This is a genomic window from Providencia sp. PROV048, assembly GCF_033688165.1.
Lineage (GTDB): Bacteria > Pseudomonadota > Gammaproteobacteria > Enterobacterales > Enterobacteriaceae > Providencia > Providencia hangzhouensis.
In genome coordinates this window covers 1,441,788-1,557,130 of record NZ_CP096360.1, presented here as the reverse complement: position 1 = coordinate 1,557,130, position 115,343 = coordinate 1,441,788, and the positions used below count along the sequence as shown (strand labels likewise).

At 39.2% G+C, this 115,343-nt stretch carries 105 protein-coding genes, 2 other RNA genes and 1 pseudogene (2 of these 108 cut by a window edge); 43 read left to right on the top strand and 65 right to left on the bottom strand.

All coding sequences use genetic code 11. The features are described from left to right. From ssrA to M1F26_RS06705, 3 genes are all read left to right on the top strand, one after another. Window positions 1–46: a transfer-messenger RNA gene (ssrA, locus tag M1F26_RS06715) on the top strand; it begins 318 nt to the left of the window's first position. A gap of 165 nt (window positions 47–211) precedes the next feature. Then, on the top strand, window positions 212–1,420 hold the full coding sequence (locus tag M1F26_RS06710; RefSeq protein WP_140172280.1) for an integrase domain-containing protein: 1,209 nt from the start codon (window positions 212–214) through the stop codon (window positions 1,418–1,420). A gap of 45 nt (window positions 1,421–1,465) precedes the next feature. Then, the gene (locus tag M1F26_RS06705; protein ID WP_140172279.1) at window positions 1,466–3,520 is read left to right on the top strand and encodes a DUF4238 domain-containing protein; all 2,055 of its coding nucleotides are present in this window, start codon (window positions 1,466–1,468) and stop codon (window positions 3,518–3,520) included. A gap of 101 nt (window positions 3,521–3,621) precedes the next feature. Here the strand turns inward: M1F26_RS06705 and M1F26_RS06700 are convergent, their stop codons facing one another. The 9 genes from M1F26_RS06700 to M1F26_RS06660 all read right to left on the bottom strand — a co-directional run bounded on the left by M1F26_RS06700 (window position 3,622) and on the right by M1F26_RS06660 (window position 9,677). Beyond that, window positions 3,622–5,247, bottom strand: a complete 1,626-nt coding sequence (locus M1F26_RS06700; RefSeq protein ID WP_140172278.1) for a DUF927 domain-containing protein — start codon at window positions 5,245–5,247, stop codon at window positions 3,622–3,624. A 172-nt stretch (window positions 5,248–5,419) separates the two neighbouring features. Next, the gene (locus M1F26_RS06695) at window positions 5,420–6,184 is read right to left on the bottom strand and encodes a hypothetical protein (protein ID WP_140172277.1); all 765 of its coding nucleotides are present in this window, start codon (window positions 6,182–6,184) and stop codon (window positions 5,420–5,422) included. Window positions 6,185–6,258: 74 nt separating this feature from the next. After that, entirely contained in the window at window positions 6,259–6,447 is a 189-nt protein-coding gene (locus M1F26_RS06690) for a helix-turn-helix transcriptional regulator (protein ID WP_140172276.1), read from the bottom strand. Between the two features lie 99 nt (window positions 6,448–6,546). Then, complete coding sequence (locus M1F26_RS06685; RefSeq protein WP_140172275.1) at window positions 6,547–7,224, bottom strand: hypothetical protein; 678 nt, start codon at window positions 7,222–7,224, stop codon at window positions 6,547–6,549. A gap of 102 nt (window positions 7,225–7,326) precedes the next feature. Continuing rightward, window positions 7,327–7,842, bottom strand: a complete 516-nt coding sequence (locus tag M1F26_RS06680) for a hypothetical protein (RefSeq protein ID WP_140172274.1) — start codon at window positions 7,840–7,842, stop codon at window positions 7,327–7,329. Window positions 7,843–7,911: 69 nt separating this feature from the next. Then, complete coding sequence (locus tag M1F26_RS06675; protein ID WP_140172273.1) at window positions 7,912–8,346, bottom strand: DUF2787 family protein; 435 nt, start codon at window positions 8,344–8,346, stop codon at window positions 7,912–7,914. 279 nt (window positions 8,347–8,625) lie between these two features. Further along, window positions 8,626–8,943, bottom strand: a complete 318-nt coding sequence (locus M1F26_RS06670) for a hypothetical protein (RefSeq protein ID WP_140172272.1) — start codon at window positions 8,941–8,943, stop codon at window positions 8,626–8,628. Between the two features lie 9 nt (window positions 8,944–8,952). Further along, entirely contained in the window at window positions 8,953–9,294 is a 342-nt protein-coding gene (locus tag M1F26_RS06665) for a hypothetical protein (RefSeq protein ID WP_061064082.1), read from the bottom strand. A 107-nt stretch (window positions 9,295–9,401) separates the two neighbouring features. Then, window positions 9,402–9,677: a helix-turn-helix domain-containing protein gene (locus M1F26_RS06660; protein ID WP_140172271.1), complete on the bottom strand. Its 276-nt coding sequence runs from the start codon at window positions 9,675–9,677 to the stop codon at window positions 9,402–9,404. A gap of 137 nt (window positions 9,678–9,814) precedes the next feature. Between M1F26_RS06660 and M1F26_RS06655 the strand changes: the two genes are divergently transcribed. Together M1F26_RS06655 and M1F26_RS06650 are read left to right on the top strand one after the other, a co-directional pair. Beyond that, entirely contained in the window at window positions 9,815–10,231 is a 417-nt protein-coding gene (locus tag M1F26_RS06655; RefSeq protein WP_140172270.1) for a hypothetical protein, read from the top strand. A gap of 61 nt (window positions 10,232–10,292) precedes the next feature. Further along, window positions 10,293–11,060: a DNA translocase FtsK gene (locus M1F26_RS06650; protein ID WP_140172269.1), complete on the top strand. Its 768-nt coding sequence runs from the start codon at window positions 10,293–10,295 to the stop codon at window positions 11,058–11,060. On the opposite strand, the gene M1F26_RS06645 is transcribed toward M1F26_RS06650, so the two are convergent. After that, a protein-coding gene (locus M1F26_RS06645) for an IS3 family transposase (RefSeq protein ID WP_094301244.1) occupies window positions 11,057–12,165 on the bottom strand; the annotation gives its coding sequence in 2 pieces (ribosomal slippage) (window positions 11,057–11,913 and window positions 11,913–12,165; 1,110 coding nt in all). The two genes, M1F26_RS06650 and M1F26_RS06645, sit on opposite strands and share 4 nt — an antisense overlap. Window positions 12,166–12,368: 203 nt before the next feature. On the opposite strand from M1F26_RS06645, the gene M1F26_RS06640 reads away from it, so the two are divergent. Then, a complete protein-coding gene (locus tag M1F26_RS06640) occupies window positions 12,369–12,779 on the top strand; it encodes a hypothetical protein (protein WP_140170918.1) in 411 nt (136 codons plus the stop codon). A gap of 392 nt (window positions 12,780–13,171) precedes the next feature. Here M1F26_RS06640 and M1F26_RS06635 read toward each other — a convergent pair whose 3' ends face one another. The 7 genes from M1F26_RS06635 to M1F26_RS06605 form a co-directional block, all read right to left on the bottom strand. Continuing rightward, window positions 13,172–14,164 carry a hypothetical protein gene (locus M1F26_RS06635; RefSeq protein WP_140170919.1) on the bottom strand — a complete coding sequence of 331 codons (993 nt, stop codon included), beginning with the start codon at window positions 14,162–14,164 and terminating at the stop codon, window positions 13,172–13,174. A 132-nt stretch (window positions 14,165–14,296) separates the two neighbouring features. After that, window positions 14,297–14,728 carry a reverse transcriptase domain-containing protein gene (locus tag M1F26_RS06630; RefSeq protein WP_318837662.1) on the bottom strand — a complete coding sequence of 144 codons (432 nt, stop codon included), beginning with the start codon at window positions 14,726–14,728 and terminating at the stop codon, window positions 14,297–14,299. Then, window positions 14,728–15,303 carry a reverse transcriptase domain-containing protein gene (locus tag M1F26_RS06625; RefSeq protein ID WP_318837661.1) on the bottom strand — a complete coding sequence of 192 codons (576 nt, stop codon included), beginning with the start codon at window positions 15,301–15,303 and terminating at the stop codon, window positions 14,728–14,730. The genes M1F26_RS06630 and M1F26_RS06625 overlap by 1 nt, the downstream gene beginning before the upstream one ends. A gap of 103 nt (window positions 15,304–15,406) precedes the next feature. Continuing rightward, the gene (locus M1F26_RS06620) at window positions 15,407–16,378 is read right to left on the bottom strand and encodes a retron St85 family effector protein (RefSeq protein ID WP_180359474.1); all 972 of its coding nucleotides are present in this window, start codon (window positions 16,376–16,378) and stop codon (window positions 15,407–15,409) included. 68 nt (window positions 16,379–16,446) lie between these two features. Further along, window positions 16,447–18,372, bottom strand: coding sequence for an ATP-dependent nuclease (locus tag M1F26_RS06615; RefSeq protein ID WP_140170921.1), 1,926 nt, complete (start codon window positions 18,370–18,372; stop codon window positions 16,447–16,449). A 1,147-nt stretch (window positions 18,373–19,519) separates the two neighbouring features. Beyond that, window positions 19,520–20,578 carry a PAAR domain-containing protein gene (locus M1F26_RS06610; protein ID WP_140170922.1) on the bottom strand — a complete coding sequence of 353 codons (1,059 nt, stop codon included), beginning with the start codon at window positions 20,576–20,578 and terminating at the stop codon, window positions 19,520–19,522. Between the two features lie 17 nt (window positions 20,579–20,595). Continuing rightward, window positions 20,596–21,075, bottom strand: a complete 480-nt coding sequence (locus M1F26_RS06605; protein ID WP_140170923.1) for an Hcp family type VI secretion system effector — start codon at window positions 21,073–21,075, stop codon at window positions 20,596–20,598. 485 nt (window positions 21,076–21,560) lie between these two features. Here M1F26_RS06605 and M1F26_RS06600 point away from each other — a divergent pair. From M1F26_RS06600 to M1F26_RS06580, 5 genes and pseudogenes are all read left to right on the top strand, one after another. Then, window positions 21,561–21,905, top strand: a pseudogene (locus tag M1F26_RS06600) (integrase arm-type DNA-binding domain-containing protein); the annotation flags it as partial. Window positions 21,906–22,371: 466 nt separating this feature from the next. Continuing rightward, entirely contained in the window at window positions 22,372–23,058 is a 687-nt protein-coding gene (locus M1F26_RS06595; protein WP_140170924.1) for an outer membrane protein, read from the top strand. Window positions 23,059–23,482: 424 nt separating this feature from the next. Continuing rightward, on the top strand, window positions 23,483–24,757 hold the full coding sequence (locus tag M1F26_RS06590) for an MASE1 domain-containing protein (RefSeq protein WP_200129322.1): 1,275 nt from the start codon (window positions 23,483–23,485) through the stop codon (window positions 24,755–24,757). Window positions 24,758–24,784: 27 nt separating this feature from the next. Beyond that, entirely contained in the window at window positions 24,785–26,086 is a 1,302-nt protein-coding gene (locus M1F26_RS06585) for an HdeD family acid-resistance protein (protein ID WP_004912893.1), read from the top strand. Between the two features lie 90 nt (window positions 26,087–26,176). Further along, window positions 26,177–26,509 carry a DMT family transporter gene (locus M1F26_RS06580; RefSeq protein ID WP_371021498.1) on the top strand — a complete coding sequence of 111 codons (333 nt, stop codon included), beginning with the start codon at window positions 26,177–26,179 and terminating at the stop codon, window positions 26,507–26,509. A 306-nt stretch (window positions 26,510–26,815) separates the two neighbouring features. Here the strand turns inward: M1F26_RS06580 and M1F26_RS06575 are convergent, their stop codons facing one another. Genes M1F26_RS06575 through M1F26_RS06555 form a run of 5 tightly spaced genes read right to left on the bottom strand, consistent with a single transcriptional unit; the run spans window position 26,816 to window position 32,301 of the window. Beyond that, on the bottom strand, window positions 26,816–27,955 hold the full coding sequence (locus M1F26_RS06575) for a Gfo/Idh/MocA family protein (protein WP_140170926.1): 1,140 nt from the start codon (window positions 27,953–27,955) through the stop codon (window positions 26,816–26,818). An 11-nt stretch (window positions 27,956–27,966) separates the two neighbouring features. Then, a complete protein-coding gene (locus M1F26_RS06570) occupies window positions 27,967–29,031 on the bottom strand; it encodes a sugar phosphate isomerase/epimerase family protein (RefSeq protein ID WP_140170927.1) in 1,065 nt (354 codons plus the stop codon). After that, window positions 29,028–30,104, bottom strand: coding sequence for a Gfo/Idh/MocA family oxidoreductase (locus M1F26_RS06565; RefSeq protein WP_140170928.1), 1,077 nt, complete (start codon window positions 30,102–30,104; stop codon window positions 29,028–29,030). The genes M1F26_RS06570 and M1F26_RS06565 overlap by 4 nt, the downstream gene beginning before the upstream one ends. Before the next feature lies 1 nt (window position 30,105). Continuing rightward, window positions 30,106–31,356 (bottom strand): MFS transporter, encoded by a 1,251-nt coding sequence (locus tag M1F26_RS06560; RefSeq protein ID WP_140170929.1) that lies wholly within the window; start codon window positions 31,354–31,356, stop codon window positions 30,106–30,108. 27 nt (window positions 31,357–31,383) lie between these two features. Beyond that, entirely contained in the window at window positions 31,384–32,301 is a 918-nt protein-coding gene (locus M1F26_RS06555; protein ID WP_140170931.1) for a GNAT family N-acetyltransferase, read from the bottom strand. A gap of 269 nt (window positions 32,302–32,570) precedes the next feature. Between M1F26_RS06555 and M1F26_RS06550 the strand changes: the two genes are divergently transcribed. Then, on the top strand, window positions 32,571–33,551 hold the full coding sequence (locus tag M1F26_RS06550) for a LacI family DNA-binding transcriptional regulator (RefSeq protein WP_004261663.1): 981 nt from the start codon (window positions 32,571–32,573) through the stop codon (window positions 33,549–33,551). 234 nt (window positions 33,552–33,785) lie between these two features. On the opposite strand, the gene fhuB is transcribed toward M1F26_RS06550, so the two are convergent. The 10 genes from fhuB to galE form a co-directional block, all read right to left on the bottom strand. Beyond that, on the bottom strand, window positions 33,786–35,756 hold the full coding sequence (gene fhuB / locus M1F26_RS06545; RefSeq protein ID WP_140170932.1) for a Fe(3+)-hydroxamate ABC transporter permease FhuB: 1,971 nt from the start codon (window positions 35,754–35,756) through the stop codon (window positions 33,786–33,788). Beyond that, entirely contained in the window at window positions 35,746–36,672 is a 927-nt protein-coding gene (locus tag M1F26_RS06540; RefSeq protein ID WP_140170934.1) for an iron-siderophore ABC transporter substrate-binding protein, read from the bottom strand. Before M1F26_RS06540 ends, fhuB begins: the two co-directional genes overlap by 11 nt. Next, complete coding sequence (locus tag M1F26_RS06535; protein WP_004261670.1) at window positions 36,663–37,445, bottom strand: ABC transporter ATP-binding protein; 783 nt, start codon at window positions 37,443–37,445, stop codon at window positions 36,663–36,665. The genes M1F26_RS06540 and M1F26_RS06535 overlap by 10 nt, the downstream gene beginning before the upstream one ends. A 48-nt stretch (window positions 37,446–37,493) precedes the next feature. Then, on the bottom strand, window positions 37,494–39,569 hold the full coding sequence (locus M1F26_RS06530) for a TonB-dependent siderophore receptor (RefSeq protein WP_094962104.1): 2,076 nt from the start codon (window positions 39,567–39,569) through the stop codon (window positions 37,494–37,496). A gap of 288 nt (window positions 39,570–39,857) precedes the next feature. Further along, a complete protein-coding gene (locus tag M1F26_RS06525; protein ID WP_094962103.1) occupies window positions 39,858–41,489 on the bottom strand; it encodes a sodium/sugar symporter in 1,632 nt (543 codons plus the stop codon). A 263-nt stretch (window positions 41,490–41,752) separates the two neighbouring features. Then, window positions 41,753–42,757: a substrate-binding domain-containing protein gene (locus tag M1F26_RS06520; RefSeq protein WP_004261677.1), complete on the bottom strand. Its 1,005-nt coding sequence runs from the start codon at window positions 42,755–42,757 to the stop codon at window positions 41,753–41,755. Window positions 42,758–42,910: 153 nt separating this feature from the next. Continuing rightward, complete coding sequence (gene galM, locus M1F26_RS06515; protein ID WP_140170935.1) at window positions 42,911–43,942, bottom strand: galactose-1-epimerase; 1,032 nt, start codon at window positions 43,940–43,942, stop codon at window positions 42,911–42,913. A gap of 35 nt (window positions 43,943–43,977) precedes the next feature. Beyond that, the gene (gene galK, locus M1F26_RS06510) at window positions 43,978–45,132 is read right to left on the bottom strand and encodes a galactokinase (RefSeq protein WP_140170937.1); all 1,155 of its coding nucleotides are present in this window, start codon (window positions 45,130–45,132) and stop codon (window positions 43,978–43,980) included. Window positions 45,133–45,200: 68 nt separating this feature from the next. Next, complete coding sequence (locus tag M1F26_RS06505; protein WP_140170939.1) at window positions 45,201–46,265, bottom strand: UDP-glucose--hexose-1-phosphate uridylyltransferase; 1,065 nt, start codon at window positions 46,263–46,265, stop codon at window positions 45,201–45,203. 12 nt (window positions 46,266–46,277) lie between these two features. Further along, window positions 46,278–47,303, bottom strand: a complete 1,026-nt coding sequence (gene galE / locus M1F26_RS06500; RefSeq protein WP_112307228.1) for a UDP-glucose 4-epimerase GalE — start codon at window positions 47,301–47,303, stop codon at window positions 46,278–46,280. A 494-nt stretch (window positions 47,304–47,797) separates the two neighbouring features. Between galE and M1F26_RS06495 the strand changes: the two genes are divergently transcribed. The 5 genes from M1F26_RS06495 to M1F26_RS06475 all read left to right on the top strand — a co-directional run bounded on the left by M1F26_RS06495 (window position 47,798) and on the right by M1F26_RS06475 (window position 53,088). Continuing rightward, window positions 47,798–48,511 carry an IclR family transcriptional regulator gene (locus M1F26_RS06495; RefSeq protein ID WP_004261689.1) on the top strand — a complete coding sequence of 238 codons (714 nt, stop codon included), beginning with the start codon at window positions 47,798–47,800 and terminating at the stop codon, window positions 48,509–48,511. Window positions 48,512–48,574: 63 nt separating this feature from the next. Continuing rightward, complete coding sequence (locus M1F26_RS06490; protein ID WP_140170941.1) at window positions 48,575–50,203, top strand: OPT/YSL family transporter; 1,629 nt, start codon at window positions 48,575–48,577, stop codon at window positions 50,201–50,203. A 17-nt stretch (window positions 50,204–50,220) separates the two neighbouring features. Continuing rightward, window positions 50,221–51,426 (top strand): aminotransferase class V-fold PLP-dependent enzyme, encoded by a 1,206-nt coding sequence (locus tag M1F26_RS06485; protein ID WP_140170943.1) that lies wholly within the window; start codon window positions 50,221–50,223, stop codon window positions 51,424–51,426. Continuing rightward, the gene (pepE, locus tag M1F26_RS06480) at window positions 51,419–52,144 is read left to right on the top strand and encodes a dipeptidase PepE (RefSeq protein WP_140170944.1); all 726 of its coding nucleotides are present in this window, start codon (window positions 51,419–51,421) and stop codon (window positions 52,142–52,144) included. The genes M1F26_RS06485 and pepE overlap by 8 nt, the downstream gene beginning before the upstream one ends. Next, window positions 52,144–53,088 carry a DUF1177 domain-containing protein gene (locus M1F26_RS06475; protein WP_140170946.1) on the top strand — a complete coding sequence of 315 codons (945 nt, stop codon included), beginning with the start codon at window positions 52,144–52,146 and terminating at the stop codon, window positions 53,086–53,088. Before pepE ends, M1F26_RS06475 begins: the two co-directional genes overlap by 1 nt. 303 nt (window positions 53,089–53,391) lie before the next feature. On the opposite strand, the gene M1F26_RS06470 is transcribed toward M1F26_RS06475, so the two are convergent. Further along, a complete protein-coding gene (locus tag M1F26_RS06470; protein ID WP_140170948.1) occupies window positions 53,392–54,021 on the bottom strand; it encodes an NAD(P)H-binding protein in 630 nt (209 codons plus the stop codon). A 209-nt stretch (window positions 54,022–54,230) separates the two neighbouring features. Between M1F26_RS06470 and hemP the strand changes: the two genes are divergently transcribed. From hemP to M1F26_RS06425, 9 genes are all read left to right on the top strand, one after another. After that, on the top strand, window positions 54,231–54,404 hold the full coding sequence (hemP, locus tag M1F26_RS06465) for a hemin uptake protein HemP (protein ID WP_004912942.1): 174 nt from the start codon (window positions 54,231–54,233) through the stop codon (window positions 54,402–54,404). A 100-nt stretch (window positions 54,405–54,504) separates the two neighbouring features. Further along, a complete protein-coding gene (locus M1F26_RS06460) occupies window positions 54,505–54,783 on the top strand; it encodes a hypothetical protein (protein WP_140170949.1) in 279 nt (92 codons plus the stop codon). 52 nt (window positions 54,784–54,835) lie between these two features. Continuing rightward, on the top strand, window positions 54,836–56,854 hold the full coding sequence (locus tag M1F26_RS06455; RefSeq protein ID WP_140170951.1) for a TonB-dependent hemoglobin/transferrin/lactoferrin family receptor: 2,019 nt from the start codon (window positions 54,836–54,838) through the stop codon (window positions 56,852–56,854). A gap of 25 nt (window positions 56,855–56,879) precedes the next feature. Beyond that, window positions 56,880–57,929 (top strand): hemin-degrading factor, encoded by a 1,050-nt coding sequence (locus M1F26_RS06450; RefSeq protein ID WP_140170952.1) that lies wholly within the window; start codon window positions 56,880–56,882, stop codon window positions 57,927–57,929. Between the two features lie 16 nt (window positions 57,930–57,945). Beyond that, window positions 57,946–58,767: a heme/hemin ABC transporter substrate-binding protein gene (locus M1F26_RS06445; RefSeq protein ID WP_140170954.1), complete on the top strand. Its 822-nt coding sequence runs from the start codon at window positions 57,946–57,948 to the stop codon at window positions 58,765–58,767. Next, window positions 58,764–59,765 carry a FecCD family ABC transporter permease gene (locus M1F26_RS06440; protein ID WP_140170956.1) on the top strand — a complete coding sequence of 334 codons (1,002 nt, stop codon included), beginning with the start codon at window positions 58,764–58,766 and terminating at the stop codon, window positions 59,763–59,765. The genes M1F26_RS06445 and M1F26_RS06440 overlap by 4 nt, the downstream gene beginning before the upstream one ends. A 2-nt stretch (window positions 59,766–59,767) precedes the next feature. After that, window positions 59,768–60,556 (top strand): heme ABC transporter ATP-binding protein, encoded by a 789-nt coding sequence (locus M1F26_RS06435; protein ID WP_227528917.1) that lies wholly within the window; start codon window positions 59,768–59,770, stop codon window positions 60,554–60,556. Window positions 60,557–60,859: 303 nt separating this feature from the next. Beyond that, complete coding sequence (locus tag M1F26_RS06430) at window positions 60,860–61,072, top strand: HEAT repeat domain-containing protein (RefSeq protein WP_004912957.1); 213 nt, start codon at window positions 60,860–60,862, stop codon at window positions 61,070–61,072. Between the two features lie 278 nt (window positions 61,073–61,350). Further along, window positions 61,351–61,569, top strand: a complete 219-nt coding sequence (locus M1F26_RS06425; RefSeq protein ID WP_004912961.1) for a HEAT repeat domain-containing protein — start codon at window positions 61,351–61,353, stop codon at window positions 61,567–61,569. Between the two features lie 75 nt (window positions 61,570–61,644). On the opposite strand, the gene fghA is transcribed toward M1F26_RS06425, so the two are convergent. The 5 genes from fghA to M1F26_RS06400 form a co-directional block, all read right to left on the bottom strand. Next, complete coding sequence (gene fghA, locus M1F26_RS06420; protein WP_109913134.1) at window positions 61,645–62,481, bottom strand: S-formylglutathione hydrolase; 837 nt, start codon at window positions 62,479–62,481, stop codon at window positions 61,645–61,647. 10 nt (window positions 62,482–62,491) lie between these two features. Next, entirely contained in the window at window positions 62,492–63,604 is a 1,113-nt protein-coding gene (locus tag M1F26_RS06415; protein ID WP_140170960.1) for an S-(hydroxymethyl)glutathione dehydrogenase/class III alcohol dehydrogenase, read from the bottom strand. Between the two features lie 17 nt (window positions 63,605–63,621). After that, complete coding sequence (gene frmR, locus M1F26_RS06410) at window positions 63,622–63,894, bottom strand: formaldehyde-responsive transcriptional repressor FrmR (RefSeq protein WP_109913133.1); 273 nt, start codon at window positions 63,892–63,894, stop codon at window positions 63,622–63,624. Window positions 63,895–64,062: 168 nt separating this feature from the next. Then, window positions 64,063–64,980, bottom strand: a complete 918-nt coding sequence (locus M1F26_RS06405; RefSeq protein ID WP_140170961.1) for a bestrophin family protein — start codon at window positions 64,978–64,980, stop codon at window positions 64,063–64,065. 185 nt (window positions 64,981–65,165) lie between these two features. Further along, a complete protein-coding gene (locus M1F26_RS06400) occupies window positions 65,166–65,492 on the bottom strand; it encodes a DUF1090 family protein (RefSeq protein ID WP_140170963.1) in 327 nt (108 codons plus the stop codon). Between the two features lie 554 nt (window positions 65,493–66,046). On the opposite strand from M1F26_RS06400, the gene M1F26_RS06395 reads away from it, so the two are divergent. After that, entirely contained in the window at window positions 66,047–67,144 is a 1,098-nt protein-coding gene (locus tag M1F26_RS06395) for a fatty acid desaturase family protein (protein ID WP_004912978.1), read from the top strand. A 373-nt stretch (window positions 67,145–67,517) separates the two neighbouring features. After that, window positions 67,518–68,462, top strand: a complete 945-nt coding sequence (locus tag M1F26_RS06390; protein ID WP_140170965.1) for an ATP-grasp fold amidoligase family protein — start codon at window positions 67,518–67,520, stop codon at window positions 68,460–68,462. A gap of 71 nt (window positions 68,463–68,533) precedes the next feature. Here M1F26_RS06390 and M1F26_RS06385 read toward each other — a convergent pair whose 3' ends face one another. Both M1F26_RS06385 and prpR read right to left on the bottom strand, forming a co-directional pair. Then, complete coding sequence (locus tag M1F26_RS06385; protein ID WP_004261743.1) at window positions 68,534–69,676, bottom strand: MFS transporter; 1,143 nt, start codon at window positions 69,674–69,676, stop codon at window positions 68,534–68,536. Between the two features lie 561 nt (window positions 69,677–70,237). Beyond that, window positions 70,238–71,854 carry a propionate catabolism operon regulatory protein PrpR gene (gene prpR, locus M1F26_RS06380; protein WP_140171346.1) on the bottom strand — a complete coding sequence of 539 codons (1,617 nt, stop codon included), beginning with the start codon at window positions 71,852–71,854 and terminating at the stop codon, window positions 70,238–70,240. 245 nt (window positions 71,855–72,099) lie between these two features. Here prpR and prpB point away from each other — a divergent pair, with 245 nt between their 5' ends. The 3 genes from prpB to M1F26_RS06365 all read left to right on the top strand — a co-directional run bounded on the left by prpB (window position 72,100) and on the right by M1F26_RS06365 (window position 75,678). Continuing rightward, entirely contained in the window at window positions 72,100–72,987 is an 888-nt protein-coding gene (gene prpB, locus M1F26_RS06375; protein WP_140170967.1) for a methylisocitrate lyase, read from the top strand. 61 nt (window positions 72,988–73,048) lie between these two features. After that, window positions 73,049–74,212, top strand: coding sequence for a 2-methylcitrate synthase (gene prpC, locus M1F26_RS06370; protein ID WP_140170968.1), 1,164 nt, complete (start codon window positions 73,049–73,051; stop codon window positions 74,210–74,212). Window positions 74,213–74,223: 11 nt separating this feature from the next. Then, on the top strand, window positions 74,224–75,678 hold the full coding sequence (locus tag M1F26_RS06365) for a bifunctional 2-methylcitrate dehydratase/aconitate hydratase (RefSeq protein ID WP_140170970.1): 1,455 nt from the start codon (window positions 74,224–74,226) through the stop codon (window positions 75,676–75,678). 85 nt (window positions 75,679–75,763) lie between these two features. Here the strand turns inward: M1F26_RS06365 and M1F26_RS06360 are convergent, their stop codons facing one another. After that, on the bottom strand, window positions 75,764–76,804 hold the full coding sequence (locus M1F26_RS06360) for a galactose-1-epimerase (protein WP_140170972.1): 1,041 nt from the start codon (window positions 76,802–76,804) through the stop codon (window positions 75,764–75,766). A gap of 234 nt (window positions 76,805–77,038) precedes the next feature. After that, complete coding sequence (locus M1F26_RS06355; protein WP_004261765.1) at window positions 77,039–77,968, bottom strand: cation diffusion facilitator family transporter; 930 nt, start codon at window positions 77,966–77,968, stop codon at window positions 77,039–77,041. Window positions 77,969–78,267: 299 nt separating this feature from the next. Between M1F26_RS06355 and M1F26_RS06350 the strand changes: the two genes are divergently transcribed. Next, window positions 78,268–78,705: a universal stress protein gene (locus tag M1F26_RS06350; protein WP_004261767.1), complete on the top strand. Its 438-nt coding sequence runs from the start codon at window positions 78,268–78,270 to the stop codon at window positions 78,703–78,705. A 211-nt stretch (window positions 78,706–78,916) separates the two neighbouring features. On the opposite strand, the gene eco is transcribed toward M1F26_RS06350, so the two are convergent. Then, window positions 78,917–79,393 (bottom strand): serine protease inhibitor ecotin, encoded by a 477-nt coding sequence (gene eco / locus M1F26_RS06345; RefSeq protein ID WP_094962081.1) that lies wholly within the window; start codon window positions 79,391–79,393, stop codon window positions 78,917–78,919. 267 nt (window positions 79,394–79,660) lie between these two features. On the opposite strand from eco, the gene M1F26_RS06340 reads away from it, so the two are divergent. From M1F26_RS06340 to M1F26_RS06330, 3 genes are all read left to right on the top strand, one after another. Beyond that, window positions 79,661–79,873, top strand: coding sequence for a DUF465 domain-containing protein (locus M1F26_RS06340; protein ID WP_004261774.1), 213 nt, complete (start codon window positions 79,661–79,663; stop codon window positions 79,871–79,873). A 276-nt stretch (window positions 79,874–80,149) separates the two neighbouring features. Continuing rightward, entirely contained in the window at window positions 80,150–80,512 is a 363-nt protein-coding gene (locus M1F26_RS06335) for a nitrous oxide-stimulated promoter family protein (RefSeq protein WP_096863321.1), read from the top strand. Window positions 80,513–81,244: 732 nt separating this feature from the next. Then, window positions 81,245–82,063 (top strand): helix-turn-helix transcriptional regulator, encoded by an 819-nt coding sequence (locus M1F26_RS06330; protein ID WP_140170973.1) that lies wholly within the window; start codon window positions 81,245–81,247, stop codon window positions 82,061–82,063. Between the two features lie 250 nt (window positions 82,064–82,313). On the opposite strand, the gene M1F26_RS06325 is transcribed toward M1F26_RS06330, so the two are convergent. From M1F26_RS06325 to xerD, 7 genes are all read right to left on the bottom strand, one after another. After that, a complete protein-coding gene (locus M1F26_RS06325) occupies window positions 82,314–85,325 on the bottom strand; it encodes a hypothetical protein (protein ID WP_318837660.1) in 3,012 nt (1,003 codons plus the stop codon). 20 nt (window positions 85,326–85,345) lie between these two features. Then, a complete protein-coding gene (locus tag M1F26_RS06320) occupies window positions 85,346–85,900 on the bottom strand; it encodes a hypothetical protein (protein WP_140170975.1) in 555 nt (184 codons plus the stop codon). Window positions 85,901–86,725: 825 nt separating this feature from the next. After that, window positions 86,726–88,243: a lysine--tRNA ligase gene (lysS, locus tag M1F26_RS06315; RefSeq protein WP_004261800.1), complete on the bottom strand. Its 1,518-nt coding sequence runs from the start codon at window positions 88,241–88,243 to the stop codon at window positions 86,726–86,728. 7 nt (window positions 88,244–88,250) lie between these two features. Beyond that, a protein-coding gene (gene prfB / locus M1F26_RS06310; RefSeq protein ID WP_096863166.1) for a peptide chain release factor 2 occupies window positions 88,251–89,352 on the bottom strand; the annotation gives its coding sequence in 2 pieces (ribosomal slippage) (window positions 88,251–89,273 and window positions 89,275–89,352; 1,101 coding nt in all). Window positions 89,353–89,480: 128 nt separating this feature from the next. After that, entirely contained in the window at window positions 89,481–91,214 is a 1,734-nt protein-coding gene (gene recJ / locus M1F26_RS06305; RefSeq protein WP_140170977.1) for a single-stranded-DNA-specific exonuclease RecJ, read from the bottom strand. A 9-nt stretch (window positions 91,215–91,223) separates the two neighbouring features. After that, window positions 91,224–91,928, bottom strand: coding sequence for a bifunctional protein-disulfide isomerase/oxidoreductase DsbC (gene dsbC / locus M1F26_RS06300; protein WP_140170979.1), 705 nt, complete (start codon window positions 91,926–91,928; stop codon window positions 91,224–91,226). Between the two features lie 21 nt (window positions 91,929–91,949). After that, window positions 91,950–92,852 (bottom strand): site-specific tyrosine recombinase XerD, encoded by a 903-nt coding sequence (xerD, locus tag M1F26_RS06295; RefSeq protein WP_004261814.1) that lies wholly within the window; start codon window positions 92,850–92,852, stop codon window positions 91,950–91,952. A 117-nt stretch (window positions 92,853–92,969) separates the two neighbouring features. Here xerD and fldB point away from each other — a divergent pair, with 117 nt between their 5' ends. Then, window positions 92,970–93,488: a flavodoxin FldB gene (gene fldB / locus M1F26_RS06290; RefSeq protein WP_140170981.1), complete on the top strand. Its 519-nt coding sequence runs from the start codon at window positions 92,970–92,972 to the stop codon at window positions 93,486–93,488. A gap of 110 nt (window positions 93,489–93,598) precedes the next feature. Here the strand turns inward: fldB and M1F26_RS06285 are convergent, their stop codons facing one another. Both M1F26_RS06285 and sdhE read right to left on the bottom strand, forming a co-directional pair. Further along, the gene (locus M1F26_RS06285) at window positions 93,599–94,009 is read right to left on the bottom strand and encodes a protein YgfX (RefSeq protein ID WP_036958456.1); all 411 of its coding nucleotides are present in this window, start codon (window positions 94,007–94,009) and stop codon (window positions 93,599–93,601) included. Then, a complete protein-coding gene (gene sdhE, locus M1F26_RS06280; RefSeq protein ID WP_004261864.1) occupies window positions 93,990–94,256 on the bottom strand; it encodes an FAD assembly factor SdhE in 267 nt (88 codons plus the stop codon). Before sdhE ends, M1F26_RS06285 begins: the two co-directional genes overlap by 20 nt. 247 nt (window positions 94,257–94,503) lie before the next feature. Between sdhE and ygfZ the strand changes: the two genes are divergently transcribed. The 3 genes from ygfZ to M1F26_RS06265 all read left to right on the top strand — a co-directional run bounded on the left by ygfZ (window position 94,504) and on the right by M1F26_RS06265 (window position 97,259). Continuing rightward, a complete protein-coding gene (gene ygfZ, locus M1F26_RS06275; protein WP_140170983.1) occupies window positions 94,504–95,487 on the top strand; it encodes a tRNA-modifying protein YgfZ in 984 nt (327 codons plus the stop codon). 11 nt (window positions 95,488–95,498) lie between these two features. Beyond that, window positions 95,499–96,119 (top strand): HD domain-containing protein, encoded by a 621-nt coding sequence (locus M1F26_RS06270; RefSeq protein WP_004261871.1) that lies wholly within the window; start codon window positions 95,499–95,501, stop codon window positions 96,117–96,119. 243 nt (window positions 96,120–96,362) lie between these two features. Then, a complete protein-coding gene (locus M1F26_RS06265; protein ID WP_180359477.1) occupies window positions 96,363–97,259 on the top strand; it encodes a YncE family protein in 897 nt (298 codons plus the stop codon). Window positions 97,260–97,360: 101 nt separating this feature from the next. Here M1F26_RS06265 and gcvP read toward each other — a convergent pair whose 3' ends face one another. The 7 genes from gcvP to M1F26_RS06230 all read right to left on the bottom strand — a co-directional run bounded on the left by gcvP (window position 97,361) and on the right by M1F26_RS06230 (window position 107,402). Further along, window positions 97,361–100,237 (bottom strand): aminomethyl-transferring glycine dehydrogenase, encoded by a 2,877-nt coding sequence (gene gcvP, locus M1F26_RS06260; protein ID WP_140170987.1) that lies wholly within the window; start codon window positions 100,235–100,237, stop codon window positions 97,361–97,363. 533 nt (window positions 100,238–100,770) lie between these two features. Further along, on the bottom strand, window positions 100,771–101,163 hold the full coding sequence (gcvH, locus tag M1F26_RS06255) for a glycine cleavage system protein GcvH (protein WP_036958523.1): 393 nt from the start codon (window positions 101,161–101,163) through the stop codon (window positions 100,771–100,773). A 45-nt stretch (window positions 101,164–101,208) separates the two neighbouring features. Continuing rightward, window positions 101,209–102,303, bottom strand: a complete 1,095-nt coding sequence (gcvT, locus tag M1F26_RS06250; RefSeq protein ID WP_096863171.1) for a glycine cleavage system aminomethyltransferase GcvT — start codon at window positions 102,301–102,303, stop codon at window positions 101,209–101,211. Between the two features lie 523 nt (window positions 102,304–102,826). Next, window positions 102,827–104,056, bottom strand: a complete 1,230-nt coding sequence (gene ubiI / locus M1F26_RS06245; RefSeq protein WP_140170989.1) for an FAD-dependent 2-octaprenylphenol hydroxylase — start codon at window positions 104,054–104,056, stop codon at window positions 102,827–102,829. Between the two features lie 26 nt (window positions 104,057–104,082). Next, window positions 104,083–105,261: a 2-octaprenyl-6-methoxyphenyl hydroxylase gene (gene ubiH / locus M1F26_RS06240; protein ID WP_094962993.1), complete on the bottom strand. Its 1,179-nt coding sequence runs from the start codon at window positions 105,259–105,261 to the stop codon at window positions 104,083–104,085. Between the two features lie 34 nt (window positions 105,262–105,295). Next, window positions 105,296–106,618 (bottom strand): Xaa-Pro aminopeptidase, encoded by a 1,323-nt coding sequence (gene pepP / locus M1F26_RS06235; protein ID WP_004261898.1) that lies wholly within the window; start codon window positions 106,616–106,618, stop codon window positions 105,296–105,298. 199 nt (window positions 106,619–106,817) lie between these two features. After that, the gene (locus M1F26_RS06230; RefSeq protein WP_094962992.1) at window positions 106,818–107,402 is read right to left on the bottom strand and encodes a YecA family protein; all 585 of its coding nucleotides are present in this window, start codon (window positions 107,400–107,402) and stop codon (window positions 106,818–106,820) included. Window positions 107,403–107,541: 139 nt separating this feature from the next. Between M1F26_RS06230 and zapA the strand changes: the two genes are divergently transcribed. The 3 genes from zapA (at window position 107,542) to M1F26_RS06215 (ending at window position 108,878) form a co-directional block, all read left to right on the top strand. After that, a complete protein-coding gene (gene zapA, locus M1F26_RS06225; RefSeq protein ID WP_004913067.1) occupies window positions 107,542–107,871 on the top strand; it encodes a cell division protein ZapA in 330 nt (109 codons plus the stop codon). A gap of 111 nt (window positions 107,872–107,982) precedes the next feature. Further along, window positions 107,983–108,164, top strand: a non-coding RNA gene (ssrS, locus tag M1F26_RS06220) — 6S RNA. 120 nt (window positions 108,165–108,284) lie between these two features. Further along, window positions 108,285–108,878 (top strand): 5-formyltetrahydrofolate cyclo-ligase, encoded by a 594-nt coding sequence (locus M1F26_RS06215; protein WP_140170992.1) that lies wholly within the window; start codon window positions 108,285–108,287, stop codon window positions 108,876–108,878. Between the two features lie 38 nt (window positions 108,879–108,916). Here the strand turns inward: M1F26_RS06215 and serA are convergent, their stop codons facing one another. Both serA and rpiA read right to left on the bottom strand, forming a co-directional pair. Next, the gene (gene serA, locus M1F26_RS06210) at window positions 108,917–110,167 is read right to left on the bottom strand and encodes a phosphoglycerate dehydrogenase (RefSeq protein ID WP_136135326.1); all 1,251 of its coding nucleotides are present in this window, start codon (window positions 110,165–110,167) and stop codon (window positions 108,917–108,919) included. Between the two features lie 444 nt (window positions 110,168–110,611). Then, entirely contained in the window at window positions 110,612–111,274 is a 663-nt protein-coding gene (rpiA, locus tag M1F26_RS06205; RefSeq protein WP_140170994.1) for a ribose-5-phosphate isomerase RpiA, read from the bottom strand. 203 nt (window positions 111,275–111,477) lie between these two features. Here rpiA and M1F26_RS06200 point away from each other — a divergent pair, with 203 nt between their 5' ends. Beyond that, window positions 111,478–112,389 (top strand): LysR family transcriptional regulator ArgP, encoded by a 912-nt coding sequence (locus M1F26_RS06200; protein WP_004261934.1) that lies wholly within the window; start codon window positions 111,478–111,480, stop codon window positions 112,387–112,389. Here the strand turns inward: M1F26_RS06200 and M1F26_RS06195 are convergent. The 4 genes from M1F26_RS06195 to M1F26_RS06180 all read right to left on the bottom strand — a co-directional run. Then, on the bottom strand, window positions 112,386–113,120 hold the full coding sequence (locus M1F26_RS06195) for an oxidative stress defense protein (protein WP_140170996.1): 735 nt from the start codon (window positions 113,118–113,120) through the stop codon (window positions 112,386–112,388). The two genes, M1F26_RS06200 and M1F26_RS06195, sit on opposite strands and share 4 nt — an antisense overlap. A 152-nt stretch (window positions 113,121–113,272) precedes the next feature. Then, complete coding sequence (argO, locus tag M1F26_RS06190; RefSeq protein ID WP_140170998.1) at window positions 113,273–113,908, bottom strand: arginine exporter ArgO; 636 nt, start codon at window positions 113,906–113,908, stop codon at window positions 113,273–113,275. Window positions 113,909–114,117: 209 nt separating this feature from the next. Then, a complete protein-coding gene (gene mscS, locus M1F26_RS06185) occupies window positions 114,118–114,990 on the bottom strand; it encodes a small-conductance mechanosensitive channel MscS (RefSeq protein WP_140171000.1) in 873 nt (290 codons plus the stop codon). Window positions 114,991–115,131: 141 nt separating this feature from the next. Beyond that, window positions 115,132–115,343: the 3' portion of a YacL family protein gene (locus M1F26_RS06180; protein ID WP_140171001.1), read on the bottom strand. The gene runs 154 nt beyond the window's last position; only the last 212 of its 366 coding nucleotides appear in the window; its start codon lies beyond the right edge, outside the window — the gene reads right to left on this strand; its stop codon occupies window positions 115,132–115,134.

Genomic DNA, 115,343 nt, shown 5'->3' with positions numbered 1-115,343 from the left:
GATGTAGAAATTTCGGACGCGGGTTCAACTCCCGCCAGCTCCACCAAATATAGTATCATTGATGTTCAGTGATGATTAAAAAAGCCTTCAATTTCATAGTTGAAGGCTTTTTTTATATGTATTAATGGTCAGTTATGCTCAGTGACAAGCAAAATTTTTAGTTATATCATTAGTTATATCCCTTATGTATAACTAAAAGGCGTATAACTATATGGCGCGTACAACAGTTCCACTCAGTGATACCAAGCTTAAATCAGCAAAACCCAAAGATAAAGATTATACGCTGCAAGATGGAAATGGCTTATATCTGCTAATCAAAACAACTGGCTCAAAAATATGGCGCTTTAACTACTACCGCCCTATAACCAAAAAACGTGCACTTATTAGCTTTGGTAGCTACCCTACGGTTAGTCTTTTAGATGCTAGACTTAAACGTGAAAATGCGCGAGAGCTTCTAGCTAAAAATATAGATCCACAAGAACACAAAAAAGCGGAAGAACAACGCCTATTTGAAGAAAAAAATAATACTTTTGAAAAAATAGCTCAGCAGTGGTTCGAAATCAAAAGTAAATCTAGTTTGCAAGAATCAACCTTGAAAGACATTTGGCGTTCTCTTGAGTTACATGTCCTCCCTCATGTTGGTGATATAGCAATAGCTGATTTAAAAGCCCGCCACTTTATTAGCGCATTAGAACCTTTAAAAGCACAAGGCAAACTAGAATCAGTTAAACGAGTAGCGCAACGCATTAATGAAGTGATGTTTTATGCTGTGAATGTGGGCTATCTTGATGCCAACCCTGCTGCAAAAATTACCGCTGCTTTTGAAAATCCAGTTGTAAAAAACTTACCTGCATTAAAACCTGATCAGCTTCCTGAATTGATGGCTGCAATCCAAGGAGTCAACATTGAGCGACAAACTTATTGTTTACTGCAATGGCAATTATTAACTATGACTCGCCCAGCCGAAGCAGCCGAAGCGGCATGGTGTGAGATCGATCTTGATAATAAGCTTTGGACTATCCCACCAGCAAGAATGAAGATGAAAAGAGAACATATCATTCCTCTCTCTCCTCAAGCATTGGCAATATTAGAAACTATGAAACCTATAAGCGGTCATAGGGAACACATTTTTCCTAGTATGAAATCACCACACACTAAACCAATGAATAGCCAAACAGTTAATGCGGCTATCAAGCGTGTTGGCTTTGCAGGTCGCCTTGTAGCACATGGATTCCGTTCAATTGCATCAACTGCATTAAATGAGCATGGATTTCAACCTGATGTGATTGAAGCAGCTTTAGCCCATATCGATAGCAATGAGGTACGACGTGCTTATAACCGAGCTATTTATCTCGAACAAAGGCGTGAAATGATGGATTGGTGGGGCGAGTTTGTTGATAAAGCAATAAAAAGAAATTAAGTAAATTTTATATGCCGCATTTATTATAAAGCATAGGAATAGATCATGTCAGGTAGAATGCAACATTATATACCCCAATCGTTTCTACGTGGGTTTTCACTAGATCAAAAATCTCAGCAAACATACGTTTATAATAAAAACAAAAGTTATATATCCAATATTAATCGCATTGCAGTACAGCGTGATTTTTATTCTATCCCCTCACTTAATGGTGAAGAAACTCTTGATGATAAAATTACTAACTATGAAAGTAATAGACTAGGTGTACTACTTGGTAATTTACGTCTATCTGAAGTAGGTTCTAGCATAGATCCATATATTGCAGCTGAAGTTATCGCACACCTATCACCAAGAAGTAAAAGTATCCGAAGTATGTTTGGAAATGCCACTAATCAATTGATTGTTGGAATATCTGATATATTTTCGAACAAAGAGGCGGTTCTATCTGTAATGGAATTAAATGATCCCTTACCGAATAAAACATGGAGAGATCGTTTTTCATCCCTGCTTAATGATGACCTAGAGCTAAAAAAATTAATTGACTTTGTTATGAGTAAAACAAACATTCCAAAAACTACATTAGAAAAAATTGGGTATATGCTTATAAAGGAGAATATTTTAGGTGATACATTGCCTGTTAATGAGTTAGCCAAATATGTTTTATCAATATTAATTAATAATATTGATAAAACCATAGAGAGTGCCCATAAAAAATTTCTTAATAGTGAAATAATTGTTGAACCACGTAAACAATCACTTGTTGAATTTACATGGTTCATTTCATCAGCACAAGGAGAAGGCGCTATAATGCCCGATTGTATAGCGATTGCGCTGGATGAAGAAGGAGTGTATTTACCTTACATAATGGCTTCTGGTACTTCAATTATTGTCATGCCTTTAACATCAGAGAAAATTCTCATAGGTTTAAAGTCTATTGACTCTATACCTGATCTATCTAATTTTAACAACGAAGCATCAGCATGTTGTTCTGAATTTTTCATTTCATCATCTTCAAATCATGCCTATTTATCTGAAAATATAGGTAACCGTTGGAAAACTAAATCTGATTTTATCGTTCATGATTCACTAAATGAACTATTGAATAAAAATCAAACCAAGAATGAAGTAATATCTGACCTTAATTCTATTCCATCTGTAAGCTTTCAATTAAACTTTACTAATTGGTCGACAGATTTTGATATTCAAAGCATCAACAAAGTGATTAAGACTATCATACATAGCATGTGTCATTCACTTAATCTCAATGTTTTAGATGCCATTACTTTCACCTCTAACTTTGAAAAATCATTATCAGAAATTGATAGAGGGTTTAAATTAAACGATATATATGAAGGAACTCCTGATTACATTGCGCAAGGAGTAGCTGCTCTACTAGTTATAAAAGATGGCAAACCTAAAGTGCACCTTGTTCTTCATCAAGAATATGCATTATCTTTAATTGAAGACAATTCTGATAATACAGAAATAGCTCTACACTTTCTTGTAGCAGGACTGGCTATAGTACATATAACTGACAAAATTGAAAAAATATTACCTAACTTATTAATGGAACCCTTCAAAACATTTAATCATTCAGCTGTACTACACTGCGCACTGCGTAAAGCAGTGAGGGCTTATCAATATTCATACATTAGTGCAAATTTTGGTTCAGCAGAAATAATTGAAGAAGAATATTATAATTACTTTATAACTACATTTGATGTTTCTCAGTCCAACATATTAAAAGCAAAAGAGGAATATAAGGTAGATAGAGATAGTAATAAATTTCTTTGCTCTTTGATTAATGATGTAGGTAATATTTTAACCTGTACAGCTAGAGTAGTTGGGCACCTACAAGGAGCTAAAGGAATTTTTATACCACCAGAAAAATCATTAATTGAAACTGTAATATTGTCACACCAATTAACTGGATGGGTGAACGCTTTTGCAAGTGATTTACATACTTTTTGGAATATTGAGTTGTGGTCTAAAGACGATTTCTATGCTCTAAATATTCATGTTGAGCGATTATTATGGCCTCATCATATATTTTTATTTCCTACTGACGACAACATAGATACAACTATTTTGTCTTTATAAGGTTTAATTCTTAAATGCCATAATTGTAACTTAAAATATTTAAAGGTCATCCTAAAGCACTCTGGATGACCTTTTTATAAAACAACTTGTTGCTTTAAAGGTTAGCTTACAACATCAACTTTCAAGCAATAACGACGACTTAATTTCACGCCATTAACCTTGCACTGGCGAGTGCTTTTGCCTTGGGCATCAGTAAGTAACTTTCCTTCTGAGACCAACTGGCGAATCACAGTTTTTTTATTCCCAATAATATTACCATCAAAAAATGATGATTTTACTGCGACACACTGTACCTCTTTGATTTGAACAACAATGGCATTTAAATTGTTTAGTTTGTCCTTATCTACGAGACTCTTTTTCGGTTTGCAGGGATTTTTCAATGTATCTAATAGCTTTTGATTGAAAACAACCTTTTTAATAGGGTTTTGATCTATAGCTTTCAGATAACAATGTGTAATTCCATCAAAAACCTCCTTCTCAGTAAAGGGGAGAACCTTAGTTTTAATACCGAGTATCCCACTTGCGTAAGCTAAAGCAAAACGAGTAGCTATACGTTTATCTAATCCATTAGAACCTACATTATTCATCTCCAAGAATTTAGTAATATAGTCGTTGAGCTTATTAGTAATATACTCTGGAGATTTTTTGCTAACCTGTGTCAGTATCTTCTGTAAGAACGCATCTCCAGCTGTGCCATAATAGTTATTGCAATTTTCTTTCAAATATTCTGCATATTCAGCAGATGACGATACACCTTCAGGTAATGAATTAAAAATACCCATACCGTTATCACAATCAACAGGAACATCTATGAATCGAGCTATTTCACCATTCTTACGACTCATTAGACCAGAGCTGGCATGTTGGCTTAAAGCTTCTTCACCATTGCTTAAAGCGACTAATTGCCAACTTGCCGAACGTTCTTGATAGATATGACTTCTTGACTTACCAGTACCAGAACCAAGCATATACACAAATTTTTGCATTTTTTGGGCGGCAGCTTGGCGATTAGAGTCTATTAAAATAAGTTCGTCAGTCAATAATAAGCCATGATTACGAGACTCCGCTTGCTGCTCAAATGCAGCCTCAGTTATATTCCAATCAAGAATGTATGAAGAGTCTCCAAATACAGAAGCTGCTGATTCTAACATTGTACTTTTCCCCGAAGAACTCTCACCGTGAGCATGAAATCCTCCTGATTCTATTTTTGTAAAATAAATGCACATGCCAGCAAAAGCTGAACATAAGCCAAGCATAATATAAGGACTATATTTAGCAGTTTCTGCTACCTTATTCTTCCATTGTTCCAATGTCCCTTTAGCCTGACATGAGTAATTAAATGTTCTAGCATTAGGATTTGGAAATATCTTCAAGTCATTATGTCCACCTACTACCTCTCCTGAGTTTTTAATATAGTAGTACTCATTATCAACATAAAGAAAACCTGGTTTATTACACAGTAAAATTCTTTCATCACAATCACCTAAAATAACATCAAAAACTTCTTTGAAATTCTCATGGATAACTTTAGGTTTAAATCCATTCTCTAATAGAAAGCTTTTAAGTTTATTAGGTACTGCAATTATTGACGCTGGAATTAATAAAAAAATATCCTTATTTTTATTTACATTGAAAAACTCAACTAAACGATAAGATTCTTGCCCTTCATCTTGATATGATAAAGCAACAAGCTTAATATGTTTTGAATCCATTTTCTTTCTAGTCATAAAGGCCTCTTTGATAATCACTAAATCACCAAATCACCATTTACAACACCAGTATGTATTAGCGTTATACTAATCAAGATAAATTAACTAGTGTTCATTCCAAAAACTATCAGACTAATCAATCTTCCATATCTACAAGCATACTGGTGCTGTCTAAACAGAGATCTAGAATTTAGTTACTGGAATTACACTTAAAAAATATGTCACTGAATTTCAGTGTATCGAGCTTAACCAATGAATCAGCGAACATACGATTATTCGATATACGACGTTTACCACTATGCTTGAGCTTTCCCTCCTTATTAGTAAAAAATGCCATTTCGCACCACATGATTTTAGTTATATACTTGATAACCCCGCCAATATCATTAATTTCATCAACCACCATAGGTCTATTTTTAATGCCTTGCCGAGAGTTTAAATTCTTAGATGACTTCATGTAATCTCTAAGAGATTTGATTTTTTCACTTTCATTAGGAATTAATAAATGAAAATGAGGTTGATAATAACTAGAATTAATGCTCTCATATAAGTGGAGATCTAATTCTAGACTGCCAAAAATAAAGTTATTAAAACTAATAGATTTAAGCTTCTTTCTTAATTTATCCTTTAATAAATTAGGATTGAAATCTGGCAATTCATTTATTGTAATTTTATCTTTATAAAAAACAAGAGTGACAAAAACATATTTTTTATTTATATAATTACCGAATTGATTAACTATATCTAGCTGCTTAACCTTAATGCATTGAGCACAAGCCAAACTATTGCAATTATATTCCTCTTCGCAATCTTGAATTTTCCTAGCTAATTTTTTATAACGTTTGTTTTTTGTTTTATTATAAATAAGATTCAGTATTTTAATTCTTTCGTTATTCTCCTTTTTTTCCTCACTGCTTCGTCTATTTATACTCATCCTATTGGTATAGATTTTCATAACATAATACTCTCCTCCAGATAATAAAGATAAAATTATCCATAATCTAATATTTAAAATATGTTAGTTATTAATTATTTTACAGTGCGAGTATTAAGCCATTCTTGAACAGCATTAAGATCATAGCCAACACGTCTAATTCCGATGCGAATACGAGGAGGAAAACCAGCTTTACGCTCAAGATTGTATACTGAGTTCCGAGAACGGACATCAAGGATTAACATCACTTCTGCCATGCTACAAATTTTTATCATCTTACTCATGTGTAACCTCTTTTTGCTATACGTCTATTAGCTACTGAATGGGTTACAGCATACAAATTAACATATGACTAAAAAAGGGGAGCATTTTTCATTGTTTTACTAACCTAGCTTTTTTATTTCATTCATGATATGGGAGTCGCCTCTTAAATATTTTTTCGCGGTATCAATACTGCTGGTTAACAACACCATTGAACACTCTGGGCAATGGCTACTTAAAGTCGCTTCCGCAACTTTTTCTTGTGTTATTTTTCCCCGAATGCCTCTACATTTTTCAGTGTGAAAGGTTAGTACGTGTTTGGCCTTGATTAAAAATTTTTCTTTCTCTTGTTCAAAGCGTTTTTTATTACCATGGGGTGCAATCTTTAAGTTTTTGAGTGACTTTTTTATTATTTTTAAATATTTATCCTCAACAGAAAGCTCATCTAATAGATTGGAATTAATGCAACTGCCATATAGTGGGTGAGTGAGTTCTAAAGAAGCTATTTCAATTTGTTTTGATGAATAAGGTTTTACTAATATTTCGGTAATCATTCCGTCTCTACTTTCAAGCCCATACTCGAGTATATGCAAAATATGATTTCTACTTGGGTAAACAATTTCATCGTAATTCTTTGTTCCTGTAGTATTGCTATACCCTTTTCCTCGCCAATCTAATACAAACTCGATATGATGATTTTTCCATATACCGATAATGCTATCCTCAGTACACGCAATACCTTCATTTTTCATTTTTTGTATAATATTTGGTATTGTATGTACAACAATATGATTGTTCATATCATTTAGCCCTTTCCATTCATTTATAACTCTTAATAATGAATATTAATAAGCTAATGTATGATTAGCAATCAGATAAAATTAATAAGGCGAATATGAAAACTAAGTGACTTCAACAAAATAAATAGATTCACTATACAACCGCCGTACCTTGTTTCCTCGTAATCCATAGCTGGCGCGGCTTACCTTCTCTTGCTGGTGGCTATCAAAGAAATAGAGATAATCACTGTTCATACGCTCCACCAGCGACCAATGCCATTGATCCCCCAGAAGAATAAGCCGGCGTGACGTTGTATGAGCGCCGAGGAACGCCTGACAAGCAGACAGTATTTTTTGTGTGGTAAGTCCAACTTTGTAACGAAATGGCGTAGTGACGCGTAGAGGGGCTTGTGATGGGTATTTTGAGGTTAGGCGCTTAATCAAGTAATCCATCTCAGGAACATCAATACCTTGGGTTAAACACTTGTACAGTGACCAGTATTCACTGTATTCACGCAAAAGATAATTAAATAACGGGCGGGGTTTTATGCGGTCTCCATAGAACCATGTACCCATATTGACCAGACTGTAAATCCCACAGAGGCAATCTAAATCCCCTTGCTTGGACGGTATCAACATCAACTCAAACCTTCTATTGATTGTACTGTACTTAATGAGATCACCAGCGCTGGTATTATTTTTACTTAATTAGTGGGTTTCCCACTGAATACTGACTTCGTAACATTTCATTTTGTGGTATTGAATAAAATTGCGTTGCCACAGTTCAAACAGTGCTCCACCCTCTTCTTCATCAATATCCCCCATCATAAAATGATAGATATAACCCTGCGACCAACAAATATCGAGTTCCTTTTCAAGCTCAGGATAATAGCTCCCCATGAATGAAAAATCGGTCACATAATCAAACTGCCATTGCTCATGCTGCCGTAACAAGCGTATTTCGACAGGATGGAAACCGCCTGTTTCAGCACTATACAATGGGTCTCGAAAATTCATTGTGACCGCCCGAACAAGGGTTAAATCAATCGCTGAGTTAATCACTGAATTATCCAGTTCATTTAATAATAATTGGCTAAAAGCTTGTGCGATAGGCAAGCGTAGCCCTGACTGATGAATAGTCATATAAAGTTGCCTTTAAATAAAAAAGTAGAAATAAACTGTTAAGCACAACCCAATCATATTTGGGTATAGTGCCATGCTAATATTTTACCATAAACATTAGCAAAGTAAAGTTATTTATTGATTATAATCAGGTAGTTACATGAGTTTAGCCATCGTTGCTATTTTGATATACGTACTGTGATTTTTATTAATGGCGGGGAATATTGATGTGGAAAGTGAATGAAAGAATGGAAGCGTCAAAGGGTAAAATGCCAACCTAATAATAGGCTGGCATAGCAATTAACCGTTGAGTAACGTAACAACAAAACTTTTTTTATCATCCGTGAGCTGTACGGAATAAATTACCGTGACAGAGCCTGCTTTTCCCGTTGCTTCCGCAGCACAGAGATAAACGCCTCGTTCTGCATTTTGACGTTGCGTTCGCACATTCTCAAGCTGCTCATACATCGCCCAACCGACATGTTGATTGACGACTTGTAACGCTAATGCTTTTGCACCCTCGCTATTACAATTAATTGTGCTCTCATTACATCCCGTTAAACCAACTATCGCCATTAATATGCTTAATTTCATCCACTGGTTAAGTTTCATTTTCACATTGTCACCTTACAGCAGAAAATTCACGGTTATTCCTGCTAATATATCGAGTGCAATCACAACCAACGCTGCGTAATACCAAGCACGACGATTCGGTATTTTCACGATAAAGTAAAAACAGCAAATATCCCAAATGAGAATCAATGCTTCCACTTTATTCAATGTCACCTTTTTAGTAATAAAAAATTCAACGATATTTAAGAATAAAATCGGTAAAAACCAAAATAGCCAAAAGGTTTTAGCTAATCCAAAGCCACCGTTGAGCAAACGCTGTTTAAATAAAGCTGGGTCATTTAATCCTTTCGCTTCATTTTCTTCTCGAATTTTTTGCAATTTATTTTTGATAGACATGAGTGTTCCTTCAATTAAATGAATTAAGGTTTTTTTCCATGGTGTTGACGCTAGAATGGGTGCAATGCCTTACCGATAGGCAAGGGTAAATATTTAGGCTATTTCAATTACCGTCCATGATTATTAGAGGGTGGCTTATTGATGTAACGACTCGGCCATATTGTTTCAGGAGCCGTGCCAATCACATCCGCAATAATCTGTTCAGCTCTTGGGTACGCTCGCTCTAGCGCATTATTTAACGTCCGAGAAGAAAGCCCATGCTCACGAGATAATTGCGCTAGTGTGACCCCTTTTTTATGCAAAGCCGCCACAATATCCGCACGGTGCCAATCCGCAGTGCTTCCTTTTCTGGGCTTTTTTTGAGATGCTACAGGGTTAGACATAGTAATAACTCCACTGTTTAATTCCTCGTCTATTAAAAACCAATTAAAGGGAATTATCAATAGATATCTTTATGATTTTAACATCTTTCTAGTGCGGTTATTTTATCCTTTTGATATATATGAGATTTATAAAAATCATGACTGATAAAAAAAAACTAATTGAAATGGATAATGCGCCCAAGCTCTGGTTTACCAGTGGGGAGCTTGCGGCTATAGGAAAAGAAAAAGCTGACGATCCAACACGTTACCCTGAATATAAAGAGATGGATATCCCTACCACTGCGAAAGGCGTTAGAGTCCGTCTAGAGTCAATCACCGCTCTTCATCCCCACTTTCGCAAGAAGAACCCTAATAAGCGTGGCGACCTCTATCATATTGATGCATTTAAAGTGATCCTAAATACGGATGAAAAAGAGCTCATCAAGCAAAACACGCTATCTTCTGAAAGTGCAGATCTTAACCTTTTACTTGAAATCTATAAATCACTGTCGGCAGAGAAAAGAAAAGCACTATTAAAAAATGCGCTCACCATGAAACAGGAAGAATTAGATTAGTATCTTTTAATACCTTTTGTTATTTTAATAACTGTATTTTCGTCACTGACTCAGAGGCACTATGCAGTTATCTCACCACAACACGCTAGACAGCAGCTATGACCCATTGACAGTTAAAGCCATTGATTATGTCATTCTCATTAACAGAGCCTCACCGAGACGTTTACAGCGCCATTTTCGGATAGGATTTCACCGTGCTGAGCGCATTATTCATCAACTTGAGTATTTAGGTGTGATCACGCCCTTGAATCAGTATGATTATCGTGAAGTGCTGGGATACCCAACTCACTCCAGATCTTTCGATGCATCAGACTTTGCTGCGCCTATTGAGACAGCACAACCACCGTTATTCGCTGAATTACCACTAGATACGCAATCCCTAGAATACCGTTGCTTGATTCAAGCTATCGTCTGGCAACGTATCGTGGTTTGGGTAGAAGAAATCGAGATTGAAGGTAGTACAGCCAATATCTTGAAATCTGTTTCGCCATTTGAATACCTGATTGATACCCACAGCGATGACATTTATCAGGATACTCTTCGCAACAACGCCAGTTCTTACCTCTTCCTTGCCACACTTCGCCCTGAAACCCCATTGGATGTACTACGGCAGCATGGGCGCATTAGTTATCAACCCTGCTGGAAGCTGCCTCGAATAGCACAGGAAGAATGGCAAGGTTTATGGGTGCCAAATGAATCAGGATGGGAAAGCCTAAGTGAGGAAAATACTCATCAGCCAAGAGGGATTGGTGAGTGGCCTGATTTACCCAATAAAAGCATGAAACCGTTGATGCATGGGCTGCAAGAGGATGTGTCCACTCCCCATTAATTGAGACACATTAAATTAGAGTTTTCTAACTGTTTACGATAGGCCTCCGGTGGGAGGTGATTTAAACTTTCGTGAGTTCGATTTTGGTTATAATCTTGTAGCCAAAACCATGCTAATTCTCGAACTTGGCTTAACGATTCAAATAAATACGCATTTAAAAATTCACGACGGAACGAACCATTAAAACGTTCGATAAATCCGTTTTGTTGTGGTTTTCCTGGTTGAATATGGCACAGCAAAATTTGGTTATCTTCACAATAATTCAATAAGTTAACTGAAATGAGTTCAGGTCCATTATCGACTCGGATCTGTTTTGGCAATCCTCTTTCGGCTTTTAAACGTTCAAGCACCCTGATAACACGTTCAGCCGGTAATGACGTATCAACCTCAATCGCCAAGCATTCTCGCGTTCCTTCATCAATAATATTGAGAGTTCTGAAGCGCTTACCGCAATATAAACTATCGTGCATAAAATCCAATGCCCATTGAATATTCGGGACTTTTTCAATTACTAATGGTCTTTTTTCACGCTTCGGAAGCACTTTTTTAACCCGTAGTTTCAGATTCAATCCTAATCGACAATAAACACGATAAACTCGTTTATGATTAAAAGGATAGCCTTGAAATCTCAGTCGGAAATAGCACTTCCAGAATCCCGATTGTGGCGATTTCGCTAATACAGATTGTATGGCATCGATGACGATTCTATCTTTCTCGCGCCAATTTTGAGTCTTTCGATAAAACGAAGCGCGAGGTAGCGATGTTAGTTTACACGCTCTAATGACTGATAAACCCGCGGCCTTTAATGACTGAGCACAGGATTTCTTTTCAGCCACTACCAACCCTTTTTTGCGAAAAGCTCCTTCATCGCGTGGTTTTCAAGGCTAACTTCCGCAAAGAGCTTTTTTAGTTTCGCGTTTTCATCTTCAAGCTCTTTTAATCGTTTAACATCATTAGCTTCCATGCCACCATACTTTGATTTCCAGTTATAGTAAGTCGCGTTGCTGATCCCATTTTGGCGGCAAATATCTTCCACTTTCATGCCAGAATCAGCGAGTTTTAAAATATTAACGATTTGAGTTTCAGTAAAACGGGCTTTTTTCATTATGACCTCTGCAAATTTTAGGGCAGAAAATCTAATTATAGCTGTCTTATTTTAGGGGAAGTGGACAGATGGCGGGGATTATTTGCGGTATTTGATTTATTGGAAAAGCCAGTGTTAATAATTTTAAGCCTAATGTATTAATAATCATAATCTGCAAGGCATAAATCACCTTGTATAACCACATTAATATTTAGAGGAATAATATGAAATATTCATCACTAGTCATTGCCACTGTAACCATCTTCTTATCAACAGCACAGGCAGCAAATCCACCTTTCCAAAATCCCGTAGAATACAAAAGCAAACATGGAATACTAGAAATAACACCAAGCCAAAATGATGCGCCAAAGTTCGATTTCCAGATTAATGCCAATGTTGATATGTATGTCTGCGAAGCTGAAGGTACAGCCTATATTACAGAAAGAGACTTATCGTCAAATACTTGGAGTGCTACAGCACTAGTCAGCACAGATAGTGACTATGGAGACCAATATTGTAAAATGGAATTTTCTATGGATAAAGCAGGAAAGATAGCAATCAAAACAAGTTTTGGTTGCTCGGCTCAATGTGGTATGGGTGCAGTAGGAGCTATGAATAACATATATAAAAAATGATAGCTAGCCTTAAATGTTTCAATTGAACCAATTATAAATAGATAATTATTATCAGTTCTATTATGGATTTTAATTTCTATAAAACTCATTTTTCATAGCCATTGTAATTTTTAGCAGTTTCTGAAAATGAGATGTCAGCACGAAATTGTGTTTCTTTGTTATATCTAAAGGGCATCCATATATAAAAATTGTTAGAAAGATAGTACATAATCTCACACGTTAACCAATCTTCGCATGATAATCCCCATTCAGTGATCTATTCTAATTTACCAGACTCTGCTTGGTAAAATGTTTGTAGTGGATTAATTATATGTTTAGGTATATATGCTACCTCATCGGAGTTTTCAAATTCCATTTCTCACCCATAAAAATGAATTATTAACTAGTAAAACTCAATCTAATTTGTGTTTATTTTGATAATCTGTAGGAGATTCTATTAATTCTATCCATTTATTTTCTTTATCAAACAATACTATTGTTGGGCAATTTATATAATCATAAACTAATTTTACTTTTTTTGCCAGCCTTTCATCTCTTGTAATAAAATAATCACAAAAAGAACCATAAATAGAATGAGTATTATCGTGAAGGCTTGACATTGGTTTTTTTTCTACTGAGAATCCATTAAGCATCAATGTCTTCATCATTGTATCAATAAATATCTCAGCAAGAGAGTACTCTTTTTTAATACGCATAAAAATATTTTTGCTAAAAAATATTTTTTCAATTCTAGATTTAAACTGACTCAACCTTAATGAAGAATATTTTTCTATTTTTCTATATAATAAACACTCAACCACCCCGGTATAAGGCTGTATAGAAACGCCCTCACTAGCCAATTCATGCAGTGCCGTAGAAAATTTTAATTTTTCACTCATACTTTCCAATAAACTATTAACTGAATTTTCATTTTTTAGAATTTCCTCATAAGTTTTAATTTGGCCCATCGCAGACTTTGTTTCCTCATCAATTTCAATCGCCTTATCTAAGATTTCCTTTTGGCCTAACTCTGCAACAGCATTGGATTGATAATACTTATTAACTCTTTCAAAACAATCAATTGGATGTTCACTTACAATAATTGGACTTTTATTTCCAGATACTTTACTAATAACCCTAGAGAATCTATTAGGGTAGGGTAATATTTCCATATTATTAGTAATTTTTGAAATAACCTCTAGCCTATCATTCAATTCTGATGATGATATTTGGTTTTTAATATTCTCACTTCTATGTGAATTACAAAGTTCCTCGCAATTGGCTGGAGAGTATAAAATATTAAATTCTCCTCCCGAAAACTTCCGCTGAATCAAATCAATATTTAGTTCTTTTCTAGATAAAATAATATCAAGCCAAATATTTTGGTCTAAGTATACAGTTTTCATTTTCCTGTCCTTTATACTCTTTTAATATCCTAAGTTCATTACTAATCTATAATTTAATTCTATATACATTACTTATGCTTAACTTGTCCATATGAAAGAATCTTCAATATCTCAACAATAAAAAAACAAGAATCATAAATAATTACCTTTATCTACTCTTTTTTCTCTTATACTAGAAATTGATTCAAAAATCTTATTTTCAGGAAAGTTTTTTTCTAATGTTAGAATATACTTTACTAATCGAAAATAGTTTTTTTCATCGACACTTTTAATATATGCTAACCAGCCATTTACCTGTTCAATTTTTGAGCCATCTGACTTTAGCATTGTATAAATCATTGCCCTAATTTGCCTATATTTCCTTCGACCAATACCAACACCATCAATAGATATAACTAAACCTGTTACCTCCTTACGCTTTCTTGTACCACATATTTTTGTTTTACTATCATTTATAAAAAAACCTTCATCTTTCAAAATTTCTTCAATTATAGGTTTCGCTTTTCTGATTTTAGTTTCATTGAAGGCTGATAATGTAATATCATCTGCGTATCGTGTATACATTATACCTTTAGGGCCTGAATAGCCTTGAATCCTCGAATCCTCGAATCCAGACGCTGGCAAGCTAAATTTGATAGTTTAGGTGAGGTAGGAGCTCCTTGAGGTAAGTATCCCTTAAAAGTACATAGCCTAGTAAAAATATTACTTATAGTCTTATTATATCCTATTGAGTGGAAAATGCTGTAAACGTGCGATGCTGGTATTGTATTAAAAAAATCTTCTAAATCAATATTTAATAAAACATGAGCGCCGATATGAGGAGTTGCATTACTTAATATAGACTCTCCAATTTCGAAACCTTTAGCATTTTGAGAAGAACTCAAACGATAAAGTATCTTTCTCAAAATCCATGATTGAACAGCTTTCATTGCTCTTGATGGTTGAGCTATTTCTCTTTGGCCTCCAGATTTTTTCTTTAAATAATAAACCTTATAGTGCTCATCGGAGAGATACGCTAACTTTTGGATCAACCCTGAAGACAAACGCATTTGATTAGATAATTCATTTAGATCACCTATAGGTGGTAAACCAAGGTTTTTTAACCTACTTAAATTATTAATATTAGAATATTGTGTCATGATGAAGGAACGCACCTTTACGTCATAAGTTCTCATTTAGAACTTGCGAATCTAAAACCGGGGTGTTTTAGTGAGCAAGAGCTAAATGAGCCATTTAACCAGTTTAATTGAAGGACAGCGAATCACTACCCAGTTGAATTCCTGATTTCTCAAAAACCAACTCGCTAAAGGTGCGTTTGCTCATTCTATCATAACAAACAGCAGATTTCCCACGATATTGAAAATTCATTAGTTCTATACGGACAAGGTCTAAACGATGGCCAACAAACTTTAGTCGAACGTGCAAAGCACCACTTTTTGTCATGTCATACCCAGTAGTTGTTTTCATGATCATTCTCTTAGATTGCAATTTTGTTAAAGCCGAGCGTGTTGCTATATCTGACATTACATCATCTTGCTCTGTAGCAATCTTTAACAGTATTCTTAGGCTATCAAGGTCAAGATTTTCAATGAGGTATATACAAGGAAGAATGAAATTCTCCGCTTCTAAAATATTAGTTACATTTTTCTTCACTGGATTTAATTTTTGAATTTTCGTAATTGAGTCTGATATTATTCTAAACGTTTTAGCTTTATCCTCTGGATTACTCAACTTGTCATAGTCTAAATTGATAACTTTCCCAGAAACTGATGATTTAATTAATCTATTAGGCCCATAGTTTAAAAAACTCCTTTTATTTTTATAGCGTTGATTTACTACACAAATTAATTTATTAACTAATTGTGGATTACTAGAGAATGCACCCAATTCAGCGAAAGAGCCGGGACTTTCAGGCAACAGCACAATGGCATCAACAGAGTTAGCTAAAATATTTTCAAGGGCAAGTAAGCTATGTTGCCCCTGCCCAGCTAACAAATCATCAAATAAACTTTCTGGATACAATAATTCATACTGAATTCTACTTTGATTATCGTTAAGTAAACAAGCCATCTTAAATCGGCCTTTAGTTTTATCTTTGATATCAGCGCCACATAAAAAAATAGTTCTCTTTTTTGCAAATATAGGTGCATAAATACGTTCTTTAATTACATTAGCGATATCAATTAATTGTAATCTTGAAAATGTTTTTTTCATTCTACTCTCCTCTTCGTAACAAGATGGCTCTTTATTTATTAACGAATATAAGACGTATACACTACCTCTTATGGGCCTTTCGCAGAGTCAAACGTAAAAAAACGATTAATTAACTCTTGTAATTTTGTGGATTTCAAACCAGCATTCCATGCGTTTTCTAACGCTCTAGTAACTGCTAATGGATTTTTCCTTAACCCGCCTACATTTCCATAATATGCAGCAGCCTGATCTTCATACTGTTTCCATTCATCACCAAACTCTGAGTTGATGATATCAGTTATATTTGTTTTCCACATTGTTAAATTATTCTTACAAATGCTATCATCAGGCCAATTTTCTGTTTTATCATGACCTAATAAATATAAAATTGCAGCATTATCTTTTTTATGTTTATTGATTTCATCATCTCGAGTTTTATTCGTATCTGCATCGCATACGACAAAAACCTCTATTTTTAATAGTTTTGCAATTGCTAGTGGTTTAATTATTTCACTCTTGCCGCCGACAGGAATTATATTATATCCCAAACGCCGAAAATCAGGCAATTTTCCCATTAAATGAATATAGGATGTTAAATAAGCAACATCTTCAATTCCTTCTACTAAAATTAATTTATTGCTAAAAAACATTTCACTTATCTCAGGACGTAATGTTGGATATAACTTTGCAATCATTCCACTTTCTTTAATAGATTTTTCACCAGCAGCAGTTAATTCTTTAGATAAGTCGCTATAATTTAATGATGTAACAGTAGAAAAAGTAGGTGAGCCAACCTCTCTAACCATACGAACGTTATCAAAATCATCACTAGGGATAAAATAAGGGCTATGAGAACAAACGATTATTTGTGAATTATCGTTTGAGAGTTTTTGCAAAACTTCAGACAAATATCTAGCTTGTGGTGGATGCTGATATAACTCAGGTTCTTCGATAGCCATAACAAGAGTTGGCACATTTTCGTCTTCTATATTCGCTAATTCTTGTAAAAGAGTTAGTAGGTATGATCTCTGCATACCATGTCCAAACCGAGCCAATTCACTTTCAAACCCTTTCTCGCCTATTTGAATATGAGCTATAGGTTCTTCAATTCTAATGGACTTTTCAGCATCATTTTTCCAAAGAACTTTAGCAGTTGCACTTGGATTAGCCCAGTGTTTCAATTTACATTCGAGAGATTCAGAGATACTTGATAGTAAATTTTGCTCTTCATCAAGCATCGTCTGATAGCTTTGCCTGATATCATTTCGTAATACTGTAACTTTTTCTGTGAAATTCACTTTTGCCCTAATTGCTCTGGAAAGCAACTGCCCTAAAGCTGATACTTTACTTTCCTCCGCCTCTTCAGAAACGTCCTTTGACGCGGAAACAAAAATCCATTGTAGATATGGTGCAAGTCGGTTAGCTCCTTTGGATACACCATAAAACTGATCTTCACTTGGGATCAAACTGCATTTATCAGGGTTTGCAGCTTCAAATTCATTTAGTGCACTAGCCATATCACTTTTTGAAGTGGCAGATGCTATAGTAGGCCATTCTTTCCTTAAGCCTGAAAATATCTTTTTAAGTTCAGCTGCCGTCATTTTGTTTTTCTCTGACTCAAACCAAACTTTGAATTCGCTCATACCTAATCGGTTACCAAATTGCTTGACTTCAGCTCTTTCAGTTCCTTCATCGAATACCGCTTTTGCAGTAACAATTAATTTATCTTGCCGAACATAATCAGATAAGCTTTTTTTAGCATTATCTGACAATTCGTTAAAAGTTACAGTGATTAATATTGGCTCATTTATATTTTTATGATGAAAATCATCAATAGATAATTTGCTTAGGTCTGTTTTAGAATCTTTATACTGCCTAAAAAACACATTCAGTGCATTCATTACAGTAGACTTGCCTACTCCATTTGCACCAACAAAACAACTATAATCATTAAAGTGTATTGTTTCGTCCTTGAAGGTACGAAAGTTTTGAATTCTGACTGACTCAATTTTCATGGCTATCCCTTAAAAAGTAATCTAATTCTTAGCTTTCACACTAGTGATTACCATATCATAGGATTGAATTTTCTTCCCCAAAATGAAATTAGTTTTATATTATTAATTTTCTACCTAATTTTTAGCGGAATATTCAGGCAAAAACATCAGTTAACAATATGATAACAAAACCACATAGTTATACATTTAGTTATACAATAAAATATCAAAAATAATATTTCATTTTAAATCAATTAAATAAATCATAAATTCAACTTACGCCAGCTAATTGATTTACAACAAGTTTCAAACCATTTCATGTTGAAATTGTGCTGTAGGATGTACTGCATGACGACATTAAAGCTCTCCCACTACCTCTACTATCGAACCAATATATGATAGTTTCGTAAAACCACCCCGACCATTAGCCTTAATCTTCAATAGCCAATATAATCACTGGCAAGCCCTATATTCAGGAACCACGGAAACGGTCAAGGAATACATTGTCTTTTTCCAGCAGCAACTTAGGTTATTAGTCAACGCATGGCGGCAGCGTGAAATAGATGATTTTCATCTGAATATTGATAAGAGAATTGATGAACTCAGACGGGGGCTTACAAACTATTTCACCTCAATCATTAATGGAATTACCGATAGCTTGCAACTACTCAATAAATATCAATTCAGCTCCTCACAGGGAGTTGAACTCAAAGTAAACATCAATGTTATCACCTTTGTAACCATAAGATGAGTTACGTTATTGATTCCATTAACATAACTTATTGAAAATAGATAAGATAAAACTATAAAGGAATAATTTGTACCACTTATCAAACTCGCTAGAAAAGGCATCATGTGTTAACACAGATACGAGCATTATCCACACCAATCCTTAGTTGAATTATCAAAATCTCATTTTAGTACTTTATGTATTATCACTATTAATAATAGACTAGCAGGAAACGAAAACAATGTTACAAATGAAATTAGCACACTGGTATCTAGCAGCTCATTAATAACTGCTCTTAATTGTATTGTAGTCATATTATCTGACCATGGCTGCTCCATTTGGTATTTTTGGTTAATAGCCATTCCTGCATTCAATGAAAACAATATAACGTAATTTGCTACAATAATACCAAGCGTTAATCCCCACTTTACGAATAATTTAATTCCCATTAATTTGGTCCCCGTAAAGTAATTGTCCAATTATACCCATTGTTTCTTCTCCAGAAAAATCCGTATGATATCCAACCATAGATGCGGCACCTGATTCGGCTTCAAACAATGTTCTCGATTTACTTTTTTCCATAGGTGTAACACCTGTGACATTTGAGTACTGCTGTTGGAATAACCCAGTTACTTCGATGACAACAAGAGAAGATAAATCTTGTTTCTTACCAACCATGTAATCCTCTAAAGATGCGGGAACCACAAAAGATTCCTGACCCGTCACAATATATCTGGCTAATGAATAACCCGAACGAACAGATGATAATTCCTTTTCAAAAACCTTTGAGCCTCCTGCTTTTATTGCATTTACTGTTTGTGTTGTACAATTACTCGTTGATAAATCATAAATGTTTATTGTGTGCCCGTACTTTTTAGTTGCCTCGCCCACATTAGGGGATAACCCAACAGGGGAAGAGCCTCCACTCCACAATGCCATAAAGTGAGCTTCTACTTGCTGTATATTGGCATCATTTACAGCAAAAACTCGAGCATTCATTTTGTATAGCTCATGTCGGTAATAATTTCTTGCATCCTCATCTATAAGGCGAATTAAGATACCATCCCCCACAATGCCAAGAGTACCAGTCCGACCGAATCTACCATAAGTATAAACTGTTATTTGGTTATTTTTATGTAATGAAACATACGAGTGCCCAGAGCCTACTCTTTCTGTCCACACATAAACCCCATCAGGAATGAGATTGTCTAATGCCGTGCATTCACCTATGATATTAGAAGGAATAAAAGCGGCGTGACACGGACACGTTGAATAACTTTTGCGGGTATCAGCAGCTGGTTGTCCCCCAATTAAATGAGTAAAATCTCCCCCTACTATTTCATACCTTCCTGCATGAACACCACATGTAACTTTATTACCTTGAACGGCTTGTCGCTTAAAATTAATACCACCCCGATGTGCTAATGCACTCCCCTCTAATACTCTTCCACCGCATGTAGTCCTATCCCCCTCTAGCACTTTGAATGACACCACCATAAATCACCTCAATAAAATTAATTAACTAGGTTTTGTGTAATACTATAACTTGAGGTATTTGCAGCTTTATGTTCACAGGTGATACTTTCATACTTCATCGATACTGTTTCATAAGCTTGTGCATCATTATTGTCTAGGGCATTTGGATGGTGATTACTAATGCTTACGATTGATGCATTAGTCAATTTGATTGTTTTATAGACTATCAACTTACCGCTTCTATCGGTTCTATAAAAGCTAAATTCACAATCAAGTAACTCGTTATTATTAATGCTATTCATCAAGAGAGGGGTCGATTTATCATCTAATTTTGTAAATGAAAAGGGTGAATGTGAGACGTTTTGGTGACGGCTCATACTATAATTAGTTGAATAAACAAAGATTTCATTTTTATGGCCTTCTTGGTATTTATTTCCTATTGAGTCGTAACTTGAACATCCAGCAGAGATAAGCCCTTGTTTCTTCCCTTTTATAACTAAATATATTTGATTTGCCATCGAGACGATCCTTAATATAAAAAGAATAATTAAGCATTATATTTCCCTTATTTCTATAGGAATATTCAACATAGTTAATAAAAACAGCGTAATACTCCCATAAAAATTATTGAATCCAACTCAAAATCAGTCTCTAGCTTAAATTCAGTTCCCCCAAAGGGAGTTGAATTCACTGCAAACCTCAATACCTGATTCTTGCAGCCATAAACCAACTGTGCCACACTATTGTGACATTAACTTCATCGACACAGATAGAAGAATCAAATAGTTACATTGGGGAGGAGCTTCAAGCCAGCTCCACCAAATTATCTTCTAAGGACGTCCAAAGAAGACTGAAAAGCCCGCTAACTCAATGAGTTGCGGGCTTTTTTATGTCCTGCGCAGTCTGATGTCACCTAATTAAATCCAATCATCTTAGGCACCTTGATAGGCACCTCGTTAACCTTTATAGTTTTTGAGGTGCCTAAAAACAATGGAACATCAAAATGGCAAGACAAACCAAACCTTTATCAGTAAAAGAGATCGATGTAGCAAAGCCGAAACAGAGTGATTATGTTCTCTATGATGGTGATGGATTAGAGTTATTGGTTAAATCCAATGGCAGTAAGCTGTGGTCATTTCGCTACATTCGCCCACTCACTAAAAAGCGAGCTAAAAAGAGCCTTGGTTCTTACCCTGCCGTCAGCCTTGCTGATGCACGTAGTTACCGCCTTGAAGCAAGAACACTGCTCGCTAAACAGATAGACCCACAAGATCACTATAAAGAACAAGTTCGTAATACCTTAGAAGCTAAGACAAATACCTTTCAACTTGTTGCTGAACGTTGGTGGTGTAGTGGTCAACAAAAATTGGTCACCGTTTTAGAGTTTTCCCAATACAATCGTTCTGATTCATTGGGTGTTAAACCACCGTTATATTGATGGGGTCTAAGCTGAATGTAAAATACCTCCAAAGTACTTACACAATGACCTCCATGTGCACGCCAAGTGCACATGATTGAAGCTTAGTAAAGATACCCTTTAATAATCAACCAATTAAAAAATTACGGACACGGGTTCAACCCCGCCAGCAAAAAAGAATGGCAAGTTTTATATCTTTTAAGGATAAAAATCTTAGCAATATGAAGCATTAATTAGAAGATGAAATGCTAATTTCATGCAGAATGCGATAACCCAGGTAACATCTATAACATCTTGTCGAAATAAATTGAACATTTCAATCAAATAACCCTCCTTTACTAATAACCACGACCTGCAATAATCCCATCTCGATATAGTAAACAAATGGAATTATAACATGACTAAATTACACTTATTATTAGTAATTGCTGTATTTGGAAGTGCAAGTGGAAATGCCTTAGCCTCTACGAATAATGAAGGCTATTATGGTGCTGCACGGCTCTCTAAGGTATGGCAAAAAGCAGATAATATGGACACCAGTAGTAGACCAGGCATTGGTCAATTTGTCTCTGGTGATGATAAAGATGATTTTTATAATGGCTCTTTAGCTGCTGGCTATCAATTTGGTAATGGTTGGCGTACAGAAGCGGAATATACTTTTAATAAAAAAGCAGAGTATACTAGTGGATCAACAACTTTCCCGACCAGCTTGAATCACCATAAAACAGAGTCCCAACGATTAATGCTAAATGCTTATCGTGATTATGAAATTTATCAGGGAGTTTCTATTTATGGAACCGCTGGTGTTGGTATCGCAAAAGTTAAATCGTCTGGATGGCAAGGAAATGTTTCACGTCAATACGCAAGTAACACTGATGCAAACTTGGTATATTCTCTCGGTGCTGGCGTCAGCTATGAACCTATTAATAAACTCAATCTTGACTTAGGCTACCGTTATGTGGATCTAGGTAAAATTGAAAGTGGCATGAACCGATTTGCTAATGCTCGAGGCTTACAAGACGAGCAAATGAAAGCACACCTTAAATCTCAAGAAGTTGTATTTGGTGTCAGATACTTATTTTAGTATTTTTATAGTGTTATCTCATTGGTATTGTCTCAAAAATAGCTAACTCTTGTTAGCTATTTTTAATTGTGGTGAATACGTTCAATTTTTGCCATTATTGCTCGAGTATTGCTTTATATGACGTTGGGTATCTTTCACGAATAGCTGTCTATGAAAACAACAAGCCATGTTTTATATTTTAAAAAATTCAGATTTGGGGTGCTATTGGCTTTGACTGGGAGCGTAATGTTCATTGAAGTACCTACAGAGCCGAACTCATACTAAAATAAGAAATAAAAAGTGTCTAAAAATACAGGAAAAAATATAATAATAGCTATACCTCAAGATATCATTTTGATATTTTTTGAAAAGAGAAATGATGTAGACCTTTTTGCGTTAAGATAAGGCCAAACATAACTTTATGATGTATAACCTGAAATAAACTATGAAAACATCCTTGCTATCAAATAAGACCACGCTAATCGTAATAATAGGATGGCTATTACTTTATTACGTAACAGGTGAAATCTCCGAAATACTTACACCAGAGAATTCAGATATTTCTGTTGTCTGGTTTCCTGCGGGAGTCGCAACAACCGCTTTTTTATGTATGCACAAGCGCCAATGGTTACCATTACTGATTGGCTTCGTTGTATTAAACTTGATTCTGAATGGCTTTGATAGTGAGCAAATCACCCTTTCACTTATATACGCCGCTCTGGCAGTACTTTCTTGTATTGCTATTGCTTGGATTGTCCGTAGGTATGCTCAACGAGGAGATGATCTGCAACTAATATTGTTATGGCTATCGGCAACAATAATTGTCAGTTTTGCAGATGCAGTTCTATTTTCTATCAGTTTGTATTGGCTTGATAATACATCACTTAATGATATTTTTTGGGATGGTTTTATTGCTGATATTACTGGCAACATCTTTGCCACAACAGTGATTATGGGGCTAATTAATACCCATTTCAAAAGGGTGGTGCCTTCTTTCAAAATTAATATAATTTGGGGAAGTATTGTTTTTATTCTTCTTATTATTAGCACTATATTAATATTCAATGATACTGCGATACAGATATACCATTCCTATTTTCATCATCATCGTAATACTGCTAAATTATCGCTACTCTGTATCCCTATTTTGCTTGCTGTTACCCTGTCTATGCTGTGGGGAAACAGAGGGGGATCAATAGCACTATTAATACTTGCCACTATTACAATCTATTACACTCGTAATCAGCACGGGCCTTTTTATCTTCATGGCCTATTTCGCCATGAGTCACTGTGGTTAATACAGGGGTATTTGACCGTCATATCATTATTAATGGTTTTTTTACGAGTTGTCGCTCGAAGTACTCATAGTATTGATGACACACAAGGGGCTTATAAACCGCAGCACCTAGTATATCAACTTAATCTAGATAATGGTGCTATAGAATGGGGAAATACAGATTGTTCATATCCGAAGGCTGATTTAACAACCCTTTCCGATCTAAGGCAAATTATGGAATCTATTCATCCTGACGACCGAGAAAAACTCGCTCGACATTGGGAACAAGAGCAGGCTCAAACCACTCTTCCAATAATAACCTTTTGTCTGAAAGATAAAGAAGGTCGTTGGTGGAATATAGAAGATCGTGGAAGTGTTATTTTTAGTCATAACAAACCAGTAATGATTGTTGGGAATTGGTTTATTTTGGGTGAAGTATCCTAAAATTGATGTAATAACAAAGGATAAGTGATGCTACAAATTGCATTATTACTTTTCGGTGCCGAATTTATCAGAGGAAAAGCACATTACCTCTGGGGGATTGGGCTCCTTTGGTGTTTTATTGGTATATTTATTTTCATCGATGGTGTTGATGGTATTCTTTTTTTTCCAATACATTTGTTTGGTATTCTATTGTTACTTGAAAGTCTGATCACATTAAGTGTCGCTTCAAGCGGAATTGGAACACAAAAAACGATACTTTTCTTTAAAGGTGGTCTATTTTTGTTCTGTGCATTGGTTATCTTGATTAATCAAACATATAGCAATGTATTATTGTCAGCAATGTTCGGTTTTGTTTTTTTTATTACCGGATTATTTGTTGTTGCATCAGCTTGGATCGTACGTTTTCCTGGATGGCAATTAATCCTATTATGGGGCGTAATTGAAATGCTGTTTGCCTTTTTTCTGTTTACCCATCACCAAGCAACAATTTCTTTTTTTATCGGTTTTTTGATGATAGGAAGTGGATTTGGATGCCTGAAGTTAGCATTTCGAGCCCGTCATATCCAACGAGGAACATCCATATTTGAACTGATGCGTCCTTTACCTGTGTCGTTTAAGAAAAAAGGGGCAATGCGACCCATAACAGAGACCCCACAATCTTCCACTATAAGTAGAGAAACTGAACAAGATACTATTTTGACTGTTCATATCTGGACCCCCGAAGGCTCCGCAAACCAACGCCCTGTACCACGGCCAATTATTAATCGTTATATTGCGGCTGTTGATTCTGAAGGAGTAATCTCGACGGGGCATGCATCCCTAGAACTCTACCCGCACCTCTATATCAGCTTATACCCTGAAGAAGATATTGATCGTTCTCCATCAGAGTTTTTCAGGCTACTAAAAGCAACCGCTGATAATAATGTTCCGGGGCGTTTCTTGCCTAATTATCAAACTGAAGCATCCGAATGGTGTGAATCTGACAGACAGATTGTTTTCAATGTTTATAACTATGCTTCTTTATTGAGTTTTTGGGAAAAATATCGCCAATACCCTATTTATAACCTAACATACCAAAACTGCTCCAGCAGTGTTGCATATGGTTTGGAGGCTGCATTAGATGGTGTTTTGTCTATGCAAAAGAGAAGTGATTTTATCGGGATTTTAAATGTACTTTGCATGCCAGAGTTATGGATTGCGGCTCAAATTCGTCGGCGTGCACTGATGATGGCATGGACCCCTGGATTAATTATGGATTATGCACGTGCTTTGCGGGCTATTGTACACCCAGTTCCAGTCCCTTGGTATAAACGCTTACTTAGGCGTTGAGTTTCATAGCCATTAGACATTTTTATCTCAAACATAGTTTAAAATTGTCATTTTGGAATGTTTGCTAAATAAGTTAAAGAGGTTTTTATGCTGAAAGTGTACGCAATCTTAATGGTGTCTATCATAGCTGAAACAACCGCGACAACCATGATGAAGGCGTCTGATGGGTTTACTAAGTTAGTACCCAGTATTATTGTCGTTATTGGTTATGCCATTTCTTTTTATGGATTATCCCAAGTTGTAAAAAGTATGAATATTGGTATCGCCTATGCGATATGGGCTGGAGCGGGAATATTTCTTGTTTCAGCATTATCATTTTTTGTTTATAAACAGAAACTTGATTTTCCAGCATTAATTGGTCTAGCATGCATTGCGCTGGGAATTGTTATTATCCAGCTGTTCTCTAAATCAATTACTCATTGAGTGTCGAAATTATTCAACAAGAATGGATTAAATAACGACATTAAGTTGCACACGTAACAAGATACATACCGACATTGAAACATTTTTTGTTACACCACGCTGGTGGTGTAACATCACTAGGAGAGGTATCCTCTCCTTTTAACTGATTCTATCAAGCAGTATAGCTTTCCGGTTCACTCCCCTCGTCGCTTTTGCCTATCCGTATTACAAAGAAAAAATCATTATTACAACCTCTGTGCCGTAATATATTTCATAAAGGTTATAGATTATACCAACTCATTAACCTCAGACCATCCATCGCAGAGATTATGATGAGCAACGATATTGCGTAAAATCAATCCATTGACCGCAGCTATCATGGCTACGTTTTGCGGCATCAATAAATGCCATCCCCTGTAGGCCTGTTTCAATACCTGGTAATAACGGTGATGCGCCGCTTCCCTTGCGTAAACGAGTTGCCGCCTCACGATAAACCTGAGCAAAACCCTCTAAATATCCTTCAGGATGCCCGGCTGGAACCCTTGACATCGCACGGTTTTCCTCCCATTGAGACATTGATCCCCGTGTCACACAATACATTGGCGAATCAAACGGCTTTAACCATAATTGATTAGGATTTTCTTGGGAAAATGAAAGACTCCCTTGGCTGCCATATATGCGTAGTCGCAGCCCGTTTTCTTCACCACAGGCCACTTGGCTCGCCCATAGACGCCCTTTTGCTCCGTTGTGATAACGCATTTGCACACGCACATCATCATCTAGCACTCTTCCAGGGATTATTGATGTGAGTTCCGCACAAATGGCCTCTGGCAACATCCCTGTGACAAATGAAGCTAACTGCCACGCATGAGTACCGATATCGCCTATACAGCCCGCTCCCGCTTTTTGTGGATCGGTACGCCAACTTGCTTGCTTGTTTTCAGTTTCCTCTAATCGTGTTGCTAGCCATTGCTGCAAATACTCCACTTCAATATAACGAATTTCTCCTAGTTCTCCTGCTAATATCCGGCTGCGCGCTTCACGAATTAACGGATAAGCACTGTAATTATGCGTGAGAATCAGTTGCCTACCCGTTTCTCGCACAACATCAGCAAGCTGCAAAGCTTCTGAGTATGATGTACACAATGGTTTATCACAGATAACGTCAATACCTGAGCGTAAAAATTCAACGGCAATAGGGGCATGCAAGTGATTAGGCGTGACAATCGCAACAACATCAATGCCATCATCACGTGCGACTTCACTTTGCACCATTTGCTGATAGCTGGCGTAGCATCGTTCAGGCGCAAGGTGCAGCCGTTCCCCTGTGCGTTTACCGTTTTCTTCATTCGAGGAAAATGCGCCTGCAACTAACTCAAACTCATCATCCATACGAGCCGCTAATCGATGCACGGCACCAATAAATGCACCTTCCCCGCCCCCAACCATTCCCAGCTTTAGTCTCATCGCCTTATCCTTTATTTATCACTTACGATCCCAAGTAATGCTCTGATTTGTTGAAGATTAGTATCTACCACTGCAAAATCATCAAAGGCATGATCAACCACTGGAATAATATGATTGGCGATAAAATCGGCTCCCTCTTTCGCCCCGGCATCTGGGGATTTAAGGCAACACTCCCATTCCATTGTAGCGACACCGGAAAAACCGTACTGAGTTAATTTGCTAAAAATAGATACAAAATCAATCTGACCATCCCCTAACGAGCGAAAACGCCCTGCACGCTCAACCCATGATTGATAACCGCCATAGACACCGCTACGGCCATTTGGTGTATATTCCGCATCTTTGACATGAAATGCGCGAATGCGTTGGTGATAGCAATCAATAAACGCAAGATAATCCATCTGCTGGAGCAATAAATGACTTGGATCGTAGAGAATATGGCAACGCGGGTGGTTATCGACAAGGCCGAGAAAACGCTCAAATGTCACGCCGTCGTGTAAGTCTTCCCCTGGATGCAACTCGTAACATACATCGACGCCACACTCGTCAAACACATTCAGAATAGGTAACCAACGCAGCGCAAGTTCAGCAAATGCTTCATCAAATAACTGTGCATTGTGAGGGGGCCAAGGGTAAAAATAAGGCCACGCCAGTGCGCCTGAGAAAGTCACGTGTGTAACTAGCCCTAGGCGCTGAGAGGCTTTTGCCGCTTTGATGAGTTGCTCCACCGCCCACTGCTGGCGCTTTTGAGGATTACCTCTGACACTCACTGGGGCAAAACCATCAAAAACAGTGTCATACGCTGGATGTACCGCAATCAATTGGCCTTGTATATGAGTCGATAACTCACTGATCTGAATACCATATTGCTGTAACATGGCAACCAACTCATCGCAATAAGTTTGGCTTGTGGCTGCCAAGTCTAAATCAAAGATACGTGGGTCGATCGTTGGCACTTGAATATATGTAAAACCTAGGCTTGATGCCCATTCAGCAAGGCTTTCTAATGAGTTAAAAGGGGCTTTCTCACCAATAAATTGTGCTAGAAAAATACCTGGACCTTGGATTGTTTTCATGACTCACTCCCTAAAATCACAGTGCGCTGTGTACGCACAGTTTCATCCGCAGCAAGAACAATTCGCAAGCTATTGAGTGCGTCTTGTAAATGCTGTTCTAATGAAAATTGTTCCGTAATCGCTTGAATAAAATAACGTTGTTCACTTAGGCACAGTGCCAAATGGTCTGGCTCATCTTGGCAGTCAACCCAACGGTCAGGATGTTTAAAAGCATTGTTTTTATCAAGCTCTGCATAATGAATACGTAAAGAGTCAGTGCGTGTGTGCCCATCAACATTGTCGCTATTTCCTTCTCCATGCCGAGCCATTATCGAAACCGCACCGCGAGGGCCTATAACATCTTTGATAAAATACGCCGTTTCGCTGATCATTGGTCCCCAACCCGCTTCATACCAACCCACTGAGCCATCATCAAAACGAACCTGTAATTGACCGTAGTTATACATATTGTCTGGTAATTCATCGGTCAATCTTGCGCCAATAGCGCTGACACTCACTGGTTGAGCTTGTGTCATTTGGCACATCACATCTAAATAATGAACGCCGCAGTCAACTATCGGTGATAGTGATTGCATCAAGTTACGGTGTACATCCCACATCTGACCATGGCTTTGTTGATTCAAATTCATTCTCATCACTAATGGCTTACCCAGCTCATGCGCTAGATGAATGAATTGTTGCCACGATGGGTGATGACGCAAAATATAACCGACCACCACTTGTCGATGGGCTTGTTTAGCCGCAGCAATGACACGCTTAGCCCCTTCAACCGTAGTGGCTAATGGCTTTTCAATAAACACATGACAGCCTGCCTTGAGTGCTAGCAATGCATAAGCTTCATGAGTATCAGGGTATGTCGTTAAGCAAACCGCATCTGGTTGCGTTGCTTTTAATGCCTGTTCGTAATTATCAAACGTGGCATATTCACCACCTAAATGTTCATTGAGAATGTCTTTTGAATGACCACGAGCCACCAGCCCGCAGATATCAACCCCTTCCATTCGGTGGTAAGCCTCTGCATGAGAGGCTCCCATATTGCCGCAACCAACGACTAAGACGCGTAAATTAGCCATCTTATTTCTCCTCCACTGGCTTTTCTCTATAGTTGAACGTGAAGAAGAACAATGCGGCAATCAGTAACGCACCAATCGCTGGGTACCACCAAAAACTTTGCCATTGAGGCAGAGCCGCTGCGCCTTCCGTTGTGACAATGCTATTGAACAGCATTCCACTGATTTGTGAACCAATTAACATCCCCACGCCATAGGTAAACAAGACCAGCAAGCTCTGCGCCTGCCCTTTTACTTTCTCACCAGCAACTTTGTCTGTATAGATAAAACCAATAACAAAGAAGAAGTCATAACACATACCATGTAAGAAAATACCGATATAAATCATCCAGCGCAGTTCTTCAGCAATCCCTAAGGCAAACATGACATAACGTAAGCACCAAGATAGCATCCCAATCAGCAACATCACTTTGATACCAAGACGAGCAAAGAAGAATGGTATCAATAACATAAAGAACAGTTCTGACATCTGCCCTAAAGACATCACGCCACCAACGTTAGTAAATCCTGTCGCCGCAACAAATGGCGCCGCATAGGCATAGTAAGCCGCCAATGGGATAGAGATCAGCATTGCACAAATGATGAAAACTAAGAAATGACGTTGCTTGAGCATGGCAAACGCATCTGCGCATAACAAGTCGCGCATCGCAACAGGTTTACCACGCTCTGGTGCTGGCGTGTGTGGTAATGTAAAGCTGTAAATCGCTAGTACCAACGAAGCTACTGCCGCCAAGGTGAAAATTTCTGTACTATCTGATAACCCTGTTGAACCGACAATCAGCCCCGCAACAATCCAACCAAATGTACCGAATGCACGCACAACTGGGAACGCTTTCTCACTGTTCGGTAAACTATAAAAGGCAACGTTGTTACTAAGAGCAATAGTTGGCATATAGCAAAGCATATAACCAAAGATTATCCATAACAGACCGCTATGATCCCCCGTAAAGTAACTTGGGATCATCCATAACAAACCGGCACCGATGAGATGCAGCACGCCAAGCACTTTTTGTGATGCAAAAAAACGGTCAACCACCATCCCTAGTACAAAAGGAGATAAAATAGAGGCGATGGGCCCTGTCGAATAGGCATCACCAATAATTGCTGATAAACCATATTTCCCCATGACAACCCCTAGCGTGACATACCATGCCCCCCACACAAAAAATTGAAGGAACATCATTAACGCCAATCGCGGTACTACCCATACATGGGCAGTATTTTTACCGCCTTGAGCAAGACTATTTGTACCCATAAGACCCCCAATAATTTCTATTTTTTATTAGCCACTTTCAGGTAAAAAGGACGGCATAACCACGCAGCTTGGTTTCTGCGCATAACCTTTGGCTTGCGCAAGATGCAGTTCACAAATTCGACCGCCCCATCGCAATAGCGCTTGGCACAGTGCGCTTCGCTCTGTGGGAACTAAAACGACTGGCTTCGCACCACGATGATGTTTGTCTAGCATCCAACCGAGTAAATCCAGCGCTATCTCATCACGATAGCTGCAGCCGGGCCCTAACATCCTCGATGCGGGGTGTGCGATAGAGGCAAGATAACCTTCGATGCGCTGGTTATGTTCCCAGACTGCAATTCGCCATAACCCGCTGGTGTCATTTAAAAAATATTCAATATCCCGCTGACGACTAATACCTAATGAATCCGCTTCCAATTGTAAAATAGCCGGTAAGTCTTCGGTTCGAGCATCTCGCACAATTCCTTTGGTCAAGCGAGGGAGATTCACGCCTTGCTCTGGTACTGAAATCACCATGTCTTGGTAAATTGCATAAGGTGTAAAACCGCCGCGGCGATAAAGAGAATAAGAGTCTAAATTCAGGGCACTTGAAATTAAGCGAATGGGTAAATTTCCGGCTAATTCATCCGCTTTGGACAGTAATTTCTTTGCAATACCCTGCCCAAATGCGTCGGGATGGACATTCATAATCCCAAGGCCCAAATGTGTTTCTCGTGGGTGAAAAAAACACGAGCCAAGAATATTGAGTTGTGAATCACGAGCTACCCAGTGGTAATCAGGATCAAGTTGTTGGTATACATCAACAAATAAATGGCACTCTTCAGGCGCAGACTGAAATATTGCGCCTAAACCATGTTGTTGATACCAGACATTCGTTGAGTGATAAATCAAATGCGCGACTTCACTCCGATCAGCGCATTTCGCAAGCTGTAGTTGTATATCCATTCATTACCTCTCATGTTTTATTGTTTATAAAATGAGGCTTTTCACTAAATGGCAGCTAAATCCAAAAATGAAATCGATTACATTTTTACTGAAATCGATTTCATTTATAAAATATAGCCAAATTGTTTCTTTCAGCAACTAGCTGAATGGTTCAATAATGATCTAAAAGATAAATTTGCAATCTGCATCACAAGTTGATTGTATCAATCGTACTTTTCATCGCGATGTTGCATACTGTGCATGGCAATAGACAAAAGGAAAAGTGAACAATGTCGATAGAAAAAGTGGCGAAAATTGCAGGAGTCTCTGCCGCAACGGTTTCACGGGTATTGAATGATCAACATATTGTAAAACCCGCAACTCGAGATAAAGTTCTTGCCGCCATCGCTCAGTGTAATTATCAACCTAATTTATTAGCGCGCCAGCTACGTACCTCGCGTAGTCGCATGCTATTGGTACTGGTGTCTAATATCACTAACCCCTTTTGTTCATTGGTTGTACGTGGTATTGAAGAAGAAGCGGAACGCCACGGCTATCATATTTTGTTATGTAATTCTGAATCCAATCCAACGCGTGAATCCGCTTATCTAAGTTTACTCAGAGGTAAGGTTGTTGATGGCGTCATCACTATGGATGCTGTGAGTTGTTTACCGGGGCTTACTGATATGATTGGGGATTTTCCGTGGGTGCAGTGTGGTGAAGGGGATCCAGAATTTCGTGCTTCTTCTGTTACTATTGATAATTCACAAGCCGCTAGCGCAGGCGTTTATCATTTAGCAGCGAAAAATCGCCAACGCATTGCATTAATTAACAGTGATATGCGTTACCTCTATTCGCAACAACGGGAACAAGGGTACCGAAAAGCACTCGCTGAACTTGGCTTTGAATATTGTAAAATCGAGTATGTAGAAGAATTAGATTACACCGCGGGGGCGAAGGCCATGGAAAAGTTACTGCAAAATGCGCCCAAACCCGATGCTGTATTCGCGATTTCTGATGTCATCGCAGGCGGTGCAATGAGTGTTTTGCATCAGCAGGGATTGCATATTCCGAATGATATTGCTGTGTTAGGGTTTGATGGTGTGCCCTTCGGTGAAGTAACCACACCGCCATTAAGTACCATTGTGCAGCCGATGCATCAATTTGGCATCCGTAGCGTTCAACTACTACTCAATAAAATTAAGCACCCGCAACTCGATGACAGCCATGAAATCCTCGAATGGCAATTAATTGAACGCGGCTCAACTTAACTCACTTTTTTACCTCCATTCTGGGGCTGTGATATTGAAATAATACGGATAAGAAACGACGCTATAATTTTTCTAGTGAAGCGGTTTTGTCTCCTGTATCAACCCATATTTTGATCAATACAGAAGTCGTACCTTCGTTAACAACCTTCAATGCAACACTACCCAAAATTCATTGTTTAGTGTTAGTTAGCTCGCCTTGAGTAAGGCTTTAACTAACCACATTTACACCATAAATTATGACTTGATTTTATTCATCGCCATCAGCAATAAAAAATATCCACCACCTAAAATAGCGACAAAAATTCCAGCCGCAATCTGTGTTGGATAAATAATAATTTGGCCTAGCCAATCTGCCCAAACCATTAATATACTGCCGATCAACCCACTAATAATAAGTTGTTGTTTCGCCTTTTTAGCGCCAACTAAAAAAGCCATATGGGGTGCAACTAAACCAAGAAATGCAATGGGGCCAACAGTGGAAGTGACAAAGGCACACAATAATGCAACTAAGATTAATAGCAATATAGTCGCTAATTGTGAATTTAGTCCTCTTCCCTGTGCAAATGTTCGACTAATTGATAATAAAACTAGCCAACGATTTAACGTGATCGCTAATATAGTTAACACAACAACACTGATTGAAAAAATAATGGCCTGTTGCCCTTCCACACGATAAGTTGAGCCTGAAAGCCATAATAATATCCGATAGCTACTCAATGTCCCTTGAGCTAAAAAGAACTGAACAAAAGCTTCTAACGTTGCCGTTAGGCAGATCCCTGTCAAAATTAAACTTGCTGGTGCGTATTGGTGCCGTTTACCTAGATATAACAATATTCCTAATACAATCAGGCTCCCGATTAAAGCAACACCCCAAAATGAGGTTTGAATAGCCGTGCCTAATAGTAGGCTAAATAGAACGAGTGCCGCTGTAGCCCCTGAAGAAACCCCCAAAATGTCTGGGCTGGCCAACGGGTTATAAATAATCCTTTGTAATAAAACCCCCGCAATACTCAAGGCTAATCCAGCAAATGTCGCCGCTAATAAACGAGGCCATTTAATATCCCATTGAAAACTTGACGGCAGTTGCCAATAATATTGTTCACCATTCGTTTGTAAGCAAAGGGAAAATACAACTCCACTTACTAACAATAAAATAAGAATAGATACCGTGGTTTTAGAAAGTATTATTTTTGTTGGTAATAACCCTATCGATAATTGATCTTGGGCTGTCATTGTTCGGCGGCTAAACCAGATCAATAAAGGAGCACCAATAGCAGCTGTCATTACACCCGTAGGAACCACAATATTAAGATAATTTGTTAGTGCGATTGCCCCGCTGTCTGCAAGAAGCAATAAAATAGCCCCTACAACTGCACTATTTAATAACTCTTGCCTTGTACTCATATTACCCATTCGCCGTACTATATTTGGAGCTAATAAACCAATAAAACTAATAACCCCTACAGTTGAAATAGTCGCCGCTACTAACCAAGATGCTAAAACAATAAAAAGTAAAAAAGTTGGTAAAACGGATAAGCCTCGAGCTTTTGCCCCCTCATGGCCTAATTTCAATAATGTCAAAATACGTGGGGCGAAACAGATAATAATAATAACAGGGAACAATAAAGGTAATAAACCAACCACTTTTTGCCAACCATCTTGCGCTAAATTTCCTGCTCCCCACATAAAAATATTTTGTGCAAATTGCGAATTTAATGTAATTAATGCAGTCGCTATAGCACCAAACAAAATATTTATGACCATTCCTGAAACAACTAACGGAATGCCTGTCATATTACGAATACCTGCAATTAATATTACTAAACCAAATGCAAGTAATGCTCCCACCATCGCAGCTAGCGTTTGATATAACCCAATCTCGTTACTAAACCAAATATTGACGACCACTAATGCTAACCAAGCACCTGATGATGAACCTAACGTTAGTGGTGAAGTAAGATTATTTTGTGTTAATTGCTGCATCAAACTGCCCAATAAACCAAAAGTTGCTCCCACTAATAATGCCATAGCAAGGCGTGGTAATTGGCCATATAAATAAAAATAATCAGCAAATGTATCGGCTGAAGCTGGATGGATAACTAAAAATAATTGCTGACTGAGTGTAACCCCAGGTTCGAGCTGAAGGTTAATCAGCGCGACCACCATTAATACAAAAAATAGTATTGAGTGCTGTTTAGTTGTCATTATGAGGAGCAACCTGTAATAAGCTTTCTGTTAATGCTTCCGCCATTAATTGCAAGGAAAAGACACCACCATAATTCCAAACGGGACGAACACTATTTATCCGCCCTTGTTTAACAAAAGGCATCGACTGCCATAATATGGAATCATTCAGTTTTTTTTCTTCTACAAATGGTTTGATGTATAACACGTACCCATCATTTATAAACTGCAATGAATTTATTCGTCTCTGCTCTATTCCCCAAGGACGTGCGGGGACTAAAATAGCAGGCTTTAATGCAAGCTGTTCAAGAACATAATTGAGTGTTGAATTCTCAGTATAAAGAAAAATAGTGCTTAAACTTGAAAACCGGATAACAGCAATATCTGGTTTCGTGGAAAAAGCTCGTTCAAGCTGTGATCTTAATTCAGCAAAACGTTTATCCATTTTCATTAGATATTCATCAGCAAAAGAGGTCTTGTCAAATAAGCGAGCCAACGTTTTAAAATGCGCAATGGCTACAAGCCCTGAGTCATCTTGGCGTGCAAAATTTGATAAATAAACGACTGGCGCTATTTTTTCCAATAAAGGCAGTAAATCTTCTTGCGCGCTACTTGCAATAATAACATCAGGTTTCAATGCGGCAATTTGCTCTAAATTAGGTTCAGCCCGGGTTCCTACCTCTTTGACTGAAGAAGGAACAACAGGGTCAACAACCCATTGCTGGTAACTCTCTAATTCCGTGGCGCCAACAGGTGTGACTTCAAGCGTTAATAGCTGTTCCAGCAAATCCCAATCTAAAACCACAACGCGCTGAGGCGGCGAATTGAACTCGACAATACCACGACTGTCCGTAACAGAATAAGCCCGTGTATAAAATGAGCATAATAATGTACTTGTTAATAAAATAAGGCCAAGCAAATTGATTCTTAAGCGCATACGATAGCAACCCTATGATGTTCTGACTCGGGAAAACTAGGGTGTGGTATTAATTTAATCGGAGTATCGTAGAGTGACGATAGCCTTGCTTCATCATGGAGAAGAACGCTTTTTCCCTCAAATTCTATTTTCCCTTTTTTTAATGCCACGATGTGTGTTGCATACCGTAAAGAAAGGTTGAGGTCATGAAGGATCACAATCACACCAATCCCATGAACTTTATTAAGCTCACTCAATAAATTCATTAACTGGTATTGATGGTGAATATCTAATGCAGAAGTCGGTTCATCCAGTATTAAAACTGGTGATTGTTGAGCAAGTAACATGGCAACCCATGCGCGCTGGCGCTCTCCACCAGACAAGTTGTCCGCTAAGTTCGCGGAAAACCCCTCAACCCCAGCTTTCTCCATCGCTTGTTGGATAATAATTTCATCGTCAGCTTGCCAGCGACCAAGTGCACCTCGCCACGGAAAACGCCCTAACCGCACAAGTTCTTTCACAGACAGCCCCGCTGAGGCTGGCAGTTTTTGTGGTAAATATGCGATTTTCTGCGCTAATTCTTTCGTTTTATATTGAGAAAGACTCGTGCCATTTAAATCAATTTGCCCGCTATCCGGTGCCATCTGCCCAGAAAGGAGATTAACCAGTGTAGATTTTCCTGAACCATTATGACCAAGAACCACTGTGAGTTCTGTTGTGGGTATATTTAACGAATCTATAGATAAAATAGAACGATGATCGCGAACGATATTAATATTTGCTAATCGAAACATAGAAAGGACTCAAGGCATGCCAACATTATTAGCATGCCTTTTTTAAAATTACCAAGTGTACTTTGTTTGTAACACAAATGAGCGCGATTGTCCGTAATAGCACCAGGTATCACAGGATGAAACATACTCTTTATTGAGGATGTTATTCATATTGAACTGGAACTGCCAATTGTTCGATAATTGATATATCGCGGCCATATCCCAGAGCGTCGCACTAGGAACAGAAAGGTTGCTGCTTGCTGGGTTATCCTTTGATTGACCATAATAGCGAATACCAGTTCCGAGTTTTAACGACTGGTTACTCACGATTGGAATTTCGTAGTCAGTCCAGACAGTCGCCATATGTTTGGGGATCATACCAGCCTGTTTACGTCCCTTACCACCTGTTTGATCTGTTTTCGCATTGGTATAAGTGTATGTCGCTTTAATATCCCAATTATCAGTAACACTTGCAAATAGTTCTGTTTCTATACCTTGTGAAGTGACTTTACCTGTTTGTGTTGCAACAGGGTGTTCAGGAGTTGTGACTAACGCATTTTTTTGTTCGATATCGAACCAAGCAATATTCCAATAACCATCCATAAAATAAGGTGTATATTTGATACCTGCTTCAAATTGCTCACCTTTAAGTGGTTTATATAGTTTTTGGGTTGTTGGGTCGATTGTCGATTGAACTTCAAAAGATTGAGAGTAATTTAAATAAGGTGAAATGCCATTGTCAGCAATATACATTAAACCCGCATTTAAACTCATCTGCCCATCATTTCTAGACTCATCTTCTGCTTTTTTATGTGCTTTATTTTCAGTTTTTACCCAATCATAACGTGCACCAACGACCCCAATCCATTTGCTATCAAGCTTTGTTTGGTATTGTGAATAAATACTAGCTTGTGTTTTATCAATAGTGCGATGAATGTTATTTGATGGGTCAAGTGGGGTATAGTGCCCATAAACTGGCTTCCACGGGTTAATTTTACCAAAAGCATAATTATCCTGTTCATCGCCTTTGGTTTGATGATATTGGAATTCAATACCCGCAAGTAAGGTATTTTCAAACCGCTCACTATCCCATTCACCGACGATATTGTTATCAAAACTAAAACTTTGGTTTTTACCATCGCGAAAAACAATACCTTGCCCCAATTCCTGCACGGTAGGGTCTGCATTAAAGAAAGCATAAACACTTCTGAGTGTTAGGTCGTTGTAACCATAATTTACACGCTGCGCAAAACGCCACTCATCATTAAATTGATGTTCTAATAAATAACCCACTGAGAACTGAGTCCGCTTGTATTTATCGTAATCAGGCTCACCTAAATTGGTTGATGGCTTAATTTTACCGTAATTAGAGTGAATTAATGTTCCCGCCGCTGGGAAAAAAGGATTCGTGGGCGTACCATCATCGTGCAGATACGTTCCCATTAACGTAAGTACAGTCTGATCAGACAAGTCAAATGCCGCACTTGGCGCCAGATAAATACGTTTATTATCCGTGCCTTTGAGTTCCCCATCCGATTTTTTCATCGTTCCCACTAAACGGTAGCGGGCACCTGCATCGGCTGATGCTGTAGAAAGATCAAAGCCTAGCGCTTGATGATCGTTATTACCCGCTTCTAAAAATATTTCATTTTTAGCATTAATAGATGGCTTTTTCGTTACTAAGTTAACAGCGCCTCCAGGAGTGGATTCGCCAAAGAGAACGGCTGATGACCCCTTCACGACTTCAATACTTTCCAATCCATAAGGTTCAAGTAGCCAAGTGTAGTAGCCATCTCGATATAACCGGCTATTATCTAAATAAGTTGCGGCATCAAAACCGCGAACTTTGAACCAATCCGTATCATTATCAGCCCCATAAGGTTGTGCAACAACCCCCGAGGTATAACGAAGTGCTTCATCAATTTTTTGCGGAGCATGTATGGTCAAATCTTGTTCCGTAATGATCGAAACAGATTTTGGCGTTTCTTGCAGCGCAGTATTCACTTTGAGTGCTTGTGCACTAACAACGAAAGAGTCTTTTTTGTCGCTATTTTGTTCATTTGCCATGGATTGGTTTTGAACAGCCAGCGCTAACAGAGTGAAAATGGCAACCTGATGTAAACGAAATAAACCTAAATTTTTCACAAAATAGTTCCAATGATAATAATAATAAGTCTCAGTATTATTCCTAAAAATAAGTCAAATTAAAATCAATTTGGCATATTTGCTTATAACAAATAGTTATTAAAAAAATAAAATTAAACACAATTAACCATGCATAAGGAAGGGAGATTATTAGTCAAGAATAACGAAAATGATCTCGATGCGAATATTAGGTCATTATTTAAGTTAACAAACGCAAAAAATAAGGCGGGAATGACCTTTCCCGCCTCGTGCTATCATTTTACTTATCAGCTTGTTAGAAGTTTTGGATTACCAGAACAGCGCATATAGCACACATAAGATAACCATAATTGCGTATGATGCGATATTGAAGCCTGTCGATGTTTTAAAGGTCTCCGACGTTAGGATAATAGCCCCTTCACAGTCATCTTCTTTTGCCGTTGTCAGGCTAATTAAACCAATCACTACCGCAGTAAAGAAGAAGGTGTACATCATTTGGTCAAGGAATGGCATACCTAACGGCATTAGTTTTAAGAATAATGCAAACGGAATTGAGAGCAGCACACCGATAATCGCGCCTTTCGCATTGGTTTTCTTCCAAAATAGACCTAATAAGAATACCGCTAAGATACCTGGGCTAACTAACCCGGTATATTCCTGAATATATTGGAAAGCTTGTCCAATGTTACCCAGTAATGGGGCGATGAAGCATGCGACGATTAACGCAACAACTGCACTAATCCGCCCGACATTCACTAATTTATGGTCCGCGGTTGATGGAGCAATGTATTCTTTGTAGATATCCATGGTGAAAATAGTTGCCACTGAGTTCAACATGGAAGCTAAAGAAGAAACGATAGCCGCAGCTAATGCCGCAAACACAACCCCTTTAGCGCCTACGGGTAAGAATTGTGTTAACCATGGGTAAGCTTTGTCCGCTTGGGCCAATGTTGGCATATGTTCTTGTGCCATCGTTCCTAATCCCGCCAGTAATGCAGGGTCAGAAACTATCACAAATGCCGCAATACCCGGTACGACAACAAGGATTGGGACAATAAGTTTGAGAAATGCTGCGAAAACCAAGCCTTTTTGCGCTTCATTAATAGACTTAGCGGCTAATGCACGTTGAATAATATATTGGTTGAAGCCCCAGTAATATAAATTAGCAACCCATAAACCGCCAATTAACACTGCAATACCGGGTAAATTGCTAAACTGAGGATTGTCTTGGCTTAAAATCATTTCAAAATGCGCAGGCGCTTCACTTGCCATACGGCTCATACCTGCGAATAACCCCGCATCACCGCCAATATAGCTCACCGCCATTATCGTGGTTAAAAAGCCGCCTAAAATTAAGAAGAAAACTTGTACAACATCCGTCCACGCAACCGCAGATAGCCCGCCATAAAGAGAGTAAATCACTGCAAATAATGCTAAGCCGAAAATAGCATAATGCATTGGAATACCTAGGATTGTTTGTAATGCTAACGACCCTAAATAGAGAACTGAAGTTAAATTAACAAAGATAAATAATGCCAACCAGAACACGGCTAAGATCGTTTTTAACGTTTTATTGAAACGTTTTTCAACAAACTCTGGAATGGTAAAAATACCTTTATCAATAAACACGGGCATGAAGTATTTTGCGACAATGATCAGTGTTAGTGCTGCCATCCATTCATAGGATGCGATAGCCAAACCTATTGAAAAACCAGAGCCCGACATACCAATAAATTGCTCTGCTGATATATTTGCCGCAATCAGTGAAGAACCAATAGCCCACCAAGGTAATGTTTTTCCTGCTAGAAAATAGTCTTTTGTACCTTTCTTTTGTCCTTTTTTATCTCGAGAAACCCAAAGACCAACACTAATAATGACAAGCACATACAGAATGAATATTCCGTAATCTAATGTGCTTAACCCAACCCCTTCAGTTTGCATAATCAAATTCCTTCGCCAAGTGATAACAAAGCAAGTGTAAACGTTACCACGAAATATCACCGTTAGATGAATCACATATTTTCACAATATCCTCTAAAGAATTAACTTAATGGACTAAATAGCAGAAATTAATGTAAATTTTCATAGGTGATAGAAGAGAAGGTACCAGGAAGTAATCTATATTTTAATAAATTCGTGAAGTTCATCAAATATTAATGAAAACGTTTACACTTATTTTCGTAACGCTATGGCCTATAAAATACTTAGGCGTGCAAAGGTCTAACTGAATTACGTTGAACCAATGTCGGAGAGTAAATCAAACTTTCACCTGTCGTTTTTTCCCCTCTCGCTAAAGAAAGTGCTAGTTGTGTGGCTTTTTCTGCCATCATTTGGATAGGATAACGAATTGTTGTTAAGCGTGGATGGATGTAGCGGGCAATCAACACATCATCAAAACCAATAACCGAGACCTGTTCTGGTGAGTGAATTTCATTTTCATCTAATACCGCGATGGCTCCCGCGGCCATAAAATCGTTGTAACCCACGACCGCTGTGATTTCGAGTGATTTTATCAGTAAGTTAGTCATCGCTTGCTCCCCACCTTCCCCATAAGGAGCGCCATATTCAATATAACTATCAGACAGTTGAATACCATTATTTTTTAACGCATCTCGATAACCCTGTAAACGCTGTACCGCATCCTCAATTTGGTGATTTGATGAAATGTACGCAATTTTAGTGTGCCCATGTCGAATAAGATGTTCTGTCGCTAAATATGCGCCCTTGTAGTTATTTAAAGAAATACAACGGGTTGCAATTTCATCAATATGGCGGTTGATCAGTACCATACTTGGGACTTCTTTTGCATATTGAAGCAGTTCAGCATCATCCAGGGCTTTAGAGTGGATAACCAAAGCATCACAGCGGTTGTTAATCAACAACTCAATCGATTGGCGCTCTTCCTTGGCATTATGGTAACCATTACAAATCAGAATATGTTTACCATTTTTATGCGCTACGGCATCAACGGCTTTGACCATAACGCCAAAAAAAGGGTCGGAAACATCGTTAACTAACACCCCAATGGTATTTGAACTTTGGTTCACAAGAGCTCGCGCAGCGGCATTGGGACGATAACCTAGCTTATTCATTGCACTCTTTACTGATGCAATAGAAGCTTGGCTTGCCTTCGGTGATTGGTTAATCACTCGAGAAACAGTTGCAACCGAAACACCGGCTTCTTTTGCCACATCTTTGATTGTCGCCATTGTGCACCTCTACAATTAGGATGGCTTATTAAACAATGAGCTAGAATTAAAAACAATGGCATAACGCATATTAAAATTATTTAAAGTAAAATAATGGGTTTATCGTGCAAAAAAGAAAACACCGCTTAGATGCGGTGTTAATCATATATAGATTTAGAAAATAAATTGATAGCAGGTTTCACTACAATAAATTTGATTAGGCTGTGAAATCGGGCTGTATCGTTCTCCCCATTCAGGATGATTAACAGCATCAGGTGGAAACTGTGTTTCAAATGCAACCCCAGAAAAAGGCGTATAAGATTTAGTTTTACCCGCAACTGAAACTAAATAATTCCCTGTATACAACTGCATAGAGGGCATCGTTGTAGAAATATTCATCTTTACGTCTCCCTCAGGAGCACTCAACGATGCCACCGTTTGCCGCCCATCAATACGGGCTGCATCTAGCATAAAAGTGTGGTCATATCCCCCAGCAGAAATTTGGTCGTGATCTTGTAGAAAGTCACGGCCAATGAGTTTGCTTTGGCGAAAATCAAAATAACTACCAGTGACATTACGCCACTCTCCGCTAGGGATCCCTGCTTTATCTGTGGGTAAATAACAGTCACTGTAAATCGTAAGAGCATGATCTAGCGCTGTCTTTTCACTACCTTCACCCGCCAAATTAAAATAAGTATGGTTGGTTAGGTTTACAGGACAGGCCTTTGTAGCTTGGTGCTTATAACGGATAATCACTTGATTTTCATCCGTTAATTCATAACTTACCTCAACTTTCAATTCCCCGGGAAAACCTTGGTCACCGTCGGGTGAAATGAGTGAAAAAATAGCCTGTTGAGTACTAGGCTGTGATATGGCCCAAATCCGATAACTAAAATTGTCCTGCCCACCATGTAAACAATGCGGCTCTTGATTGGCTGACACTGAATAATTTTCACCATGAATAGAAAAACGTGCATTCGCTATACGGTTAGCTACGCGCCCGACTGTCGCGCCCAAATACACGTCTTGTTCCTTTTGTTTATCCATATTTGGTGAACCTAGAACAACATCTCGTCTCCCATGTATTAGCGGCAAAATACAACTTACCCAGCTTGCCCCTAAACTTGTCAGGACAATTTTCATGTCATTTTTATTGGTTAACTCTACGACTTTGGGCGTCTGATTTTTTTCTTGATTAAACAGCATGTTATATCAACTTTTTTCAATTTATTAATTTGGTTTTAACTTACCACACTCGCACCTGAGCTAGGTTGGCATACATAAATATCGGCTTGTAAACCTGTCGCTTTCTGGTATTGCGCTTCTACCGCGTCAATCACTGGTTGAACACATTGCTGCTGCATCAGTGCAACCACACAGCCGCCAAAGCCCCCTCCGGTCATACGTACCCCACCTTGAACACCTAAAACGGACTTAACGATATCCACTAAAGTATCAATTTCTTTAACTGTGATTTCAAAATCATCACGCATGGAAATATGTGACTGCGCCATTAATTCGCTTAGTTGCAATAAATCATTTTGCGTTAATGCTTTTGCTGCCGCCAAAGTACGCTCGTTCTCACTGATCACGTGTTTGGCTCGCTTGGCAACGACAGGAGATAACTGGTGTTGCTGCTGCAAAAAATCATCAAATGTGACATCGCGCAACGCTTTCACTCCAAACAAATTGGCAGCTTCTTCACATTGTTGGCGGCGTGTATTGTATTCACTCCCAACTAAGCCTCGTTGCTTGTTTGAATTGATAATCATCACAACCAGATCATCAGGTATGGAAATAGGAAATAGGGCCAAACTGCGGCAATCAATCAATAGAGCATGGCCTTCATCACCACACGCTGAAATCAGTTGGTCCATAATACCGCAGTTACAACCAACAAATTGGTTCTCAGCTTGTTGGCCATTAAGCGCGATATCTTGCTGGCTAATATCTAATTGATACAAAGCCTTAAGTGTTTGTCCAATCACAACTTCGAGTGAGGCTGAAGAACTTAACCCCGCGCCTTGCGGCACATTACCACTGACTGCAATATCGCAACCATTGAATAAAAGCCCTTTTTGTAAGAGAAACTTCACGACACCGCGAATATAGTTTGCCCACATTTTTTCAGGCAAAAATGCAATTTCGCTATCCAAACTGAATTCGTCACATTCATTATGGTAGTCAGCCGCAACGACTCGGATGATACGATCATCACGTTTAGCCGCTGCGGTCATCGTTTGGTAATCAATCGCACAAGGCAAAACAAAGCCATCATTATAATCCGTATGTTCACCGATAATATTCACTCGCCCCGGCGCTTGAACATAAATTTCAGGTTGATAACCAAAGGTTTTTTCAAACGACGAGGCAACAGTTTGCTTTAACGTTTCCATTTTTAATTATCCTTAATGCGTAATTTGGTTAACCCAGCAAACAGCTAAGTTAATTATAATTTGATGAATTATTTAGTAGTTTGACTTTGTTTATAATGGCAGTCACTCACATCACGTAAACGTTGTGCGGCCTGTTCTGGTGTCAGGTCTCGCTGAGTTTCAGCTAACATTTCATACCCCACCATGAATTTTTTCACCGTCGCTGAGCGCAGTAATGGTGGATAAAATAAAGCATGTAATTGCCAATGTTCGATACTTTGGCTTTCATTCATAAAAGGCGCAAAGTGCCATCCCATTGAATAAGGGAAAGAGCAATGAAATAGGTTATCGTAGCGACTTGTGAGTTTTTTTAGCGCTATAGCAAGGTCTGCGCGAATGACTTCATTCATTTCATCCATGCGGCGAATATGTTGTTTTGGTAGTAACAGCGTCTCAAATGGCCAAGCCGCCCAATAAGGGACAAGTGCAATCCACTCTTGAGTTTCAACAACAATCCGTGAGCCATCTTGTTGTTCTGCTTTAATATAATCAATTAATAAATTACGGTCATGACGTTGATAATATTGCGCGAGAAAGTGGTCCTTACGTGCAATTTCATTGGGTAAAAAATCACTAGCCCAAATTTGTCCATGAGGATGAGGTTGAGAGCACCCCATTATTTCTCCTTTATTTTCAAAAACTTGAATCCAAGCATAGTGTTCACTTAATTCGGCGATTTGTTGCTGCCATGTTTCGATAACGCCTTCAAGTTCAGGCACAGACAGCTCTGGCAGTGTTTTACTGTGATCAGGAGAGAAACAGATCACTCGGCTAACACCACTCACCGATTGTGATTGAAACAACTCAGATTGATTATCTGGTTGGGCACAGGGTTGTGCTAATAATGCACCATGGTCATTTTGGAATACATAAGTCCCTTGGTAGTTAGGATTGACCTCCCCTGAAACCCTTGTATTACCTGGGCAAAGAAAGCAGTGTGCATCATACTGAGGTAAATCTTCTATTGATGACTTTTCATCTTTACCGCTCCACGGGCGTTTTGCTCGATGGGGAGACACTAACACCCATTGGCCCGTTAATGGATTATAGCGACGATGAGGGCAATCCGAAGGGTTAAAAGGCAAAATATTCATCTCATGCATCTCCTAAACTTCATAACCATTGGGATTATTTGATTGCCAGCGCCAACTGTCAGTCGCCATATCCTCAAGAGTTCGCTCCGCTTGCCATCCTAGTTCATGGTGCGCTTTTTCTGGTGTTGACCAGTATTCCGCAATATCCCCAGCACGACGTGGTTCAATCACATAAGGAATGGCTTTTCCAACTGCTTTTTCAAATGCATGTAACATTTGCAAAACACTGGTGCCGTTCCCCGTACCCAAATTGTAGCAATGTAACCCTGCTTGATTACCAACCTTTTGTAGAGCAGCAACATGGCCATCAGCTAAATCCATGACATGAATATAATCCCGAACCCCCGTCCCATCCACCGTAGGGTAATCGTTTCCATAAATCACCAATTTTTCTCTTTTCCCTACTGCAACTTGGGTAATATAAGGTGTTAAATTATTGGGGATCCCTTGTGGGTCTTCTCCCATCAAACCCGATGGATGAGCACCTACTGGGTTGAAATAACGTAATAATGTTAATGACCATGACGGGTCTGAGTGAAATAAATCAGATAAACAACGCTCAACCATATACTTGCTGGTGCCATAAGGGCTTTGCGTATTACCCGTTGGGAACTCTTCGGTGATAGGTAAACGACTGGGCTCGCCATATACTGTTGCTGACGAACTAAAAATCAAACTTTTCACGTTCGCTTCCTGCATACAGCGCATTAATACCAATGTCCCATTGAAATTAACATCATAGTATTTAAGGGGGTTTTCTACTGATTCACCAACCGCTTTTAGCCCTGCAAAATGAATAACTGAATGAAATTGATGAGAAGAAAAAATGTGGGCTAGCTGTTGCTCATTTCGAACATCACACTGATAAAATACTGGGCGCATACCGGTTAATCTTTCAATACGATTAAGCACTTCTAGCTTTGCATTACACAAATTATCAATAATAACTGGTGATAGCCCAGCCTTTATCAATTGAACACAAGTATGACTACCGATATACCCGAGCCCGCCTGTAACGAGAATTTCAACCTGTTGCATCTCTCTTCCCCCAATACTGCTTAAATTGCATTCTGTCTTCCAACTTGTCATTGCTACCAAGTATAACAACGAGTTTAGATAAGATTCTGTGATCAACCTCGACTTAGTGTAAACGTTTACACAAAAATATAAAATAATCTATTTCTCACATAAATAAATCGCATCAGGAAAAGATCATTCAAGGTAAACAAATTCTCCTGTTTTCACCAATAACTCATTTATCCATTTCCGTCCTTTTGATTGTTTCGCTAGTAGGAACAGCTAAAGACTAAAAAAAATAGATTAACTTCAAATGGTTATAGAGAAAGCAAGAAAAAAAAGATAAATGATAAGAACTGTTTTAGTGACCTACTTAACACAGATGCAACAAATCATTTACTTTGCATATTGTTTCATCTAAATATGTTTGTATTACCAAACGGCACACTGTTCCCGCATAAGGAACAAAAATATAACAATAGTGCTAATTCAACTAATTATAAACAGGGGAAGCTATGAATAACCGACTACAATCTGCTGGTTTCGTATTAACCTTGTTAGATTACTTTTCAATCAACAAGCCCATATGGGGAGTACGTGAGTTAGCTCGTCATCTTGATAAGAGCCCTTCCGTCGTACAGCGGGGTTTTAATATTCTAGAAGAGCAAGGTTTCTTACAAAAAAATAAAAATAAAGAATATTTATTAGGCTTGCGGTGTATTGAAATCGGTCATTTAGCCAATAACACACGCCAGTTTTCACAATTAGCGAGTGACTACTTACGCCCTCTCGCTGATAAAACACATGAAACCATATTTATTTATCGCCGTTACAATGATATCGCTATTTGTAATTTCATTTTAGAAAGTGACCATCTTATCCGCTTTACATCTAAAGAAGGAGAAGCGTTGAGCTTGCATGAAGCCCCATTTACACAAATCATTTTAAGCTCAATGGATATTTCATATATTGATGAATATCTTTCTAAACATAATTTGCAAAATAACACCTTATTAAAAAAGCAATTAAGTCTCTATGCTGAAGAAGGATATGCATATTCAAAAGAAGCTTATTTAGCAGGAACACAAGGGTTATCCGTTCCTATATTTTCTTTTGAAAAAGGGGTATTAGGCTCGTTATGCATTGCAGCATCAAGCCAAAGTAAAAATTTAACCGAGTATTATCCATTATTAAAATCCACAGCCAGTAAATTATCTACCATATTTTAAATCCATGGTGAAATAATAAGATAAAAAGCAGTTATTAATTATTAAAATAAAATAGGTAACTCTATGAATATATCTCATGATAAAAATGATACTGAGGTACGTGTATCTATTTTTTCTCCAGCATTACTCATCGCAATAATTATATTATCTTTTGTTGGTGCTATTATTGGTATTCAGATTATTGTCACACTAGGTATCTCCGCAAACACATCAATTATCGGTGCTGTTCTCGCCATTTTATTATCTCGTGTCCCACTTTCTATTTTTGCATCATTTAAATTTATCGATGCGCAAAATTTAATTCAAACTAGCATCTCTGCAGCAACCTTTGCTGCAGCAAATGGTTTAATAGTAGCCATTGGTGTGCCTTGGGTATTGAGTATGCCTGAATTAATTTATCCGATGATGGCTGGAGCTTTCGTTGCGATTATCATTGATGGCACGATTTTATATGGCTTGTTTAATACCCGCGCCTATCCTGCCAGTGCATCTTGGCCTGCCGGTGTTGCCACAGCAGAAACTTTGTGGGCAGGAAATAAAGGTGGAAAGCGGCTTGGCGCATTGCTGACAGGCTTTGCTGCTGGAGCCATCGGTGCAGGTTTTGGTATCCCAATGGCATCCGCAGGGATCGCGTTGATTGGCAGTATTTTCGCGTTATTCATGTTTGCTGTTGGACTTCTCATTCGCGGTTTTTCTGAGTCAGGGCTAATTACTTATAATTTATATGAAAACTATGTCCCACACGGTGTGATGATTGGTGCAGGTATCGTCGCATTAATCCAAATCGGAGCCATTGTATTTCGCAACAAGAAAGATAGTCAGCAACAAAGCGAAGATAGTGATGAATTACGCCAAAGTAGCAAACGTATCAAGTCAACCTTAATCAAAGGGGCAACGTTCTACTTTTTAACCGCATTAGCACTCACATTTATTAGTCAAATATTTGTCACTATGACATTGCCACAACTTATTGGATTCCTCATTTTTGCGACCTTAGCCGCTTTAATCCAAGAGATGATTGTAGGTATGGCTGCGATGCATTCTGGCTGGTTTCCTGCAACTGCAGCAGCTCTTATCTCATTGATGATTGGTATTTTACTGGGGTTTCCCCCCGAAGCATTGGCCGTTTTAGTTGGGTTTTGTGCCGCGACAGGCCCTGCTTTTGCCGATATGGGTTTTGACCTAAAAACGGGGTTTATGATCCGCGGTTATGGTAAAAACCAATCTGCAGAACATTATGGGAGAAAACAACAATATTTTGCCGCTATTATCGGTTTTTGCTGCGCCTTGGTGGTGGTTGCACTTACCTACGATTTTTATTTCGAACAAGACAAAATCGTTCCTGCATCAAGGCTTTATGCTGCTACGATCCAAGCAGGAAGCTCCTCAAATGTGGCAATGATGTTGTTATTGTGGGCCATACCGGGTGCCATCATTCAGTTAATTGGCGGTGCTAAAAACCAGATTGGCGTACTCTTCTCAACTGGCTTGATGATTAACTACCCTATTGCAGGTTGGACGGTTCTTACTGCACTCGCGGTTCGAATTATCATTGAGCGTTTCTTCAATATCAGTTCCGATAAAATTTCAACTTTCGCTGGTGGGCTTATTGCTGGCGATGCTCTTTACTCCACGGCTAAAGCATTCCTGCCAACCCTCAAAGCGAAACTGCTTTCCTTCTGGGCTAAATAACTTTATAGGGAATAATAATGACGAATATCTGGTCGCAAGTGCAAAAAGACACTCTAGTTTCACAACATTACGCTTATTTTGATACGGGAGCCGCTGCGCCACCGCCAAAACCGATAATAGACGCAGTAAAGCGCTATCTTGATAAAACCGCAGAGCAAGGGACTTATTTACCGAGCTTCCGCAAGCAAACCTATGAGCAAGTTGAAATTTGTCGACAAAAATTGGCCGCATTTATCGGTGCAAAGCCCAGTGAAATTGCATTTACTAAAAATGGCACAGAATCTATCAGCTTGATTGCTAGAGGTATTTCTTGGCAAGCTGGCGATGAAGTGATAATTCCGGATACTGAGATGCTCAGCAATATTGCAATTTGGCAACTGTTAGCGCATGAAAAAGGAATAAAAATTATTAAGGTGAGTGCGGATAGCTATGGTGTCCTTTCACCTGAATCTATCGAGCAAGCGATAACCTCTAAGACAAAGCTCATCAGTTTCGTTGCGCTATCTAACATAACTGGGGTAATTCAACCTGTGCAGGCTATTTGTGATATAGCCAGAAAGCATGGTGTACTTAGCCATATTAGTGCTTCACAAGCCATTGGAATGTATAACGTTAATGTTCAAAAATGGCAATGTGACTTTATGTCATCATGTGGCCGAAAAGGGTTAAGAGCGATAGAAGGCAGTGGAATTCTGTTTGTTCGTGAATCATTGGTACCATCATTAACCCCCACACTGGTCGGTTGGTGGAATAGCTCAATTGACCCACAAACAGGAGACGTTATTCTGCCTCAAACAGCAAAACGCTTTGAAGCGGGCTGCCCAAATGTTCCGGCCATTATTAGTTTAGATTCGGCTTTAGACTATGCTGTAAATATCGGTATTGAACAAATTGAGACTCGCAACCAAACACTCACTCAATATGCGATGCAGCAATTATCTCAACTTTCTGGTGTCGAAATTTATGGCCCTAATAATAGCCACCAGCGAATAGGAATAATTCCATTTAATATTAACGGAATCCCCTCTGATGTATTAATGCAAAAATTAGAAGCTAAAAATATCATTATTGAATCAGGTCACTTTATGGCAACCGCTATTTTAAAGTTCTATCAAATAGAAAAAATGGCCCGCTTATCACTTCATTATTTTAATAGTGGAAAAGAAATCGATTTATTAATTAATTCAATAAAAAAAATCAAAAAGGAATATAGCAATGACTAATGCGTTATTAATGAGTAGTTCACGTATGGGGAATATGAATTATTTACAACATGCGGGCGAACAAATCCATCGTTTATTACAACATGAAAAACAAAATATTCTATTTATTCCTTATGCCGCAGTTACATTCAGTTTTGATGATTTTGAAGCAATTGTAAAACCAGTATTTAATGCTTTAGGTTATGAATTAACATCAATTCATCACTTTAGCGACCCTGTTGCGGCAGTTAAACAAGCACAAGCGATTGCTATTGGCGGCGGAAATACCTTTGCCTTATTAAAACGCCTATATGATGCCAACATAGTGGAGCTGATTTCACAACGAGTTAAATATGAAAGCATTCCCTATATGGGATGGAGTGCAGGCAGTAATGTTGCAACACCGAGTATTCGCACCACCAATGATATGCCAATTGTCCAACCCCCTACATTTAGTGCGCTGAATATTTGCCCATTTCAAATTAACCCGCATTTTATTTCTGGTAAACCAATTGGTTATAATGGGGAAAGTCGTGAAGAGAGATTAAATGAGTTTTTAACGATTAACCCCATGGAAGAATTGATCGCACTATATGAAGGAACTGCATTATTTATTGAAAACGGCCATGGCACCATTTTAGGTGAGCAAAATGCCCTATGGTTACGAGGACCTAATAAGATTGAAGAAATTGCTACCAACAAGCCATTCAAATTAAATATTATTAAAGGAGTGCAATAATGTCTTTGAATTATCTAAGCCAAGTTTATGACTTATTAGACACCCCTGATGTTGATGGCGAAAAAATGGCAGCGCTACTTCATTCTGTTGGCTCAAATGATGCCATCATCACTGTTACTTCTATTCCTTATGAATCCCCAGAGGATACAAGTCAGTTATGCCATTTTATAAAAGTATTAATCCCAGGCTCTGAGGGCAAACACCGTGGAGGCACTTACCCGACTTTAGGCATTATCGGTCGTTTAGGTGCACAACAGGCACAACCGAATCGTATTGGAATAGTTTCTGATGCTGATGGGTCAATTGTCGCTTTTGCCAGCGCGATGAAATTGTTGGATATGGCGGCAAAGGGACAGAGCCTCAAAGGGGACGTAATAATTAGCTCTCATATCGCCACGCATGTTTCGATTACTCCTCATGACCCTGTCGATTTTATGGGGATGCCAGTTTCATCTAATACCATGAACCAATATGAAGTCGATAAACAGATGGATGCTATTTTATCCATCGATACATCAAAGGGAAACAACATCATTAAGCACCGAGGGATTGCGATTTCTCCCACGGCTATGCAAGGCTATATTTTACGCGTCGCACCTGATTTAGTTCGCTTACTGGAGTATGCAACAGGAGATGTGGCAAAGACGTTTCCTATCACCACACAAGATATTTCTCCTTATGATAACGGTGTTTATCACTTTAATTCTATAATGCAACCGCATATTGCAACACAGGCACCTGTTGTTGGCCTTGCCATTACGGCTAAATCGATTGTCCCCGGTAGTGAAACAGGTGCAAGTTATGAAAGTGAGTTAATCGATGCCACACGCTTTACCGTGGAAGTCGCTAAGCAATTTTGTTGGGATAAAATTCGATTTTATCAGCAAGATGAATATGAAACACTTTATGATTTATACGGTTCATTAGCACAGATTCAGGGGTAACCTTCGAAGAGTAAAAGCCCACATTTGTGGGCTTTAGGTTGTTGACAAAGCGGGATAAAACGTGGTTTTTCCCATTTTGTGTCATCAGCCAAAAATCAATAAATTGATTTTCCTAGTTTATTTTCAATAAACTATTAGACTTGCCGCCAAACATAATATGTTTGTCATCAATCAGTATGTTTACCAACCCTATATTAACTTTTGTAATTCCTAAATCGGTTAGCATTTCAGGCATCATAAAATTGAAGCTTTTGTGTGTGAAACAAAAAAACAACATAACCAACAAAAATGAACTAGCCAGTGCTATATAAGCTGTTTAGATGAAATAACATGAACCCCTTTAGTGGGATTTATTGCAGCCTCAAATAATGCTTTCGCAATATTTGTTGCGGGGCTAACTTGGCAGCTCGCGGGCAATATAGATGATAGACAGGAAATAATACGGATCACAACGACTTCACCCAAACGCGTATGCTCACGCTCACCACTAATCACATTCGGGCGAACTAAAGTTAAAGAATCAAAACCCAGTGACATTAAATCTTGTTCAAGCTGCCCTTTCACTCGACTATAGAAAAAAGGTGACTTAGCGTTTGACCCCAAAGCAGAAGTCAATACAAATGTCGGGCAGCCCCATTTTTTGGCTAGCCTTGCACAGGTTAAAGGATAGGTGTAGTCCACTTGACGAAATGCCGCCTTTGAACCAGCGGCTTTGAGGGTTGAGCCGAGCGCGCAAATCACAGCATCGACTTCCCATAATGCAGCCTCATCAGGCAGATGATTAAAATCTACAATAGGTGCTTGTAATTTCTCATGTTCTGCTAATGCATGTCGTGTTGGTGCTATCACCTGAGTCACACGAGAGTCTGCAAGAGCCAAGGATAAAACATGACTTCCCACAAGCCCTGTCGCGCCTAACAGTAATATTTTCATTTTATTCACCCATGCAATGAATGGAGAAATTCAATTATAGCCTTGTCAGTGGGCTTCCACTAGATTCATGCTGTTTTTTCGTACTAACTTAGTTGTTTGTGGCTCTTTTGTTGTTTGATTGTGAAAATTGCTTGATATTAGCAATCATTCTAAAGATAATCATTATCAATATCATTTCGATTATCAACAAACTTAGTATGGTAAATAATATGACAGCCCCAGTTGCAGAAAATACCGTCGAAACGGCAAAACAAACCGTTAAAACTGACGTGATAGAAAGCCAACAATTATTGGGCCCTGCCGGTAAGGTCTCAATTCAACATAATGGCGAACTTTATCAATTGAGACAAACGCGTACAGGTAAGTTGATCTTAACTAAGTAAAACCGTACCCAAAGTAAGTCGCACCAAAACTTAATTCGCAAGCCACCTAGGTCAATTATCCAGGCAGCCAGCTTAATCTAAACATAGGAAAAGGTTTCTTATGGAGTTTAAACTGACGTCTGTATTTCACATTTGTGCCACTAAATATCGAATCAGCAAGGATAGCCACTCGATACCTGACTATCGCGCAGCGGTAGCGTTAATGTGCCGCATCCCAAATAGTCCTGCTGAACACCAACCAGTTACTGACTATTACCTCAGCTTTATACCTTCATTAGTTGTTTACTCCTCTTGCTATGTTCAGACACCGCTTACATGCAATTTTTCCTGTGTCATACCGAATTCAGGTCCTCCAGACCAATACATCGCTATCAATTAATACGAATTCACTCTGCTTAATACAGATAAAAACTATATGGAGTATCACAATTATGTCCCCTGTTTTGCGAATGTCAGTCCTAACCAGTGCCATCTTAGGCGTGATAGCAAGTGCTCAAGCACAAACAACAGAACCATCACCAAAAAAAAATCATCATGATGTGATGACTGTCTATGCGACAGGTAGCGAACGTGACAGCTTCGAAACCCCGATGATGGTCACGGTGATCAAAAATAATTCACCTGAAACGCAAACGGCCAGCACTGTCAATGACATTTTACGTAAAGTTCCCGGGATTGGTGTCACCGGTACCAGCCGTGCAAATGGGCAAGATATTTATATGCGCGGGTTTGATCGACGCGGCATTTTGACCTTAGTGGATGGTATTCGCCAAGGCACAGATACAGGCCATGTCAATGGCACCTTTATCGACCCTGCTCTGATTAAGCAAGTTGAAATTATCCGTGGCCCTTCTGCCCTACTCTACGGCAGTGGTGCCATGGGCGGTGTGATTGCTTGGGAAACCGTTGATGCCAAAGACTTATTACGTGAAGGCCAAGACCACGGTTTCCGTGTCTTTACCGAAGCCGCTACTGGCGATCATAGCTTCGGTTTCGGCGGCACTGCGTTTGGCCGTAGTGATAACCTTGATGGGCTATTCAGCTTTGTCACGAAAGAAACCGGTAATGTCCGCATGAGTAATGGCGATGACATGAAAAACAAGGAAACCATTGGTAACCTGCTGGCAAAAGGAACATGGCAAATCGATGATGCACAAAAGCTTTCAGGCCAAGTGCGTTATTATAATAATGATGCCAATGAGCCGAAAAACCCACAACAAATCACCAGTACCAGTAAAAACTTAAAAGTGAACCGCACAACGCGTCAACGCGATGCGCAAGCCACTTACAACTTAAAGCCATCTTCGCAAGATTGGCTTAACCTGACAGTGACACCCTATTATTCTGAGGTCAATATTACGGCTAAAGGTCAAGGCACCCCTTACGAGGGCAGGACACAGAAAACTTATGGGATGAAGGTTGATAACAAAACCAATTTCTATGATTTCCCTCTCGCTGCCCATAACTTAACGTATGGCAGTGAAGCTTATCAGCAAAAACAGACACCTTATGCCAACACAACCCAGTTCCCTGATGCAGAAATCACCTTTGCATCTGGATTTTTACAAGATGAAATTAGCCTAAAAGATTTGCCTGTTTCATTTATTGTCGGCACGCGCTATGACCATTACAAATCGAAAGCCAAAGGTAATGATGAAACCAAAGAAGGCAAATGGTCATCTAAAGGGGCGGTCAGCATCACACCAACAGAGTGGTCAATGTTGTTTGCATCGTACTCTGAAGCCTTCCGCGCGCCAACCATGATGGAGATGTACAACGATGAAGTCCATTTCCCAATAGGGCCAATCTTTAATAAATGGCGTCCAAATCCAAATTTAAAACCTGAAAGCACCCGTACTGCGGAATATGGATTTGGCCTGCGTTTCAATGACTTATTAATGGAAAGAGACAACCTGCAATTCAAAGCCAGCTACTTTGATACCAAAGCCAAAGACTATATCAATACCTATGTCACCCCTGAGCCTGATTTTAGAAATCCAGAAAACAATTACACCACATCAATCAATACAAAACGCGCCAAAATTTGGGGCGTAGATGCATCTTTGGATTATAAAACAGACTATTTCAGATGGAACTTAGCCTATAACCGTACCACGGGCAAAAACGAATATAACGGTGAATCAATCACTTCCATCAAACCAGAGTCATTCACCAGTAACCTCTCTATTCCTGTTGCCAATAGCGGTTTTTCAGTGGGCTGGTTAGGCGAGTTTACGCGCCATACTGACTTCAATAAAGCCACTAAAGCCACCCCTCAAGCGGGCTATGCCGTACATGACTTCTACGTCAGCTACCAAGGTGACGGGCAGCTCAAAGGGTTAGGAACCAGTGTCGTATTAGGTAATGCATTTGATAAAGAATACTACTCATCACAAGGCATTCCTCAAGATGGACGTAATGCCAAGCTGCTTGTCAGCTTCCAATGGTAATTCACACAATATTAAGGAGATAAACGTGAATTCAGCACTTTACGAGCGTTACCAACAAGCAAAAACAGAGAACAAAGCCAAATACGCTCGCGATCTCGCCGCCTATTTAAATGTATCTGAAGCTCAACTGCTGCATAGTCGTGTTGGTCACGACAAAGCTGTTCGTTTAAACGTCGACGCCCCCACTTTATTGACAGAATTAGCCACTGTTGGAAAAGTGAAAGCGATTACACGCAACGAATATGTTGTTCATGAGCAAGTTGGCCGTTATGACAATGCGACATTTAGCCCACATGGCGGCTTAATTTTAAACCCACGCGCCCTTGATTTACGGATGTTCTTTAGTCATTGGGATGCCATTTTTGCGTTAACCGAAGACAGCAAACACGGTGAACGCCATAGTATTCAATTCTTTGATAAACAAGGTGATGCACTACATAAAGTTTACACCACCGATGAAACGGATATGGCGGCATGGCAAGCACTGATTGAAAAATATGCCACCCAAGATAACCCGGAACTCATCCATGAAGCAGCCACTCCATTTACCAACCAACCCGTTAGTGAAGAGCTAAAACAACAGCTAGAACAACAATGGCGCAACATGACAGATGTTCACCAATTTTTTGTTCTCCTGAAGAAAAATAACCTCAGCCGCCAGCAAGTTTTCGCCGCAGTCAGTGATGATTTGGCTTGGAAAGTGCCTAATGATTCCTTCAATCAGCTGATTAACACTGCGTTCAAAGATCAAAATGAAATTATGATTTTTGTGGGCAACCGCGGATGTGTGCAAATTTTCACTGGTGAAATCAAAAAAATCATGCCATATCAAAGTGAAGGTTCAGACTTAAAGTGGCTAAATATTTTCAATCCTGATTTCACCTTGCACATGATTGAAAATGGTATCGCCGAATGCTGGGTTACACGTAAGCCAACGCAAGATGGCCATGTGACAAGCCTTGAAGTCTTCGATAACCAAGGAAATCAAATTGCACAAATGTATGGGCAGCGTACGGAAGGGACTCCAGAGCAAGAGCAATGGCGCCAACAAGTCACCGCATTACCACGCATTTAAACCTAGGTAACTTATTATGAAACAATGGCTTCTAATCTTATCAACGCTGTTTATCTCTGTTAGTTCTTATGCAGCAGAACGTATCGTCACCTTAGGTGGTGATGTGACTGAAATTGTGTATGCACTCGGAGCACAAGAACAGCTCGTTGCCCGTGACAGCACCAGTCTTCACCCAGAGCAAGCGACCAAGCTCCCTGACGTGGGCTATATGCGTATGCTTAATGCGGAAGGTGTGTTATCAATGCGTCCGACTTTAGTACTTGCGAGTGAGTTAGCTAAACCCTCAATGGCTCTCTCGCAAATCGAAAAAAGTGGCGTAAAAATTATTAAGGTGACAGGGAAACCCAGTTTAGAAGCCATTCCAGAAAAAATTACCGCCATCGCTAATGTGGTCGGTAAAACAGAGCAAGGAAAGCAATTAGTTAATCAATTTAACCAACAGCTCAGCCAAGTAAATACGGCTCCTATTGATAAAAAAGTCTTATTTATCATGAGTCACGGTGGTGTTATGCCTTTAGCGGCAGGACGGCACACTGCGGCAGACAGTGTCATTAACGCGGTAGGGGCAAAAAATGCCATGAGCAGCTTCGACAGCTACCGTCCTTTATCCCAAGAGGGTTTGCTATCAAGCCAGCCTGATTTAATCATTTTTACTCAGGAAGGGGTTAAATCATTAGGCGGGATAGAAAAAGTGTGGAACTTACAAGGAATGTCAATGACCCCCGCAGGGAAAAATAAAGCGCTTTTGGTTGTTGATGATGTCGGTATGCTCACCTTCAGTTTAGGTACGCCTAAAGTCATGCAACAACTACGTGAGGCATTAGAAAAATCCCAATGAGTCGCTTTAAAAACCCATTTTTGGTGATTATCGTTTTATTGTTCGCACTTGGTGGTTTAGTTCTCATCGCGTCGAATGCAGGCGCAATGAACTTTTCATTAAAAGCACTGTGGCAGGCTTCTGCCACAGACTCGGATTGGCAAATATGGCTGAATATTCGCCTTCCTCGTGTGTTAATTGCCATCTTAGTTGGCCTTGCCTTGGCAGTGTCTGGCGCCATTATGCAAGGGTTATTCCGTAACCCCCTCGCTGATCCTAGCTTACTCGGTATCAGTAGTGGCGCGGCTTTATCCGTTGCCGCATTTATTGTTTTCTCTGTTTCATTACCCACCGTGATGCAAGGTTATGGCCATGTCGCTGCTGCTTTTATTGGTAGCCTAACCGTTTCTTTTATTATTTTTAGCTTAAATCGTTCATCAAATGGCAACCTCGCAAAATTACTTCTCGCGGGTATCGCAATCAATGCACTGTGCATGTCATTCATCGGTGTTCTTAGTTATATCAGCAATGATCAACAGCTAAGAACATTTAGTTTATGGATGATGGGCACACTCGGTAATGTTGACTGGACGTCACTGACTATTGCCGCTTCAGTTATTCTTCCTATTTGTGTTATCTGCCTAATGCAGGGAAATAAGCTCAACATTCTACAATTAGGGGATGAAGATGCACATTACCTTGGGCTTAATGTTGAACGAACCAAATTTATTTTATTATTCCTCAGCGCTATGTTAGTCGGTTGTGCTGTTGCGATGAGCGGGGTTATTGGTTTTGTGGGTCTCGTCGTTCCGCATCTTATTCGTATGACACTCGGTCCAGACCATCGTTGGCTCATCCCTGGTTCAGCTATCGTCGGTGCGGGGTTATTATTGATCGCTGATACAGTAGCGAGGACTGCAGTTGCACCTGCTGAAATCCCTGTTGGCTTGCTAACAGGCTTGATTGGTGGCCCCTACTTCTTATGGCTCATTTTGCGACAGCCTGCAGGGAGGATCTAAATATGCAAACCAAACCGTTCTTGTTAGAAGCACAAAATTTATCTTATAAAATTAGTGAAAAGACATTGATAGATAATGTGAGTTTATCTATTGATCAAGGTGAATTTGTCGCGATCATTGGGCCAAATGGCGCAGGGAAATCCAGCCTATTAAAATTACTAACTGGCTATAACACCCCAACTCATGGCACGTGCTTTATTGAAGGCCGAGCGATGGTTGACTGGGATCATAACGAATTAGCACGAAAACGTGCCGTCATGAAACAACATAGCCACTTACAATTTGCTTTTACTGTTGAAGATGTTGTTGCGATGGGGAGAACCCCCTACGGTTCAGAGCATAAACACACCGCCATCGATGAAGCCTTATCACAAACCAGTTGCCAATCACTACGCCAGCGAGACTACCGCCAACTTTCAGGGGGGGAACAGCAACGCGTTCAATTGGCTCGAGTATTAGCGCAATTATGGCAACCCACAGCTCAACCCGCTTGTTTGTTTCTTGATGAACCCACTTCAGCGCTTGATTTATACCACCAACAACATAGCTTACGGCTACTACATCAACTTACCCGTCAACGACCGTTAGGCGTTTGCTGTGTATTACATGACCTGAACCTAACCGCGCTATATGCAGATAAAGTGTTATTAATTCATGATGGGAAACTTGTTGCTCAAGGTTCCCCTATTGAAGTTTTAACAACTGAAAATTTAACTCAATGGTATCAAGCTGACCTAGGTGTTACTCAACACCCAGAAAATAACACGCCTCATGTTTATTTGCGCCATTAACTAATATCTAAAAAGTACTTTATTCAACTCACTTTAAGGGTAAAGTACTTTAATATTCTTATCTTAATAAAGAATTATTAAACCATACCGATTTTAATATGTTATCAATAACTTTTAATGGTGTTAGTTTTTACATCAATAGTATTTACTCTCTTGATGCACTTCAGTTAATAAAATAGTTATTAGCCCAAAAAAGTGTAAAATCTATATAATCCGTTAATAAACCCGTAAATTTCAAAAATAAATCTCAAGTAATTTCACTTAGAATACCTAAGCATCGCGCAGGTATTTCAAAGGGTTTACATGGAAAACAATATTATTGAAACATTAATTGAGTTAACGCATCGTGGAAATGATGATGTTAAAATTGCAGCTATTTCTGCCTTAGGAGATTATAAAGTAACCGTTGAACAACAAAATGCAATCAACCGCTTACTTGAACTCTGTAAAGACCCAAATAAAGATGTCGCAGTGTCTGCAATAAAAGCGCTAAGTAAACTCTCCGACCATTTTTAATATACAAACAATATCTTTTTATCAATACTCTTCTTGAAATTAAAACTTATTAATTAAACTTATTTAACTTTCTCGATCTCTCTAGTCACTAAATATGAATAGGTAATAATGTCTACTACCTATTCATACGCTAGCTCAGCCACACTACACTCAAATTAGTTGTGTTTTTTGATATCAATAAATACCTCCTTCTAGTAGCATTTTAAACATTGAAATTACCCTCTTAAAAAATAAATGAGTTTTAATTCATTTATTAATACCTATTAGCAGGATAATGAATGGATAACAAAGTCATAAATACATTACTTGATTTAACAAAAAGAAAAAATGATGATGTAAAAATAGCCGCTATATCCGCTTTAGGCGATTGTAAAATACAGCTGAAACAACATATTACGATTAACCGCCTACTTGAATTATGTAATGACCCAAATAAAGATGTCGCAATCAGCGCAATTAAAGCAATTAGCAAGCTCTCCAATGAGGTGGTCGAATAGTGACTTGAGCATTATTACGATAAAATAATGGAAATAGTAAAGTGAAACCAATTAGTGGTCTCACTTTATGATATTTTAGTTATTATCGCTTAAATATCGTGCATGAAATGCAATATGTTCACCAATGAAACTACTAATAAAGTAGTAACTGTGATCATACCCATCACGCAGATTCAAACAATATTCAAATTGTTTTTTATCACAAATATCCGCAAATAACTCTGGTTTCAGTTGCTCTTGGTAAAAAGGATCCGCAGTACCGACATCCACTAAAATAGGTGGAATAGCCTCAGCCTTTTCGAGCAATTCAACGGTGTCATATTGAGACCAACTAACCGTATCTTCCCCCAAATAAGCCATAAACGCTTTTTGCCCCCAAGGAACCTGAGTTGGAGCAACAATCGGAGAAAATGCAGATAAACTACAATATCGACCTGTATTACGTAGGCCAATCATTAAAGCGCCGTGCCCCCCCATAGAATGGCCAAAAATAGCGCGTTTTTCAGATACAGGTAAATGTGTTTCGACTAAATCAGGTAGCTCAGACACAATATAATCATACATTTTGTAATGATTACGCCACGGAGCTTGCTGCGCATTCACATAAAAACCTGCACCTTGCCCTAAATCATAGGCCTCGTCATCAGCGACTTCAGTACCGCGAGGGCTGGTATCCGGTGCAATAAGAATTACGCCATATTTTGCCGCAAATTGTTGGGCTCCCGCCTTAGTGATAAAATTTTGCTCATTACAGGTTAATCCTGATAACCAATAAATCACCGGGCAGGCGACTGTTTTCGCTTGTGGTGGTAGATAGGCTGCGAACTTCATTTCACAGCCGAGCACAGTGGATTGATGTTGATAAACATCCTGCCAGCCCCCAAAACACGCATGGCGTTCAATTCTCTCCATCAAAGACTCCTTAATCATAGTGAATAACGGTACGGATTGATTTACCTTCATGCATTAAATCAAATGCGTCATTAATACGCTCTAATGGCAATGTGTGCGTCACAAATGGAGACAGCTCAATATCACCCTTCATGGCATCTTCAACCATTTTTGGCAACTGGCTACGGCCTTTCACACCACCAAAAGCCGTACCACGCCATGACCGCCCTGTTACTAATTGGAATGGACGAGTTGAAATTTCTTGCCCTGCCCCTGCGACACCAATGATAATTGATTGGCCCCATCCTCGGTGTGCACTTTCAAGTGCTGCACGCATAACATTAACATTACCAATACATTCAAAGGTATGATCAACTCCCCACTGGGTTTTCTCAATCAACACTTGCTGAATCGGCTTATCAAAATCATTAGGATTCATACATTCTGTCGCACCAAATTGGCGCGCTAGTTCAAACTTAGACGGGTTAGTATCAATGGCAATAATACGGCCAGCCTTTGCTTGCCTTGCCCCTTGAATAACCGCAAGACCAATCCCACCGAGGCCAAAAACTGCAACTGAGTCACCTTCTTGTACTTTAGCCGTATTATGTACAGCACCGATACCCGTGGTCACGCCACAACCTAATAAACACACTTCTTCATGGTTGGCTTGAGGGTTAATTTTAGCCAAAGAGACTTCGGCAACAACAGTATATTCACTGAATGTTGAACAACCCATATAATGGTAAACAGGCTGGCCATTGTAAGAAAAACGTGTTGTCCCATCAGGCATCACACCTTTACCTTGTGTTTCCCTAACAGAGACACATAAGTTTGTTTTACCTGATTCACAAAAAACACATTTTCCACATTCTGCCGTATAAAGTGGGATGACATGGTCACCAACGCTAACGCTAGTTACACCTTCGCCGACTTCAACAACAACGCCCGCCCCTTCATGCCCTAATACCACAGGAAATAACCCTTCAGGGTCATCACCTGACAAGGTAAATGCATCAGTATGGCAAACACCCGTATGGCTAATTTTGACTAACACTTCCCCAGCTTTTGGTGGCATGACATCAATTTCGACAATTTTTAATGGCTCACCTGGGCCAAATGCGACTGCTGCACGTGATTTCATCGTTATTCCTTCTTTATTTACCGCAAATAGGTACGAATTAATGAGATAGCATCGTCTACTGAGTCTTTTTGCAACTGTGTTGTCGCAGACTCTTGAAGCCCTTCTCGTAAATGACTTTCTAATACCCCTGCCATCAAACCATTAACTGCACCGCGAATAGCAGCAATTTGTTGTAAAATGGCAGCACATTCAACTTCATCCTCCAAGGCCGACTCCAAGGCAAACAATTGCCCTTTCAGCTTTCTAACCCGAGTAAGGACTGCTTTTTTTTCCTTTGGGGAATGTGGCATATTTAAGCCTCTTTAATATACATAGGGGGAGTATAGTATCTATAGGATTATCTGTACAGAATTGCTTATTTTTATGACCCCAAAATACAAAATAATATTAGGTATAAAGGTTAAACAGTAAAACGTGAATATCACGTTCTACTGTCTTCAATAAGAAATAGATTAACGCTACAACAAGTTAAAGTATTTATCTGGCTGATACTTAGGGGGAAGTGGTTGAATATCTAACATATCCAATGCATTACCTTCAATACTATTACAAATAGCATTAAGCGGTAAATCATTTGCAGCAATCCCAAAAGGATCTTCGAGTTCTTCTGCTAATGCATCCCACGCTAGGAAGGTATAAGAAATAAAAACAGAAACAAATGGCGTCATAAAATGTAGGTCTACGACTAATGCAAAAGGAAGTAACGAACAAAATAGATAGACTGTTCGCTGTAAAATTAACGTATACGCAAACGGGATCGGCGTATTCGAAATACGTTCACAGCCGCCAAGTACGTCCGATAATGCATTAATATCTTTATTAATGGCTTGAAAGAGTACATCGCTGATGACTTTTTTATCACGTAATTCCCCCACCTTTAGGCCAATCTGCAACAATATTCGGCTAGTGGGAAACGGACTTCGGATAACCTCATCAAAAATATTTCGAGGTAATAACCGGTACAAGTCAATGATTGGACTGGTTTTTCTTAGTTCGTGTTTAAGGCTCCAACCAAAAGCAATCAACAGATTCGCAAACTCCTTTTGGGCTAATTGGTCATTAGGTAATAACCCTTTAATATTCCTTAAAATATTTCTTTGATTAATTAATAACGAAGCCCAAAGCGTTCGCGCCTCAATCAAACGGCTGTAACAGGCATTATTACGAAAACCGAGGAAGATTGCGATGGCAATCCCCAGTAAGCTAAAAGGGGCAATCGTTAAGTGTATACCTAATCGTTCGTACCATTGAAAACTGAGTACTGCTACGATTGATATCATTATATTTAGAGAAAGCCGAAATGTTATTTTTGACAGCACAGAACCATGCCAGTCGAATAACCGAAAAAACCAGTGCTGATGAGGACGAATAACCATAAGAAGACATATTGTATTAAGATAACGACATTAACTTATTATTTCATTAATTAATTCAATGCGCTATAGCCAAACAACAATTAAAGTAAATATCACAATAATGATGACAAGTGGCAATAGCGCTAAATTCATCCAATACGGTTTTCGTTTATAAATAATATTTGATTTTAATATTACTTATTAAGCTAGTTTTTTGCGGCTTTTAAACGCTCAATTTCATCTTGTAACGCTTCTATCTGCTGCTCTAAATGATCCGTTTCAGTAAAACTATATCGGTGATTTAATTTAGTTGGGCCTGTGGCTCCGGAATAATGGTCATAGCAGTTATTTTGTACATTTGAAATAGCACGCTCTAACCCCATGACTCTGTTTTGGTTACCGTGCATTTTGGCATATTTTAGCTGTTTTTCTAATTGATAGATTTTTTTATCACAACCATAATATTTATAACCTGTTTGAGCGGATACTGGAATAATCAGCGTTGATAAAATTATTAACAGTATTTTTTTCATGTCACATTCCTAATTCAAAAAATAATTTACCTGTGGCTACTTCATCATTTTGGCACATTATTAATATAGGTAATCTCCTAATTTAGCTTAGGCTAAACAAATGTAACGAGTAATTAAAATAAACCCACCTAAAATGATAACAATCATTTATTATTAATGATGAGTATTAAGTTAAAATGTTTTTTTTACATGATTTATTACAGACAGACACATTTTTCCCTGATACTTTAATATTAAAGGATTATTCTACAAGGATGTAGCTAGTTTCCGTACCTCAGTAGGTAAGCAATACGTATTATTACCAAATGCTTCATAAAACAACATATCAATTTAATTAATCCATATCTCGTATTTAATCTCTTATCCGCATTAATATTAATTTCTACTATTTTCATCAAAAAAACGCATTTAAATTTTCGAGATTTAATTTTTTCGATGATATCTGATTCAGAATAAGCCTAAACTCCCACCTCCTTTCATATTTGTTTACGACGGTTTACTGAGTAAAGATATACTCTTTGAATATAAAGAAGATAACCTCAAATGAGAATCACATGCATCACACCGAATTCGAACTCAAGTTCGCCAATGCTAACGAACAACAATTTCATACCGCATTAAAACAAGCAAGTCAGGAATATCTGCAAACTAAGCACGATCACGTGTATGCCAGCCTAGCTGACCTTGCTGCAATTGGCGTCTTGTTTATTGTTGCTGTTCTGAGTTATCTTCCAATTCTCATTACAACATCTACCACAGTTTACATATTGTCCTATTTTGTATTTGTCTTACTCATCATGCTATTAAATGTGATTGGCCAACATGACGCCTGCCATAATACCTTATTTAAATCCGGCTGGAAAAATCGGTTATTTGGGCGTTTAGTTACATTACCCTTAGGATTAGAACCGGAATTTTGGCGCACACGCCACGTTCATTATCACCACCATTATGCCAATATCGAACATTATGATTTAGACACTGAAGAAAATGGCATATTCCGCCAAACGCCCTTTCAGCGTTGGCGACCTTTTATGAAATATCAACATATTTATTGGCCTTTCGTCGCATCATTGTCACTCACATGGATAGCTCTGGTGTTTGATTGGTCTGATCGAACGGGGAAAACACGCTTAAAAACACAGAAAGTTTTAGAAGGTAAACTAGGTTGGGGATTATTTTTAGGTAGCAAGATAGGACACTTAATATTGATGCTTGGTATCCCAGTAATAGTGGCTCACCATCATGGGATCAGCTTAACTGCAATATTTATCACGTACTTGTTGAGCCAGATGGTTGCTTCCATTTTTGTAATTTATTTATTATTAGGAACACATTGGGCAGAGACACAGTTTTTTACTGCACCTGAGGATAAACAAATCACGCATGGCTGGTACCACCATAATTTTGTCACGGCTTGTGACTGGCTACCAACCCCCCATTTTTTATGGCGCTTAACTGGGGGATTAAATTACCACCTTACACATCATCTTTTCCCTCATTGGCACCATCGCCATTACCCTGCTCTAGCACACATCTTAGCCAAATTGGCCCAACAGTACGATATGCCATACCGTTGTATTGATTACAAACAACTCGTTGCAGCTCAAATACGATTTTTAAAACAAATGGGACAACCGCCACTGCAATAACAATTTTAGTAATTTAAAAAATAACAACTTTCTAAAATACCATCTCTAAATCCATTTGTTTAGAGGTCATTATCTAAATAAACCCTTAAGGTCTATCTTTCTTGCCTATGTTACACATTAAATAGGCAATACCCTTATTATTAATGACGAATAATTAAAACGATTGATTTAATTATTGATATAAAAGCATACAGATACCCGGCTATTATTAACAAAATGACCTTTATTTATCTTTTGTTTACTATTTATTTATTAAGAAATTATTAAATTGACCGTTACATTTATTGATGTTTTATTTAAGTTATAAAAAATATAATCAAATAAAAATTAGATTTCATTTACACACTACAATTTTAGAATGGTTGGTGCTCGCATGAAAAAAGCAGAGTATTTTATAAAAAAATTACGTACGCTCATTATGAGTGACAAAACATATCTCACTAATAAATTTACTAAAAAACTCAATTACCGCCCTGATTTTAAAGCCCCAAAAAGCTTTAATGAGAAAGTAAATTTTAGAATGTTGCGAGATAAAAATCCATTATATTCACAATTTGCAGATAAACTCGCGGTAAGGGAATATATCTCACGAACAATAGGAAATGAATATTTAGTACCTATCATCGCCACTTATAAAAGTGTCGATGAAATTGATCTAAACAAACTGCCAGAGCGTTTCGTTTTAAAATGCAATCACGACAGTGGTAGTAGCATTATTTGTCGCGATAAAGCACACTTTGACTGGCTAAAAGCTAAAAATAAATTAGATTTTCATTTAACTAAAAACCTTTACTATATTACTCGAGAGCGTCATTATAAAACTATTCCCGCACAAATTATGTGTGAAGAATATATTGATTTATTCGCTAATAAAAACCGGAAGTTAGTACCAGAAACATGCAGGATCCATTGCTTCTCTGGTAAGCCTGCCTATGCAGAGATTGATTACTCAGACGAATTTAGCAATGAATTTATTAATATTTATGATATCAACTGGCAGTTACAACCCGTGACTTTTGGTTATCCGAACATGTTGGAACCCGTATCTGAGCCGCCACTATTCAAAGAAATGTTACGGTTAGCGGAAATACTCGTCACACCTTTTGATTATTGCCGTGCGGATTTTTTGATGTCTGATGAAAATACCTTGTATTTCAGCGAACTTACATTTGCCCCAAATGCAGGTAGAACAGAAATATCACCGCTATCATGGGATTTCAAATTAGGGGAGCTTTGGGAGCAACGCATTGTACGTAATACAAAGCATTCCCCCATTGAAGCACAACTGTCACCTTCAACCGTCAATAAAAAGAAATAATTAGAACGACAAAAAGGCCCTGTAAGTAATTCACAGAGCCTTTTATTTAGCAGTTTTATTTGTCGATAAAATTAATTTGCTAACACACTGGCTTTACGACGTAAGCTCGCAATTAACATATAAATCGCAGTCACTAACAGCACAATAAAGAAGAAATTCACTAAACCATTATGTTGGCCTAAAAACGTCCCTGCTGCGATAGGCCCCATTGCTGAACCTATACTGTAACTAAACAGCATCACTTGTGTTGCTGCGACGATATAGGAGGAATCTAAGTTATCACACGCCAACGTTATCGCCACAGGATATAAGGCAAAAGTTGACATACCGAGTAGCGCTAAAGCGACAATCATAACTAAGTAGTCACTCGAAATATAAATAACACCCATAGCAAAAACACCTAATAATGAAACCATCGCAAGTAATAAGGTTTTACTCATTAAGACAGATAATTTGCTAACAACTGGCTGTATTAACATCCCACCAAGAATAATTGAAGCCATCAACACACCGACTTGGTCGGTGGTGAATTGGTCTTTTTTCAATGATAACGGCATTAACCCATAGATAGTCCCCATGGTAATACCTGAAACCATACAACCGATAATTGCAGGTTTACTTAAACGAGCAATTTTTTTCAATGACAGTTTTTGATGCGAACCACTTTCTGGCTGGCCTTGACGTACTAATAACGGTGGCATTACCGCTAATAATAATAACCCTAATACCACCATAAACGGATAAGCACCATGGGTTCCAATAACACCAATAGCAAGCTGGCCAAGAGTGGTTCCGCCATACAATGACGTCATATAAAAACTTAAACGTTTAGCACGCTCTTTCGGATTATCGCCAATCAATAACCAAGATTCGACAACCACAAAAATCCCAGCCACTGCAACCCCTGCAACTAAGCGGTTTGGCAACCAAGCTTCAATGGTCGGGGTCCACGGCAGTACAATAACTGTCGCGGCAAGCATCAATAAAAAGCCAATAAAGGCAAGACGATGGCCTATTTTGGCAATAATTGGTTCAATTAACATTGAGCCAATTAATAAACCAATATAATACGCACTCGCTAACCAACCCGCATATTGCGTATCAATACCAAAACTTCCCATCGATAATGGGATTAAGCTCATTAAATAACCCGATGCAATAGCAAAAATCGTTAACCCTGCAACAGGAACGAATGCATTGTCGCGTTTGCGCATGATAGTAGTGGACTGATTCACGCCCAACTCTCCAACTAACAAAATAAATAATATGCGCTGCAACTACATCGTTGAATACGACAACATTGTGTTCTCAAGAAAGAACACATTTCGGCGATTAGTGCAGTAGTAAAAAAACAAAGATAGGACTAATTTGAGCGCAATATAGAACGTTCAATCATGAAGTTAAAATGAGAAAATCTAATGGTGACTAGCAAAATAATTTATGTGAGAAAAATCACGTTTTTTACGATGGTGAATTTAGTGAAAGAAGAACAAGAAAAATAAAAATAATACTTAAAAATCAAAATAATAGATAAATATAAACATCACTGTTTTTTGTTACGATTTGATACAACTTAAGTCATATGGAAAAAATCCTAAAAGCACTTAATAACAAAATAATTTATTTGTCACTGAACACGACTGAATGAATTTAATTCAACAAGTAGTATTCAATGATTCCATGAATAAAAACAACCTAATTATCTCCTTTATGGCACTCTCACTAATCCATTACCTTTTAATCAACCCCCCCCCTGAATGAATACAAATTAATTATTATTTAGTATCATGATTTACCTGATTTGCTTTCTCTAATAAAGAAAGACGTCGCCACAGGGTTGTTCTGCTAATACCTAAGTGCTGAGCTACGGCTTTACGATCACCACCAAACCTATTCATCACGTCAGTAAGCGGTTCCTTACTTTTATCGATAACAACCTCATGGCTTGTTGCATCCCATTTGCGCTCAGGAGATAGACTCGCCAACATTTCCTCACTAATGGCCTTTTCGGGGTATGCGCTGCAATAAAGTGCAACTCGCTCCATTAAGTTTCTGAGTTCTCGCACATTACCGGGCCATGAATACTCAACAAAAAAGCATTTACACGCAATTAACTGCTGTACACGAAAAGAAGGCAACGGCAGCATTAAGCCTGCAAAGGCTAACTTAAGTAACCGCTCCGCTAATACAAAAATATCATCGCCACGTTCATTGAGTGCTGGAACTCGCATTCTCAATACCCCGAGCCGATAAAATAGATCGGCACGAAAATGCCCTTCTCTTACCCAACGGTCTAAATCGCAATGAGTCGCACAAATGACTCGTACATTGACTTTTAACGGTTTATACCCCCCAACACGCACGACAGAACGCTCTTCGAGTACTCGTAATAATTTTGTTTGTAATGCAATCGGCATTTCACCAATTTCATCTAAGAACAGTGTTCCCCCATTCGCCAGTTCAAATAGCCCTGCTCGGCCACCCCGGCGAGAGCCAGTAAAGGCTCCTTCTTCATAGCCAAATAATTCGGCTTCTAATAATGTTTCAGGTATTGCTCCGCAGTTTACGGCCACAAAAGGCATTTGTTGTTTACTTCGCTTATGTTGATTAAATAAGGTATATTCGTGATGAATGGCTTGTGCCACCATCTCTTTCCCTGTTCCACTCGCACCTTGAACCAATACTGTTGCATCAGAACGTGCGTACAACATAATAGTTTGCCTAACACGTTCCATCGGTAATGACGAACCAATCAGGTCATTAATGGTATAACGGACTTTTGCGGGATTAGGAGGGAGATATTTGTCTTGCGAATGGTTTTCACGCCTCGACATTCGGCTTAATTCGATAGCGTCTGAGAATGCTTGTCGTATGGTTTGTGTGGAATAGACAAAAACCCCTGTCATCCCCATTTCATCAGCTAAATCCATGATGAGCCCAGCCCCTACAACAACGGAAATTCCCATTGCTTTTAATGCTTTAAGCTGAGATCTTGCATCTTCTGCGGTGACATAACTACGCTGTTCAATTTGCAAACCAAAACGTTGCTGAAATTCATCTAATGAGGAAAGTGTTTTTTTATAATTAATGATCCCGACTTTATCGCTAATCTCTCGGGCTTTGGCCAATGCTTGCATGACATCGAACCCGCTAATTTTCACGATAATAACAGGAACTGAAACATGGCTTTTTAAATAAGCACCATTTGAACCTGCACTAATGATGGCATCACAATGTCCACCCTGTAATCGTTGATGCACGGCCTCTACCGCCTGCTCAAAACCAAGGTTTAGTGGGGTGATTTCCGCTTGTTCACTAAATTCAGGGCTGATATCTCGAAATAGTGTAAATAACCGAGACACTGAAACAGTCCAAATAATCGGTTTTTCCATCATCGCCATACCTTCTTACCATGTTTCATTTATGTTTCAATTGACAATATCTTGTTTCAACGAAACACACCAACCGATTATTTTAAAATTGTTTTTCCCGTCACAAATCAAAAAAAACAATATCAGTTTGATTTTAAACACATTTGCATACCCATGTAATTTAGAGCCAGATTGGCACGTCAATTGCTATATGACTATAGTTATCTCAATTTCATTACAATTAATTAACATCATATGAGGCTATTATGTCGTCATTTAGTGCAGGACAAAAATTTCGTGAGGCTATCAAGCAAGAATCTCCATTGCAGCTCGTTGGAACTATCAATGCCAACCACGCGCTCCTTGCAAAACAAGCTGGCTATAAAGCTATTTACTTATCTGGAGGTGGCGTCGCTGCGGGGTCACTGGGCATGCCGGACTTAGGTATTTCAACGTTAGATGATGTTTTAATTGATATTCGACGCATTACTGATGTATGTGACTTACCACTTATGGTCGATGCCGATATTGGCTTTGGTCCTTCTGCTTTTAATGTCGCCCGCACGGTGAAATCCTTTTGTAAAGCCGGTGCGGCAGGGTTGCATATTGAAGACCAAGTGGGTGCAAAACGTTGTGGCCATCGCCCTAATAAAGAAATTGTTTCGACACAAGAGATGGTCGACCGCATCAAGGCGGCTGTTGATGCACGAACCGATGACAGCTTTGTCATTATGGCTCGAACCGATGCATTAGCGGTCGAAGGCATTGATGCCGCACTGGAACGTGCACAAGTCTACTTAGAAGCCGGTGCGGACATGCTTTTTCCAGAGGCAATTACTGAGCTTTCTATGTATCAACAGTTTACAAGTAATACCTCCGCTCCCGTACTGGCCAATTTAACTGAATTTGGTCAAACCCCTTTATTTACTCTTGATGAACTACGCAGTGTTGACATTGCCATTGCGCTGTATCCACTGTCTGCGTTTCGAGCCATGAATAAAGCCGCTGAACAGGTTTATACAACATTACGCAAAGAGGGCACTCAAAAAAGTGTCATTCCACTTATGCAGACTCGAGAAGAGCTGTATCAAAGTATTCATTATTACGATTATGAACAAAAACTGGATGCGTTATTTTCCAAGAATAAATCCTAATTTTTAAGCACTTATCATTACTAAAAGTTGCATCGCCTCTGTCCCCTACAAGGAATAAATGATGAATGAACAACTTAGTCGTACTGAAACACCTCAATTTAAACCTAAAAAATCCGTTGCACTTTCAGGTATTACTGCCGGAAATACCGCACTTTGTACCGTTGGGCGTAATGGTAATGATCTGCATTATCGCGGGTTTGACATTCACGACTTAGCCACACAATGTGAATTTGAAGAAATCGCGCATTTGCTCATCCATGAAAGGCTGCCGACAGCAACCGAACTCGTTGCATATAAAGAAAAGCTGCAATCTCTTCGGGGGTTACCGGCAAGTGTTAAACAAACGTTAGAATCCATACCCGCGAACGCGCACCCAATGGACGTCATGCGCACAGGCGTATCAATGATGGGCTGCGTGTTACCCGAAAAAGAATCTCACCCTTTTTCCGGTGCTAGGGATATTGCTGATCGCTTATTAGCGTCACTGGGTTCGATGTTGTTGTATTGGTATCACTTTAGCCACCATGGAAGACGTATTGAAACCCAAACTGATGATGATTCAATTGGCGCGCATTTCTTGCATCTATTGCACGGTAAAAAGCCCCCTGCTCAATGGGAAAAATTTATGCATATTGCGGCAATTTTATACGCAGAACATGAATTTAACGCATCGACATTCGCAGCAAGGGTTATTGCGGGAACAGGCACGGATTTTTACTCTGCGATGACAGGTGCAATTGCCGCTTTGCGTGGCCCAAAACACGGGGGGGCAAATGAAGTTTCATTAGAAATTCAGCAACGTTATGCCTCAATGGAGGAAGCAGAACAAGATATTACAGCGCGCGTTAAAAATAGTGAGGTTATCATTGGGTTTGGCCACCCCGTTTATACCCTCGCAGACCCCCGCCACCCTATTATCAAGTCTGTCGCTTTACAGTTATCAGAACAGAACCTAAATCGACATCTTTATACCGTTGCGGATCGAATTGAATCCGTAATGAAACGTGAAAAAAACATGTTTCCAAATTTAGATTGGTTTTCTGCTGTGGCCTATCACCTTATGGGCATTCCCACCGCCATGTTTACCCCATTATTTGTTATGGCACGTACCGCTGGCTGGTCAGCACATATTATTGAGCAACGACAAGATAATAAAATTATTCGTCCTTCAGCCAACTATATTGGTCCTGAAAATCAATTATTTACTCCTATAGAACAGCGTTAAAAGGTAACCTAATGACAACACAAACCGTGCGTTCGCAACAAATTGAATTTGATAAAGTGATCAGCGATATTGTTGATTATGTAATGGATTACCCAATTATTTCTGACCTCGCCTATGATACGGCTTATCATTGCCTGCTCGATACCCTTGGTTGCGGTATGGAATCCCTTGAATACCCTGCATGTAAAAAATTATTAGGGCCAATCATTCCAGGTACGATTGTGCCAAATGGCACAAAAATCCCAGGCACCCAATTTCAATTAGACCCAGTGCAAGGCGCATTTAATCTTGGCACAATGTGCCGTTGGCTCGACTTTAATGACACTTGGCTGGCTGCCGAATGGGGCCACCCGTCGGATAACCTTGGTGGTATTTTAGCCACTGCAGATTGGCTTTCTCGTGAAAATATTGCGAAAGGCAAGCCCCCGCTAGTTATTAAAGATGTTTTGACTGCATTAATTAAAGCGCATGAAATTCAAGGCTGCATCGCACTAGAAAATGCCTTTAACCAAGTCGGGCTCGACCATGTTATTTTAGTCAAAGTGGCATCAACTGCGGTTGTTTCTCATCTATTGGGGCTGGAAAGAGAACAAATTCTCAATGCTGTTTCCCAAGCGTGGATTGATGGCCACAGCTTACGTACCTACCGCCATAGCCCCAATACAGGGTCTCGCAAGTCATGGGCGGCAGGTGACGCCACCTCCCGTGCTGTACGGCTGGCTTTAATGGCTCAAAAAGGGGAAATGGGCTATCCAACGGCGCTAACGGCTAAAACCTGGGGCTTCTACGATGTTTTATTTAATGGACAACCCCTGCGTTTTCAACGCCCTTATGGCTCCTATGTTATGGAAAATGTGTTGTTTAAGATTTCTTTCCCTGCTGAGTTTCATTCCCAAACAGCAGTAGAGGCAGCGTTACAACTCCACCAAACCCTCGAAAAATCAGGAAAAACGGCTCAAGATATTGAGTCTATTGCCATACGCACTCATGAAGCTTGTATTCGTATCATTGATAAAAAAGGCCCATTACATAACCCAGCAGATCGTGACCATTGCATTCAATATATGGTCGCTATCCCATTAATTTTTGGTCGTTTAACGGCTGCTGATTATGAAGATAATATTGCCAAAGATGAGCGTATTGATGCATTACGTGCAAAAATGCATTGCACTGAAGATGCACAGTTTACCCGAGACTATCATGACCCTGAAAAACGTTCGATTAGCAATGGGTTAACCATTACATTGAAGGATGGACAAGTGCTTGATGAAGTTGTTATCGAATATCCTGTTGGCCATAAACGCCGCCGTAAAGAAGGGATGCCATTGTTATTAAATAAATTTAAAATTAATCTAGCAAGGCAATTCCCAGAGGCTCAACAAATTCGAATTCTAAAAGCCTCTCTCGATAAACCAATGCTAGAAAAAATGCCCGTCAATGAATATATGGATCTATTCGTTATTTAAGACTAAGGAAATTATTAACTGGCGAGCATTAACTGGCGAGTAATTCAGCGCCTTAATATAGAGGCGCTGAATATTCACTATTGTATTAGAAAACAAATTGGTAATGCGTTTGGTTTTGGTACATTTGTTGAGGAAATGCAATCGAACTGTATTGTTCTCCCCACTCAGGGTGATTGATTGCATCTGCTGGAAACTGAGTTGCTATCACTACCCCTGAATAAGGGACATACGTTCGTGTTTTCCCCGACGTTGCAAGCAGGTTATTTCCACTGTACACATGTAATGCAGACTGCGTGGTTGCGATATTTAGCCGCACATCACCACTTGGTGCCCCGAGGGTTGCCACCGTCTGCAGACCATCGGTTAATGTATTGTTTAATATAAACGTATGGTCATACCCCCCAACTCGACGTTGGTCATCATCTTGTAAGAAATCTCGGCCAATCCGTTTACTTTGGCGAAAATCAAAATTTGTATCTGCAACGTTATACCACTCTCCCGTTGGGATACCGTCCATATCTGTCGGTAAATATTGGTCTGCATCAATATATAAATCATGTTCCAAAGCCGTTCTGACCGAGTCCTCCCCCGCTAAGTTAAAGTAGATGTGATTCGCAAGATTAACAGGGCAAGCTTCTGTCGATTGATAAGTATGGTGAATAACGACTTGATTATCTTCTGTGAGTTCATAGCTCACTTCAACGTCTAACTGCCCCGGAAAGCCTTGATCACCAACAGGCGACGTCAAAGAAAAAACAGCTTTTTGAGGTGTTGGTTGAAAAATACCCCATATGCGATGGCTAAAACTATGTTTTCCACCATTCAAGCAATGTACACCTTGGTTATTCGAAAGTTGATAATGCTGTTCATTTAGCGTGAATTGTGAATTGTTTATGCGGTTAGCAACTCGCCCAACGATTGAACCAAGGTATACCCCCTGTTCCATCTGTTTAGCCATATTGGGTGAACCTAAAACAACATCTCGTTTTCCTGTTACTAGCGGAAGTATACAGCTAACCCAACTAGCTCCTAGGCTACTGAGAATAACCTTCATACCATTTTGATTAGTAAGGGCAATAACCTTTGGGGCGCGAAATGTCTGACATTGTTCTTGAGTTAACCGCATTTTTTCCTCAATCATTCAATAATCACTATAGAGAGCATTTTTTGGGGTTTGCTACATTTGCCCTATATTTTGAAACAAATACCTTATTGTGCCATCTTGAAACTGCTTATTAATTTTCGCCTTGTTATCAATCAGGTGCAATAATTAATGTGTTGATTTTACATAATAGCTTGCAATAAAAAACCGAGCCACTTTAAAGCTCGGTTTTTATCGAAAAATAAAATAAATGTATGATTAATGCTTAGCGTCTTTGTCATACGGGTCAAGGTGGGTCATAACATCCAAAATTAATGGGTTTTCCATCAATTTTTTACGCACATTTACCGCAATTTCATGGCCAACAGTAATACTCATATTTCCATCAAGCTCTAAATGCACATCCACCAATAAAAAGTCACCCGATTTACGTGTTTTTAAATCATGGTATCCCGATAACTCACTAATATTATCCAAAACAGAACGGATTTCCTGCAAAGTTTCTTCGTCTGCGCCTTTATCCATTAAATCTTGCATGGATTGATTGGTGAATTTAAACCCCATCCGAAAAACAAATGTCCCTACAATCAACGCGGCCAGTGGGTCAAAAATTTTAAACCCACACAGGCTACCAACAATACCAATGGCCACCACTAGGGAGGAAGCAGCATCGGAACGAGCATGCCATGCATTCGCCACTAACATACTGGAGTTTACTTTTTTCGCGACATGCAACATATAGCGAAACAGCCCCTCTTTTGCGACTAAAGCAATCAGTGCAACAATCAATGCAATTGAGTGAACTTCAGGAATTAACTCAGGTTTCAGTAATTTTTCAATCGCTGACCAAACCATTCCCACGCCCACAATTAATAAAATAATACCTAATATTAATGAAGCGCCATTTTCATAACGAAAATGACCATATGGATGGTCTTCATCTGGCTTCTTGTGGCTTTTCTTATTGGCTATCAACACCACAAAATCAGCGACCAAATCCGATAATGTATGAATACCGTCAGCGACTAACCCGGAAGAATGAGAAAAAATACCAACAATTATCTGCCAAATCGATAAGAAAATATTTACGACAACACTGACTAAGGTACTTTTTTTTGCGGCTTTAAATTTTATTTGTTGGATTTCAAAATCACTTTTTTTCTGTGTTGAAGCATTATTCATAGTCATAAAATAGGTTCTTTAATGAAAAACAAAACAATTATCATTCAAATAACACATTTAAATCAATTAGTTAAGCAAATTACCGCGATCTTCGCATATATTTTGTTAAAAGTCTCTGTGTGATTTGTAAATAACACTGAGAGTTGATAATAATTATTCTTTCTTTTCAAAGAAGAAGCTATGTCATTTTTAGATTATCGCTATAAATGCGCACGTTATAGCATTTATTACTTTTCATTTAACTTATAGTATATTGTAGATAACCTTTTGTAATTAATTTTAAATAATACGAAAATGAGGTAGCTATGTATAAAAAAATCCTAGTCCCTATTGATTTGTTAGAAGATGAATTAAACCAAGAGATCATCAAACACGTTGAGGCACTAGCGCAACTAAGCTCAGCTGAAATTCATTTTCTATCCGTTATTCCGAGCCTTGAGTTATTTTTTGGTATTGAAATTGCCGCATTACCAGAAAGCAACAAAGATTCTGCGGAACGCTCAATCCTTGCAATGCGTGCGTTAGAAGAAGTCATTAAAGATATCAAAGTTGCTGATGAACGGATTAACTGCAAAATTGGTATTGGTTCAGCTAAAGATGAAATCTTAGATTATGCGCAAGAAATTAGCGCAGATCTCATTGTTGTAGGCTCCCATCACCCAAGCACTTCAACCTATTTATTAGGTTCAACAGCCTCTGCAATCGTGCGCCATGCGAAAACATCTGTCTTCGTTATTCGCTAAATTGGTTTCTATAAAAAATGCCGCTAAATGCGGCATTTGAGGTTGTTGACAAAGCGGGATAAAAGCGTGGTTTTTCCCGCTTTGTGTTATCAGCCGAAAATCAATAAATTGATTTTCCTGATTTATTTTCAAAACCTATTAGACTTGTCGCCAAACATAATATGTTTGTCAGCAGTCTGAATGCCGCTAAATGCGGCATTTTCTTTAATATTTATTTTGTAACTGAATCAATTAATTTATCGTCTGTAGACCAGATACGATATTTTACTTGCATATCTTTCGGAGCATAAACCACAATCGGTAATTTGCTGTTATAACGCACAAATGCATCATCGCCTAATTGAGTCGTCACAAAACGGTCTTTTGCAGGCTCAGAGCATCCCATCATAGTGGATGCCGGGCCTTTTACTTCGTCGAGTTTATAATAATCATAGCCCCAGCCTTCCAACGTCTTTCTGTCTAGGTCACCCATAAACCATTGGCGGTTACAATCTGCTTTGATCGTTTTTCCAATAACTAACTCAACCATAAAGTCATTTTCATTTTGTTGCTTGGTTAATTCAATCACATGACGAGTCATACCCGATTCTGCTTTTGGGTATGGCGCGATCTTTTCCAAATCTTCCGTTGCTACTGCACAAGATGAAATTAGTGCCGCCGCCATTACAGATAAAATCGCTTTTTTCATTATTTATTCCTATTTAAGAACACAAAACTAATTTTTAAAACCAGTCTTTTATCCATGTTAAGTCATTTACACCGTAATTATCACTATAGATGATTCTTAATTACAAAAATATAGATAACTCAGGTAAAAGCCATGTAATACTACTTAATTCTAGTAGAAGGATCATAAAACTAATAAAAATTATGTAAATTACAAGCTATTTGGATGTACAAAATGCATGCACTGTTTATACTGAAACTGAGGCTTAATATATTCTGAGGAGGTAGTATGTTATCAGCAGATCAAGATTTAGTTTCAAAATTAATCTCTACACATCCCCGTTTTCAAACTCTTTATGAAAAACATCATCAACTCGACAAAGAAATCAGCAAATTAGAAGGGCCTTCTGGTGCTGGTTACAATGAGCATGTCGCTAAGCTAAAAAAAGAAAAATTACATCTTAAAGATGAAATGCAAAAAATAATGCTCTCGAGTCAATAGGTTATCACGATAATAGTATTAGTTGTTTTTCTCACATAATGAAATTCAAAAACTGGGCTAACATCCTAAAAGATAATGATATTCTATCGATCATTTAACGTTAGCTAGTGTTGTTTCACACTAATATAAGAGGGTGTTTTTTTATTACCCTCTTTTTATTACGCCGAATAACTCACCATTTTATTGAGTCCCATCAATAAAAATACAAAAAAATTATCATAAACCAACTATAAATTGTATATTAAATATATGTTTTGTTTTTATAGAGAATTTTCTATGGTTGGCAAACGCATACACCGTGAAATTAAAACGATTGAAAAAATGATAAAAATCTATGAGAAAGCCTATCCAGCACCAGCAGAATCACCTGATTTTTATCAAAAACTATTTTCCTATGCCGTTAATAGATTAGAAAAATGCCGATATGGAGAAGAAAAACCAGCATGTAAACAATGTCCAATCCATTGTTACCAACCCAAAATGAGAGAGCAGATGAAGCTAGTTATGCGCTGGGCTGGCCCGAAGATGTTAATCCATCACCCAATTCTCGCTATACGTCATTTACTTGATGATCGTAAACCAGTCCCTGATTTACCAGCTAAAGTAAACAAGCGAGCAACTCAGAAACAAGAGCCATAATTAGTGAGCCTATAGCTCAAGCTTAACCCTCTATTTAAAGCAAAGTACAACATGAGGAGAAATAATAAAGCACAAAGATGTTGAAAAATGGCGAGCAATAAGTAGTAACGCTAAAGAACTATTTATAAAAATATATATTTAAAATACCTATTAAAGCAATCATAGAAACCTATCAATTAAAAAACGAGACTCAAGTCACAAATAAATAGCAATCCCCCCACATCTTAATAAATTAAATCAATCATATCGATTTAAAAAATAAATAAATTAGATTAATAACCATTAATTACATTAGCAAAATTAATAAATGATAGTTTTGCCGAAATCTATAATCATCATTAGCATAGCTAAAATTTATATTACTATGCTAAAAATGATAAGTAAGAAGAAAGTAGAAAAAAAACACGGTTTAGGTGTAAAAAACGATAACATATTAACATACGACTAATTTTACCAATTCAGATTAAAAATCCAAACTAATTAAAATTATAAGTATAATAATTAAATTACCCCACTAATTACACGAAAAATACCGATTAATTCGCACCAATAGCTCGGAAAAAGTATATTTAGAAACATTTATTTATATTTAGAATTATAATGTGACACAAAATTAATCGATTTATATAATTTCAATCATACTAATAACATCCATGCTTTATATCACCAGATAGGAATAGTTGAATATTTTATTTTGAATTTATATTTAAATACGATTAAAAAGGTATAGTCATGCAAGCAATAAACTCACCAAATCGACACTTCATTAAACAGATAAACATTGATAGTAACGCGGCCCATAACATTATTGACCTAGAAACTAAAGGGCTTTTAATTATAGAACAAGGCTCTGTGTTACTAGAAACCCCAGCTAACTCACAATCTTTAAATGAAGGCGATATCTTATATCACAAACAGGGAGCTTACTCACTACAGCTCACTGAAACAACAAGTTGCAAATTACTTTGGATATCCTTGGATGATAACTTTTTGCGTAGTTTCATCGCCAATCATGGCACTGAGTTAAGCGAAATAGACCGCAATGAAGGTTTACCCTGTGATATCATTAAATTTAATTCATCCCCTCTCATTGAAGAAATCAAATCAAGCTTAAATACATTTGTTAATAACGAATACCCTGACGTCATTTTCTCACTCCGAGTTAGTGAATTACTGTTATTACTAAGCTACAGTGAACAAGGTGCTTTATTGCTATCTAATTTTAGACAGCTAAGTAGTCGCCAAATAGAACGTCTACAAATGTTTATGGAAAATAATTATCTTAAAGAGTGGAAATTAAGTGAGTTCGCACGTACTTTTGGTATGGGATTAACAACATTTAAAGAACTGTTCAATAGCGTTTATGCAACGTCACCACGCGCATGGATAAGTGAAAAACGTATTATGTATGCACACCAGTTATTAATTAATACTACAATGAGTATTGTAGAGGTTTCTATGGAAGCAGGCTTTTCAAGTCAATCTTACTTCACCCAAACTTATCGAAAACGGTTTGGCTACACACCGAGTCGGTCAAGAATAGCAGCTTAACCGCTCAGTAAGACTCTAACTCATGCCCTGTCAGTTATAGAAGTTTAATCTTCACTATAATCTGGCAGAAAGGCAAACATCAAATCCTTCCTTTAAATATTCACATTCACTTCTTATACTTCTTATACTTCTTATACTCCTTATACTTCTTATACTTCTTATACTTCTTTCAGATTGATACATCACAAAAAAAGGTAATTTGCCTTTCAGTGACAAATTACCTTTAAGATAACCTTAAATAAAAGCTATGCTATTTCGCTTTGATTATTTTTAAATCAATAATTGACATGGAGTTTGGTGGTACCTCACCTGGTATGCCTTCAACGCCATACCCACCTTCAGGTTTAATATAGACTTTAACCATTCCCCCTTCCCCTGCTCGTTCGACAAAGGAGTTTAATGGTGCAGGTAACTGATTATAAGGTAATGTGACAGGGTTTTGATCGGTATACAACACCGTAACCTTACCGTCAGTTAATTGCTCTCTCATAATAAAAGTCACGTCTTTATTTTTCACGTCTTTTATCGGTGAGCCAACTTGAATGATTTTATAGTAAGTATTGCTATCGAGCTTACTGTATTTTTGAGCGGTAATTTGCTCAATAATTTTTTGGTTTTTCTTCGCATTTTCTGCAGCAATCACTTTTGCATCTTTGCTAGGAGGAATTCGCCCAGCCAGACCAGTACTCGATTTCGAACCACCTCTTGCTTTTAATGCATCATTTTCATTTTGTAATTGAGTTATCTGTCGATTTAACGCCATAATTTGTGATTTTAAAGCTTCATCACTCGAAATGGATTTACTTGAATCCAATTCCGTTTGTAGTTTTTTCAATTTCTCTTGTGCTAATGCCAACTCTTTTTGAGAGTTCGCTTTTAAATCACCAAGAAGTTTATTCGTGTCTGTCAGTTTTTGCTCAATTTCAGACTGTTTCTTTGTTTTAGCCGCAATATCACTTTCAAGTTTGCTGATTTTGTCTTCTTGAGCCTTAGTCTGCTTAGTAAATTGCTGGTTTTGCTGGTCAAGTTTTTTCTTCTCACTTTCTTGGGCAGCAAGAGCGTCACTAATTGATTTTTTCTCAGATTCTAACTTGGCAATAGCGCTTTCTTTTTCTTTCAATAATGTAACTTGTTTATTTAAGTCCGCAGTTAACGCTTTAACTTGCTTGTCACTTGCTTGACCTACTAGCGCTGTTTGTTTTTCAACATCTTTTTGTAATTTCAGCAGTTCTGCATTAGCCTGTTCCAATTGTTTTTGAGCATTAACAAAATTTTGTTCATTTTGTTTTAAGTTTTCTTGCAATTGTTGCTGTTGCTTTTGGCTCTCAACATATTGTTTTGATAAAACATTCTGTGCTGCTTGCTGCTCAGCCAACTGTTTTTTTGCTGTTGCTAATTCAGACTCTAACGTAATTTTTTGTGCTAATTTGGCAGTTTGCTCTGCTAAAGATGCTTGGATCTTATCTGCTTGCTGCGCTTTCTGTTTCAGTTGCGTAACAAGCTGCTGGTTTTTCTCCGCTAACGCTTTTGCATCTGCTTGCTGTTTGGCGAGCGCCTCACGAGTTACTTTACTTTCCGTTTCAGCTTTCTTCAACCCGTCTTCTTTTTGCTTCAGCAAAGCGAGTTGTTTGTTTAAATCTGCCGTCAGCGCTTTAACCTGTTGGTCGCTGGCTTGATTCATTAAAGCTGTTTTTGTTTCAACTTCATTCTTCAGCTTCTGCAAATCCGTGTTCGCTTGTTTCAGTTGCGCCTGTGCCGTAACGTAATCGTGCTCTTGCTGGTTGAGTTTCGCCTGCAACTCAGCTTGCTGTTTTTCACTTTGAGCTAACTGTTTTTCTAACGTATTTTGCGTACTTTGATATGAATTCAGCTGTTCCTGGGCAACTTTTAAGGCATTTTCTAATACAACTTTTTGCTCAGCTTGTTCAGTTTTTTCCGCCAAAGAAGCTTGAATGCTTTTCGCTAATTGTTCTTTTTCGACTAACTGGGCTTGTAGTTGCTGGTTTTGTGACTCTAATGATTTACTTTTCTCTTGCTGAGCGACCAAAGAAGATTGGACATCATCTTTTTCACTTTTAGCCGTAGCTAATTCATTTTCTTTCTGTTTTAACAACTCTTTTTGCTGTAAAAGTTCAGCTGTCACTGACTTCATTTGTTCATCAGTATTACCAACAAGTTGCAGTTGATTTTTAGCCTCTGACTCCAATTTTGCAATATCAGCGGTTAATTGCTCAATTTTCAAATTTGCGGTAGCAAATTGTTGTTCTTTCTCTGCTAATTGCTGTTTAAGTTGGGCTTGTTCGACAACACTTTCATTTAATTGTTTCTCAAGCTGGGCAATCGTTTCTTGGGTTTGCTGATTTTCTTGACTTAATTGTTCAAGACTATTTTGCTTTTGCTCAATTGTTTTTTGGGCATCCGCCAATTTAGCCTTTAACGTGTCAATTAAAGACTGATCATCTGATGAATTTACAACCGCCTGTAGCTGGGCTATATGCTCTTTACTCTTCAGAACTTCGTCGTTTAGTTTATCAATCTCAAATTGTTTTTCGGTAATTGTCTGCGTTAATTGCGCGATACTCTTATTATGATTAATAAGTTCAGAAACGAGTTGATCATCATTGAGTAAATGATTATAGGCAATAAGCTGGCCTACTCCTTGAGCAATACCAAACTTATATAGATGTGTTAATTGCTGGCGTTCAATTAATTGCGCTAACTGCTCAAGATAAGCAGAGGTATTAATACCTGTAGGCTTAGCAAATTTAGATGAATATAAGCCGAGTGGGTCAAGAACCAATTGATACTTTGCAAAATCTTTTGCTAGATAAGCAGGATCCCATTGGTTGCTTTGAAAAAAATAAGGGTAAGACGACAATAAAATAGGCGCTACGCCATTTTCTGTCGCCACCGCACACACTTCAGGAAAAGTCGTTTTTTCTGGCTCTACAGGGTCTGCTTTCGCTACATCTGCTTTCTTCGTTGATGTAGCAGCAGATTTACTTTTCCCTGTAGTTTTGCCTTTAGTTCCTTTATTCGCTGCCGCAGATTTTTGCTTCTCTTTCGGCGCAGGAACAGTAGATAGCGAAGAAAAGATATCATAACCTTGGTTTTGTGTATTAACTGGCAATTGTTGTTTTTGCTCTTGTACTTTGCCTTCTTTTTCCATTTGAAGGTAGGTATCAAAATCATCAATTACATTGTTAAAGCGCTCTGCTTTTGGAGCATGACTAAAAAAAGTCGTAACAAGTGCCAGTGACACACAAAGCCTAAGGTTTATTCTCATAATCCACTAATTTTCTTCAATGTTGATTCGGTAGACAATACTGAGTTATAACGAACTTTTGCGCACAACACTTTAGTTTTAGATTCTATCGCCATTTGTAATAATTCAATTGTGTCTGGGCTAGCAGTACTTTCAACTTGTCGATATAGACGGTTGATTTCGCTAACTTCTTTAAATGAACCTACTAAGCGATTGTAATCTTTAGGTGAGAGTGTTTTGAGCGCGTTTAATTCTTTAACACACGTATTTAAATGGGCAAATGATTGCTGATCAGCACCATTTTCACCATAGCTTGTTGATGCTATTGGTGTACGACTAATGGCACTATTTAAAACTTTTTGAGATTCAGGGTATGTGTTATCGGTCTGACCTGAATTAGTATCCGCCGTTGGTTGTGTTACCGGCTGAGCGGGACTTGTATTGACTGTCTGTTTACTTGGGGTATTCGGTGTTGCTGTATTGTATGTGTCTGAGCCAAATGTACAACCTGAAAGAAGAGCTGTACCTGCTATAAGCAAAGATGCAACATGAAATTTATTTTTTAAAAACATATGGTTACCTTACCAGCACTTTTCTTCGCTATTATAATGATGTCCAAAAAACCTAGTGTAAGCTAAAAACTAGCTATTTTCTATAAGTCCGAATGTAGAAATAGAGTCATCTCATAAATTTAGATTAACTTAACTTTAGTTTTAAAATTATTTTATTGCTACATTTTCATTAATTTTATGAGCTAATTCTCACTAGTCGTCCTATAAAGGGATAAATTAACACCTTTGCCGAAATTTTTTATTATTTTATGTCAGATAACGATCAGGTTACTTGGTAAACCTTACTAGCAATTCAATACCTTTCAAGTAAACTCTTATTTTAGTTCTGTCACCTGTAACAATTGTTAACAAATAAAATGTTCTCTAACGAAAAAATCCTATTTCATTTATCAAGTTGCTGACACATTTAAGCCGATGACATGGCAATTTTCGCCATCACACCAAATATGAGTAACTTGCTTAATTCAATTCTACAGGCTAACAGTAATTAAAAATTATAAATAGAATCAAATTTTTATCAAAAAACGTATTTATAGACAGTCAACTACGTAATAAAGCATAGCAGTTATCTGTCAGAATTACTTATATTAAATTGATACGATTCGTAACTCAAATTTATTTTTAATTAAAACATAGTGATTACATAGTCATAATCACTAAAAAAATACTTTTTAGTGATTTTATTTTGCGTTACTCATTTAACGTCTAGTAAATGGTGTTTTATCTTTAAACTAAAATGAACGACTTGAATAAAACATGTGAAGAGTAATATTGATAGCTTATAAATGTAAATATATGCCCGGAATTAACCGGGCATAATGGCATTTAAGCTTTGCTAGGACGTAAAGCAGGGAATAAAATAACATCACGAATGGTATGGCTATTCGTGAATAACATCACCATACGGTCAATACCAATACCTAAACCGGCCGTTGGCGGTAAACCATGTTCTAATGCAGTAACATAGTCTTCATCATAGAACATTGCTTCGTCATCACCTTCATCTTTTTGACGAACTTGCTCAGCAAAGCGTTCAGCTTGGTCTTCTGCGTCATTTAATTCCGAGAAACCGTTACCGATTTCACGACCACCAATGAAGAATTCAAAACGGTCGGTAATAAATGGGTTGTCATCATTACGACGCGCTAACGGCGAAACTTCAGCTGGATACTCAGTAATAAATGTTGGCTGAATCAAGTGGCTTTCTGCAACTTCTTCGAAGATTTCACACTGTACGCGCCCTAAGCCCCAGCTCTTTTCAATCTTAATACCGATAGACTGAGCAATTGCCACCGCTTTATCCATATCATCCAAATCAGCAACATTCGTTTCTGGACGATATTTGCAAATAGCTTCTTTCATCGTCATTTTAGTAAATGGCTTACCAAAATCGAACTCTTGTTCACCATACTGAACAACAGTATTACCTAACACTTTTTGTGTCAGTGTACGGAACAAATCTTCTGTCAATGCGATTAGATCACGGTAATCAGCATAAGCCATATAGAGTTCCATCATTGTGAACTCTGGGTTATGACGTGGGGATAACCCCTCATTACGGAAATTACGGTTGATTTCAAATACACGTTCAAAACCACCCACAACTAAGCGCTTGAGGTACAATTCAGGCGCAATACGTAAATACATATCAATATCTAATGCATTATGGTGAGTCACAAATGGACGTGCAGAAGCACCACCTGGAATGACTTGCATCATCGGTGTTTCCACTTCCATAAAGCCGTAGCTAACCATAAAGTTACGTACTTCAGCGAGGATCTTCGAACGAACAATAAAAGTATGACGAGATTCATCATTAGCGATTAGATCAAGGTAACGCTGACGGTAACGTGTTTCTTGGTCTGATAGACCGTGGAATTTGTCAGGTAATGGACGCAACGCTTTGGTTAATAAACGAACTTCATGACAATGAACAGTTAACTCGCCGGTTTTGGTTTTAAATAAACGGCCTTTAGCACCTAAGATATCGCCTAAGTCCCATTTTTTAAACTGTTCGTTATAAATGCCTTCTGCTAAGTCATCACGCGATACATAAATTTGAATGCGTCCGCCAACGTCCTGTAACGTGGCAAATGACGCTTTACCCATGATACGGCGCGTCATCATACGACCAGCAATCGACACTTCAATATTTAAGTCTTCAAGCTCTTCGGATGTTTTATCATCATATTGCGCATGAATTTTGTCGGAAATATCTTCACGACGAAAATCATTTGGAAATGGAATACCCTTTTCACGCAGTGCCGCTAATTTTTCTTTACGGGCTTTAAGTTCGTTATTCAAATCAGGTGCTTGTTCAACACCTTGTTGTTCCTGAGACATTTTTTCCTCACAGGCCAGCTTTTAAACTAGCTTCAATGAATTTATCCAAATCACCATCCAGTACGGCTTGCGTGTTACGCGTTTCCACACCAGTACGTAAATCTTTAATTCTTGCATCATCAAGGACATAAGAACGAATCTGGCTTCCCCAGCCAATATCAGACTTGTTCTCTTCCATCGCTTGCTTATCTGCATTTTTCTTTTGCATTTCCAGTTCGTATAGCTTCGCTTTTAACTGGCGCATAGCTTGGTCTTTATTTTTATGCTGCGAACGGTCATTCTGGCATTGCGTCACAATATTGGTTGGAATATGTGTGATACGTACCGCTGATTCCGTTTTGTTTACGTGCTGACCACCCGCACCAGATGCACGGTATACATCAATACGCAAATCCGCTGGATTGATTTCGATATCAATATCATCATCAACTTCAGGATAAATAAACGCAGAACTAAAAGAAGTATGGCGACGCCCTCCTGAGTCAAACGGACTCTTACGAACCAAACGGTGAACACCAGTTTCCGTTCTTAACCACCCGTAGGCATAGTCACCAATAATTTTGACTGTTGCCGATTTTAGCCCAGCAACATCACCATCAGACTCTTCGATAATCTCGGTTTTAAAGCCCTTTGACTCGGCCCAACGCAAGTACATACGCAATAACATACTTGCCCAATCTTGCGCTTCAGTACCGCCAGAACCCGCTTGTAAATCAATGTAGCAATCTGCACTATCGTATTCGCCAGAGAACATACGACGAAATTCAAGTTGCTCTAATTTGCCTTCTAATTGCTCTAGTTCAGCTTCAGCTTCATTGAATGTGTCTTCGTCATCAGCTTCAACCGCAAGCTCTAATAAACCTTCAACATCTTCAAGGCCTTGCGTCATCTGGTCAATCGTTTCAACAATTGCTTCAAGAGATGAGCGTTCTTTACCAAGGGCTTGCGCTCTTTCGGGTTCATTCCACACATCAGGCTGTTCAAGCTCAGCATTGACTTCTTCTAAGCGTTCTTTCTTGGCATCATAGTCAAAGATACCCCCTCAGAACCACTGTCCGTTCAGACAGGTCCTGAATCTTATTTTTTACTGGGTTTATTTCAAACGTCATTTTTCAATATCTTATGGTTAGTCAAAAATAATTTTTTATTCACAAACCGCTTAGTATAGCGGAATTTATCTCATGTTTATAGCGCCATCAAACGCTATTTGCTGGTTATTCCGCCGTTTATGATAGGCTTAATCAGGCCAAATATGCTCAATCATTAGCTGGACGTTTTTTTGTCCACGATATTCGTTCACATCTAATTTAAAGGCTATTTTCGCTTTTTTGATGCTGTTATCTGGCCATCGACGAACATCAATATTAAACATAATTGCATCTAACATTGGCCCACCATTCACGGGTTCCAGCATAAGTTTCAAATGGCGCTCACCAACAAGCCTTTGCTGTAACAATTGGAATTCACCATCAAATATAGGTTCCGGAAATGCTTGTCCCCATGGGCCACTTTCTCGAATAAGTTCTGCAGTTTCTAAACAAAACTCATTGCGTGAAAGTTCGCCATCACTCCAGATTACCCCAGCCAATTGCTCAGGTTGAACTAATTCACCCATCAATAATTCAAAGTGATGTTTAAAAGCGTCAAATTGATCAACATGCAAAGTTAAGCCTGCTGCCATTGCATGGCCACCAAATTTTTGCATAATCCCGGGTTGTAATGTATTTAACCGTTCTAATGCATCCCGCATATGGACACCCTGAATGGAACGCCCAGAACCTTTTAATAAACCATCACCCGCAGGAGCAAAAGCGATAACAGGACGATGATATTGTTCTTTGATCCTTGAGGCGAGTATACCGACAACCCCCTGATGCCATTCAGGATGATAAATGGCTAAGCCATTTGGTAACTGGCTTTCACCGTATTCGAATTGATTAAAAAGCACGAGCGCTTCTTGCTGCATACCCGCTTCAATCTCACGGCGAGTTTGATTCAGCCCATCTAACTCATTTGCCAGTTCCCTTGCATACGCCATATCGTCTGTCAGTAATAATTCAATGCTCACTGACATATCATCTAATCTGCCTGCCGCATTTAGCCTAGGGCCAAGCGCAAACCCAAAATCATTTGCCACTAGTCTTGATAAATCACGTTTGGAAACCTCAATGAGGGCTTTAATACCCGCGCAACAGCGCCCAGCTCTAACACGATTTAGCCCTTGGTGAACTAAAATGCGGTTATTTGTATCAAGAGGAACCACATCTGCAACAGTTCCTAATGCAACCAAATCAAGGTACTCGGCTAAATTAGGCTCTGCTAGCCCTTGCTGCACAAACCACCCTTGCTGACGTAGATATGCACGTAAGGCAGACATTAAATAAAATGTGACACCAACCCCGGCTAATGATTTAGATGCAAAGCAACATTCATTTAAGTTCGGGTTGATTATCGCATCCGCAGCAGGCAAAGTTTCCCCCGGCAGATGGTGATCGGTAATAATTACATTCATTCCATATTGATTAGCTACTGCAACCCCTTCATGGGATGAGATGCCATTATCAACGGTAATAATGAGATTCGTTCCGCGTTTACAAGCTTCTTCGACAACCAATGGCGTTAATCCATAACCATTTTCAAAACGGTTCGGAACGATATAATTGATATTTCTATATCCCATTGATTTTAGAGCTCTAATAGCTAATGCCGTACTGGTTGCTCCATCCGCATCGAAATCCCCAACAATAGTAATAGCTTCATGTTCATTTAACGCACGATAAAGTAGGGGCAATGCCTTATCAACACCCGATAATGTCCGATAATCCAATAAATTAGCTGCTTTGCGCTCTAACTGATTGATATCCGTGATGCCCCGATGCTGGTAAATTCGTTGTAATAGCTCAGGCAAGCCAGGAAGTTGAGCGGCAGAACTTTGCTGCTGTCTTTGTTGTAAGAGTGTTTCTACATTCACAATAATTAACTATTTTTCGTTGAGTAATTGAACAAGGGCATCCGGTTTCATGTATCCAGGCAGTAATTGCCCATCCGGTAGGATGATTGCTGGTGTTCCCGTCACTTTGAATAAATTACCCACATTCATATGTTTACTTAGGTCAATTTTGCAATCTTCAATCATGGCAACTTCTTCACCTTTAAACGCTTGAGTTAATGCTTTTTGTTGTAGGCCATTGCACCAAATAGATGCCATTTTCTTTCCTACGTCGCTATCTGCACCTTGGCGTGGATAAGCCAGATAACGCACCGTGACACCTTGGCTGTTTAATTCACCAACAGATTCATGTAATTTTTTACAATAACCACAACTAATATCGGTAAAAACTGTCACAACATGCTTTTCCTGAGGGGCTTTGAAGATAATCATTTCATCTTTGAGCGCTTCTACTTTTTTCATTAATGGCTGATTACTGATATTGACTGGGTTTTTACCGCTCATATCATAAATTGGCCCTTGCAATAAATATTTGCCATCATCAGTGATATAAACAACCCCTGTTGTGGTTTCAACAACATTCAGCCCAACGATTGGCGAAGGTTTAATTACCTCAACAACCATGTTGTATTTTTCCAAAGTATCACGGATAACTTTTTCTTCTGTTGCCCCATAGACCGTGGAAGTCACAGTCGCAATACATGCAGCAGCCAATAATAACAATTTGCGTTTCATAGATAGTCCTTTAATCATGCATCACCCCCTTGGATGATGCTGCTCATGCAATACTCGTAACCGTTCAGTAGCAACATGAGTATAAATTTGGGTGGTTGAAAGATCACTATGACCTAACAACATTTGTACCACGCGTAAATCTGCCCCATGATTGAGTAAATGGGTTGCAAATGCGTGTCTAAGAACATGCGGTGAGAGTAGCTCGCTATCAATATGTGCAAGTACTGCATAATATTTTATTCGATGCCAAAACGTTTGCCGAGTCATTTTCGTGCCACGCTTACTCGGGAATAGAATATCGCTAGTTTTGCCATTTAATAAATCTGGGCGACCTTCATCAATATATTTCTCTAGCCAATATATTGCCTCTTCCCCCAAGGGAATCAATCTTTCTTTATCGCCTTTACCAACAACGCGAATAACCCCCTGCCGCAAGCTAATATCTGAAAAAGTTAAGCCGATTAATTCAGAAACACGCAAACCACAAGCATATAGCACTTCCAACATGGCCTTATCACGTAGTTCTAAAGCATCTTCGGTAGCAGGGGCATTTAATAAATCTTCAACTTGTTTTTCACTTAAATCTTTGGGTAAACGCTGCGGAATTTTGGGGGCAGCAATCACCGCAGAAGGGTCATCCAGACGGATTTTCTCCCGATACAAATATTGAAATAACCTACGCATCGCACTTAATAAACGTGCTGAACTGGTTGCTTTATATCCACAATCAATACGTTCCGCAAAAAAAGATTGTAAGTCAATTGATTGAACACTTTCTAAATGCAACTGATGCGCATCAAGCCATTTATCTAATAGTTGAAGGTCATTACGATAAGAAGCCAATGTATTTTCGGCTAGATCTTGTTCAAGCCAAATTGTATCAAGAAATTGTTCAATTAATGGATTAAGTTGTTTTGTTTCCACGACAGATAAGCTTCCTTTAGATAATACCACACGATTCTATTATGCCTGAATGTGGCTGCTTCTGTTACAATATCTCTCTTGTGATGAAAACCATAGCTGGACATAGTAATAATATATATGAAAATAGGTCTTTTTTACGGTTCTAGTACCTGTTATACCGAAATGGTTGCAGAAAAAATACGTGATATTCTCGGCGATGATTTAGTCACATTGCATAACGTTAACGATACACCGCCAGCAGAAATGGAACAGTATGATGTTCTTATTTTGGGAATACCTACGTGGGATTTTGGTGAAATACAGGAAGATTGGCTTGAAATTTGGGAAGCGCTTCCCAATCTTAACCTTGCAAATAAAATCATTGCGATGTATGGACTGGGTGACCAAATAGATTATGGCGAGTGGTTTCTTGATGCCCTTGGCATGCTCTATCATCAACTAAAACCAACTGGCGCTAAATTTGTCGGTTTCTGGCCAACTGAAGGCTATACCTTTGATAGCCCTAAACCACTCAATGAAACTGGTGATATGTTTGTTGGGCTGGCATTAGATGAAGTCCACCAGTTTGAACAAACTGATGAGCGCATCGCACAGTGGTGTGTACAAATTTTTGAGGAAATTGAAGCGTTGTTATAATGCAAGTATGGCGCAAGCTTATATTAGCTTGCTTATTGATAACCCAAAGTGAGGGTTATCTACCCTACACTAGGCTACCAATTTGATTTATCACCTATGATTTTGGTAGCCTAAATATCAGGGTATTGCAGCAATAATTGGTTTAAATTACGCCAATTCTCTTCCGACAATGCGTCTTTTGCAACCCACAAATGGAGCTTTTGTGGTTTACCTTGTAACGCTTCTAGTGTCAGTAATATACCATAGCGGGTAAGCCAAGGTGCTTTCAGTATTCTCCATTCATTTTTCTTCCACTGAACCTTATTACCATTAACCAGTACAGCAACCCCTTTTATTTTACTGATATTTTTCTGGCTCTTTGCCCAACTCGCAACGACAACCACTAATAGCGGCAACCATATCATTGAGTTACCAGGGGACCATGGAGCCAATAGTAAAAACATCCCAATGACCCCATGAACACAGGTTGAGAACAGTTGGGTTTTCCATGAAATGGAGAGATTAGATTTCCACAGGACCACGATTTTTATTTTTTTCCTGAATCAGTTTAATCATACGAAAAAGTTCGTCATCATCTGGACGACCGTGATTCATTAGCCAATTGAATAAATCAGGGTCCGCACATTCTAATAAACGGACAAATACCTGCTTATCGTGAGTTGTTAGGTCATCATATTCATACTCAAAAAACGGCATGATTGAAATATCTAATTCACGCATACCACGGCGGCATGCCCAATGAATTCGCGCTTTATTCTCAATATCCATTCTACTACGACCTTTTTTGCAGTTAACTGATTAGATTGATTATTTTCCATACTCTAACAGATTATCCGCTAAGAAAACATGTTATAGACTACATTGTTGTAATTTTAGTAGTAAAATACCGTTTTTCTACAAACAGATGATAAAAAACTATTAGATAATACAGCTTCATCATAATAACTACTTGCAATGTTATCTAGCTATTTTACCATTAGGCACCTTTATCTATCAAAGAACAACAGGTGAAATCATGACTAACCAAATTGATAGTACACAGCAATTCCCTCTCGGATCTCAGTCTTTACCACTCGTTTTGATTTCACTGGAAAACTGGGAACTTATTCACCTTCACGGCGCCGATGCAGAAAAATACCTGCAAGGCCAAGTAACCGCAGATATCGCCACACTCAAGCAATCACATGCATTAACCGCACATTGTGATCCTAAAGGTAAGATGTGGAGCGACCTCCGCCTATTCCATCATTTAGATGGCTACTCATATTTATTAAGAACCAGCGTTGCCGACTCACAACTCGCCGAACTGAAAAAATATGCTGTTTTTTCGAAAGTCACCTTTGAAAAAAAACCAGAACTGAAATTAGTCGGAGTCGCGGGTAAAGGCGCTAGAGAAGCACTGGCAACATTATTTACTGCATTACCTGACGCTCAAAACCAAGTGGTTACAGACGACGCCTCCACAATATTACATTTTGCATTACCCACAGAGCGTTTTTTAGTGATCACGAACGAAGAAACGGCACAAAAAATGGCCCAAACCTTAGGTGCTATTCAGGTCAACGATGAACAATGGTTAGCCCTTGATATCGAAGCCGGTTTTGCGGTTATCGATCAGCAAAATAGTGCCCAACATTTACCTCAAGCAACCAACTTACAAGCCCTACCTGATGGTATTAGCTTTAAAAAAGGCTGTTATACCGGTCAAGAAATGGTTGCCCGTGCAAAATTCCGTGGTGCAAATAAACGTGCGATGTACACCTTAAAAGGTACAGGTACCACTATTCCTGTCGTTGGTGAAGGTGTGGAATGGCAGCTTGGTGATAAATGGCGCCGTACAGGAACTGTTTTAGCTGCTATTCGCTTAGGTAGCGGCGAAATCTATGTGCAAGTCATTATGAATAACGATATGGAAGCGGATAGCGTTTTCCGTGTTATGGGGGATGAGCAAAGTCATCTAACTATCGCATCATTACCTTATTCATTAGAAGAGAATTAATTGGAGTTTTTATGTCATCTGCATTAGGTAACAAGCCCGTAGAGGTGGTTAATTTTGGGGCTTTTACCGAAGTCGTCCAATTTTTGATGGAATTAGATAAACTCAAAAGTGTTTATCGTAAAAATAAGTTATTGAACCGTGAACGCCAAGAAAACACAGCAGAACACAGTTGGCAATTTGCCGTTGCAGCAATGAGTTTTGCACCTTATGTTCAAGGCATTAATATCGAACATGCGATAAAACTTGCCCTTGTTCATGACATTGTTGAAATTGATGCAGGCGATGTATTGGTATTTGATAATGCCGCTCGTGATGCTATTCATGAAGAAGAAGTTAAAGCGGCTAAGCGTATTTTTAACTTACTGCCTAGCCCGCAAAATGAAACGCTATTAGCTCTGTGGAATGAATATGATGCATTAGAAACCCCGGAATCTGTGTATGCGAATGCCATTGACCGAGCGATGCCGATGCTGATGAACCTGCATAATCAAGGCCAAAGTTGGGTCGAAAACCACATTCGTCTGGAACAAGTTCTCAGTAAATGTGATTATATTCAGCAGATCCTACCTGAATTTTATCAACAACTTAAATTACAATTGGAACTCGCTCAGCAAAAAGGCTGGTTACTGTAATTTATGTCAGAAGCGGCTACAAAGCCGCTTTATTTAACGTGTTACACTCATCTAATCTATGTGTATTACCCACAGCAAGATATACTTTTCACTAATTCATTATTTTGATTTAAATAATAAACCACTTTATATTTTTTAATAATTATTAATCTCGACTTATATAGAAATACCAATATTAATAACTTGCCAATTATTAATATCGCTCCTATCTTTATCATTGAACATTTGCCAAAGAGGTTTAAAATGGAAAAATTCAATGAATATTCAAATCCTTACCTTTTACTTCTAGATGTCCATTCACCCGCTATAATTCAATTCAATAAATCAACACATCAAACAATCCCAATTATCGAAGGACTCGGTGGAACCCCTGATGGTATTGCCGTTGACCCTGCTAACCGATTAATTTATTGGAGTAATATGGGTGAAGATTATGAGGCTGACGATGGCTCCATTAATGTGATGAATTTTGATGGTACTGGCAGAAAAATACTATTGGGCAACGGAAAGATAAGAACGCCAAAACAATTGCATCTTGATTTAGTAAATCAACGATTATATTGGTGTGACCGTGAAGGTGGTATGGTTTCATCATGTAATATTGATGGTTCTGATTTATTCGTCCATGTAGCAAGACCCCGAGATAAACACAATAAAGTAGATATATTAGACCAATGTGTTGGCATTACTGTTGATGTCACAAATAATTGGATTTACTGGACTCAGAAAGGGACCCCTAAAGGTAATTTAGGTCGTATTTTTAGGGTGCCATTAACGCCTAAAATCCAACAATCGGCCAATCAACGAACTGATATTCAATTACTCCTTCAAGACCTCCCCGAACCTATTGATTTATTGCTTGATAAAGAAAACCATATTTTATATTGGACAGATAGAGGCGCTGAGCCCGATGGTAATAGCTTAAATTGTGCCAATATTTCTGCTGATGGATTAAGCCATTACAAGGTGATAAGCTGTGGTTTTAAAGAGGCTATTGGACTCACATATGATAAGCCTGCACAACTGATGTATGTGGCTGACCTTAATGGGGGGGTTTACCGAGTCATTATAGAAACAGGTGCCGTGGAAAAGCTACACCAAGGTAAAAACTATACGGGTGTCTCACAATATTTAGGTTAAATAAATCCTAAATAAATAAAGGCTTGAATTCAGTAACTCACCGAAATCAAGCCTAAAGAGTATTTAATTCACATTATATAATGGAAGTGTGCGATATATTCCTACATATAATCTTCAATCGGCACACATGAGCAGTGTAAATGACGATCCCCATACACATCATCAAGCCGTTTTACTGCTGGCCAGTATTTATTCGCTTTCGTTTGTGCTGTTGGGAATGCTGCGAGTTCACGGCTATAACTATGAGGCCACTCCCCGGCTAGCTCCGTTTGCACATGAGGCGAATTCACGAGAGGGTTATCTTCTAGTGTCCACTGCCCTTTCACGACTTGGTCAATTTCATCGCGTATCGCTAACATGGCGTCAATAAACCGATCAATTTCAGTTATGCTTTCAGACTCTGTCGGTTCAATCATTAATGTCCCTGCTACAGGGAAAGACATGGTTGGCGCATGAAAACCATAATCAATTAAGCGCTTAGCAATATCGAGCTCACTGATACCCGTATCTCTTTTAATTGGGCGTAAATCGACAATACATTCATGGGCAACATAGCCTTCTTGCCCTGTATATAAAATGTCATAACGGCCAGAAAGACGCTTGGCAATATAATTCGCATTTAAAATAGCAACTTGGCTAGCTTTACGTAGACCATAAGAGCCCATCATCCGAATATACATCCAGCTAATTGGCAAAATTGATGCACTGCCAAATGGGGCTGCAGATACCGCACCTTGGTCAGTTAACATTTCTTGCTCAACCACAGAATGCCCCGGTACGAACGGTGCCAAGTGTTTTTTCACACCGATAGGCCCCATACCTGGTCCGCCACCGCCGTGAGGGATACAGAATGTTTTATGCAAATTCAGGTGAGAAACATCCGCACCAATAAAGCCCGGTGTTGTTAACCCAACTTGAGCATTCATATTTGCACCATCAAGATATACTTGACCACCATATTGGTGAATAATTTCACACACTTCACGAATACTTTCTTCATATACCCCGTGGGTTGATGGGTAAGTTACCATCACACAAGAAAGAGCTTCGCTATGTTGCTGAGCTTTTTCACGTAAATCCGTTAAATCGATATTACCTTCATCATCACAACGCACTACCACCACTTCCATACCTGCCATATGCGCAGAGGCAGGATTGGTACCGTGAGCAGAAGCCGGGATCAAACAAATATTTCGCTCCCCTTCATTGCGACTCTCATGGTAACGACGAATAGCTAATAAACCTGCATATTCACCTTGAGCCCCTGAGTTAGGTTGCATACAAACCGCATCATAACCGGTCAATTGTACTAACCAATGAGAAAGCTGTTCTATCATTTGATGATAACCTTGCGCCTGCTCAGGTGGACAAAACGGATGTAGCTCGCCAAATTCAGGCCAGGTAATTGGGATCATTTCCGCAGCCGCATTAAGCTTCATGGTACAAGAACCCAGAGGGATCATAGCTTGGTTTAATGCTAAATCTTTGCGCTCTAAGCTATGCATGTAGCGCATCATTTCGGTTTCACTGTGGTAACGATGAAAGTTGGGATGTACTAAAATTTCATCATCACGTCTCATCGTGTTTGGAATTGCTTGTTCTGTCGCGGAAACTGACTGATCTAGTTTTTCAAAATCCAGCTTAGTTTCGACGCCGGTGATCACTGCAAACAATTCATTTAAATCTTGGCGGGTCGTGATTTCACTAAAAGTCACGCCAACTGCACCACGAATATCAGTACGTAAATTCACTTTGGCTTTTTCAGCACGCGCTAGCACTGCTGTTTTGTCTGCGACTTCAATGCAAAGTGTATCAAACCAAGTTTTATGGCGTGATACGAAACCTGCATCTGCTAATGCCTTGGCAAAAATAGAGCTAAAGCGATGAATGCGCTCTGCAATTATTTTCAGCCCTTTTGGCCCATGATAAACCGCATACATGGCTGCGATATTGGCTAACAGCACTTGGGATGTACAAATATTCGAGTTCGCTTTTTCACGGCGAATATGTTGTTCACGGGTTTGCATCGCCATACGCAGTGCGGTATTACCTGCTGCATCCCGTGACACACCGATAATACGTCCCGGCATTGCCCGTTTAAATTCGTCACGACAAGCAAAGAAGGCCGCATGTGGCCCACCATACCCCATCGGGACGCCAAAACGCTGTGCTGAACCGAAGACAATATCCGCCCCTTGCTTACCCGGTGCAGTGAGCAATACTAGCGCCATCATATCTGCTGCAACGCAACTGACAATTTTACGCTCTTTTAATTGGGCAAATAGCGAACTGTAGTCATGGACATTACCTGTCGTGCCAACCTGTTGAAGTAACACACCAAAAACACCTTCGTGTTCCAGTGCTTTCTCTGCGCTATCCACAATCACTTCAAAACCAAAAGTACCCGCACGCGTGCGAACGACATCTAGCGTTTGCGGATGAACATCATCTGCTACAAAAAAGCGTTCTGCATCTTTCAGTTTGCTGATCCGTTTTGCCATTGCCATAGCTTCAGCCGCAGCAGTGGCTTCATCTAATAACGACGCAGAGGCAAGGTCTAACCCCGTAAGGTCGATAGTTACCTGTTGAAAATTCAATAATGATTCTAAACGACCTTGTGACACCTCCGGTTGGTATGGCGTATAAGCGGTATACCAACCCGGGTTTTCTAATAAATTACGCAAAATAACCGGCGGAAGCACTGCAGGCGCATACCCCATACCAATGTAGCTTTTATAGCGCTTATTGAGTGACGCTATCGCTTTTAATTCAGCTAAGGCTTCTTGCTCAGTTGCTCCCCCACCCACTCTTGGTGGCTCTGCAAGCAAAATGGCTTTAGGGACAATTTTGTCCATCAAAGCATCTAATGACGTTGCACCCACGGTGTCTAACATGGTTTTTAATTGTTGTTCTGATGAACCAATATGGCGCGAAATGAATTCTGAACGGTTTTCTAATTGACTCAGTGACATCGACATATCTGTGTTCCCATCCTTTGTCTGCTATGCATAAGTTGTAGGGCGGTTATTACGGAACTTGCGAGATAACGCTTAAAATCAATAATATTGCGGTTGTTTCTTATTTCTAACTAATTAGATTTTATCAATCCTCTAAATAGCTCATCTTATGGCTATCACTAAAAAGTGTTTATTCTAAATAGTTTGCGTTGTGGCTAGGCGGCAAACCAATGAGACCCTAGGAGCATACATAAGTATGTGACTAGGGCGAGAGAGCGAAGCCAACACCGCCACAGCAACCAAAAGTGTTTATTCTAAATAGTTTGCGTTGTGGCTAGGCGGCAAACCAATGAGATCCTAGGAACATACATAAGTATGTGACTAGGGCGAGAGAGCGAAGCCAACACCGCCACAGCAACCAAAAGTGTTTATTCTAAATAGTTTGCGTTGTGGCTAGGCGGCAAGCAAATGAGACCCTAGGAGCATACATAAGTATGTGACTAGGGCGAGAGAGCGAAGCCAACACCGCCACAACACAAAATATGACGAATAAACTATTCTTCGGCTTCGATCATAGAGGTATACCCCGCCGCATCAATCAAATCCGCCAGCTCTGCGGTATCGGATGCTTTAATGCGGAAAATCCAACCTTCTTGATACGGCTGTTCATTTACGAGTTCTGGCGCGTCATTTAACTCACTATTAACCGCCACAATTTCGCCACTCAGTGGTGCGTAAATATCAGATGCTGCTTTAACTGATTCGACGACTGCAACGTCATCACCTGCACTTACCGCCGTTCCCACCTCGGGTAAATCAACAAACACCATGTCACCCAACGTTTCTTGCGCATGTTCGGTGATACCAACTGTAAATTCACCATTACCTTCATCGCGCAGCCACTCATGTTCACGGGTGTACATTAATTCTTTAGGTGTATTGCTCATCATTAGCCTCTCAATTTTTAAATTTATTAATCAGATTCGCCCAAATTACACTAAGCAGTTACCTTCACGGACAAAGCCCGGTTTAACAACTTCAACTGGCATTTCTCTTTGTCTGATTTCAACAATTGCTTTGTCTTGAATTCCGTTCGGGACACGCGCTAACGCAATACTGAAGCCAAGGGTTGGCGAGAAAGAGCCGCTGGTTATTACCCCTTCTTGTAGTTTCCCCAGTTCATCAGTAAAGCGAACAACTTGCCCTGCACGCAGTATACCTTTTTCACGCATCACAATACCGACAAGTTTTTCAGTACCTTGTTCGCGTAATTTTTCCAATGCTTCACGGCCAATAAATTGGCGATCTTCTGGTTTCCAAGAGATCGTCCATCCCATATTCGCGGCTAATGGTGAAATCGTTTCATCCATATCTTGCCCATATAGGTTCATACCGGCTTCAAGGCGCAAAGTATCCCGCGCCCCTAAGCCCGCTGGGTGTACCCCTGCCTTAAGCAGTTTATGCCAAAATTCAACGACCTGCTCTTTAGGCATAGCAATTTCATAACCTTTTTCGCCGGTATAGCCCGTGGTTGCGATGAACAAATCTCCAGTTTGAATACCATAAAATGGTTTCATTCCTTCAATGGCGCTATTTTGTTCCGAACTCAGTAATGAATGAACCTTTTCTGGTGCTTGCGGCCCTTGGACAGCTAATAACGCTAAGTCATCGCGAACACGAATTTCAACGGCATAACCTTTAGCATGTTGTTCAATCCAAGCGAGGTCTTTATCGCGTGTTGCTGAGTTGACGACGAGACGATAAAAGTCATCAGCGAGGTAATACACAATCAGGTCATCAATAACACCACCTGAAGCATTCAGCATGCCTGTATATAAGGCTTTACCTTGCTCTGTAAGTTTATTGATATCGTTGGCGAGAAGATAACGAAGAAAATCACGACAGCCTTCGCCGTGTAAATCGACAATAGTCATATGGGAAACATCAAACATCCCTGCTTCGGTTCTGACAAAATTATGTTCATTGATCTGCGAACCATAATGCAACGGCATCATCCAACCATGAAAATCGACCATTTTTGCACCGCAGGCTATATGTTCATCATATAGCGTTGTTTGCTTTACCATGAATACCCTCTTTACATTATTAATTAATATGACAGGGTGATTGCGTAGTGAAAATTATCCATCTGCAACAAAGTCGCGAGATAATTTTAACCCGACGCAAACGATAACTTTTAAAAAACCTACCACTGTTTGCAGTTCTATTCTATAAAAAAAAATAGGGCGACCATCCATCTGTATTACTGATTGCGCTCTGATTTTGCCAGTGCTTTTTGTTAAATAATTGAGAATGATCACTCAAAACCCTTACATTTAGCGTCTAGGAGCTCAAAATATCATCAATTAAAGAATTTAAATGATAGCTTCGCCAATAAAACTCATCACACCAATATAAATAAAACTAATGCGAAAAATGAATGTAATTAGTTTTTTTCAGTCATGATAAAAAGAGAAAAGTCTGCTATTCATACTAAAACAAGATCGGCAGGGTTATTTCGTATACAGAAACCAGTGATGACACTTTGTATATTGAAATTAAAAAAGAAAAAGACACAATTTATAAGATTGTGCCTTTGCAGAAAGGGATTTAGAGAGTGTCTTCGACTTGTAACTGTTCCAGCCACTTCGGCATATCAAACAGCCCCATCGCATGGTTCAATAATTGCGGTTTAACACCCGGTAAGCTGTCCGCTAAAACCAGCCCGATATCACGAAGTAATTTCTTCGCAGGGTTATTGCCATCAAACAATTCACGGAAGCCTTGCATACCAGCTAACATCAACGCTGCACTGTGCTTACGGCTGCGCTCGTAATCACGCAAGTATAAATATTGACCAAAGTCTTTACCTTCGCGGTGCAAACGTTTAATTTCACCGATCAACATAGCCACATCCATAAACCCAAGGTTAACCCCTTGGCCTGCTAATGGATGAATGGTATGTGCCGCATCCCCCAACAGAGCTAAGCGTTGAGCTGCAAATTGCCTTGCATAACGCCCTGTGAGAGGAATGGTTAATCGCTCACTTTCCACTTGGCAAAGACCCAGACGAACATCAAATGAAACCGCCAGTTCTTTATTAAAATCAGCAGGTTCTAAAGATTGACGCCTAGCTGCTTCAGTGGCAGATTGAGACCAGACAATCGAGCAAAGATGTGGGTCACTTAATGGTAAAAACGCCAAAATACCTTCACCATCAAAAGCTTGTCGAGCAACGCCTTCGTGAGGTTTTTCGGTTCGGATCGTAGCAACTAACGCGGTATGTTCATAATCCCAAAAGGTTAATGGGATATCAGCATGGCTACGCAACCACGAGTTTGCCCCATCAGCCCCCACAATCAACCGTGCCGTTAACATGTTTTCATCATCTAACGTAATGAAAACATCATTTTCTCCCCACACCACTTTTTTAATTGTTGCGGGGGCCAATAATGTCACATCGCGAAGCTGAGACGCCTTTTGCCATAGTGCATCACGTACAACATTATTCTCAACAATATGCCCTAAATGCGTCAGGTTACGTTCTTGAGCGGTAAAAGAAATACGCCCAAAGCTATCGTTATCCCAAACTTCCATGCCATTATATGCAGAAGCTCGCATTCCTTTAATAGTTGACCATACACCTAAGTGGGTCAGTAACTTTTCACTTGCCGCATTAATAGCAGATACCCTTAATGCATGCGGCTCTGCTACACTAAATGGCAGCTTAGGTGGATGAGTCTCAATTACCGCAACACGAAGCCCACTCCCTTCAAGCCCACAAGCGACTGCTAACCCAACCATACCACCACCGGCGATAACCACATCAAATGATTGCATATTTTTTATTCCTCTTTATTTCGTGGTTATTGGTGTGCAACCCAACCCAATGTTTGGCGAGCCAAAACATCACGAGCTGGCGGTAACATTTCCATTGCCATTAAACCTAAGTTACGCCCGACAATAAGCGGTAAACAGCGATTCGCAAATAAACGAACCAAACCGTCGGTTATCGTAACCGTTTTGTCTCTATCTAACGCTCTGGCTTGCTGGTATTGGCTGAGTAATGAATAACGGCCAATGTCTTGCCCTTTCGCGTTTGCATCTACCACAATGTGAGCCAGTTGCATCACATCACGGATACCTAAATTAAAGCCTTGCCCCGCAATAGGATGCAGGGTCTGAGCAGCGTTCCCCACTAACACGACTCGATGACTAACAGGGTTAAGCGCCTTACGTAATACCAATGGATAACAATGACGCTTACCGGCCATGACGATTTCGCCTAGCCGCCAGCCGAATGCTTGCTGTAATTTATCCTTGAACGTCTCATCATCCCAAGACCTAATTGTGTCAGCTTGTTCTTGCTGATGGCACCAAACCAATGAACTACGGCCTTGTGACATTGGCAACAAGGCTAATGGGCCAAATTCCGTAAAGCGTTCAAAGGCTTGGCCTTGTGGGTCTATGGCGGTTTTCACATTCGCGATAATAGCCACTTGCCCATAATCGTCCTGTTGCCATTGCATATGGCAGGCTTTACCAATCGCGGAATGGCTGCCATCCGCAGCAATCAGTAATTCCCCTGTCACCTTATCTCCATTATTCAAGGTGACCGTCACAATCTCTTGTTCACGATGGACATTTTCTACTTTTGCAGGGCAATAAAGGGTTACACCGGGGGCTTTACGTAACAATGAAAACAGGCGGGCGCCAGCTTCGTGCAGCTCAATAACATTGCCTAGAGCATCGATATGATAATCATCGGCTACGATATTCACAAAACCAGCATGGCCCCTATCAGACACATGAACATGATTAATGGGGGTCACACAATCCGCTAAAGCAGGCCAAATGCCTATTTTTGCTAACGACTGACAAGTACCGTGGGCTAGCGCAATCGCACGTGCGTCGAACCCCGGATGTTTGCCATCAGGCAAAGCTGCCTCGATTAATGAAACCGATAATTTTCCTTGGCTAAGGGATGATATCGCCAGTGCTAATGTTGCACCCGCCATACCGCCCCCCACGATGATCACATTCATGCGTTGTTTATTACCTTTCTATGATGACTGACAGCTACCCTAAATTGTGCGTTGCTGCCGCCATTAGGGCTTCAATTTCATCAGGGTCTTTCACGACTAAATCTGTTAAGTTTTCATTTCCGTTTTCGGTGATAACAATATCATCTTCGATACGTACACCAATACCGCGATATTGTGGTGGCACATCGGCATCTGGAGCAATATATAAACCAGGCTCAACAGTTAATACCATCCCCACTTCAAGTGTACGGTCGCGGTCTGTGCCATAAAAACCTACATCATGTACATCTAACCCTAACCAATGACTTAAACCATGCATAAAGAATGGCTGATATGCTTTGTTTTCGATCAATTGATCCACATCGCCTTGTAAAATTCCAAGTGCGACAAGACCTTCTGTTTTGATACGAACAATTTCACGAGTCACCTCATGAATACTGGTTCCCGGGCGGTATAGCTCTAACGCGGTATTTAACGCTTTAAGGACGATATCGTAAATTTCACGTTGCGCTTGGCTAAATTTACCATTTACTGGGAAAGTACGCGTGATATCCCCTGCATAGCCTTCAAATTCTGCCCCCGCATCAATCAAGACTAATTCGCCATCCTTCATTAGGCTCTCATTTTCGGTGTAATGCAAAATACAGGCATTTTCACCACTACCCACAATGGAGTTGTACGAAGGGAAACGTGCACCATGGCGAGTAAATTCGTGTTCTAACTCACCACAAAGTTGGTATTCATACATGTTAGGTCGGCAAGTTTCCATGGCTCTAACGTGTGCGAGAGCAGAAATTCGCCCAGCCATACGCAAGGTATTAATTTCTTCTTCTGACTTAAATAAGCGCATTTCATGGACAATCGGCCGCCAATCTACCAATGTTTGTGGCGCTCGTAAGTGACGGCGGCTGCCTTTACGTAAAATATCTAAGGCATCAAATACCAATTTATCGGCATAGGCAAACTCCCCCTGTGCATGATAAACCACATCGAGGCCGTTCAGTAATTGATAAAGTTGTTCTTCTATTTCATTGAAAGGTAACGCTTTGTCGATACCTAACTTTTCAGGTGCGGCGTCTTGGCCAAGGCGGCGACCAAACCAAATTTCAGCAGTTAAATCACGAACACGGTTAAAAAGAACAGAATGGCTATGTTTTTCATCGCTCTTAATCAACACTAATACGGCTTCAGGTTCGCTAAACCCCGTCAAATAAAGGAAATCACTGTGTTGACGGTACGGGTATTCGCAATCCGCATTACGCTGCGCAGGAGGCGCTGAGAAAATAATTGCTGCACTGCCTGGTTGCATTTGAGCCAATAATGCATTGCGACGAGAAATAAATTCCTGTTTATTCATACCGTTTTTGCCTTATTATCAGAATAATTAGATTGCTGAATATATTGCTTGTGTTTAACCAATCACATAACAACATACACTGGCGAAATGACTTAAAACTGGATACACCCCGTTTTCAAGCACTTAATTTTATCAATAATATAATATCGTCCGATAAAGTTAAGTGGCTTTGAAAACTCACGTTACACGTTAAAAGAAACTAATGAAGAACTGGCTTATCATTTTCTACTGCGGTTGGGCCTTGGCCTTTAGTTGGCTCAATCAATGCAATGTAACATAATTGCACCGCCACCCTGACATACTCCACCACTTCTTCTAACGCTTGCTCGAGTTCTTCTTGGTCTTCGTCTTCATCATAACCAAGCATACCAATATTGCGTAAATCTGTGATAACCTCGCTTATCTCTTTTTTATCAGCCAGTTTCGGTTGTGTAACACCAACACCTAATAAAAAGTGATTTACCCAGCCAGCTAGCGCATCAGCATGGTCAAAAACAGAAGCATCTTCGTCAGGAAATAGCATAGTAAATGCAAACTCGCTATCATCAAGTGCTTCAAACGTGGTATCAAAAAGTTCTCGCAGTGGCTGTGAAACGGTTTGTGGAAAAGCTAAACCATCGTTAGCAAGGTCATGGACTAACGTTTGCCAGCTTTGATCACGTCCCCCACCACAGATCAACCCGGTTATTAGACCATGGATCTCCGCGGCAGTAAGTGCGATTGAGTGCTGTTGCAGTAGTTTGTCCAGTGATTCATAGTTTGGTAAAGATTTTTGTATAGACATCTGAATTCGTCATGTTAGCTTATGATTCGTGATATGCTACCATCAAGGATAGCCGCTAGACCAGTATGCTTTTGTCTTATCTATTAATTGCGCCAAATATGATGTATTTATGGCGAGTATTATTCAGTATGGAGGTATCATGTCCGCACAACCTGTCGACATCCAGATTTTCGGGCGTTCAATGCGAGTTAACTGCCCATCAGAACAAAAAGAAGCCCTTCTTGAGTCGGCTAAAGAATTAGAACAACGCTTGCAAAATCTGAAAGATAGAAGCGGTGTGACCAATATGGAACAACTTATTTTTATCGTAGCATTGAACGTCTGTCACGAATTAGCACAAGAAAAGACAAAAACGCGTGATTATGCTTATAATATGGAAGAGAAAATAAAAATGTTGCAGCACACAATCGAACAAGCGTTGCACGATCAGGTGAAAATTACTGAGAGGCAGGTATTGCCCTTAGAGTAAATCTGCTTATTAATCAGACACTAGTAGAAAAAAATATACAAAATTAAGGTTGCATTTTAAATCTAGTTTCGTACAATGAAATCACTGAGTAACGATAAGTTCTCAAACCAAATTTCTCTGAGATGCGCGTGAGTGGGCGAGTCCCCTGAGCCGATATTTCAACTAAATAGAATGTGGTTATGGCGCTGGTGAGCATGCCTGATTCGCTCAGGAAGCCTAAAGGTTGCTAAACTGCGTTCACCTTGAACCAAGGGTTCAAGGGTTACAGCCTACAACGGCATCTTGGAGACCCTCAATTAAGTTCCTGCTTATTTTTCATTTGTTTTCTACATAACCTTTCATCTTGCGATATACTTCAAGTAATTTACTTTCTTGGTTAACTGTTTTTTATCGCATATATAACAGGTTATCACATGCAAGACTCCCTCTCGACCCAACGCCAGCAGGTACGTCAAACAATCCGCCAAGCACGTCGTCAATTAAGCGCTCAGCAGCAATATGACGCTGCGGAACAACTCATGCATAATGCATTAAACCACCCGAAAATAGCACAAGCCAACACGATTGCTTTGTTTCTTTCTTTTGATGGCGAAATTGATACTAAACCGCTCATTCATGCACTCTGGGCTGAAGGCAAACAAGTCTATCTCCCTGTTTTACATCCTTTTAGTCGTCACCATTTACTGTTTCTTCACTATCGCCCCGATAGCCAACTCGTTAAAAACCGATTTAATATTGATGAACCACCGCTTGATGTTAGAGATGTGCTACCACTTGAGAAACTGGATATCATGCTTATCCCATTAGTGGCATTTGATACTCAAGGGCAACGGTTAGGTATGGGAGGTGGGTTCTATGATAGGACTCTAGCAAATTGGCAAAAAACCGGTTTTTATCCAATTGGCCTTGCCCATAATTGCCAGCAAGTAGAAAAACTCCCCATCGCACACTGGGATGTTCCTTTACCCGAAATTATTACGCCGCAAAAAGTATGGCGCTGGTCATAAATACCCGCGCCATCATTTCACACAATTTTTAGCGTAGCTTAGAACAGTAAACGCGCACGAATGGTTCCAGGCAAATCTTTTAATTTCTGGAGTGCTTCATCTGTTTGGTTTGGCGTTTGCATTAATACATCAATAACCACATAACCTACGTTGCCTGATGTACGTAAATACTGGCCAACAACGTTAATGTTATTTTCAGTAAATACTTGGTTGATGCTGTTCAAAATACCTGGACGGTTTTCATGAATATGCAAGAAACGGTTGGTATCTTCAGTATGGACAGGCAGGGAAACTTCGGGGAAGTTAACCGCAGATAGTGTTGAACCATTATCTGAGTATTTCGCCAACTTACTAGCCACTTCTAACCCAATATTTTCTTGAGCTTCTTCTGTAGAGCCCCCAATGTGCGGCGTTAAAATCACATTATCGAACTTAATTAATTCAGAGATAAATGGGTCATTAGGGTCATTATTTGCAGCTGGCTCACTTGGGAATACGTCCACCGCAGCACCTGATAAATGTTTGCTTTCCAACGCGGCTGCCAGTGAAGGAATATCCACAACTGTTCCACGTGATGCGTTAATGAAAATAGAACCAGGCTTCATACGGTCGAATTGTTCTTTAGCAAACATATTCTTCGTACTTGGGGTCTCAGGGACATGTAAGCTAACCACATCGCTCATATTCAGAAGTTCAGTTAAAGAACGAACTTGAGTTGCATTACCTAATGGTAGTTTGTTTTCAATATCATAGAAGAAAACATTCATACCGATACCCTCAGCTAAGATCCCTAACTGAGTACCAATGTGGCCATATCCAACAATACCAAGACGCTTACCGCGTGCTTCAAAACAGCCTTTCGCTTGTTTTTCCCAAACACCACGGTGTGCTTGCATATTCGCTTCAGGAATACGACGCAGTAAAAGTAATAATTGGCCTAATACCATTTCTGCAACGGAACGTGTATTCGAAAATGGTGCGTTAAATACAGGGATACCGCGTTTTGCCGCAGCATCTAAATCAACTTGGTTGGTGCCGATACAAAAGCAACCCACTGCAACAAGTTTTTCTGCTGCTGCAAAAATTTCTTCAGTAAGATGAGTACGGGAACGGATACCTACAAAACGTGCATCTTTAATCGCTTCTTTTAATTCTTCGTCGGATAACGCACTTTTGTGATATTCAATATTGGTGTAGCCCGCAGCTTTTAAGTTATCAACCGCACTTTGGTGCACACCTTCTAGCAGTAAAAATTTAATTTTGTCTTTTTGCAAAGATACCTTAACCATTTCCCTACCCTATCGTGAACGTACTTAAGATTTATAACAGATGAACATATGTGTTTGCCTAACATAGCTCAAGAGAGATGACATCCATCTACCTTGAGCTATGAAGCGTATACCAACATAGCAAAAAATAGCGCAGTAGCAATACAACCGTTTGCTTAATGGATGCTAAAAAGCGCGAAGAAAAAGAAGTTAAATGGTAGAAAATCAGGGGTGATAACACAAAATAAGGATTTTTCCTGCACAATGCCTATTTGTGTGAGATATATCACCAAAATAGCTAGATATTAAAAAAAATAAAATAAATTTCAAATTGGTGATATTAATAAAACTGGTTAATTAATTTAGCTTCTATCAAATCATAAACTAATGACAAAATACCAGTAAGACAAAAAAACCAGTGGGTATAACTCCACTGGCTTATTAAAAAATTGAATACGATATAGATTATAACTTGATGGTTTTAACGCCTTCGTTTGCAGTTCCCATCAAGACGACGTCTGCACCACGATTCGCGAATAACCCAACGGTCACAACACCTGCAATCCCATTAATGGTATTTTCTAATGCCACTGGGTCAATAATATTTAAATTATGGACATCTAAAATCACATTACCGTTATCTGTAATCACATTTTGACGGTACTCTGGCGTGCCACCCAGTTTAACCAATTCACGTGCCACATAGCTACGCGCCATTGGGATCACTTCAATAGGCAGAGGGAATTTACCTAACACATCAACTAACTTAGATTCGTCAACGATACAAACAAAGGTTTTTGCAATTGCAGAAACAATTTTTTCACGTGTTAAAGCCGCACCACCGCCTTTGATCATATTCATGTGGTGGTCAACTTCATCAGCGCCATCAACATAAACATCTAAGGAATCCACTTCATTGCAATCAAATACCGTAATACCCAATGATTTTAATTTTTGAGTTGATGCTTCTGAACTTGATACCGCACCTTCTATTTGACCTTTCATTGTTGCTAATGCATCAATGAAGTGTGAAGCTGTCGAGCCCGTTCCAACACCAACAATAGTGCCCGGTTTTACGTAATCAAGTGCTGCCCAACCTACCGCTTTTTTTAATTCGTCCTGAGTCATGCTCATGCCTTTTAAGATTTAATTGAGTCGTGATTAAGGTTATTAATAACTAGTATATACCGGACACCCAATAAGTTGCAGCTTTGTTCGCTGTATTTATGTCACGGTTCTTGGGATTTAGGCCACAACAATAATATTTTTAAGTGTTATTTGTAAAAATATGGCATAGTGCTTGGTAGAATAACAACAAGGAGATCTTTTTGATGAAGCGCCCTGACTATCGCGCATTACAAGCACTGGATGCCGTTATCCGTGAACGCGGCTTTGAGCGCGCAGCTCAAAAGCTCTGCATCACGCAATCTGCTGTGTCACAACGTATAAAGCAGTTAGAAAACCTATTTGGGCAGCCACTACTTGTGCGTACCGTTCCGCCACACCCAACTGAACAAGGGCAAAAACTGCTAGCATTGCTTCATCAAGTCGAATTGTTAGAAGAACAATGGTTAGGTGATGAAAATAGTGGTTCCACCCCTTTATTGCTCTCACTTGCCGTCAACGCCGACAGCTTGGCAACTTGGTTTCTTCCAGCCCTAAACCCTGTATTAGGCAACAGCCCTATTCGGCTAAATATTCAGGTAGAAGATGAAACCCGAACCCAAGAACGTTTAAGACGTGGTGAAGTGGTAGGCGCTATCAGTATTCAACCCCAAGCATTACCGGGTTGCTTGGTCGATAAACTTGGCGCACTAGACTATATTTTTGTCGCGTCACCTGGCTTTGCAGCGAAATATTTCCCCGATGGGGTGACTCGCTCTTCGTTATTAAAAGCGCCTGCGGTTGCTTTCGACCATTTAGACGATATGCACCAAGCCTTTGTGCAACAAAACTTTGGGTTGTCGCCCGGCAGTGTTCCATGCCATATCGTGAACTCCTCAGAGGCCTTTGTACAGTTAGCGAAACAGGGCTCTACCTGCTGTATGATCCCACATTTGCAGATAGCAAGTGAATTAGCGAATGGTGAGTTGGTTGATTTAACACCAGGGCTATGTCAGCGACGCATGCTTTATTGGCACCGCTTCGCACCTGAAAGCCGTACAATGAAAAAAGTGACTGACGCCCTATTAAAAACTGGGCGCCAGATGTTAAAACAAGAAGATGAACCCGCAAAAAACTAGCGTTTTAATTCAAATACCACATCAACTTGGTCATTAAAATCAATACTCTGTTGTTCATAAGTCTCATCAATCTTGAGGTCTTGAGCAACAGAGGCTTTCATCGCCTCACCATAATTTCTTGTTGCCATTGGATATGGCACCGCAGCTGGCGCATTATAGTTAATGCTATACACTGGGCCTAACTGAACATTAAAGCCTTTCGCTAAGAGATTAGCTTGTTCTGTCGCATTTTTAATCGCTTGAGACCGTGCTTCATCACGATACTGTTGCGGATTAGCCACACCAAACTGTACTGAGTTGATTTCATTGAGACCTGCGGCTAAAGCACCATCTAACAAGACATTAAGTTGGTCTAATTTCTTCACTTTCACTTCAACAGAACGTGTTGCCGTGTAGCCTTCGATGGTTGATTTTTGTTTCACACTACTGTAATCATATTTAGGCTGAGTTCGCACATTTGCTGCATTAATATCTTCTTTTTCAATACCGTTTTTCTTAAGAAACTCAAAATACTCCGCAACTCGCTTATCGACCCCGGCTTTCGCAGCCGCCGCATCTTTAGCAGTCACTTCCACCTGAATATTCAGCGTCGCCATATCAGGTGTCGCTTTCACTATTGCATTACCCGAAGTCGTAATGTGTGGACCATTAGGTAACGGGTCAGCCAATGACATGGTAGGAACCGCAGCACCTGCTACCATCGCAGCTAAAACTAAAGATTTTAATTTCACAGAACCTCCCAAGGCAATTATTTATCGCTAAAAAAGGGATAATTGGTAATAAACTATCCCTGAGCTCAATTTAACAGTAACACATGAAACAAAAAGTACAGTCAGAATAATGAGAAATTAAACGTTATTGCTTGTCTGTTGAAGATATATTGTTATTGAGAAAGCAAACCTAGTCCTTTAAGCCCCTGTATAGCGAGTTGAAATGCAATAAACCACATCACGCTACCGACAAAAATGTTAATAATGCGCTGTGAACGCGGTTTATTTAACACGGGTGAAAACCAAGCTGCAAGTATCGCTAACGCAAAAAACCATACAAAAGAAGCCGTTAATGCTCCAGCCGTAAACCAAGGTCTCAGCTGGCTTTCTAATTGGCCTCCCACACTACCCAATACAACGAAAGTGTCTAAATAAACATGAGGATTCAGCCAAGTGACGGCAAATAGTGTGACAATCACTTTCCATCTTGTGATAGCACGGCTTTCTGTTTGAAGTATGACCTCATCAGGGCTGAGTGCTGTCCGAAACGCACCATAGCCATACCATAGAAGAAATGCTACGCCTGCCCATGTAATCAATTGCATTAATATTTCAGACTGGCTTAATAAAGCGCTCCCACCAAAAACACCTGCGATAATTAAAACGGTATCACTTAAAGCGCATAATAATGCACTCATTAAATGAAACTGCTTCCGGCTTCCTTGTTGTAAGACAAAAGCATTCTGCGGCCCTAAAGGTAATATCATCGCTGCACCCAACAGTGCACCCTGTAAATAGATCGAAAACATGCATTAACTCCAACTTTTTATTCAATTAATATGCATGGATATTAACGAGAAAAAATTATTAGTTGAAATGATTAAGTCTAATAGGTCATAAGTATCACTTATAACTAAAAACGGCTCGGTAAGAAAAATATAGGGGTGAGAAATGAATAAGAGCCCATCGAAGACAGGCTCTTATTTTCAGTGAAACTGCTGAATATGACTTCTAAATATTACTCTGCAGAATCTTGCTTGGTAGGCGCATTTTGTTTATGAACATGAACATCCATTTGTGGGAATGGGATACCAATATTATGTTTATCCAATGCTCGCTTAAACTCTTCTAGCAAGTCCCAATACACAGGCCATGCATCACCATTGGTGGTCCAAAAACGCACTAAATAATTTAATGACGATGGTGCCATATCATGTAAACGGATAGTAACGCCTTTAGCATGCTGAATACGGCTATCTGCGGCGACGATATCACCTAATACTTTTTTCACCACATCAATATCAGAATCGTAAGCAACACCTACAATAATATCTTGACGACGGTTAGGCTCACGACTGGTATTAATAATGTTATCGGCAATGATTTTTCCATTAGGAATAACAATAATACGGTCATCTGCGGTTCTTAGCGTAGTTGAAAATATTTGTACATTTTGTACTGTACCTTCAACGGCACCAATTGAAACATACTCCCCCGCTTTTAGTGGCCTAAATACCACCAGCAACACACCTGCGGCAAAGTTACCCAGCGAGTTTTGTAATGCTAAGCCAACAGCTAAACCGGCCGCCCCCATTACCGCAATCACAGAGGCTGTTTGTACGCCAACTTTCCCTAATACAGCAATTAAGGTGAATGCAACAATGGTATAGCGCGCTATCGCTGATAAAAAGTCACTCACTGTTGAATCAATGCCTTTCATAGTCATCACGCGATGCAAACCACGTCCGACCCATTTTGCAATCATCATCCCGACAATTAAGATAACGATAGCAGACACGATATTTACAACATACTGAACTAACAGATCTTGGTTTGCCACAAACCAATTCGTTGCTTCATTCAACGCGCCTGTAACATCATCAGTATTCATATATATTGCCCTTTAAAATCCAATTATCAAAATTAATCCCAGCCAATTAATCTTTAACTAAGCGTTTAACGGCTGGCCGTACACTGCAAATAATAGCGGTGATTTATTGAAATACAAAACAAATCACTAAATAAAATTATTTTATCTATTTTCTATAACAAAAAGACGATAATCTTTTAACATTAACAGAAAGTCATCAGTGCCGCAAAATGCAACACTTTCATTATCATAATAACTCATTCCCTCTTCCAACCCTTCAGTTTCAAATGATAATTGGTTGGCGCGGATCATCACTTCTTCATCATCAAGCAACAATGTATATTCGTGGCCAATAAGCTCCCATTGTTTTTCAC

Bases quoted from the DNA above. Each gene is read 5' to 3' on its own strand.
- zapA (WP_004913067.1), top strand. From the start codon at position 107,542: ATGTCCGCACAACCTGTCGACATCCAGATTTTCGGGCGTTCAATGCGA.
- M1F26_RS06635 (WP_140170919.1), bottom strand. From the start codon at position 14,164: ATGAAAACTGTATACTTAGACCAAAATATTTGGCTTGATATTATTTTA.
- M1F26_RS06620 (WP_180359474.1), bottom strand. From the start codon at position 16,378: ATGAAAAAAACATTTTCAAGATTACAATTAATTGATATCGCTAATGTA.
- serA (WP_136135326.1), bottom strand. From the start codon at position 110,167: ATGGTTAAGGTATCTTTGCAAAAAGACAAAATTAAATTTTTACTGCTA.
- pepP (WP_004261898.1), bottom strand. From the start codon at position 106,618: ATGAATAAACAGGAATTTATTTCTCGTCGCAATGCATTATTGGCTCAA.
- dsbC (WP_140170979.1), bottom strand. From the start codon at position 91,928: ATGAAACGCAAATTGTTATTATTGGCTGCTGCATGTATTGCGACTGTG.
- prpB (WP_140170967.1), top strand. From the start codon at position 72,100: ATGTCGTCATTTAGTGCAGGACAAAAATTTCGTGAGGCTATCAAGCAA.
- M1F26_RS06320 (WP_140170975.1), bottom strand. From the start codon at position 85,900: ATGTTTTTAAAAAATAAATTTCATGTTGCATCTTTGCTTATAGCAGGT.
- M1F26_RS06690 (WP_140172276.1), bottom strand. From the start codon at position 6,447: ATGAGTAAGATGATAAAAATTTGTAGCATGGCAGAAGTGATGTTAATC.
- gcvH (WP_036958523.1), bottom strand. From the start codon at position 101,163: ATGAGCAATACACCTAAAGAATTAATGTACACCCGTGAACATGAGTGG.
- lysS (WP_004261800.1), bottom strand. From the start codon at position 88,243: ATGTCTCAGGAACAACAAGGTGTTGAACAAGCACCTGATTTGAATAAC.
- eco (WP_094962081.1), bottom strand. From the start codon at position 79,393: ATGAAAAAAGCGATTTTATCTGTAATGGCGGCGGCACTAATTTCATCT.
- M1F26_RS06680 (WP_140172274.1), bottom strand. From the start codon at position 7,842: ATGTTGATACCGTCCAAGCAAGGGGATTTAGATTGCCTCTGTGGGATT.
- ubiH (WP_094962993.1), bottom strand. From the start codon at position 105,261: ATGAATGTGATCATCGTGGGGGGCGGTATGGCGGGTGCAACATTAGCA.
- M1F26_RS06200 (WP_004261934.1), top strand. From the start codon at position 111,478: ATGAAGCGCCCTGACTATCGCGCATTACAAGCACTGGATGCCGTTATC.
- M1F26_RS06495 (WP_004261689.1), top strand. From the start codon at position 47,798: ATGAATAACCGACTACAATCTGCTGGTTTCGTATTAACCTTGTTAGAT.
- M1F26_RS06455 (WP_140170951.1), top strand. From the start codon at position 54,836: ATGTCCCCTGTTTTGCGAATGTCAGTCCTAACCAGTGCCATCTTAGGC.
- M1F26_RS06340 (WP_004261774.1), top strand. From the start codon at position 79,661: ATGTTATCAGCAGATCAAGATTTAGTTTCAAAATTAATCTCTACACAT.
- M1F26_RS06650 (WP_140172269.1), top strand. From the start codon at position 10,293: ATGCAGTTATCTCACCACAACACGCTAGACAGCAGCTATGACCCATTG.
- M1F26_RS06660 (WP_140172271.1), bottom strand. From the start codon at position 9,677: ATGTCTAACCCTGTAGCATCTCAAAAAAAGCCCAGAAAAGGAAGCACT.
- M1F26_RS06385 (WP_004261743.1), bottom strand. From the start codon at position 69,676: ATGCGCAAACGCGACAATGCATTCGTTCCTGTTGCAGGGTTAACGATT.
- M1F26_RS06365 (WP_140170970.1), top strand. From the start codon at position 74,224: ATGACAACACAAACCGTGCGTTCGCAACAAATTGAATTTGATAAAGTG.
- M1F26_RS06270 (WP_004261871.1), top strand. From the start codon at position 95,499: ATGTCATCTGCATTAGGTAACAAGCCCGTAGAGGTGGTTAATTTTGGG.
- galE (WP_112307228.1), bottom strand. From the start codon at position 47,303: ATGCAACAGGTTGAAATTCTCGTTACAGGCGGGCTCGGGTATATCGGT.
- M1F26_RS06535 (WP_004261670.1), bottom strand. From the start codon at position 37,445: ATGTTTCGATTAGCAAATATTAATATCGTTCGCGATCATCGTTCTATT.
- fldB (WP_140170981.1), top strand. From the start codon at position 92,970: ATGAAAATAGGTCTTTTTTACGGTTCTAGTACCTGTTATACCGAAATG.
- M1F26_RS06330 (WP_140170973.1), top strand. From the start codon at position 81,245: ATGCAAGCAATAAACTCACCAAATCGACACTTCATTAAACAGATAAAC.
- M1F26_RS06485 (WP_140170943.1), top strand. From the start codon at position 50,221: ATGACGAATATCTGGTCGCAAGTGCAAAAAGACACTCTAGTTTCACAA.
- argO (WP_140170998.1), bottom strand. From the start codon at position 113,908: ATGTTTTCGATCTATTTACAGGGTGCACTGTTGGGTGCAGCGATGATA.
- M1F26_RS06630 (WP_318837662.1), bottom strand. From the start codon at position 14,728: ATGTATACACGATACGCAGATGATATTACATTATCAGCCTTCAATGAA.
- M1F26_RS06625 (WP_318837661.1), bottom strand. From the start codon at position 15,303: ATGACACAATATTCTAATATTAATAATTTAAGTAGGTTAAAAAACCTT.
- M1F26_RS06705 (WP_140172279.1), top strand. From the start codon at position 1,466: ATGTCAGGTAGAATGCAACATTATATACCCCAATCGTTTCTACGTGGG.
- frmR (WP_109913133.1), bottom strand. From the start codon at position 63,894: ATGCCACATTCCCCAAAGGAAAAAAAAGCAGTCCTTACTCGGGTTAGA.
- hemP (WP_004912942.1), top strand. From the start codon at position 54,231: ATGACAGCCCCAGTTGCAGAAAATACCGTCGAAACGGCAAAACAAACC.
- M1F26_RS06440 (WP_140170956.1), top strand. From the start codon at position 58,764: ATGAGTCGCTTTAAAAACCCATTTTTGGTGATTATCGTTTTATTGTTC.
- M1F26_RS06470 (WP_140170948.1), bottom strand. From the start codon at position 54,021: ATGAAAATATTACTGTTAGGCGCGACAGGGCTTGTGGGAAGTCATGTT.
- M1F26_RS06490 (WP_140170941.1), top strand. From the start codon at position 48,575: ATGAATATATCTCATGATAAAAATGATACTGAGGTACGTGTATCTATT.
- M1F26_RS06335 (WP_096863321.1), top strand. From the start codon at position 80,150: ATGGTTGGCAAACGCATACACCGTGAAATTAAAACGATTGAAAAAATG.
- M1F26_RS06605 (WP_140170923.1), bottom strand. From the start codon at position 21,075: ATGGCAAATCAAATATATTTAGTTATAAAAGGGAAGAAACAAGGGCTT.
- M1F26_RS06435 (WP_227528917.1), top strand. From the start codon at position 59,768: ATGCAAACCAAACCGTTCTTGTTAGAAGCACAAAATTTATCTTATAAA.
- M1F26_RS06460 (WP_140170949.1), top strand. From the start codon at position 54,505: ATGGAGTTTAAACTGACGTCTGTATTTCACATTTGTGCCACTAAATAT.
- M1F26_RS06560 (WP_140170929.1), bottom strand. From the start codon at position 31,356: ATGGGTACAAATAGTCTTGCTCAAGGCGGTAAAAATACTGCCCATGTA.
- M1F26_RS06575 (WP_140170926.1), bottom strand. From the start codon at position 27,955: ATGAGACTAAAGCTGGGAATGGTTGGGGGCGGGGAAGGTGCATTTATT.
- M1F26_RS06360 (WP_140170972.1), bottom strand. From the start codon at position 76,804: ATGCGGTTAACTCAAGAACAATGTCAGACATTTCGCGCCCCAAAGGTT.
- M1F26_RS06555 (WP_140170931.1), bottom strand. From the start codon at position 32,301: ATGGATATACAACTACAGCTTGCGAAATGCGCTGATCGGAGTGAAGTC.
- M1F26_RS06640 (WP_140170918.1), top strand. From the start codon at position 12,369: ATGAAATATTCATCACTAGTCATTGCCACTGTAACCATCTTCTTATCA.
- ygfZ (WP_140170983.1), top strand. From the start codon at position 94,504: ATGACTAACCAAATTGATAGTACACAGCAATTCCCTCTCGGATCTCAG.
- M1F26_RS06405 (WP_140170961.1), bottom strand. From the start codon at position 64,980: ATGGTTATTCGTCCTCATCAGCACTGGTTTTTTCGGTTATTCGACTGG.
- M1F26_RS06430 (WP_004912957.1), top strand. From the start codon at position 60,860: ATGGAAAACAATATTATTGAAACATTAATTGAGTTAACGCATCGTGGA.
- mscS (WP_140171000.1), bottom strand. From the start codon at position 114,990: ATGAATACTGATGATGTTACAGGCGCGTTGAATGAAGCAACGAATTGG.
- M1F26_RS06425 (WP_004912961.1), top strand. From the start codon at position 61,351: ATGGATAACAAAGTCATAAATACATTACTTGATTTAACAAAAAGAAAA.
- fghA (WP_109913134.1), bottom strand. From the start codon at position 62,481: ATGGAGAGAATTGAACGCCATGCGTGTTTTGGGGGCTGGCAGGATGTT.
- M1F26_RS06570 (WP_140170927.1), bottom strand. From the start codon at position 29,031: ATGAAAACAATCCAAGGTCCAGGTATTTTTCTAGCACAATTTATTGGT.
- M1F26_RS06230 (WP_094962992.1), bottom strand. From the start codon at position 107,402: ATGTCTATACAAAAATCTTTACCAAACTATGAATCACTGGACAAACTA.
- M1F26_RS06655 (WP_140172270.1), top strand. From the start codon at position 9,815: ATGACTGATAAAAAAAAACTAATTGAAATGGATAATGCGCCCAAGCTC.
- M1F26_RS06395 (WP_004912978.1), top strand. From the start codon at position 66,047: ATGCATCACACCGAATTCGAACTCAAGTTCGCCAATGCTAACGAACAA.
- pepE (WP_140170944.1), top strand. From the start codon at position 51,419: ATGACTAATGCGTTATTAATGAGTAGTTCACGTATGGGGAATATGAAT.
- M1F26_RS06675 (WP_140172273.1), bottom strand. From the start codon at position 8,346: ATGACTATTCATCAGTCAGGGCTACGCTTGCCTATCGCACAAGCTTTT.
- M1F26_RS06520 (WP_004261677.1), bottom strand. From the start codon at position 42,757: ATGGCGACAATCAAAGATGTGGCAAAAGAAGCCGGTGTTTCGGTTGCA.
- M1F26_RS06540 (WP_140170934.1), bottom strand. From the start codon at position 36,672: ATGCGCTTAAGAATCAATTTGCTTGGCCTTATTTTATTAACAAGTACA.
- M1F26_RS06415 (WP_140170960.1), bottom strand. From the start codon at position 63,604: ATGAAATCACGTGCAGCAGTCGCATTTGGCCCAGGTGAGCCATTAAAA.
- prpC (WP_140170968.1), top strand. From the start codon at position 73,049: ATGAATGAACAACTTAGTCGTACTGAAACACCTCAATTTAAACCTAAA.
- M1F26_RS06700 (WP_140172278.1), bottom strand. From the start codon at position 5,247: ATGACTAGAAAGAAAATGGATTCAAAACATATTAAGCTTGTTGCTTTA.
- M1F26_RS06400 (WP_140170963.1), bottom strand. From the start codon at position 65,492: ATGAAAAAAATACTGTTAATAATTTTATCAACGCTGATTATTCCAGTA.
- galM (WP_140170935.1), bottom strand. From the start codon at position 43,942: ATGCTGTTTAATCAAGAAAAAAATCAGACGCCCAAAGTCGTAGAGTTA.
- M1F26_RS06505 (WP_140170939.1), bottom strand. From the start codon at position 46,265: ATGAATATTTTGCCTTTTAACCCTTCGGATTGCCCTCATCGTCGCTAT.
- gcvP (WP_140170987.1), bottom strand. From the start codon at position 100,237: ATGTCGATGTCACTGAGTCAATTAGAAAACCGTTCAGAATTCATTTCG.
- M1F26_RS06565 (WP_140170928.1), bottom strand. From the start codon at position 30,104: ATGGCTAATTTACGCGTCTTAGTCGTTGGTTGCGGCAATATGGGAGCC.
- M1F26_RS06665 (WP_061064082.1), bottom strand. From the start codon at position 9,294: ATGTCTATCAAAAATAAATTGCAAAAAATTCGAGAAGAAAATGAAGCG.
- M1F26_RS06525 (WP_094962103.1), bottom strand. From the start codon at position 41,489: ATGCAAACTGAAGGGGTTGGGTTAAGCACATTAGATTACGGAATATTC.
- M1F26_RS06350 (WP_004261767.1), top strand. From the start codon at position 78,268: ATGTATAAAAAAATCCTAGTCCCTATTGATTTGTTAGAAGATGAATTA.
- fhuB (WP_140170932.1), bottom strand. From the start codon at position 35,756: ATGACAACTAAACAGCACTCAATACTATTTTTTGTATTAATGGTGGTC.
- ubiI (WP_140170989.1), bottom strand. From the start codon at position 104,056: ATGCAATCATTTGATGTGGTTATCGCCGGTGGTGGTATGGTTGGGTTA.
- M1F26_RS06475 (WP_140170946.1), top strand. From the start codon at position 52,144: ATGTCTTTGAATTATCTAAGCCAAGTTTATGACTTATTAGACACCCCT.
- M1F26_RS06685 (WP_140172275.1), bottom strand. From the start codon at position 7,224: ATGAACAATCATATTGTTGTACATACAATACCAAATATTATACAAAAA.
- M1F26_RS06710 (WP_140172280.1), top strand. From the start codon at position 212: ATGGCGCGTACAACAGTTCCACTCAGTGATACCAAGCTTAAATCAGCA.
- galK (WP_140170937.1), bottom strand. From the start codon at position 45,132: ATGGAAACGTTAAAGCAAACTGTTGCCTCGTCGTTTGAAAAAACCTTT.
- M1F26_RS06585 (WP_004912893.1), top strand. From the start codon at position 24,785: ATGCTACAAATTGCATTATTACTTTTCGGTGCCGAATTTATCAGAGGA.
- sdhE (WP_004261864.1), bottom strand. From the start codon at position 94,256: ATGGATATTGAGAATAAAGCGCGAATTCATTGGGCATGCCGCCGTGGT.
- rpiA (WP_140170994.1), bottom strand. From the start codon at position 111,274: ATGACTCAGGACGAATTAAAAAAAGCGGTAGGTTGGGCAGCACTTGAT.
- M1F26_RS06590 (WP_200129322.1), top strand. From the start codon at position 23,483: ATGAAAACATCCTTGCTATCAAATAAGACCACGCTAATCGTAATAATA.
- M1F26_RS06390 (WP_140170965.1), top strand. From the start codon at position 67,518: ATGAAAAAAGCAGAGTATTTTATAAAAAAATTACGTACGCTCATTATG.
- M1F26_RS06265 (WP_180359477.1), top strand. From the start codon at position 96,363: ATGGAAAAATTCAATGAATATTCAAATCCTTACCTTTTACTTCTAGAT.
- M1F26_RS06445 (WP_140170954.1), top strand. From the start codon at position 57,946: ATGAAACAATGGCTTCTAATCTTATCAACGCTGTTTATCTCTGTTAGT.
- M1F26_RS06615 (WP_140170921.1), bottom strand. From the start codon at position 18,372: ATGAAAATTGAGTCAGTCAGAATTCAAAACTTTCGTACCTTCAAGGAC.
- M1F26_RS06610 (WP_140170922.1), bottom strand. From the start codon at position 20,578: ATGGTGGTGTCATTCAAAGTGCTAGAGGGGGATAGGACTACATGCGGT.
- M1F26_RS06355 (WP_004261765.1), bottom strand. From the start codon at position 77,968: ATGACTATGAATAATGCTTCAACACAGAAAAAAAGTGATTTTGAAATC.
- M1F26_RS06595 (WP_140170924.1), top strand. From the start codon at position 22,372: ATGACTAAATTACACTTATTATTAGTAATTGCTGTATTTGGAAGTGCA.
- prpR (WP_140171346.1), bottom strand. From the start codon at position 71,854: ATGGAAAAACCGATTATTTGGACTGTTTCAGTGTCTCGGTTATTTACA.
- M1F26_RS06550 (WP_004261663.1), top strand. From the start codon at position 32,571: ATGTCGATAGAAAAAGTGGCGAAAATTGCAGGAGTCTCTGCCGCAACG.
- M1F26_RS06695 (WP_140172277.1), bottom strand. From the start codon at position 6,184: ATGAAAATCTATACCAATAGGATGAGTATAAATAGACGAAGCAGTGAG.
- M1F26_RS06215 (WP_140170992.1), top strand. From the start codon at position 108,285: ATGCAAGACTCCCTCTCGACCCAACGCCAGCAGGTACGTCAAACAATC.
- gcvT (WP_096863171.1), bottom strand. From the start codon at position 102,303: ATGGTAAAGCAAACAACGCTATATGATGAACATATAGCCTGCGGTGCA.